This window comes from Sorangiineae bacterium MSr11954, from assembly GCA_037157815.1.
Taxonomy (GTDB): Bacteria; Myxococcota_A; Polyangia; order Polyangiales; family Polyangiaceae; genus Pendulispora; species Pendulispora albinea.
The window spans coordinates 9,386,516-9,501,858 of record CP089984.1; the positions used below are offsets into that span (position 1 = coordinate 9,386,516).

Annotated in this window: 104 protein-coding genes (2 of these 104 running past the window's edge); 33 read left to right on the plus strand and 71 right to left on the minus strand. The window is 65.5% G+C overall.

Annotated elements, in window-relative coordinates:
* The 3 genes in view from LZC94_36720 to LZC94_36730 are tightly spaced (at most 57 nt apart) and all read right to left on the minus strand, a layout consistent with a single transcriptional unit that may run on beyond the window.
* A protein-coding gene (locus LZC94_36720; GenBank protein ID WXB13374.1) for a hypothetical protein crosses the window boundary here: on the minus strand, window positions 1-96 show its beginning. The gene continues 462 nt to the left of window position 1, outside the view; the window shows 96 of its 558 coding nt (coding positions 1-96); it begins with the start codon at window positions 94-96; the stop codon falls past the left edge of the window.
* Between the two features lie 53 nt (window positions 97-149).
* Window positions 150-935, minus strand: coding sequence for an alpha/beta hydrolase (locus LZC94_36725; GenBank protein ID WXB13375.1), 786 nt, complete (start codon window positions 933-935; stop codon window positions 150-152).
* A gap of 57 nt (window positions 936-992) precedes the next feature.
* Entirely contained in the window at window positions 993-1,793 is an 801-nt protein-coding gene (locus LZC94_36730) for an aminotransferase class IV (protein WXB13376.1), read from the minus strand.
* Window positions 1,794-1,940: 147 nt separating this feature from the next.
* On the opposite strand from LZC94_36730, the gene LZC94_36735 reads away from it, so the two are divergent.
* Both LZC94_36735 and lepB read left to right on the plus strand, forming a co-directional pair.
* Window positions 1,941-3,383 carry an AgmX/PglI C-terminal domain-containing protein gene (locus tag LZC94_36735; GenBank protein WXB13377.1) on the plus strand — a complete coding sequence of 481 codons (1,443 nt, stop codon included), beginning with the start codon at window positions 1,941-1,943 and terminating at the stop codon, window positions 3,381-3,383.
* A gap of 1,140 nt (window positions 3,384-4,523) precedes the next feature.
* Window positions 4,524-5,129 (plus strand): signal peptidase I, encoded by a 606-nt coding sequence (gene lepB, locus LZC94_36740; protein WXB13378.1) that lies wholly within the window; start codon window positions 4,524-4,526, stop codon window positions 5,127-5,129.
* Between the two features lie 9 nt (window positions 5,130-5,138).
* On the opposite strand, the gene LZC94_36745 is transcribed toward lepB, so the two are convergent.
* Window positions 5,139-6,053 (minus strand): esterase family protein, encoded by a 915-nt coding sequence (locus LZC94_36745; GenBank protein ID WXB13379.1) that lies wholly within the window; start codon window positions 6,051-6,053, stop codon window positions 5,139-5,141.
* Window positions 6,054-6,428: 375 nt separating this feature from the next.
* A complete protein-coding gene (locus LZC94_36750) occupies window positions 6,429-6,689 on the minus strand; it encodes a hypothetical protein (GenBank protein ID WXB13380.1) in 261 nt (86 codons plus the stop codon).
* A gap of 73 nt (window positions 6,690-6,762) precedes the next feature.
* Between LZC94_36750 and LZC94_36755 the strand changes: the two genes are divergently transcribed.
* Both LZC94_36755 and LZC94_36760 read left to right on the plus strand, forming a co-directional pair.
* Window positions 6,763-7,983 carry a hypothetical protein gene (locus tag LZC94_36755; protein ID WXB13381.1) on the plus strand — a complete coding sequence of 407 codons (1,221 nt, stop codon included), beginning with the start codon at window positions 6,763-6,765 and terminating at the stop codon, window positions 7,981-7,983.
* 113 nt (window positions 7,984-8,096) lie between these two features.
* Entirely contained in the window at window positions 8,097-10,337 is a 2,241-nt protein-coding gene (locus LZC94_36760) for a beta-galactosidase trimerization domain-containing protein (GenBank protein ID WXB13382.1), read from the plus strand.
* Window positions 10,338-10,362: 25 nt separating this feature from the next.
* Here LZC94_36760 and LZC94_36765 read toward each other — a convergent pair whose 3' ends face one another.
* The 16 genes from LZC94_36765 to LZC94_36840 form a co-directional block, all read right to left on the minus strand.
* Window positions 10,363-11,166, minus strand: a complete 804-nt coding sequence (locus LZC94_36765; protein WXB13383.1) for a MerR family transcriptional regulator — start codon at window positions 11,164-11,166, stop codon at window positions 10,363-10,365.
* On the minus strand, window positions 11,163-12,314 hold the full coding sequence (locus LZC94_36770; protein ID WXB13384.1) for an acyl-CoA desaturase: 1,152 nt from the start codon (window positions 12,312-12,314) through the stop codon (window positions 11,163-11,165). Before LZC94_36770 ends, LZC94_36765 begins: the two co-directional genes overlap by 4 nt.
* Window positions 12,311-13,498 carry a ferredoxin reductase gene (locus tag LZC94_36775; protein ID WXB13385.1) on the minus strand — a complete coding sequence of 396 codons (1,188 nt, stop codon included), beginning with the start codon at window positions 13,496-13,498 and terminating at the stop codon, window positions 12,311-12,313. Before LZC94_36775 ends, LZC94_36770 begins: the two co-directional genes overlap by 4 nt.
* Before the next feature lie 179 nt (window positions 13,499-13,677).
* Window positions 13,678-13,848: a hypothetical protein gene (locus LZC94_36780; protein WXB13386.1), complete on the minus strand. Its 171-nt coding sequence runs from the start codon at window positions 13,846-13,848 to the stop codon at window positions 13,678-13,680.
* A 511-nt stretch (window positions 13,849-14,359) separates the two neighbouring features.
* On the minus strand, window positions 14,360-14,530 hold the full coding sequence (locus LZC94_36785) for a hypothetical protein (protein ID WXB13387.1): 171 nt from the start codon (window positions 14,528-14,530) through the stop codon (window positions 14,360-14,362).
* Window positions 14,531-15,007: 477 nt separating this feature from the next.
* Window positions 15,008-15,178 (minus strand): hypothetical protein, encoded by a 171-nt coding sequence (locus LZC94_36790; protein WXB13388.1) that lies wholly within the window; start codon window positions 15,176-15,178, stop codon window positions 15,008-15,010.
* A gap of 450 nt (window positions 15,179-15,628) precedes the next feature.
* Window positions 15,629-15,799, minus strand: coding sequence for a hypothetical protein (locus LZC94_36795; protein WXB13389.1), 171 nt, complete (start codon window positions 15,797-15,799; stop codon window positions 15,629-15,631).
* A 449-nt stretch (window positions 15,800-16,248) separates the two neighbouring features.
* On the minus strand, window positions 16,249-16,419 hold the full coding sequence (locus LZC94_36800; protein ID WXB13390.1) for a hypothetical protein: 171 nt from the start codon (window positions 16,417-16,419) through the stop codon (window positions 16,249-16,251).
* A 466-nt stretch (window positions 16,420-16,885) separates the two neighbouring features.
* On the minus strand, window positions 16,886-17,056 hold the full coding sequence (locus LZC94_36805) for a hypothetical protein (protein ID WXB13391.1): 171 nt from the start codon (window positions 17,054-17,056) through the stop codon (window positions 16,886-16,888).
* A gap of 456 nt (window positions 17,057-17,512) precedes the next feature.
* Window positions 17,513-17,683 (minus strand): hypothetical protein, encoded by a 171-nt coding sequence (locus LZC94_36810; GenBank protein WXB13392.1) that lies wholly within the window; start codon window positions 17,681-17,683, stop codon window positions 17,513-17,515.
* 668 nt (window positions 17,684-18,351) lie between these two features.
* Window positions 18,352-18,522, minus strand: a complete 171-nt coding sequence (locus LZC94_36815) for a hypothetical protein (GenBank protein ID WXB13393.1) — start codon at window positions 18,520-18,522, stop codon at window positions 18,352-18,354.
* Window positions 18,523-19,004: 482 nt separating this feature from the next.
* Window positions 19,005-19,175, minus strand: coding sequence for a hypothetical protein (locus LZC94_36820; protein WXB13394.1), 171 nt, complete (start codon window positions 19,173-19,175; stop codon window positions 19,005-19,007).
* A gap of 477 nt (window positions 19,176-19,652) precedes the next feature.
* Window positions 19,653-19,823 (minus strand): hypothetical protein, encoded by a 171-nt coding sequence (locus tag LZC94_36825; GenBank protein ID WXB13395.1) that lies wholly within the window; start codon window positions 19,821-19,823, stop codon window positions 19,653-19,655.
* A gap of 483 nt (window positions 19,824-20,306) precedes the next feature.
* On the minus strand, window positions 20,307-20,477 hold the full coding sequence (locus tag LZC94_36830; GenBank protein ID WXB13396.1) for a hypothetical protein: 171 nt from the start codon (window positions 20,475-20,477) through the stop codon (window positions 20,307-20,309).
* A 424-nt stretch (window positions 20,478-20,901) separates the two neighbouring features.
* Window positions 20,902-21,072: a hypothetical protein gene (locus LZC94_36835; GenBank protein WXB13397.1), complete on the minus strand. Its 171-nt coding sequence runs from the start codon at window positions 21,070-21,072 to the stop codon at window positions 20,902-20,904.
* A gap of 448 nt (window positions 21,073-21,520) precedes the next feature.
* Window positions 21,521-21,691 carry a hypothetical protein gene (locus LZC94_36840; GenBank protein ID WXB13398.1) on the minus strand — a complete coding sequence of 57 codons (171 nt, stop codon included), beginning with the start codon at window positions 21,689-21,691 and terminating at the stop codon, window positions 21,521-21,523.
* A gap of 398 nt (window positions 21,692-22,089) precedes the next feature.
* On the opposite strand from LZC94_36840, the gene LZC94_36845 reads away from it, so the two are divergent.
* The gene (locus tag LZC94_36845) at window positions 22,090-22,752 is read left to right on the plus strand and encodes a redoxin family protein (protein ID WXB13399.1); all 663 of its coding nucleotides are present in this window, start codon (window positions 22,090-22,092) and stop codon (window positions 22,750-22,752) included.
* Between the two features lie 138 nt (window positions 22,753-22,890).
* On the opposite strand, the gene LZC94_36850 is transcribed toward LZC94_36845, so the two are convergent.
* The 4 genes from LZC94_36850 to LZC94_36865 all read right to left on the minus strand — a co-directional run bounded on the left by LZC94_36850 (window position 22,891) and on the right by LZC94_36865 (window position 26,301).
* The gene (locus LZC94_36850; GenBank protein WXB13400.1) at window positions 22,891-23,061 is read right to left on the minus strand and encodes a hypothetical protein; all 171 of its coding nucleotides are present in this window, start codon (window positions 23,059-23,061) and stop codon (window positions 22,891-22,893) included.
* Between the two features lie 337 nt (window positions 23,062-23,398).
* On the minus strand, window positions 23,399-24,718 hold the full coding sequence (locus tag LZC94_36855; GenBank protein WXB13401.1) for a hypothetical protein: 1,320 nt from the start codon (window positions 24,716-24,718) through the stop codon (window positions 23,399-23,401).
* A 157-nt stretch (window positions 24,719-24,875) separates the two neighbouring features.
* Window positions 24,876-25,046 carry a hypothetical protein gene (locus tag LZC94_36860; protein WXB13402.1) on the minus strand — a complete coding sequence of 57 codons (171 nt, stop codon included), beginning with the start codon at window positions 25,044-25,046 and terminating at the stop codon, window positions 24,876-24,878.
* A gap of 331 nt (window positions 25,047-25,377) precedes the next feature.
* Complete coding sequence (locus LZC94_36865; GenBank protein ID WXB13403.1) at window positions 25,378-26,301, minus strand: DMT family transporter; 924 nt, start codon at window positions 26,299-26,301, stop codon at window positions 25,378-25,380.
* Window positions 26,302-26,404: 103 nt separating this feature from the next.
* Between LZC94_36865 and LZC94_36870 the strand changes: the two genes are divergently transcribed.
* Together LZC94_36870 and LZC94_36875 are read left to right on the plus strand one after the other, a co-directional pair.
* Entirely contained in the window at window positions 26,405-27,790 is a 1,386-nt protein-coding gene (locus LZC94_36870) for a PLP-dependent aminotransferase family protein (GenBank protein WXB13404.1), read from the plus strand.
* Between the two features lie 59 nt (window positions 27,791-27,849).
* A complete protein-coding gene (locus LZC94_36875; GenBank protein WXB13405.1) occupies window positions 27,850-30,057 on the plus strand; it encodes a hypothetical protein in 2,208 nt (735 codons plus the stop codon).
* A gap of 96 nt (window positions 30,058-30,153) precedes the next feature.
* Here LZC94_36875 and LZC94_36880 read toward each other — a convergent pair whose 3' ends face one another.
* Window positions 30,154-31,335 (minus strand): aminotransferase class I/II-fold pyridoxal phosphate-dependent enzyme, encoded by a 1,182-nt coding sequence (locus LZC94_36880; protein WXB13406.1) that lies wholly within the window; start codon window positions 31,333-31,335, stop codon window positions 30,154-30,156.
* Window positions 31,336-31,858: 523 nt separating this feature from the next.
* Here LZC94_36880 and LZC94_36885 point away from each other — a divergent pair.
* Complete coding sequence (locus tag LZC94_36885; protein WXB13407.1) at window positions 31,859-33,229, plus strand: hypothetical protein; 1,371 nt, start codon at window positions 31,859-31,861, stop codon at window positions 33,227-33,229.
* Window positions 33,230-33,247: 18 nt separating this feature from the next.
* On the opposite strand, the gene LZC94_36890 is transcribed toward LZC94_36885, so the two are convergent.
* Window positions 33,248-33,853, minus strand: coding sequence for a hypothetical protein (locus tag LZC94_36890; protein WXB13408.1), 606 nt, complete (start codon window positions 33,851-33,853; stop codon window positions 33,248-33,250).
* A 605-nt stretch (window positions 33,854-34,458) separates the two neighbouring features.
* Between LZC94_36890 and LZC94_36895 the strand changes: the two genes are divergently transcribed.
* Window positions 34,459-35,202, plus strand: a complete 744-nt coding sequence (locus LZC94_36895; protein ID WXB13409.1) for a hypothetical protein — start codon at window positions 34,459-34,461, stop codon at window positions 35,200-35,202.
* 386 nt (window positions 35,203-35,588) lie between these two features.
* Here the strand turns inward: LZC94_36895 and LZC94_36900 are convergent, their stop codons facing one another.
* From LZC94_36900 to LZC94_36955, 12 genes are all read right to left on the minus strand, one after another.
* Complete coding sequence (locus LZC94_36900) at window positions 35,589-36,959, minus strand: IS66 family transposase (GenBank protein ID WXB13410.1); 1,371 nt, start codon at window positions 36,957-36,959, stop codon at window positions 35,589-35,591.
* Window positions 36,960-37,077: 118 nt separating this feature from the next.
* Entirely contained in the window at window positions 37,078-37,476 is a 399-nt protein-coding gene (gene tnpB / locus LZC94_36905) for an IS66 family insertion sequence element accessory protein TnpB (GenBank protein ID WXB13411.1), read from the minus strand.
* Entirely contained in the window at window positions 37,470-37,799 is a 330-nt protein-coding gene (locus LZC94_36910) for a hypothetical protein (GenBank protein WXB13412.1), read from the minus strand. The genes tnpB and LZC94_36910 overlap by 7 nt, the downstream gene beginning before the upstream one ends.
* A gap of 185 nt (window positions 37,800-37,984) precedes the next feature.
* On the minus strand, window positions 37,985-39,634 hold the full coding sequence (locus tag LZC94_36915; protein ID WXB13413.1) for a hypothetical protein: 1,650 nt from the start codon (window positions 39,632-39,634) through the stop codon (window positions 37,985-37,987).
* A gap of 493 nt (window positions 39,635-40,127) precedes the next feature.
* A complete protein-coding gene (gene pelG, locus LZC94_36920) occupies window positions 40,128-41,498 on the minus strand; it encodes an exopolysaccharide Pel transporter PelG (GenBank protein WXB13414.1) in 1,371 nt (456 codons plus the stop codon).
* Between the two features lie 9 nt (window positions 41,499-41,507).
* The gene (gene pelF, locus LZC94_36925; protein ID WXB13415.1) at window positions 41,508-43,301 is read right to left on the minus strand and encodes a GT4 family glycosyltransferase PelF; all 1,794 of its coding nucleotides are present in this window, start codon (window positions 43,299-43,301) and stop codon (window positions 41,508-41,510) included.
* On the minus strand, window positions 43,298-44,332 hold the full coding sequence (locus LZC94_36930; GenBank protein ID WXB13416.1) for a hypothetical protein: 1,035 nt from the start codon (window positions 44,330-44,332) through the stop codon (window positions 43,298-43,300). Before LZC94_36930 ends, pelF begins: the two co-directional genes overlap by 4 nt.
* Window positions 44,325-45,941, minus strand: a complete 1,617-nt coding sequence (locus LZC94_36935) for a hypothetical protein (GenBank protein WXB13417.1) — start codon at window positions 45,939-45,941, stop codon at window positions 44,325-44,327. Before LZC94_36935 ends, LZC94_36930 begins: the two co-directional genes overlap by 8 nt.
* Complete coding sequence (locus tag LZC94_36940; protein ID WXB13418.1) at window positions 45,938-46,447, minus strand: hypothetical protein; 510 nt, start codon at window positions 46,445-46,447, stop codon at window positions 45,938-45,940. The genes LZC94_36935 and LZC94_36940 overlap by 4 nt, the downstream gene beginning before the upstream one ends.
* Window positions 46,448-46,651: 204 nt before the next feature.
* On the minus strand, window positions 46,652-49,432 hold the full coding sequence (locus tag LZC94_36945; protein WXB13419.1) for a tetratricopeptide repeat protein: 2,781 nt from the start codon (window positions 49,430-49,432) through the stop codon (window positions 46,652-46,654).
* On the minus strand, window positions 49,432-50,556 hold the full coding sequence (locus LZC94_36950; GenBank protein WXB13420.1) for a hypothetical protein: 1,125 nt from the start codon (window positions 50,554-50,556) through the stop codon (window positions 49,432-49,434). The genes LZC94_36945 and LZC94_36950 overlap by 1 nt, the downstream gene beginning before the upstream one ends.
* Window positions 50,543-53,521, minus strand: coding sequence for an endo alpha-1,4 polygalactosaminidase (locus LZC94_36955; protein WXB13421.1), 2,979 nt, complete (start codon window positions 53,519-53,521; stop codon window positions 50,543-50,545). Before LZC94_36955 ends, LZC94_36950 begins: the two co-directional genes overlap by 14 nt.
* Window positions 53,522-53,891: 370 nt before the next feature.
* Between LZC94_36955 and LZC94_36960 the strand changes: the two genes are divergently transcribed.
* Both LZC94_36960 and LZC94_36965 read left to right on the plus strand, forming a co-directional pair.
* Window positions 53,892-54,761: an endo alpha-1,4 polygalactosaminidase gene (locus tag LZC94_36960; protein ID WXB13422.1), complete on the plus strand. Its 870-nt coding sequence runs from the start codon at window positions 53,892-53,894 to the stop codon at window positions 54,759-54,761.
* A gap of 118 nt (window positions 54,762-54,879) precedes the next feature.
* Window positions 54,880-56,418, plus strand: coding sequence for an FAD-dependent oxidoreductase (locus LZC94_36965; protein ID WXB13423.1), 1,539 nt, complete (start codon window positions 54,880-54,882; stop codon window positions 56,416-56,418).
* Between the two features lie 83 nt (window positions 56,419-56,501).
* On the opposite strand, the gene LZC94_36970 is transcribed toward LZC94_36965, so the two are convergent.
* Both LZC94_36970 and LZC94_36975 read right to left on the minus strand, forming a co-directional pair.
* Window positions 56,502-57,086, minus strand: coding sequence for a hypothetical protein (locus tag LZC94_36970; GenBank protein WXB13424.1), 585 nt, complete (start codon window positions 57,084-57,086; stop codon window positions 56,502-56,504).
* 115 nt (window positions 57,087-57,201) lie between these two features.
* Entirely contained in the window at window positions 57,202-58,494 is a 1,293-nt protein-coding gene (locus LZC94_36975) for a hypothetical protein (protein ID WXB13425.1), read from the minus strand.
* 661 nt (window positions 58,495-59,155) lie between these two features.
* Between LZC94_36975 and LZC94_36980 the strand changes: the two genes are divergently transcribed.
* From LZC94_36980 to LZC94_36990, 3 genes are all read left to right on the plus strand, one after another.
* The gene (locus tag LZC94_36980) at window positions 59,156-60,949 is read left to right on the plus strand and encodes an FAD-dependent oxidoreductase (protein ID WXB13426.1); all 1,794 of its coding nucleotides are present in this window, start codon (window positions 59,156-59,158) and stop codon (window positions 60,947-60,949) included.
* Between the two features lie 131 nt (window positions 60,950-61,080).
* On the plus strand, window positions 61,081-62,913 hold the full coding sequence (locus LZC94_36985) for a 2-oxoacid:acceptor oxidoreductase subunit alpha (GenBank protein ID WXB13427.1): 1,833 nt from the start codon (window positions 61,081-61,083) through the stop codon (window positions 62,911-62,913).
* A complete protein-coding gene (locus tag LZC94_36990) occupies window positions 62,910-63,965 on the plus strand; it encodes a 2-oxoacid:ferredoxin oxidoreductase subunit beta (GenBank protein WXB13428.1) in 1,056 nt (351 codons plus the stop codon). Before LZC94_36985 ends, LZC94_36990 begins: the two co-directional genes overlap by 4 nt.
* A gap of 3 nt (window positions 63,966-63,968) precedes the next feature.
* Here the strand turns inward: LZC94_36990 and LZC94_36995 are convergent, their stop codons facing one another.
* Complete coding sequence (locus LZC94_36995) at window positions 63,969-64,709, minus strand: hypothetical protein (GenBank protein WXB13429.1); 741 nt, start codon at window positions 64,707-64,709, stop codon at window positions 63,969-63,971.
* Window positions 64,710-65,045: 336 nt separating this feature from the next.
* Between LZC94_36995 and LZC94_37000 the strand changes: the two genes are divergently transcribed.
* Window positions 65,046-66,857 carry a peptidase M14 gene (locus LZC94_37000; protein ID WXB13430.1) on the plus strand — a complete coding sequence of 604 codons (1,812 nt, stop codon included), beginning with the start codon at window positions 65,046-65,048 and terminating at the stop codon, window positions 66,855-66,857.
* A gap of 4 nt (window positions 66,858-66,861) precedes the next feature.
* Here LZC94_37000 and LZC94_37005 read toward each other — a convergent pair whose 3' ends face one another.
* The 14 genes from LZC94_37005 to lysW all read right to left on the minus strand — a co-directional run bounded on the left by LZC94_37005 (window position 66,862) and on the right by lysW (window position 78,964).
* A complete protein-coding gene (locus LZC94_37005; protein WXB13431.1) occupies window positions 66,862-67,569 on the minus strand; it encodes a hypothetical protein in 708 nt (235 codons plus the stop codon).
* The gene (locus LZC94_37010) at window positions 67,557-68,507 is read right to left on the minus strand and encodes a transketolase family protein (protein WXB13432.1); all 951 of its coding nucleotides are present in this window, start codon (window positions 68,505-68,507) and stop codon (window positions 67,557-67,559) included. The genes LZC94_37005 and LZC94_37010 overlap by 13 nt, the downstream gene beginning before the upstream one ends.
* Complete coding sequence (locus tag LZC94_37015; GenBank protein ID WXB13433.1) at window positions 68,504-69,319, minus strand: transketolase; 816 nt, start codon at window positions 69,317-69,319, stop codon at window positions 68,504-68,506. The genes LZC94_37010 and LZC94_37015 overlap by 4 nt, the downstream gene beginning before the upstream one ends.
* Window positions 69,312-70,277, minus strand: a complete 966-nt coding sequence (locus LZC94_37020) for a GNAT family N-acetyltransferase (protein WXB13434.1) — start codon at window positions 70,275-70,277, stop codon at window positions 69,312-69,314. The genes LZC94_37015 and LZC94_37020 overlap by 8 nt, the downstream gene beginning before the upstream one ends.
* The gene (locus tag LZC94_37025) at window positions 70,274-71,110 is read right to left on the minus strand and encodes a ThiF family adenylyltransferase (protein WXB13435.1); all 837 of its coding nucleotides are present in this window, start codon (window positions 71,108-71,110) and stop codon (window positions 70,274-70,276) included. Before LZC94_37025 ends, LZC94_37020 begins: the two co-directional genes overlap by 4 nt.
* Window positions 71,111-71,234: 124 nt before the next feature.
* Window positions 71,235-71,999, minus strand: a complete 765-nt coding sequence (locus tag LZC94_37030; protein WXB13436.1) for a glucose 1-dehydrogenase — start codon at window positions 71,997-71,999, stop codon at window positions 71,235-71,237.
* Window positions 72,000-72,015: 16 nt separating this feature from the next.
* On the minus strand, window positions 72,016-73,278 hold the full coding sequence (locus LZC94_37035) for a DegT/DnrJ/EryC1/StrS family aminotransferase (GenBank protein ID WXB13437.1): 1,263 nt from the start codon (window positions 73,276-73,278) through the stop codon (window positions 72,016-72,018).
* Window positions 73,275-74,318 carry a BtrH N-terminal domain-containing protein gene (locus tag LZC94_37040; protein WXB13438.1) on the minus strand — a complete coding sequence of 348 codons (1,044 nt, stop codon included), beginning with the start codon at window positions 74,316-74,318 and terminating at the stop codon, window positions 73,275-73,277. The genes LZC94_37035 and LZC94_37040 overlap by 4 nt, the downstream gene beginning before the upstream one ends.
* Entirely contained in the window at window positions 74,315-74,905 is a 591-nt protein-coding gene (locus tag LZC94_37045) for a hypothetical protein (GenBank protein ID WXB13439.1), read from the minus strand. Before LZC94_37045 ends, LZC94_37040 begins: the two co-directional genes overlap by 4 nt.
* Window positions 74,902-75,996: a M20/M25/M40 family metallo-hydrolase gene (locus LZC94_37050; protein ID WXB13440.1), complete on the minus strand. Its 1,095-nt coding sequence runs from the start codon at window positions 75,994-75,996 to the stop codon at window positions 74,902-74,904. Before LZC94_37050 ends, LZC94_37045 begins: the two co-directional genes overlap by 4 nt.
* Window positions 75,996-76,850: a [LysW]-aminoadipate kinase gene (locus LZC94_37055; GenBank protein WXB13441.1), complete on the minus strand. Its 855-nt coding sequence runs from the start codon at window positions 76,848-76,850 to the stop codon at window positions 75,996-75,998. Before LZC94_37055 ends, LZC94_37050 begins: the two co-directional genes overlap by 1 nt.
* A 62-nt stretch (window positions 76,851-76,912) precedes the next feature.
* Window positions 76,913-77,944, minus strand: coding sequence for an N-acetyl-gamma-glutamyl-phosphate reductase (gene argC / locus LZC94_37060; protein ID WXB13442.1), 1,032 nt, complete (start codon window positions 77,942-77,944; stop codon window positions 76,913-76,915).
* Entirely contained in the window at window positions 77,938-78,798 is an 861-nt protein-coding gene (lysX, locus tag LZC94_37065; protein ID WXB13443.1) for a lysine biosynthesis protein LysX, read from the minus strand. The genes argC and lysX overlap by 7 nt, the downstream gene beginning before the upstream one ends.
* A gap of 1 nt (window position 78,799) precedes the next feature.
* Complete coding sequence (lysW, locus tag LZC94_37070) at window positions 78,800-78,964, minus strand: lysine biosynthesis protein LysW (GenBank protein ID WXB13444.1); 165 nt, start codon at window positions 78,962-78,964, stop codon at window positions 78,800-78,802.
* Window positions 78,965-79,323: 359 nt separating this feature from the next.
* Between lysW and LZC94_37075 the strand changes: the two genes are divergently transcribed.
* Window positions 79,324-80,655 carry an MFS transporter gene (locus LZC94_37075; protein WXB13445.1) on the plus strand — a complete coding sequence of 444 codons (1,332 nt, stop codon included), beginning with the start codon at window positions 79,324-79,326 and terminating at the stop codon, window positions 80,653-80,655.
* On the opposite strand, the gene LZC94_37080 is transcribed toward LZC94_37075, so the two are convergent.
* The 5 genes from LZC94_37080 to LZC94_37100 form a co-directional block, all read right to left on the minus strand.
* Window positions 80,615-83,008, minus strand: a complete 2,394-nt coding sequence (locus LZC94_37080; GenBank protein ID WXB13446.1) for a hypothetical protein — start codon at window positions 83,006-83,008, stop codon at window positions 80,615-80,617. The genes LZC94_37075 and LZC94_37080 overlap by 41 nt on opposite strands.
* A 162-nt stretch (window positions 83,009-83,170) precedes the next feature.
* Window positions 83,171-83,533 (minus strand): VOC family protein, encoded by a 363-nt coding sequence (locus LZC94_37085; protein ID WXB13447.1) that lies wholly within the window; start codon window positions 83,531-83,533, stop codon window positions 83,171-83,173.
* Window positions 83,534-83,558: 25 nt separating this feature from the next.
* Window positions 83,559-84,404: an AraC family transcriptional regulator gene (locus tag LZC94_37090; GenBank protein WXB13448.1), complete on the minus strand. Its 846-nt coding sequence runs from the start codon at window positions 84,402-84,404 to the stop codon at window positions 83,559-83,561.
* 45 nt (window positions 84,405-84,449) lie between these two features.
* Complete coding sequence (locus LZC94_37095) at window positions 84,450-85,673, minus strand: methylated-DNA--[protein]-cysteine S-methyltransferase (GenBank protein ID WXB13449.1); 1,224 nt, start codon at window positions 85,671-85,673, stop codon at window positions 84,450-84,452.
* Window positions 85,674-85,726: 53 nt separating this feature from the next.
* A complete protein-coding gene (locus LZC94_37100) occupies window positions 85,727-86,287 on the minus strand; it encodes a carboxymuconolactone decarboxylase family protein (protein WXB13450.1) in 561 nt (186 codons plus the stop codon).
* Between the two features lie 242 nt (window positions 86,288-86,529).
* On the opposite strand from LZC94_37100, the gene LZC94_37105 reads away from it, so the two are divergent.
* Window positions 86,530-86,988 (plus strand): MarR family transcriptional regulator, encoded by a 459-nt coding sequence (locus tag LZC94_37105; protein ID WXB13451.1) that lies wholly within the window; start codon window positions 86,530-86,532, stop codon window positions 86,986-86,988.
* 81 nt (window positions 86,989-87,069) lie between these two features.
* Here LZC94_37105 and LZC94_37110 read toward each other — a convergent pair whose 3' ends face one another.
* Entirely contained in the window at window positions 87,070-87,894 is an 825-nt protein-coding gene (locus LZC94_37110; protein ID WXB13452.1) for a LuxR C-terminal-related transcriptional regulator, read from the minus strand.
* A 151-nt stretch (window positions 87,895-88,045) separates the two neighbouring features.
* On the opposite strand from LZC94_37110, the gene LZC94_37115 reads away from it, so the two are divergent.
* From LZC94_37115 to LZC94_37125, 3 genes are read left to right on the plus strand one after another with little or no spacing between them, the layout of a single operon-like run.
* Window positions 88,046-89,086, plus strand: a complete 1,041-nt coding sequence (locus LZC94_37115) for an ATP-binding cassette domain-containing protein (GenBank protein WXB13453.1) — start codon at window positions 88,046-88,048, stop codon at window positions 89,084-89,086.
* Window positions 89,083-89,886, plus strand: coding sequence for an ABC-2 family transporter protein (locus LZC94_37120; protein WXB13454.1), 804 nt, complete (start codon window positions 89,083-89,085; stop codon window positions 89,884-89,886). Before LZC94_37115 ends, LZC94_37120 begins: the two co-directional genes overlap by 4 nt.
* Window positions 89,883-90,677, plus strand: coding sequence for an ABC-2 family transporter protein (locus tag LZC94_37125; GenBank protein WXB13455.1), 795 nt, complete (start codon window positions 89,883-89,885; stop codon window positions 90,675-90,677). Before LZC94_37120 ends, LZC94_37125 begins: the two co-directional genes overlap by 4 nt.
* Window positions 90,678-90,705: 28 nt before the next feature.
* Here the strand turns inward: LZC94_37125 and LZC94_37130 are convergent, their stop codons facing one another.
* Window positions 90,706-91,419 (minus strand): hypothetical protein, encoded by a 714-nt coding sequence (locus LZC94_37130; GenBank protein WXB13456.1) that lies wholly within the window; start codon window positions 91,417-91,419, stop codon window positions 90,706-90,708.
* Between the two features lie 715 nt (window positions 91,420-92,134).
* Between LZC94_37130 and LZC94_37135 the strand changes: the two genes are divergently transcribed.
* Window positions 92,135-93,532, plus strand: a complete 1,398-nt coding sequence (locus tag LZC94_37135; GenBank protein ID WXB13457.1) for an HINT domain-containing protein — start codon at window positions 92,135-92,137, stop codon at window positions 93,530-93,532.
* Between the two features lie 51 nt (window positions 93,533-93,583).
* Here LZC94_37135 and LZC94_37140 read toward each other — a convergent pair whose 3' ends face one another.
* Window positions 93,584-94,495 (minus strand): LysR family transcriptional regulator, encoded by a 912-nt coding sequence (locus LZC94_37140; GenBank protein ID WXB13458.1) that lies wholly within the window; start codon window positions 94,493-94,495, stop codon window positions 93,584-93,586.
* Window positions 94,496-94,584: 89 nt separating this feature from the next.
* On the opposite strand from LZC94_37140, the gene LZC94_37145 reads away from it, so the two are divergent.
* Entirely contained in the window at window positions 94,585-95,709 is a 1,125-nt protein-coding gene (locus LZC94_37145) for an NADH:flavin oxidoreductase/NADH oxidase (GenBank protein WXB20295.1), read from the plus strand.
* A 46-nt stretch (window positions 95,710-95,755) separates the two neighbouring features.
* Window positions 95,756-96,046: a hypothetical protein gene (locus LZC94_37150; protein WXB13459.1), complete on the plus strand. Its 291-nt coding sequence runs from the start codon at window positions 95,756-95,758 to the stop codon at window positions 96,044-96,046.
* 80 nt (window positions 96,047-96,126) lie between these two features.
* On the opposite strand, the gene LZC94_37155 is transcribed toward LZC94_37150, so the two are convergent.
* Window positions 96,127-97,599: a right-handed parallel beta-helix repeat-containing protein gene (locus LZC94_37155; GenBank protein WXB13460.1), complete on the minus strand. Its 1,473-nt coding sequence runs from the start codon at window positions 97,597-97,599 to the stop codon at window positions 96,127-96,129.
* Window positions 97,600-98,387: 788 nt separating this feature from the next.
* Between LZC94_37155 and LZC94_37160 the strand changes: the two genes are divergently transcribed.
* A complete protein-coding gene (locus LZC94_37160) occupies window positions 98,388-99,101 on the plus strand; it encodes a glutathione S-transferase N-terminal domain-containing protein (GenBank protein WXB13461.1) in 714 nt (237 codons plus the stop codon).
* 15 nt (window positions 99,102-99,116) lie between these two features.
* Here the strand turns inward: LZC94_37160 and LZC94_37165 are convergent, their stop codons facing one another.
* Both LZC94_37165 and LZC94_37170 read right to left on the minus strand, forming a co-directional pair.
* Window positions 99,117-100,094, minus strand: coding sequence for a fatty acid desaturase family protein (locus LZC94_37165; GenBank protein WXB13462.1), 978 nt, complete (start codon window positions 100,092-100,094; stop codon window positions 99,117-99,119).
* Between the two features lies 1 nt (window position 100,095).
* Window positions 100,096-100,950 carry a hypothetical protein gene (locus tag LZC94_37170; GenBank protein WXB13463.1) on the minus strand — a complete coding sequence of 285 codons (855 nt, stop codon included), beginning with the start codon at window positions 100,948-100,950 and terminating at the stop codon, window positions 100,096-100,098.
* A gap of 73 nt (window positions 100,951-101,023) precedes the next feature.
* On the opposite strand from LZC94_37170, the gene LZC94_37175 reads away from it, so the two are divergent.
* A complete protein-coding gene (locus LZC94_37175; protein WXB13464.1) occupies window positions 101,024-101,953 on the plus strand; it encodes a crotonase/enoyl-CoA hydratase family protein in 930 nt (309 codons plus the stop codon).
* On the opposite strand, the gene LZC94_37180 is transcribed toward LZC94_37175, so the two are convergent.
* Together LZC94_37180 and LZC94_37185 are read right to left on the minus strand one after the other, a co-directional pair.
* Window positions 101,943-102,389 (minus strand): YeeE/YedE family protein, encoded by a 447-nt coding sequence (locus tag LZC94_37180; GenBank protein WXB13465.1) that lies wholly within the window; start codon window positions 102,387-102,389, stop codon window positions 101,943-101,945. The two genes, LZC94_37175 and LZC94_37180, sit on opposite strands and share 11 nt — an antisense overlap.
* 5 nt (window positions 102,390-102,394) lie before the next feature.
* Entirely contained in the window at window positions 102,395-102,856 is a 462-nt protein-coding gene (locus tag LZC94_37185; GenBank protein WXB13466.1) for a YeeE/YedE family protein, read from the minus strand.
* Window positions 102,857-103,010: 154 nt separating this feature from the next.
* On the opposite strand from LZC94_37185, the gene LZC94_37190 reads away from it, so the two are divergent.
* The 3 genes from LZC94_37190 to LZC94_37200 all read left to right on the plus strand — a co-directional run bounded on the left by LZC94_37190 (window position 103,011) and on the right by LZC94_37200 (window position 105,693).
* A complete protein-coding gene (locus LZC94_37190; GenBank protein WXB13467.1) occupies window positions 103,011-103,871 on the plus strand; it encodes a Crp/Fnr family transcriptional regulator in 861 nt (286 codons plus the stop codon).
* A gap of 89 nt (window positions 103,872-103,960) precedes the next feature.
* Window positions 103,961-104,665: a hypothetical protein gene (locus tag LZC94_37195; protein WXB13468.1), complete on the plus strand. Its 705-nt coding sequence runs from the start codon at window positions 103,961-103,963 to the stop codon at window positions 104,663-104,665.
* On the plus strand, window positions 104,662-105,693 hold the full coding sequence (locus tag LZC94_37200; protein WXB13469.1) for a lysophospholipase: 1,032 nt from the start codon (window positions 104,662-104,664) through the stop codon (window positions 105,691-105,693). Before LZC94_37195 ends, LZC94_37200 begins: the two co-directional genes overlap by 4 nt.
* A 113-nt stretch (window positions 105,694-105,806) precedes the next feature.
* Here the strand turns inward: LZC94_37200 and LZC94_37205 are convergent, their stop codons facing one another.
* Window positions 105,807-106,352, minus strand: a complete 546-nt coding sequence (locus LZC94_37205; protein WXB13470.1) for a helix-turn-helix transcriptional regulator — start codon at window positions 106,350-106,352, stop codon at window positions 105,807-105,809.
* Between the two features lie 841 nt (window positions 106,353-107,193).
* Between LZC94_37205 and LZC94_37210 the strand changes: the two genes are divergently transcribed.
* The 5 genes from LZC94_37210 (at window position 107,194) to LZC94_37230 (ending at window position 115,000) form a co-directional block, all read left to right on the plus strand.
* Window positions 107,194-107,832 carry a hypothetical protein gene (locus LZC94_37210; protein WXB13471.1) on the plus strand — a complete coding sequence of 213 codons (639 nt, stop codon included), beginning with the start codon at window positions 107,194-107,196 and terminating at the stop codon, window positions 107,830-107,832.
* Window positions 107,833-108,565: 733 nt separating this feature from the next.
* Window positions 108,566-110,170: a serine/threonine protein kinase gene (locus LZC94_37215; protein ID WXB13472.1), complete on the plus strand. Its 1,605-nt coding sequence runs from the start codon at window positions 108,566-108,568 to the stop codon at window positions 110,168-110,170.
* Window positions 110,171-111,141: 971 nt separating this feature from the next.
* Window positions 111,142-112,083: a hypothetical protein gene (locus LZC94_37220; protein WXB13473.1), complete on the plus strand. Its 942-nt coding sequence runs from the start codon at window positions 111,142-111,144 to the stop codon at window positions 112,081-112,083.
* Between the two features lie 175 nt (window positions 112,084-112,258).
* Window positions 112,259-113,563, plus strand: a complete 1,305-nt coding sequence (locus LZC94_37225; GenBank protein WXB13474.1) for a hypothetical protein — start codon at window positions 112,259-112,261, stop codon at window positions 113,561-113,563.
* Window positions 113,564-113,596: 33 nt separating this feature from the next.
* Window positions 113,597-115,000, plus strand: a complete 1,404-nt coding sequence (locus LZC94_37230) for a hypothetical protein (protein WXB13475.1) — start codon at window positions 113,597-113,599, stop codon at window positions 114,998-115,000.
* A gap of 187 nt (window positions 115,001-115,187) precedes the next feature.
* Here the strand turns inward: LZC94_37230 and LZC94_37235 are convergent, their stop codons facing one another.
* Window positions 115,188-115,343, minus strand: the end of a protein-coding gene (locus LZC94_37235) for a DoxX family protein (GenBank protein WXB13476.1). 261 nt of this gene lie beyond the right edge of the window; the window shows 156 of its 417 coding nt (coding positions 262-417); the start codon falls outside the window, past its right edge — the gene reads right to left on this strand; its stop codon occupies window positions 115,188-115,190.

The following is a 115,343-nucleotide window of genomic DNA, read 5'->3' on the forward strand; positions in this document are numbered from 1 at the left end:
CGACGATCCGAGCGCGGTGAGGGAGCCGAGCCCGAAAAGAGCTGCCGTGAGAACTACGAAGACCGCCTTCTTCCGGTGTCCTATCGAACGTCGCATGATGCGATGTTATCCCGTTTTCGGGGGGCTGCCTGCAAGTCCGTATACCTGAGCTAGTGAAGAAGAAGGACGTTGGCCACCGCCTCCGGATCGTCGGCCATCGGCACGTGACCGCATCCGTGCAGCGGAACGTGCCGTGCATTGGGAAGAAGACGCTTCGCGCGCCAAGCTTGCTGCGGCAGAAGGAGGAGGTCGCGCGTTCCCCATGCGATCGTCACCGGCACGTGGATCTCTTCGCCGCGGGCGAAGCGGTACAATTGAGCCGAGTCCAACGTTTCATCGAACGCCGGCGCGTCGAGCAGCGCGGTCAAGTCGAGGAGCACGTCGTCGACGTCGAGCCTCGATGGGCGCGCGAAGAACGGGCCCGCGAGCAAGCTGCGCAAGGTCCTCGATCGCGCCAGGCGCGGTGCAAATGGACGAACACGCCGGCCGATGGAGCGCGCGCTCCGAAGTACGGACTGCGCATATTTGCGCTCGATGGGGATCCAGAAGCCCGCCGGGGAGAGCGCCGCCGCCGAGTGCACGGCGTTGCGGCGCGCGAGCTCCAGCGAGATGGCGCCGCCGAGCGAGTTACCGGCGACGCGCGGGCGATCGAGCCCCGTCTTTCGAATCCAGGCTTCGACCGCGTCGGTCAACGTGTGCACGTTCGAGCTCGTTCCCGCTGGGAGCGGCGGCGAGCTCGCAAAACCGGGGAGATCGATGGCAAACACCTCGCGCTCGCGGGCCAGCCGCGCGACCACCGGCTTCCATACGCCGGCGCGGCTGCCGATGCCGTGAATCAAGAGGAGAGGAGGTCCGGAACCAATTCGCTCGACGTGGAGATCCGATGCGTGCGTCATGGTGGAGTATGGACATGGTACCGCATCGCGCCATCGCCGCGCTCCATCATCGAAGAACTACACCGGCTCCAGAGGATTCGATTCGTAACATGCGACCAGTTGGGCGATGAGCTCCCCATCCGAGGCAAACACCGTATCGTCGATGCATCCGATGGATTGCGCGATCGAAACAGTGCTGGTCAGAAACGCCGCGCGAAACGATGAAAGCGCCTCGAGCCGCACCTCGCGCGTTTCGGAGGGGATCCCTTTGGCCTCGAGCCCCTTCTGAACGAGCTGCAAGGTGATGCCGGGGAGCGCCGGCGCGCTCGGCCAGACGACGCGCGAGCCATCGAAGAAGCCGACATTCCAGACGGAGCCCTCCTCAATCCGGCCTTCTCCATCCACGAAGAGAACATCGTCCCAACCGGCCGCCATGGCCGGGCGGCCGTGCTCCAGGAGCGCCAGCCCAATGCCAATGTGCTTGATGTGCGGCAACGAACGCTCGAAGCGAACCGACTTCACGCGCGGCGCGCCGGATGGGGGCATCCGCGGCGAGGAGACGGTCACGAGCAGGTCGAGCGGAATGGGGTCGCGGGAGCGCGCCATCCAATCCATGGTGCGGGGGAACACGTTGATCCGAGCGGAAGCCGCGTCCACCCCCTCGAGGGCATGGCGAAGGTAGGCGCGGACGGTCGCGGGATCGACCTCGGTGCCGAAGAGGTCGCGGCTGCTCGTTCGAAGCCGCTCGAGGTGCAACCCCAAGCCGCGTACGGCGCCACCGCGGACCTGCATCGTCGAAAAATGACCATAGGCAATCCGCGACACGATGGGCATGTCGTTCAGTCCCACGGGAACGCCATTGAGCTCGTAACGGTCCATGCCCAACTCCTAGTACGCCGCCGGCGGCCTCGTTCTTTTTTTTCGATCGCGCGGAACCTTTGCCCGCCCCGTCTGTCTCACCCTACGAGCGCCCGAACACGAGGGTGCGCGAGCACGCCGGTGCGCTGTGCAGAGGATAGGTGCGTGATGACGACGGCCATGATTCACTCGAATAACGACGCCGAGTTCTTCGCTTCGCTCGAACGCGACGACCTGGACCAAATCGAGGCCACGCTCTCGTGGGGAGACGACGTCCTCGAGGTGCGCCATCTCCCCGCGGGCGCTGGGGTGTCCATCGGAGAACGTGCAGATTGCACATTTTGCGTGCCCACCTCGCAGCTCCCCCCTCCACACGTGGGCAGCGATCGCGTCGAGTTGCTCGCCGCCGGCAGCGCGGCGCTCGGGCGCGATGCACCGCTGCTCATCGAGCTCGGTCCGTTTCGCATCCGCCTGCGGCTCGTTCCCGCTGGACGGCACGTGCCCTTTGCGTGGTGGGCGGCGCTGAAAGAGAGCGCGCTCGGGAGCGTGGGGACGTCGCTGGCCGTGCACGCCATGCTCGTCGGCTCGCTCGCCATGTTCCTTCCGTCGCTGGGGGCCGACGACGATGAAGCCATCGTGCGCGACCGAATCTACACGATGCAAAAATACTTGCTCAGCGCGGCCGAACGCGAGCGCGACGCGCAGCAGGAGAGCGCGGGCCCCGCGGGCGGCCCCGCCGAGTCGGACGCCTCCGGCAAACAGGCGCTGAACGAGTCGGGCATCATGGGCCGCGTCAACGCGCCGACCACCCACGGGTACTGGAGCGCGCGAGGCGACGCCAAGCCGCACGAGGCGACGCTCTCGCGGGAGGCTCACGCGATGGAGCTCGCGCAGGTGCGTGATTTCGGCCTCCTCGGGATACTGGCGACATCGTCGCTGTCCGATCCCAACGCGCCGGTGGTGCCCTGGGGCGAAAACCTTCGCGGCGCCGACCGTGAGAGCCACCTCGGCGCGATGTGGGGCAACGATCCGGGCGACAACGGTGGCATCGGGGGGCTCGGGCTGTCGGGCACCGGCGAGGGTGGATGCCCCGCCGGCTCGGTCCATTGCGGTCAGGGCATCGGGGTGGGCGACATCGGTCAGCTCGGGCACCAGCTCGACGATCACCTTGGACACTGCGTGGGGCCCAACTGCGGGCGGGGACCGGGAGGCGATGGGCGCGGCATCGGGAGCTCACCGATTCTCGGCGCCCACGTTCCCAAGCCGCCGCGCATCCGCACCTGCGGCGATCAAGCGTGCGGCTTCGAGGCCATGGGGCGCATTCCGCCGGAGGTCATTCAGCGCATCGTCCGTCAAAACGCGGGCCGCTACCGTCTTTGCTACGAGCATGGGCTACGGGACAACCCATCGCTCAACGGTCACGTGCGCGTGAAGTTCGTCATCGACCGGAACGGCGCCGTTTCCTTGGCGCAAGATGGCGGGAGTGATCTACCCGATGAGCGCGTGCGCAGCTGCGTGGTCCAGAGCTTCTACGCCCTCGCCTTTCCCAGCCCCGAGGGCGGCACCGTGCGCGTAACCTACCCGCTCATTTTCAGCCCCGCCGAGAACTAACGCGTTCCGGCGACAACTAACGGTTTCTAACGAAAATGAATGGAACCGAGCGGTTCCTATCCCGAACGAATGGAATCGAACGGTTCCTATCACGAACGAATGGAACCGAGCGGTTCCTATCCCGAACGAAGGGATCTCAACGTTCCTCACCCCGAACGAACGGATCCCAACGGTTCCTAACCCCGAACGAATGGAATCGAACGGTTCCTATCCCGAACAAATGGATCTCAACGTTCCTCATCCCGAACGAACGGATCCCAACGGTTCCTAACCCGAGCGAATGAAACCGAACGGTTCCTATCACGAACGAATGGATCTCAACGTTCCTCACTCCGAACGTATGAAACCGAACGGTTCCTAACCCCGAACGAACGGATCCCAACGGTCGCTATCCCGAACGAATGGATCTCAACGTTCCTCACCCCGAACGAACGGATCCCAACGGTTCCTAACCCGAACGAACGGATCCCAACGGTTCCTAACCCGAACGAATGGAATCGAACGGTTCCTAACCCGAACGAATGGAATCAAACAGTTCCTAATCCGAACGAACGGATCTCAACAGTTCCTAACCGCGAACGACGCGAACGAACGGATCTCAACGGTTCCTAACCGCGAACGACGCGAACGAATGGAATCGAACGGTTCCTAACCCGAGCAAATGGAACCTAACGGTTCCTAATGCGCACGCACAAAACTAGAATGAGCGCGCTGGAACAACGGGATCATCAGCGCCGTGCCTCGGGCGGGGCTTGGTGCGTTATCACGCGAGGCGAACGAATCACGCCGGGCGAACGAGTCACGCGAGGCGAGCGAATCACGCCGGGCGAACGAGTCACACGAGGCGAGCGAATCACGCCGGGCGAACGAGTCACACGAGGCGAGCGAATCACGCCGGACGAACGAGTCGCGCGAGGCGAGCGAATCACGCTGGACGAACGAGTCGCCTGAGGCGAATGAGACGCGCGAGCTACTCGTGAATTGCTCGCGCGTATCCACCCGTAACCCCCCGGTGTGCTGGTAACCAAGAACAGACCGAGGCGGCCCAACGTATGCCGGGCGACTTCGCCGGGAAAGAGCCCCGCATCGCGTGCGCTTCGGCGCGGGAATGAATCGCGCGAATCGGCTGTTGATGCGGCCATGCGGCTTCTACGCTCCCCCTCACGCATCCCCCGCGAGCTCGTGTCGGTGCTCGCGACGACCGCCATCGTCTTCGTTGCGCGATCTTCCTTCGCCGATCACTACCGAGTGCCCTCCGGATCCATGGAGCCCACCGTGCACCCGGGCGACCGCATCGTCGTCTCCAAGCTCGCCTACGGCTTACGCGTCCCGCTCACCCATGTGCAAATGATCACCTTCCACGCCCCCGCCCGCGGCGATGTGGTGGTGCTCGAGTCGCCCGAGAGCGGCATCGTGCTGCTCAAACGGGTGGTGGCCGTGGGCGGCGACCGGGTCGGCGTTCACGAGGGGCTGCTCACCATCAACGGCGTGGTGCAGCCCACCACGGTGGGCGATGGCGGCCAGATCGCCGAGTCGCTCGATGGCCGGGTGCACGCGCTTGGCTCGCTCGGCGGCACCGAGCTGCCCGAAACGGAGGTCCCGGCCGGGCAGCTCTTGGTGATGGGCGACAACCGCGGCGACAGCCACGATGGCCGTGACTTCGGCTTCGTCGCCCGCGACATGGTGCTCGGACGCGCCATGGCCGTCTTCTCGCGCAAGGGCGCGCTCGGCTGGAACCCGCTCTGATCGATCGGGCTACGCGCCAATCGCACGCATCAGCATCGGAAACGCGATGTGCATTTCACGCTGCCAGTAGGGCCATGTGTGGGTACCCGGCCCGTAGAGGTTGACCCGCACATTGGCGCCGAGGAACCGCAGCTTTTTTGCAAACTCCACGTTCATGGCGTTCCAACGCACCTCGTTTGGATCGTCCGGCTGGCCGGGCGGATCCAGGGGCCCGGCCTTCCCATTGCCGCACGAAATGTAGAGCGGGGTGCCGAGCAGCAAAAAAGCCAGGTCGGCCGGGTTGTGCACGCGCCAGATCCACTCTTGCTTCTTGGGATCGCCCCAAAGCGCCAAAGGATCGCGACCGTGGGCGGCCACCAGCTCCTGCAGCAACTTGGGCGTATCGCGAAAACGCGTATCGATCACACCGCTGAACGAAGCGGCGGCGCTGAACATACCGGGATGTCGGGCTACATACGAGAGCGCACCAAAACCGCCCATGGATAATCCGGCAATCGCGCGGCGACCGCTGGCCCGATACGAACGCTCCAGAATGGATCGCACCTCGGTGAGGTGAAAGGTCTCCCATCCCGGCGGTCCACCGCGACCATGGTTCCACCAGTTCGAATACCAGCCCACGCGATCGGCCTCCGGCATCACCACCAACACGTCCGTGTTCGCGGTGAGCGCGGCAATGTCGGTTTCACGGGTCCATGCCGTGTAGTCGTCACAACATCCGTAAAGTAAGTAGAGCACCGGCCACCGCCGGCGCGCATCCGCATAAAAGCGTTTCGGCAGAATCAACCGCACCTTGGTCCGAGCGCGCAGAGCCCGAGAATCGATCGTCAAATCGACGATGCGCGGCGCGATGGGCTGCTCGTCGACCACGGCAGGCGGAAACGCCTCTTCGCCCTCGTCTGCGCCAGCATACGCTTCATGGGACAAGCCTGATTCCACCGACATCGTCGACGATGCGCTCACAAAATCCGACGACTCTTCGGTCGAATCTGCGGCCAAATCTGCGGTCGAAAGCGATGCGTCTGCACAACCTATCAAACACGACATACAGAAAAGATAAAAAGGAAGCGGTATGAATCGTGCAAACCACGGTATTGGTTTCATGTTGGGGATTCCCTCCACACAGGTGAGCTTCGATATCTCGAGTTTAAAAATCGTTAAGACTCACGAATCCACAATAAATCCCGCACAAACGAGGAAGGCGGCGCGCGGTCCGGAACCAGACCAGTGATAAGACAAATGGTGCGATATGCACGGAGCGCGGCACCCGTGATCCGACCGATCATCTGCGCGATATGCCCCTCACGAGCGAAAGATACCGCGGATATCTATCCTGCCAAGTTGGTTGAGCACGATCTCGTCGATCACGGCGTTCAGGATCGCGGCGATCAGGGTAAACGTGTGTGCCGTTCGCGGAATGGCATCAGAGACCGAATGACACCAACGGCGGCCGCGGCACGCCCAGTGCATCGTGCAGTTGCTCGTCGCGCTCCCGCGCGCGACGGAAATTGAGTTGCCGCGACGGTGATCGTCGCGAGCGGACGAATGCGAGAGTGCCCTCATGCACGGCGTCATGGTACGCCGCGCGTGCCGACCGAAGGGACGACGGCGCGGGAGTCTCCAAAGGAGGTCAGTCATGTGGACAAAGTCGGTCGTACCGATTCTTTGCATCGGTGCGACGGCAACGGGAATGAGTTGCATCGCCAACGGTGAATCCGAAATTATGAAAGACACCGCGCAATCGACGGCGACGGCGTTGGTATTCGGCGATCCGTTACCTGGTTTGAGCGAAAGTGAATTAGCGCGATTCCGAGCCGGTCTCGAAGAATTTTCGGCGACCGAAGAACCGGCCGACGGCCTGGGCCCCGTATTCAACGATACGGGGTGCGGCCAGTGCCACACCGATCCGGCCATCGGCGGCGGATCCACCATTCTGGAACAACGAGTTGGAACGATTGTGAATGGCAAATTCGACCCACTCGCACGAGCGGGCGGCTCGCTGATCCAATCGAACGGTATCGGCCAAGCGGGAGATTGTACTTTCCGAAACGAACAGATCCCAGCTGGTTCCACCATCGTCGCCAAACGACGAACGACGCCGCTGTTCGGGTTCGGGCTCGTGGACGCGTTGCCCGAGAGCACGTTGATCGCGCTCCGGGACTCCCAGGCGGCGAACTCCCCGAGGCAGGCTGGAGTCCTCAACATGGTGCGCGACATCCGAAACAATCGGCTGGCGGTGGGCCGGTTCGGCTGGAAGGACCATGTCCCGAATCTGCATCAATTCTCCGGCGACGCTTACGTGAATGAAATGGGCATCACCAGCCCCGAATTCCCGACCGACAATTGCCCTCAGGGCGATTGCGCCGCCCTCGCGCGCTGCAACCCCACCCCCGGCATCAACGACGAGCTCGGAGAAGACGTGCAGCTCTTCGAAGATTTCATGACCTTCCTCGCCCCACCACCGGCTCTTCCGCTCGATGCGCGATCGACCCGCGGACGAACGCTGTTCAACAACATCGGCTGTCAGACCTGCCACGTGGCCAACCTCACCACCGGACCGAATCCATCCCGCGCGCTCGACCGCGTCACCTTCCACCCCTATTCGGATTTCCTGCTCCACGATATGGGCACGATGGGCGACGGCATCACACAGGACGGCGCAACGGGGACCCTCATGCGCACCGCGCCCTTGTGGGGGCTGCGCGCGATCAAGAGCTTCCTCCACGACGGCAGCGCCTTCACCGTGGAGCAGGCGATCGTGAATCACCTCGGCCAAGGCCGGGAGGCGCGCGACGCCTTCACGAGGCTGAGCACCCAGGACCGCCAGGACGTCTTGGCGTTCCTCAATACGCTGTAGCGGCCGTGCACAATGGCCGGTGCGCGGCCAAGTCGTGCCCCCCGCCCGGCCAAAATCCGTTCAGCTACAAAAAAACCGCGCCAGGCCGGCGGTTCCCCTAAGCTGAGAGCTCGATGTCGCTGCTTCGACGCCGTAAGCTTCGCCGCCCCCGCTCGCTCTGGATCCCCTCCGATGGACAGTCCCCCGCGCCCGCGCCGCCGTTCGAGCGCGGCATGGCCCGCCGTGATTTTTTGCGCATGGGCGCCGCGGCGCTCACCATGGGCGCCGCCCCGCTCGGCCTGGGGAGCCTGAGCGGCGCGGGCCTCGCGGGATGCCTCCCCAAAGGCTCGGCGGCCGGCGGCATCGAGCCCGACGGTCCGCCCAAGGCCCCGCCCGAGCACTGGGTGCGCGACGCACGCACCGCGGGGTTCGAGGTGATGATCGACGCCAGACCCCACGAGCTCGGAGAGCAGCTCGATATCCTCGCCGATTCGGGGGTCAACGTGGTCGAGGCCGACTGCGATCTTTCGGCCTATTTGACCAACTCCGAGTTCGACGAGCAGCTGGCCGTGCTCGATCTGGTGGCCTACGGCTCCCACCTGCGCGGCATGCGGTGCGTCGCATATTATCCGACACTCGAGGTGCTGAGCGCGGAGGCGGCCACCGCCCCGCACGTGCTGAGCAAAGAGCACCCGGACTGGCTGCAAATCGGCATCGACGGAAAGCCCAATATGTTCGTCGGCGGCGGCGGGCGCGTGTTCTGGGTCGATCCGGGGGTCGAGAGCGCCTGGACGTGCCCTCTGACGGGCTATCTCGACTACTACCTCGATCGCATCCGGCGCCTCACCGCCACCCGGCTCGATGGCGTTTGGGGCGACGTGCCTCTTTTGTCGGACATCGAGGGCGTTTGGCCGTGCACCAACGAGGCTTGCCGCACCAAGTTCAAAAACGACACCGGCATGGTGCTACCGGGCCAAGTCAATTGGGACGATCCCGTCTTCCGCCGCTGGGTGCTCTGGCGCCACCAGCTCATTTTCGATTTCGAGCAGGCCATTCTGCGCGCCGTCAAATCGGTGAAGGCCAGCGCCGAGGCCATCATCGAGACGGTCACCATGGACTACAACGGGGGGACCATCCAGGGACTGGACGGAGCCTTCGCGCACGCCGGGGAGCTGGTCCGCGTCTGGGAGGTCGACGCGGTGAGCGATGGGAGCGCCATGCGCGGCGGCACCGCCGACGACTGGATTTGCATGGCCGTCATGATGCGGCACGGCAGCGGCTCGTCGTTCGGCCAACCGTCGTGGATCTTCACCTACGGCCGCGAGGAGGACGACGCGGAGCGGGTCATGGCGCTCGCCATCGCCACCCGCAACAACCCCTACGAGACGAAGATCCCGCTCATGTGCACCACTGTGGGAAATGCGTACCGCAAACGCATGTACCGGTGGATGGACGCGCAGAAGGACCTTTACAGCTTGCCCGGCGCCAACCGCGCGGCGGTGCTCTTCTCCCCCGCCAGCCGCGATTTCCTCGATCGCAACTCGGGCGTGGGGCTCTACGCCTCCTTCTACGAGGCCGACGATCTCTGGTGGTCGGCCGAAAAGCAGGACTCCGCGCTGAAGATGGAATACCTCGCGGACTACCGGGGCACGTGCAAGGCGCTCATCCACGCGCACGTCCCCTTCGACGCGCTGCCCATCGCCGCCGCGACCCCGGAAATGCTTGCATCCTACAAGCTTTTGGCGATCCCCAGCCCCGCGTCGCTCTCGGCAGCGACCATTCAAATGCTCGACGCATACGTCACCCAAGGCGGGACCGTCATCGTCACGGGCCAAGAGGGCGGCTACTACGACGAGCACGGCACCGCGCGAACCGACGCGTCCTTCCTTCGCGCGATCGGCATCACCAACGCCGACATGGCCAACACCAGCGGCTCGTTCATCGTGCGCGCCAAGGGACGCGGCACCGTCGCCTACACGGCCATCCGCGCGGGCCAGGCGTACCTTCAAACGACCGAGCCGGCCATGCTGGCCCAGTACATTCAAACCGCGGAGAAAGCCGGCGCGCGCGTGACGAGCACCGCGCCGAAGGAGGTGCTGATGGACCTCCGGCGCGCCCCGAACGGCGTCGTGCTGGTGTGCGCGAGCATGTACGGCCTCGGCACACGGGGCGGCGGCGCCGCGCAATATGCGCAGCAAGACACCACCTTCCGCGTCTCGATCCCCGAGGAGGGAAAGACCCCCGTTCGCGTGCAATTCTCGGAGCCCACGGCGGGCGCGAGCGATCGCGACCTCCCGTTTACGCGCGACAAGGGCCTGGTGTCGTTCGACCTGACGGTGCGCGCGCTCGCCCTGGTGCGCATCGAGCTCGCATGATCCCGAGGCGCCGCGCGAGCCCGCGCTAAGTCTTCTTGCGCTTGCGGGCGCGGGCCGAGAGCGCGGCCACCTTGCCCGACGCCAGCAATTTGCGGAGCGCCTGCTCCATTTCGCGCGCGAAGAGCAGGCGCACGCTCTCGATGCCGGTCACGCGGAACGCCTCGAAGAGCGCGTCGGGGTTGGTCACGTCGAGGTGCCCGTCCTTGGCGCGCGACACGAAGAAGTCGACCAGATCGCTCACCGCGCGCGTCAGGTGCTTGCGCAAAATCGCCGAAGCCCCGGCGGCCGTATCGAGGTCGATGCCGACCGCCTCGAGCTTCATCGCGGTGGCGAGGAGCGCGGGGCTGGCCAAGAGGTACACGTCGCCGCGCCGCTCGACCAAGCGCGCGCGGGCGAGATCGGCGATGAGCCCCGCGCGATGCGTGCCCGCGAGCTCGTACAGCTCCGACTCGGTGACCGTGCGCGGCTGATCGTGCCCCCAGGGCGCCTGCATCTGCCGCTCGATGCCGAGCCACTCGGCGAGATCGAGCTCGCCGCGCTCGATGGTCTTCACGAAGTCGCGGATGGCGTCGACGCGCAACCCGCGGTCCTGCAGCTGCGCGATCAGCTTGAGCCGATCGACGTGCGCCTTGCCGTAATAGGCCACCCGGCCCCGAATCTCGGGGGCCATCAGGGCGCCGCGCGATTGATAAAACCGAATCGTGCGGCTGGGCACCCGCGTCATGGCCGCGAGCTCGTCGATGGTGTAGGCGGGCGCTTCGGGCTTCGGCTCCTCGCTGGTCGTATCGTCGGTCTTCGGAACGGTGGGCATCGCTTCTGTGAGCATCATCTTACGACGCTCCGCACGGCGCCGCGCGCGCTCGGCAGGGAAAATCGAAAGATCTTGGCGGTGGTCGTGCCGAACTGGCGCGCGAGCGATCCCGAGTTGTACGGGAGCCCATAGCGGGCGCAGAGGGCGCGCACGCGCTGCGAGGCCTCCGCGTAGCGATGGCTCGGCATGTCGGGGAACAAGTGGTGCTCGATCTGGTGGCTCAGGTTCCCGCTCAGCACGTGAAACAGCTTGCCGCCCTCGATGTTGCACGAGCCGAGCAGCTGCCGCAAATACCACCGGGCGCGCGTCTCACCTCGAACCTGCTCCTCGGTGAAGACGTGAACCCCCTCCGGGAAGTGCCCGCAAAAGATGATCGCGTACGACCACACATTGCGCATCCAATTGGCCACCGCGTTGGCCCCGAGCACCCAGAAGAAGAACGGCCCCGCGAGCAGCGGCCAGAGCACGTAATCCTTCATGACCTGGCGCCACGCCTTCTTGGCGATCCCGAGGAGCACCCGCCGATCCTCGGGGAGCATCGCGCGCCGCAGGCGAATGCCGTGGATATCGAGATCGTGGAGCGCCACCCCCCACTCGAACAACATGGCGAGAACGAAGTTGTACACCGGCTGAAACAAATACGCCGGGTGCCAGGGCTGCTCGCCCGTGACGCGCAAGATCTCGTAGCCCACGTCCCGATCTTTGCCGAGCACATTGGTCCACGTATGGTGCACGACGTTGTGAGAGTGCTTCCACTGGTCGGAGGGGCAAACGTTGTCCCACTCCCAGGTGGTCGAATTGATTTGCGGATCGTGCATCCAATCCCACTGGCCGTGCATCACATTGTGGCCAATCTCCATGTTCTCCAGGATCTTGGCCAGCCCGAGGCCGATGGTGCCGAGGCCCAACACGGCAAAGAAGGCTCCCCACCCGGCGGCGGCGTGGCCCCATCGCGGAAGGAAGGCGATGCTGGCAAAGATGACGAGCCGCGCCACGAGCGCCATGCTCCGCTGGAGCTTGATGAGCCGCAAGATGTAGTGTCGGTCGCGCTCACCGAGGCTCGCTTTGATTTCGTTTTGAATGGTATCGAGCTCGCGGCCGAACTCTTCGATCTCGGCATCGTCGAGGGAAACGGGAAGGCGCACGGTGCGGCGTATCGTATTCATAGCTCGATCTCCACATTTCCAGCAGCGGCCGCGACGCACAGCTGCACGCGCGTACCAGGTTCATCGAGTTCGAGGCCGCTCCGCAGGTCGCGCACGGAGCCGGCAATCAAGGTAGCGTCGCACGTATGGCACACGCCCATGCGGCATCCGTGCGGCGCGGCGATGCCGGCGTCTTCGGCCACCCGCAGGAGCGCCTTCTTTCCATCGGCGCGGGCCTCGACACCGCTCTTGCAAAAGCGCACGGTCCCGCCGGCAGCGTCGGCCGGGAGCTCTGCGAGCTTTGCCGTGAATCGCTCGACGTGAAAGTGTGCCGCTCGGCCGGCGCGCGCGAAGTGGGCACCCAGCGCGTCGAGGAGGCTTTGCGGGCCGCAGGCCCATACGTCTCGCGTGTGCCAATCGGGGCACAGGTGCTCGAGCTGGTGTTCTGAGAAGTGCCGCGCGCGGCGGGTAGCGTCTCTCGTCGTTTCGGCAACGCCGCGCGTAGGTTCAGCGACGGCGCTCGTAGGTTCAGCGACGCTTCGCGCGGATTCAGCGACGGCGCTCGTCGTTCCAGTAACGTCTCTCGTAGGTTCAGCGACGGCGCTCGTCGTTCTGGGGGCATCGCGCGTGAAGATGGTATGAAGCCGATACTGGGGTTCGGCCTTGGCGAGCCGTTCGAGCTCGGCTCCGAAAATGACGTCGCGCGCATGCGGCGCATAATGGATATGGACCGCGTCGGGCATCGCGCGGCGCAGCGCAAACGTGCGGAGCATGCTCATGATGGGCGTAATGCCGCTCCCCGCGGTGATGAAGAGGGGCCGCACGGGCGTCGCATCGGGCAGCCGGAAATCGCCCTGCGGCTGCCCGATGGAAAGCAACGTCCCCGGCGCCGCCTCGCGCACGAGATAGCGCGACACGCGCGCGTCCTCGAAGGTCTTCACGGTGATGGTGAAGCAGCCATCCGCGCGATCGGGCGACGACGAAATCGAATACGTTCGCGTCATCCTTCTTCCACCGATCACCACGCCGACGCGCACATGCTGCCCGGCGCGATGAGCCCGAAAACCGCGCCCGGGCCGCAAGGTGAGCGTTCGCGCGTCGCTCGTCTCGTCCCACACCGATTCGACGCGCGCCTGCAGGTGGTGCGTCCCCCAAAGCGGATGCACCAGCTCCAAATAGTGTGATGGCCGCAGCGGCGTTGCCACGAGCCCAACCACATCCGCTACTCGCTGCAACAGTGTCATGTGAGACACCATGACTGTTACACCGAACAGTGTCAAGATCTGCGCATGGACAAAAAAAAGACCGGAAGGGAAATCCCTTCCGGTCTGGACCTACCTGCAATGAAGCGGACACCGCATGATGCGATGCCGCCAAAGTGTGCTTATTTGACGGCGGCGGCAGCCTTCGTCGCACCCGCGGCGACAGCGGCGCCCAGCGCCTTGAACGCGCCGGCAACGATCAAGAGGATCGCAACGAGGAGCAGGCCGTACTCGACCGTGGTCGCGCCTTTTTCATCCTTGACGAGCTTCATGATGTCGGTGGTCTTGTTCATAGGAATTCTCCTGGTTGTTGGCGTTGGTTAGGGGATGCGTCTTTTTGGGACGGGAGCTTTTGGGGGAACGTGCTTCCGGCAGTTACCGTGTCGCGCCGTTCGGAGAGACTCTATTACAGGCTTCGTGCCAGACGTTTTTGCGGGCTTCCCCCGCGGGCGCGAAGTGGATGCCCCGGGGTCGACGCGAAAATCGTCGGGAATTTGCGGGGCGCGAGCGGGCGTGGGCGTTGATTAGCGGATTGCGGCGTGGGATTGCGTGAACTTGTGGGGGTTCATTGGCGGGTAATCGGGGATCCAAATGGCGAATGCGGCGCGGGACGTGGCGCGTGGGGGACGCGCGCGGCGCGGCGATTCGGAGGCGCAGTGACTCGGGCGGGCGCAGCGATTCCGAGGGTCGCGAGGGCGGCAGGAATGGAAATGCAAAAAGGGCCGGAAGGAGAACCCTTCCGACCCTCGCGAGCTGCAAGCAGCCCTCACGAGCACCGCATGCGCGGCGCCCGCTCGCCCAAACTCACTTGACGGCGGCGGCAGCCTTCGTCGCGCCCGCGGCAACAGCCGCGCCCAGCGCCTTGAATGCACCGGCAACGATCAGGAGGATCGCGACGAGGAGCAGGCCGTACTCCACCGTGGTCGCGCCCTTTTCGTCCTTGACGAGCTTCATGATGTCGGTGGTCTTGTTCATAGGAATTCTCCTGGTTATTCGCGTGCGTTAGGGGTGGCGTCCGTTTCGGGACGCGAATCTTTGGGGAACGTGCCCTCCGGTCATTCACCGTCTTGCGCCGTTCGGAGAGACTCTATTACAGGCTTCGTGCCAGCCACTTTCGGCGCCTTTCCCGCAGGGGCGCCGAAGAGCAAATCGAGCCAACTAGCGGAAATTACAATCAAATCCGTGGCCCCGCAGATTTCGTCGCGAGCGGAATTGGCGCCATCGCGCTGAACCCTGATGCGTTCATTGACCGGAAATCCGTGTGCGATGCGCGACCGCACGGACCGAGCGAGCGATCGCGCGAGCGGCTTCGCGTGCTGCCGGGTGGGATTTCAGTGTGTCGTTGGGTGGAGATGGAAATGCACAAAGGGCCGGAAGGAGAACCCTTCCGACCCTCGCGAGCTGCGTACAGCCCTCACGAGCACCGCATGTGCGGCGCCCGCTCGCCCAAACTCACTTGACGGCGGCAGCAGCCTTCGTCGCGCCCGCGGCAACGGCCGCGCCCAGCGCCTTGAATGCACCGGCTACGATCAGGAGGATCGCGACGAGGAGCAGGCCGTACTCCACCGTGGTCGCGCCCTTTTCGTCCTTGACAAGCTTCATGATGTCGGTGGTCTTGTTCATAGGAATTCTCCTGGTTATTCGCGTGCGTTAGGGGGTGGCGTCCGTTTTGGGACGCGAATCTTTGGGAACGTGCCCTCCGGTCATTCACCGTCTTGCGCCGTTCGGAGAGACTCTATTACAGGCTTCGTGCCAGCCACTTTCGGCGCACTTCCGCGCTGAGGCACCGAAGACAAACCGAGTCAAGTAGTCGAAATTACAATCAAATCCGCCGACCCGCAGATTTCGTCGCGAGCGGAATTGGCGCCATCGCGCTGAACCCTGATGCGTTCATTGACCGGAATTTCGTGTTCGACGCGGCCGCGCGGACCGAGCGAGAGCTCGCAGGCGCTCGAGCGTGCCGTGGGCGGGGAATGGAAATGCAAAAAGGGCCGGAAGGAGAACCCTTCCGACCCTCGCGAGCTGCGTACAGCCCTCACGAGCGCCGCATGTGCGGCGCCCGCTCGCTCAAACTCACTTGACGGCAGCGGCAGCCTTCGTCGCGCCCGCGGCAACGGCCGCGCCCAGCGCCTTGAACGCACCGGCAACGATCAAAAGGATCGCAACGAGCAACAGGCCGTACTCCACTGTGGTCGCGCCTTTTTCGTCCTTGACGAGCTTCATGATGTCGGTGGTCTTGTTCATAGGAATTCTCCTGGTTGTTATCGTGCGTTAGGGGGGTGCGTCTTTTTGGGACGGGATTCTTGGGGGAACGTGCTCTCCGGCCATTCGCCAGCTCGCGCCGCTCGGAGAGACTCTATTACAGGCTTCGTGCCAGCCGTTTCGCCTCACGCTGCCGCCACATGGCGAAGCCCCATGGCGGTCGACCTATGGAAATTCCCGGCAAATCCGGTGCTGGTGCATGCCCGCACGAGCCCAAGCCGCATGGCTCGACTGGACCCGAATGGGTTCATTGGCGGGTCGTCGGAGATCCAAGGCAAGCGAACATCCGAGCAACGATCGCCAAACCATGGGATTCAAGCTTGTGACCGGGGAATGGAAATAAAAAAAGGGCCGGAAGAGAACACCCTTCCGACCCAATAAGACTTACCTACAACTTCATGGGCACCGCAACGAGCACCCGCTAAACGAAACTACTTGACGGCAGCAGCCGCCTTGGTCGCACCCGCAGCCACCGCCGCGCCGAGAGCCTTGAACGCACCCGCGACAATGAGGAGGATCGCGACGAGGAGCAGGCCGTACTCCACCGTGGTCGCGCCTTTTTCGTCCTTGACGAGCTTCATGATGTCGGTGGTCTTGTTCATAGGAATTCTCCCGAATACCAGGAATACCAGGATTGTCAGCGTGCGTTAGGGGGGCGTCCATTTGGACGCGAATCTTTGGGGAACGCGCTCTCCGGTTATTCACCGTCTCGCGCCGTTCGAGAAGACTCTATTACATGCTTCGTGCCAGCCATTCTTGGCACCCTCCGTCGCAGGGGCGGCAAAAACAAACTGCGCTAAGCGTACGAAATCATAGGATAACTTCCAAGCAGCTGCGTTCCATCCCGAGCGGAACTTACGCGGTCGCGCTGAACCTTGATGCGTTCATTGGCCGGAATTTCGTGTTCGATGCGCGGTCGGGTGGACCGAGCGGGAGCTCGAGCATGCCGTGAGTGAGGATGGAAATGCAAAAAGGGCCGGAAGGAAACCCTTCCGACCCTCGCGGGCTGCTCGCAGCCCTCACGAGCACCGCACGCGCGGCGCCCGCGCGGCGCCCGCTCGAGCAAACTCACTTGACGGCGGCAGCAGCCTTCGTCGCGCCCGCGGCGACGGCCGCGCCCAGCGCCTTGAACGCACCGGCTACGATCAGGAGGATCGCGACGAGCAGCAGGCCGTACTCCACCGTGGTCGCGCCTTTTTCGTCCTTGACGAGCTTCATGATGTCGGTGGTCTTGTTCATAAGAATTCTCCTGGTTGTTGGCGTTGGTTAGGGGGTGGCGTCCGTTCGGGACGCGAATCTTTGGGGAACGTGCTCTCCGGCATTCACCGTCTCGCGCCGTTCGGAGAGACTCTATTACAGGCTTCGTGCCAGCCGTTCCTGGCGTCTCCCGTCACGGGGACGGCGGGGCAGAATCACACTAACCATTTGTAATCATGAGACAATTTACGCACGCATACGTTCCGCCCGGAGCGAAACTCACGCCATCGCTCTGAACCCCGACGCGTTCATTGACCGGAAATCCGTGTGCGATGCGCAGCCGCGTGGACCGAGGGAGCGCTCGCGCCAGCGGCTTCGCAGGGTGCCATCGGGCGGAGAATGAAATGCAAAAAGGGCCGGAAGGAGAAACCTTCCGACCCTCGCGAGCTGCGTACAGCCCTCACGAGCACCGCACGCGCGGCGCCCGCTCGCTCAACCTCACTTGACGGCGGCAGCAGCCTTCGTCGCGCCCGCGGCAACGGCCGCGCCCAGCGCCTTGAACGCACCGGCTACGATCAGGAGGATCGCAACGAGCAACAGGCCGTATTCGACCGTGGTCGCGCCTTTTTCATCCTTGACGAGCTTCATGATGTCGGTGGTCTTGTTCATAGGAATTCTCCCGATTGTTGGCGTGCGTTAGGGGGTGGCGTCCTTCGGGGACGCGAATCTTTGGGGAACGTGCTCTCCGGCATTACCGTCTCGCGCCGTTCGAGAAGACTCTATTACAGGCTTCGTGCCAGCCCGTTCTTGGCGTCTCCCGTCACCGGGAGGGCAGAGCCAAATCGCGCTAAGCGATTGAAATTATAAGACAATTTACGCACGCACACGTTCCGCCCCGGAGCGAAACTCACGCCATCGCGCTGAACCCCGACGCGTTCATTGGCCGGAAATTCGTGTTCGACGCGCGGCCACGTGGACCGGGCGAGCGCTCGCGCGAGCGGCTTCGCAGGGTGCCGTTGGGCGGAGAATGAAATGCGCCCGCTCGACCAACCTCACTTGACGGCAGCGGCAGCCTTCGTCGCGCCCGCGGCGACGACCGCGCCCAGCGCCTTGAAGCACCGGCTACGATCAGGAGGATCGCGACGAGCAGCAGGCCGTACTCCACCGTGGTCGCGCCTTTTTCGTCCTTGACGAGCTTCATGATGTCGGTGGGCCATGCGCGGCAATGCCGCTCCGAGAATGGAAACGCAAAAGGGCCGGAAGGAAACCCTTCCGACCCTCGCGAGCTGCGTACAGCCCTCACGAGCACCGCACGCGCGGCGCCCGCTCGCTCAACCTCACTTGACGGCGGCAGCAGCCTTCGTCGCGCCCGCGGCAACGGCCGCGCCCAGCGCCTTGAACGCACCGGCTACGATCAGGAGGATCGCGACGAGCAGCAGGCCGTACTCCACCGTGGTCGCGCCTTTTTCGTCCTTGACGAGCTTCATGATGTCGGTGGTCTTGTTCATAGGAATTCTCCCGAATACCAGGATTGTTAGCGTCGTTAGGGTGGCGTCCTTCGGGGACGCGAATCTTTAGGGAACGTGCTCTCCGGCATTCACCGTCTCGCGCCGTTCGAAACGACTCTATTACAGGCTTCGTGCCAGCCGTTCTTGGCGTCTCCCGTCACCGGGATGGCAGAGCCAAATCGCGCCAAACCACTGTAATCATTAGACAATTGACGCACGCACAAGTTCCGCCCCGAGTGAACTCGCGTCATCGCGCTGAACCCCGACGCGTTCATTGACCGAAAATTCGTGTTTGACGCGCGACCGCGTGGACCGAGCGAGCGCTCGCGCGAGCGGGCTTCGCGTGGTGTCGGCTGGGAATTCCAGGGTGCCGTTGGGCGGAGAATGGAATGCAAAAAGGGCCGGAAGGAAACCCTTCCGACCCTCGCGAGCTGCGTACAGCCCTCACGAGCACCGCACGCGCGGCGCCCGCTCGACCAAACTCACTTGACGGCGGCAGCAGCCTTCGTCGCGCCCGCGGCAACGGCCGCGCCCAGCGCCTTGAACGCACCGGCGACGATCAGGAGGATCGCGACGAGCAACAGGCCGTACTCCACCGTGGTCGCGCCTTTTTCGTCCTTGACGAGCTTCATGATGTCGGTGGTCTTGTTCATAGGAATTCTCCTGATTATTAGCGTGCGTTAGGGGGTGGCGTCCGTTTTGGGACGCGAATCTTTGGGGGACGTGCTCTCCGGCTATCCACCGTCTCGCGCCGTTCGAGAAGACTCTATTACAGGCTTCGTGCCAGCCGTTCTTGGCGTCTCCTGTCACACCGGGAGCAGAGTCAAATCGCGCTAAATCATTGTAATCATTTGACAATTAACCCACCAACAAGTTCCGCCCGGAGTGAAACTCACGCCATCGCGCTGAACCCCGACGCGTTCATTGACCGGAAATCCGTGTGCGATGCGCGGCCGCATGGACCGAGCGAGCGCTCGCGCCAGCGGCTTCGCGTGTTCGGCTGGGAATTCCAAGGTGCCGTTGGGCGGAGAATGGAATGCAAAAAGGGCCGGAAGGAAAACCCTTCCGACCCTCGCGAGCTGCATGCAACCCTCACGAGCACCGCATGTGCGGCGCCCGCTCGCCCAAACTCACTTGACGGCGGCAGCGGCCTTGGTCGCGCCCGCGGCAACGGCCGCGCCCAGCGCCTTGAACGCACCGGCTACGATCAGGAGGATCGCGACGAGCAGCAGGCCGTACTCCACCGTGGTCGCGCCCTTGTCATCCTTGACGAGCTTCATGATGTCGGTGGTCTTGTTCATAGGAATTCTCCTGATTGTTAGCGTGCGTTAGGGGGTGGCGTCCGTCTTGGGACGCGAATCTTTGGGGAACGTGCTCTCCGGCTATCCACCGTCTCGCGCCGTTCGAGAAGACTCTATTACAGGCTTCGTGCCAGCCGTTCTTGGCGTCTCCTGTCGCCGGGACGGCAGGGTCAATTCACGCTAAATGCTTGTAATTACGAGACAATTTACGCACGCCACACGTTCCGCCCTGAGCGGAACTCACGCCATCGCGCTGAACCCCGACGCGTTCATTGACCGGAAATCGGTGTTCGATGCGCGACCGCGTGGACCGAGCGAGTGAGCGCTCGCGCGAGCGGCGGCGCGTGCTGTCGGCCGGGGATTCCAGAGTGTCGTTGGGCGGAGAATGGAATGCAAAAAGGGCCGGAAGGAAACCCTTCCGACCCTCGCGAGCTGCAAGCAGCCCTCACGAACACCGCATGTGCGGCGCCCGCTCGCCCAAACTCACTTGACGGCGGCAGCGGCCTTGGTCGCGCCCGCGGCGACAGCGGCGCCCAGCGCCTTGAACGCACCGGCAACGATCAAAAGGATCGCAACGAGCAACAGACCGTATTCGACCGTGGTCGCGCCTTTTTCATCCTTGACGAGCTTCATGATGTCGGTGGTCTTGTTCATAGGAATTCTCCTGGTTGTTAGCGTGCGTTAGGGGGTGGCGTCCGTTTTGGGACGCGAATCTTTGGGGAACGTGCTCTCCGGCATTCACCGTCTCGCGCCGTTCGTAAACCCACTAATACACGCTCCGTGCCAGCCTCCCCCGGCAGCCGCCAGCCCTGGATGCACGGACAACCATGGCGCGAATCTCTTGAAATCATTGGCAAATCAGCACCGAGCCCGTTTCAGTCGAGGCGGAACGCACCTGCTCCGACTGGACTCGATCCGGTTCATTGGCGGGTAACCCACGATCCAAGTCGAGAGGCATCGCTCGATGCGCTGCGGGCAGGCCCGAAATGAAAAAGGGCCGGAAGAGAGAACCCTTCCGACCCATAGACCTACCTGCAACTTCGCGATCACCGCATGCGCGGAGCCCGCTCGTCCAACCTCACTTGACGGCGGCAGCAGCCTTCGTCGCGCCCGCGGCGACGGCCGCGCCCAGCGCCTTGAACGCACCGGCCACGATCAAAAGGATCGCAACGAGCAACAGGCCGTACTCCACCGTGGTCGCGCCTTTTTCGTCCTTGACGAGCTTCATGATGTCGGTGGTCTTGTTCATAGGAATTCTCCTGGTTGTTATCGTGCGTTAGGGGGGTGGCGTCCTTCGGGGACGCGAATCTTTGGGGAACGTGCTCTCCGGCATTCACCGTCTCGCGCCGTTCGTAAACCCACTAGTACACGCTCCGTGCCAGCCCCCCGACGCGCCCCTCCGACCCTCGCTACAAGCTGCAACCCCCGAACACCGAAAATCCCGCTCAAACCTCCCACGACCACGTTCCATTTCGAGCGAAATTCACACGCCGTCGCTGAACCCCCTCGCGTTCATGGGGGGTATTTGACGATCCAAACCCCAAAAACGGCCCCGAAACCAACGCGCGACCCCCGGCCCCGCCCCAACGAAGTCGGAACCCGAAATGCAAAAAGGGCCGGAAGGAACCCTTCCGACCCTCGCGAGCTGCGTGCAGCCCCTCACGAGCACCGCATGTACGGCGCCCGCTCGCCCAAACTCATTTGACGGCGGCAGCAGCCTTCGTCGCGCCCGCGGCGACGGCCGCGCCCAGCGCCTTGAACGCACCGGCTACGATCAAAAGGATCGCAACGAGCAACAGGCCGTACTCCACCGTGGTCGCGCCTTTTTCGTCCTTGACGAGCTTCATGATGTCGGTGGTCTTGTTCATAGGAATTCTCCTGGTTGTTATCGTGCGTTAGGGGGGTGGCGTCCTTCGGGGACGCGAATCTTTGGGGAACGTGCTCTCCGGCATTCACCGTCTCGCGCCGTTCGTAAACCCACTAGTACACGCTCCGTGCCAGCCTCCCAGCAGCTCCCCCACCCGGCCAAAACCCCGAAAAATCCGCCAGAATCGCGACTTCCCACAAACGCCCCCCCTCATCAACCGGACCCACGCGCGTTCATTGGGGGGTAATCGATGATCCAAACCGCCAATCCCGGCCCAACTTTCCCCAAAGAAACGCCTGCCCGCCGCTCAACCCAGCCCAAGCGTTCCGCCCCCCACCGGAACATCCCGTGAACCACGGCTCGACCTCTGTTACGAATCCTTCTCGAGGAAGCACCATCATGCGAACGGCACAAGCGAACAGGTTCGGGCGTTTCGGGGCGGCCGTGCTCTCCATGACCCTGGCCGCCTGCGCGCAAACGCCCCCGGCGCCATCGGTCGCCGCCGAGCCCTCACCGCAACCGGCGAAGCTCACGGCAGCGCGCACCGAAACACCATCGCCTCGAGCGAGCGCTGAGGAGTCCCTCCAGGGCGACAAGCCCCCCGAGTGGCAACCCACGCGATGGCTCAACTCGCCCCCTCTCCGCCTGGCGGAGCTTCGGGGCAAGGTCGTCCTCGTTCGATGGTGGACGGCCGGCTGCCCTTTTTGCTCGGCCAGCGCGCCGGCGCTCCGCAGGTTTCACGCGGAGTACGGGCCCAAAGGCCTCGTCGTGGTGGGGATGTACCATCACAAGGACGAAGGTGCCTTCGAGCCGCGCGTTTATGAAGATACGGCAAAGCGTTATGGGTTTACGTTCCCCCTCGCCTTCGATCCCGAGTGGCGCACGCTCAAGAGCTGGCTCCACGGCGTCGACACCGGTTGGACCAGCGTAACGTTCGTGCTCGACAAAGAGGGAACCGTGCGCCACGTCCACCCCGGCGGACAATACGTCGAGGGCGACCCAGCCCACGCCAAGCTCCGAACCGTCGTCGAGCAGCTCCTCGCCGAGAACGACCGCCGATGACCGAGCACGCGCCTCGATGCACCGAGCACCGAGAACCCTGGGCGACGAAATGAAAAAGGGCCGGAAGGGAGACCCTTCCGACCCATAAGCTACTTCCAACTTCGCAAGGCCCGCGAGTGCGGTACCCGCGGAGCGTACTTACTTGACGGCGGCAGCAGCCTTCGTCGCGCCCGCGGCAACGGCCGCGCCCAGCGCCTTGAACGCACCGGCTACGATCAGGAGGATCGCAACGAGCAACAGGCCGTATTCGACCGTGGTCGCGCCCTTTTCATCCTTGACGAGCTTCATGATGTCGGTGGTCTTGTTCATAGGAATTCTCCTGGTTGTTCGCGTGCGTTAGGGGGTGGCGTCCGTTTTGGGACGCGAATCTTTGGGGAACGTGCTCTCCGGCTTTCACCGTCTCGCGCCGTTCGAAATGACTCTATTACAGGCTTCGTGCCAGCCCGTTTTCGTGCGCTTCGCCAACCCCCGCACCGCCTCCACCGCAACATAAACGCACGAAATCAAAAGCAAATTTCCGAACCTGCCATTTCCGCCCGGGACGGAACCCAGCCCCAAAAAGCTGGACGAAGCCGCGTTCATTGACCGAAAATCCGCGTGCTACTTGGATATCGCAGGACCGAGCGCCATCCAGCCCGATCCCGCATCACAAATAGATGCGCCCGATGAACGGAGTGCCCCGGCTCATTCCCGCGACGACGGCCCGCGCCTTCGTGTCCGGCACCGAGTCGTAGATCTCGAAGATCCCGATCTGCAGCAACCCGGCGTCGCCGCGAACGCCTTCGGCGAAGGTCGGATCGACGCCGCCATCGCCCCCGAGCTCGACCGCCCACCCTACCCCATTGCCGAGCGAGAGCACATTGATGCCGGCCAGAAACAGCCGCGACGTTACCGCGCTTTGGAGCGTGTTGCAGGTTGGCGCGCCCGATCCCTTGGGCGAAAACCCGGTGGCGGTTCCCGTGGCCGTGAAGGTCGTATCGAGCGACCCCGTCGGCCCGAATCGGGCGGCTCCGAACTCCGTGCCGTCGTTGCGGCCGTAATTCCAGCATCCGATGAAGCCGTTCGAGGCCGGCGCGGTCACCAGCGTGAGCTGCTCGACATGGGCGTCGGGCACGAGCGCGCTGTAGTCGAGGCGGCCGCCGTTGCCGAAGGAGGGCCGTGGATCGCCGTTGGAATCGTAGGCGATGAGCACGCGGGCCTCGGTCAGAACGATGGTGCCGTCGGCCAGCCGGCTCACCGAGTCGTGCAGGTTCTCGGTCGGATGGGTCTTGAAGCCGCCGGTGCCGAACGCCGTGTCGGGCGAGCCATCCGCGTTCACCAGCGCAAAGCCGGCGAAGGATTTGCCCGACGCGATGACGTGGCCCACGATCAGCAGCTTGCCATCCTCGCGCTCGAACACGCGCAGCGGAAGGAAGTCGGACGAAGGTAGCTCGATGGGGGCCGTGTAGCCGCCTTGGGCAAAGCTCGAATCGATTTGCCCATTGGGCAGAATACGCGCGAGGACGTATCCGGTCTTCGTGCTCGGCGCGGCCATGCTCGAAAGTCCGAGCGTGCGCCCGGCGCGATCGACGGTAATGTCCAATGTCTCGCGGAACTTCGTCGTGTCCAACGTGGACACGCCGGAGGAGCCCCACGTTTTGTCGGTCGCGCCGTCGGCCGAGAAGTGGAAGAGCCGCGGTGAATCGCGGTCGATCACCAGAACGAGGCTCCCATCCGGAGCACGCCGCAGCGCGCGAACGTAGGGATATCCGTTGCCGGGCGCGCCCACCCGCTTGAAGCCGGCGCCTTCGGTGAAGGTGCGATCGAGCTCCCCGCGCGGACCGCTCGAATCCGCGGGCGGCGGCGCGGTGCCGATGCAGTTGCCCTCGCATGGCTTTTCGGAGTCACCTCCGCAATTGGAGAGGGCGATCGCAGCCCCCAAGCTCGATCCGACCACCACGCTGCCGATCCATTTTCCAACCACCATGTCCGGCTTGGACGCGCTCGCCTCGCGTTTGATTCACTCCGAACAGGCCACCGCATGGCGCACAAAACGAGAAGGGCCGGAAGGAAACCCTTCCGACCCTCGCGAGCTGCATGCAGCCCTCACGAGCACCGCATGTGCGGCGCCCGCGCCCTCGAGCTCACTTGACGGCGGCAGCGGCCTTCGTCGCGCCCGCGGCGACGGCGGCGCCCAGCGCCTTGAATGCACCGGCTACGATCAGGAGGATCGCGACGAGCAACAGGCCGTATTCGACCGTGGTCGCGCCCTTTTCATCCTTGACGAGCTTCATGATGTCGGTGGTCTTGTTCATAGGAATTCTCCTGGTTGTTGGCGTTGGTTAGGGGGTGCGTCTTTTTGGGACGAGAATCTTTGCCAGCGCGCCCTCGGTGCTCACCGTGTCGCGCCGCTCGGGAGGACACTAATACAGACTCCGTGCCAGCCATTTTCGGTGCCCGCCCGCGACCGACTTCGATCCGCGCGCACCTTCGAATCTACCAAAAACCCCGATGAATACGAAGGTTGGCGCGCTTCGTCCCGATGCCAAAGGAGCCCCTTCGAGCTGGACCCCCACGCGTTCATTGACCGGAAATCCGCGTCCAAACTGCGCGCTCGGATGCGCCTCCCGGCCCTGGGCGCGAAGGTCACTCCGCTTGCGGGAGCCCTTCGCAACACACATGCGCCGGCGCCTCTCTCGAGGCCCGCGGCTTGGCCCGGAGACCCGCCACCACACCGGCACCTACCAACACCGCGCCGACGAGCTCCACCACCCCCGGACGGCCAGTCCCCAGCAACGCGGACGTGGCGGCGGCCACGATGGGAACGATGCCGGTGAAGAGCCCCGCGCGCTCGGCCCCGAGCCGCGACAGGCCCGAATACCAAAGTAGGAACGCCAGCGCGCTGAGGACGACGGTAAGATAAATCAAGGAAGCAAGCTCGATCCGAGTGGGAACGCGCACGACGTTCGATCCATCGACGATGAGCCCGAGCGCCAAGAACATCGGTATGGCCACCACGCAAAGATAAGCAGAGAGGCGAAAGGGCCCGAGCTTGGGCAAGAGCGGAACGGCCAAAAGCGAGAAGAGGACCTCGCCCGCCAGCGCGCCGGAGGCGAAGAGAAACCCGAGCGGGTGGCCCCCGCCAAAGCCTTGCGTGATGGCCGCGCCCGATGAAACGAGCGCGCCCGCGCCCAGGAGCTGCAAGCTCGGACGCTCGCGCTCGAGCAGCGGTGTCACCAACGCAAGGACCACCGGCGTGCACGCGATGAGGGTGCCCAAGGTGGTCGGCGCCGTGTAGCGGAGGGAGAGCTGGATGCAGACGTTGAAGCCAACCAGCCCCGTCATGGCCAGGAGCAGGAGCCGCAGCGTATCGCGCCGATCGAGCGGGACGAAGCGGAGGCCGCGCGCGCGCGCAATGCCCACCAGGATCAGCGCGGCGACCGTGTAGCGAATCGCTTGGGCACCGAAAACAGGGTATTTTACCAGCAAAGCCGACACGGCCGCCGAAGCCCCCAGAATGCATTGGGCACCGCACGCCGCCGCCACGCCGCGCGCCATCGCTCGATCCATGCGGCCAAAATAGGGTGGCGGTGGTATTGAAAGAAGGACCAATCGCGAACGAAAATTGAGGACCACTTTGCCGGCGCCGCGAGCGGGCCGAGCGGGCGATATCATGGACCTTCCCATCCTTCTCGATCCACGTAGCGGGCGCCTCGCGCTCCAAGTCACCGCGTCGCTGCGCGATGCGATCCGCAATCGGCGCGTGTGCGTCGGGCAGCGTCTCCCGTCGACCCGTGTGCTCGCGGGCGATCTCGGCGTGTCGCGCGGTGTGATCGTGGAGGCGTACGAGCAGCTGGCGGCGGAAGGGTACGTGGAGACGCGCGCCGGATCGGGCACCACGGTGGCGTGCAGGCCGGCGGCCACCGAGCCTTCGCGCACGGCGCGCAAAGGTGAGTGGGAACCGGGTCGCGCCACCCGGTTTCGTTACGACCTTCGATTCAGCTCGCCGGACCTCGGCACCTTTCCGCGCGGGCGATGGCTGTGGGCCCTGCGGCACGCGCTCGCAAAGATGCCGCAGGCGGAGCTTGGATACGTCGATCCGTGCGGGGTGCTGGCGCTGCGGGAGGAGATCGCGCCTTACCTGCGGCGGGTGAACGCGGCCCGATGCGATGTCGCGCAAGTGACGGTGATGGCGGGGGTGGCGCAGTCGTGGGTCGTGGCGCTCCGACTGCTCGCTCGCCGCGGGCGGCGCAAGCTGGCCGTGGAGGATCCGAGCACGTTTCGATCGCGCGACATGCTCGAGAGCTGCGGCTTTTCGCTGGTGGGGATCCCCGTCGACGACGAAGGATTGGTCGTGAGCGCGCTTGCCCGCAGCGATGCCGATACCGTGCTCGTAACACCTGCCCATCAATTTCCGACCGGGGTGGTGCTCTCGCCCAACCGGAGAATGGAGCTCGTGCGTTGGGCGCGGGAGCGCGATGGCATCATCGTCGAGGACAATTACGATGCGGAGTTTCGTTACGACCGCGATCCCGTGGGCTGCCTTCAGGGGCTGGCGCCCGATCGCGTGTTCTTGTCAGGCTCGGTGAGCAAATCGCTGGCGCCCGCCCTACGACTCGGTTGGCTGGTGGCGCCCGCCGGGGCCTATGCCGACGAAGTTTGCGACGAGCGCCGCCTGCTCGATTTGGGCTCGCCCGTTCTCGATCAATATGCACTTACACACATGTTGGTGACAGGCACCTACGATCGTCATTTGCGCGCGGTGCGGCGGCGCTACCGGTCGCGCCGTGATGCGCTGGTGCGCGCGCTGCAGTCGCATTTGCCAATGTGGCGCGTTCATGGTGTCGCCGCAGGTTTGCATTTGTACGTCGAGTTGCCGAAAGGGACGAAAGCCAATGACGTGGCGGAGCGCGCAGCGCGAGCGGGGGTCGGTGTAGAACCCATCGATTCGATGCGGATCTCACACCCCGGCCCGCCGGCGCTTGTATTGGGCTATGCGCAATTGTCGGAGGAAGAGCTCACTGCTGCAGTACGTCACATTTCGCGTTCCTTGAAATAGATACTTTAATTTCCGAAATGACATGAGCGGCGCGGGCGGTCACGTTAGAGATGATCGCCATGCGATCCTTCGTTAAACTGATAACGGCAATCATTCCATTTTTGGGAGCGGCGGCTTGCAGCTCGGAGGCGCCGGAACGTGAGGCGTCCCCCGAGAGCCTCGCGCAAAACGGGCAGCAGCTTCTCTCCACCCGCGCCGTGGCGCCCGATCCCACCGAAACGGGACCGAGCGCGGTCACCAGCGCGGAATACCGATTTCCCGCGACCACTGATCCCGACATCCTCGGGTCGGCTGCGACGGAGCTGTGGGCGCGCGTCTACCGGCCCCAGAACCTCGAAAATACCCCCCACCCGCTCATCGTCGTTCTTCACGGCAACCATGCTACGTGCGGGACGGGCAGCAATCCGCGCCAGGACACCAATTGCCAGTACACCGCTTCGGGTACTTGCCCGAGCGGCTATGTGGTGGTCCCCAACCACCTGGGATACGCGTATGTCGCCGAAAAGCTCGCCTCCCATGGGTATGTCGTGGTTTCCATCAACGCCAACCGCGGGATCACGTGCGGCGGCGGGGTCTCGGGCGACAGCGGCTTGAATTTGGCGCGCGGACGCCTCGTTTTGAAGCACTTGCAGCGGCTCAGCGAGTGGAACACCAAGGGGGGAACGCCGACCTCCCTCGGCGTGGATTTGAAGGGAAAGCTGGATTTGGGGCAGCTTGGCTTGATTGGCCACTCCCGCGGCGGCGAAGGCATGCGCGCCGTCTACAATTTGTACCGGGATAGCGGCAGCCCTTGGCCGGCACGCATCGGGGGGGTCACCTTCCGCGGCATCTTCGAAATTGGGCCGGTCGATCGACAGACATCACGCACCCTCGATGCCGACGGCACCGTCTGGTCGGTATTGCTGCCCATGTGCGATGGAGACGTATCGAGCCTGGTCGGGATTCAACCTTACGATCGCATGTTGCAAATCCCGACCGAGTCGCCCGTTACGCCAAAGTCGACCTTTACCGTGTGGGGTGCGAATCACAATTTCTACAATACCGAGTGGCAGCAGAGCGATTCGGCGGGGTGCACGGGGCACAAGGCGCTCTTTCCGGCCAGCATCGGGTCACCCGAACAACGGACCACGGGGCTCGCGAGCATGATGGGCTTCATCCGGGCCAACATCGGGACGGCGGCCAACGCGAGCTACAATCAAATGTTCAATCCGATGTTCGACCTTCCCCCGGTGGTCACCAATGTAACCCGCGTGGATCGGGGCTACACCGATTCGTCGAGCTCGACCGTGACTGGCGCCATCGAGGACTTCGATAAGGCGGTCGGCACCAACACGCACGGCACGCCCAACGATGCACAAGGGATCACCATCACCCACGGCACCGTTCCCAATCACGCCAGTGTCCAGAAGGCGGGGCGCATTTCGTGGCAGTCGGCGTCCGCCAATACGTACTTTCAGACCAATTGGACCGCCGCGGGCCAAGGAAAGGACGTGAGCGGCTACAAGACGCTCGATCTCCGCGTTTCGCGGCAACAAAGCACCCTCAACCCGGTCGATCCGACGGATTTTTCGATCCGGCTGGTCGCGGCCGACGGCGCCTTCTCGGAGCCGGTCGCGCTTCGTACGTATACCGATCTGCGGGGGCCGGTGGGCGGGCGCTCGGCCGGGGGCACGGCGAACTACCATCCGATCCTGCAAACGGCGCGCATCGCGCTCGCGGATTTTCGGGGTATCGATTTGACGCAAATTCGCGGGGTGCGGTTCGTCTTCGACGCTACCGCGACGGGCGCCATCCACTTGGCCAATGTGCGGCTGTCCAAGGTGCAAACCTTGCCCGCCTCGGAGTCGCTGGCCGGCTTCTCGACGGCGCCCGCGCCCCAGGCGAACGCTACGATCACCGCCAGCAGCGGAGCGGGAACCATGACGACCTACACCAAGGGGAACGCCATCACCGGCATCCGTCGGGTCGCGGCGTCGGCGCAGGGGGCGGACGGCGCGACGCAAGGTGCGGGCGCGACGGAGATCGAAATCGAGCTCGAAACGGCGGACCAGTTCCCCGTGCGCAACGCGCTTCCCGTGCTGCGCGTCGGTCCCCGTACGTTCTCCGTCAGCCGTCACCCGAACGGCGATACGCGGCGCATCGTCTTTACGCTTCCCGAGGCGGAGTTCGCGCCTCTCCGGAGCGGCGACGACGTGACCGTGCAGTACAGCGAGGAGGCCGATTCCCGTTGGATCTTCGGCAAGCTGGATAAGCGCGCGCTGCGCTGAGAGAGCTTCATGGTGCGGCCCCATCCCTAACCACCCCTGGGGATGGGGCCGATCTTTTTTCAGCGCCGCGTGCGCGGCTTCGTCCGTGCCGCCTCGTCAGCGCCGCGCGAGCGCCGCGAGGCGGTCGCGCGCCGCGAGCAAGGTCTCGTCGCGCTTGCAAAAGGCGAAGCGCGCCAGGCCGCGGCCGTGGTCCCGATGGTGCTCGACGTAAAAGGCGGTGGGCGGGATGGCGGCCACGCCGATGTCGCGCGTGAGGTAGCGGCAAAATTCGAAGTCGTCGGCGAAGCCGAGGTGATCGATCCGCGCCATGGCAAAGTACGAGCCCTCGGGCGCGATGGGCCGCAGCCCGGCCACGGTGAGCGCGTCCACCAGGAGATCGCGCTTCTCACGGTACGACTGCACCAGGCCGGCGAAGTACGCATCGGGGAGCCGGAGGGCGGCGGCGATGGCATGTTGGAACGGGCCGGACACCGCGAAGGTGACGAATTGATGCGTCTTCTGGATGGCGTCGATCAGGGCCGGAACGGCGATGACCCAACCGATTTTCCAGCCGGTGAAGCTGAATGATTTTCCGCCGCTGCTGATGGTCAAGGTGCGCTCCGCCATGCCGGGAAGGGTCGCCAGGCGAAGATGGCGCGAAGGCTCGAACACGATGTGCTCGTACACTTCATCGGTGACCGCCAGCACGTCGTGACGGATGCACAGCCCGGCGATGTGCTCGAGCTCCGCGCGGTCGAAGATTTTACCGGTGGGGTTGTGCGGCGTGTTGACGAAGATGACCTTCGTCTTGTCGTTGAACAGCGCTTCGAGCTCGGCCGGATCGTACCACCAGCGCGCGTGATCCGCGTCCGGTGGCCGCAGGAGCACGTAGCGCGGTGTGCCGCCCGCCATGGTGACATTGGCCACGTACGAGTCGTAGTAGGGCTCGAAGAGAATGACCTCGTCGCCCGGGTCGACCAACCCGAGGGTCACGTCGAACAGGGCCTCGGTGGCGCCGCTGGTCACGACCACCTCGGTCGTGGGGTCCACGCGCTGCCCATAAAAGCGCTGCGCGTGCTCGGCGATGGCCTGGCGAAGAACCACGGTACCCGCTGAAATGGCGTATTGGTTCACGCCATCGCGAATGGCACGAATGGCCGCTTCACAAATCTCTTCGGGCCCGTCGAAGTCGGGAAACCCCTGGCCCAGGTTGACGGCTTGGTGCTTCTGCGCGAGGGCGCTGAACTCCGAGAAGACCGTCGTCGGAAAGTCACGGATGCGCGCGGCGATGGGATTCATGACGGGGTCACTGTAGCGCGCGCGGACGGTGCGTCCGTTCAAAAAAGGCGCTCGGGTGGCGACGCGCTGGAGCGATAACGCGCGCGGCGCGCACCGCGGAGGGCCGTGTCTCCGCGGATCTCGATCCTTACAGGACGCTGAGCATCCCTCGAGTGTTCTCAGGAAGCTCTCAGGTCGAGGTTGGCAGAATGGGGGAAGCAAACGCAAGGAGACCTTCGACATGCGGATCCCTATCTCGGCTTTCTGCTTAATCGCCATGGCACCTGCCGCACTCATTGCACTGACACCTACCGGATGCACTCCGGCCGATTCTTCGCCGGAAACGGGTGGCGAACCTCTACCGAGCACCGTGCAGCCGGTTGAAGTGGCCGCCGCACGTGACGGGGGGGCGTCGTGCCAGACACCTGCGCCCGAAGATCTCTTTCCTCACATCGACTTCGGCGACGATGACGGAGGCACGGTCACGATTGTGACGCGTACACCGAACTGCGACGGGGGTTCACGAGACGGGGGACCTATCGGGTTGCCCCCTCCGGACGCAGGCTCTGGCCCCCTCCTTCCCATCCTCGGCGCCATCCTGAATGAGTTTGGACAGAGGGCGGATCTGGCGCTGCCAGATACCAACCTGGCCAGCACCGATGACACCATCAAGGTTCTCGGAACCAACGGCCGGCATTGCCAGACGTGCCATCCCAACGACGCGGAATGGACCGCGACTCCTGCCCAACTGCAGGCGCGATTCGAGAAGGGCAAACCCCATGCTTTTGGGCTTTGCCCGCTCCCCACCAACGAATCCGCCTCCACGAACGACCAGCTCGAGGCCGTGTTCCGCACGCTCGATGGAGCGAACAGTCCGCTGGCCGACGTCTCCACGCCCGCCGCACGAAGGAGCGCGTACTCGATGCTGCTGAGCCGGGCCGTGTTCCGGATTGGCCTTGCGGTTCCCGCCGATGCCGACTTCGAGTTGGTCGCCGTGGACGATCCTTACGGGTTTGCATCGGCGAAAGAGCTATCGCTGTTCCGGCGCATCTTGCCCATGGCGAATCTTCGATTCAACACGACGGTCATGTGGGACGGCCGAGAGGACGTCCAGTGCGCAACCTTGAGAACGAGCCTCCACCAACAAGCCCGAAATGCCGTGACCGGTCACGCCCAAGGTCCCATCCCCGCCGAGCGAGACGTGGCCCTCATCACCCACTCCGAGCTCGGTCTTTACACGACCCAATTCAGCGATTTCGAAGCCGGGCGGCTCACGGAGGGCGGAGCTCGAGGGGGTCCGAGGTTCCTGGCGAAAGTCCCATTTTATTGGGGGATCAACGCCTTCGGGAAAGTGGACCCCCAAGGCCAACCTTACAATCGAGAGATCTTCAGCCTCTACGAAGCATGGCGCAACTTGCCCGGCGAATCCGACCGCGACAAGGCCCGTGTGCAAATCGCCGAAGGGGAGCAGGTCTTCAACTCGAAGACGTTCACCGTGCGCGGCGTGTCCGGATTCAACGACGAGCTCGGGCGACCGCAGATCCGTGCCACCTGCGGCTCGTGCCACAACACGCCAAATGTGGGGACGAACTCGGAGAGCCGGTTGATGGATATCGGCGTCAGCGACGCGGCCCGTCGGACCGCGGACCTGCCGCTGTACACCTTCCGGAAAAAAGGCAGCAAGGCGATCAAGAGGACGAGCGATCCGGGTCAGGCGCTGATCACGAAAAAATGGGCACACATGAATCGGTTCAAGGTTCCAAGCCTACGCGCCCTCGCTGGGCGCCCGCCGTACATGCACGACGGCTCGGCGCCTTCCCTCGCGGCGGCCGTCGACTACCACGACCAGCGCTTCGGCATTCATTTCAGCGCAAAGGAAAAGGCGGATCTGATCGCGTTCCTCAGCGCACTTTGAAGCCGCGCATGGGCGCCTTCAAAAGTGGCCGCTCAGGACTGGCACGATGAACGCCGAGGGTGCCCCGGGCGCTGCCGTCGCACCCGAGAGCCACGTGGGTCGATTCGGCCGATCCCTTTCCGGGGTGGGGCGCGGGGGCGGCGCGTCGGGCGGTGAGGTGAAGAAGACGAGCGGGTTTTTCTTGTTTCCGGCGACGATCAAGGCAACACCACCGATGATCGCACCCACGGATGCCGCGCCCACCAAAGCGTCTTTCACGTAGAGGGAGTCTCTCTCCGACTCGCAGCGGCCGTAGGAACCGCTCTCGCCATAAAGGCAGTGCATCGAGTCGACGAAGGTCATCGCGAGGGCCACCAGAACGCCGACGCCGCCGGAAACCACCGAGAGAACGCCGAAGGCCTTCATCGTTGGCCTATCGAGATCCCGCCGGATCCAGAGATCGCGCGGGTTCGAAGCGTCGAGGCTAAATTCGCCAATGGGCACGCCGTTCGTCGCCACGACGCGGTAATGCCCTGCCGGAACCGTGCGTTCGCAAGGCCCCTTGCACAACACCGTCCAGCTCTCCTCGTCACCTTGCTCGAAGTCGCCTTGCTCGAAGCGCGTCTCGGGATCGTCGATGTGCAAATGAAAACGGCTCGCCCGCCCACGCCATCTGGGGCACGAGCAGACCGGTGGCCAAGACGGCCGCCGCGGCAAGGGGACGCGGGAACGACGAAAGCACGTGGTGCATGGGGACTCCTCCGAGCACCCGGCTCCGGTCGAGTGCGCAGAAAGAGCTATGCCGCACGCCGCGCGGCACCCCAAATGACAACAAATGACGCCGAGCAAGCGAATGAACGACCATCTCGTTGCAGCCGGCGACGGCGACCTCCGCTTCTCGATTCTCGGACCCGAGCTCGATGCGCGGGTCGCGTGGAGCGGTCCCACAAGAGGAGAGGTCGGCGTCTGAGGGCCAAGTTCGACGGGCTCAATCCTTCATCGCGACGCACTTCCGTCGAGCTCGGTACGCCAAACCGCCGGCGCGGGCCGTACGTGGCCATGGGTTGGGAGGATACGCCCAATGACGCCAAGGCTGGGATCGACGAGCGGCGCGTTCCGGTGGCGGAGTGAGAGCGAGCGCAAAGGCTCGGTACGATTTCGTGACGAGCTTCGAAGCTTCGCCCCAAGCCTAGATGCCTTCCCCATCGAGGCACTTCGATCCTTTTTTTGGATCCGATCCGAGGCACGCCGTGTCCTCCATTTTTCGATACGGGCAGCACACGAAATCTGCTTGGCCTTTGCTCGAGGGGTTCATGGCTCGCCGCTTCCAGCCAATCACCGCTCTCGAGGTCGAGGAGGCGATAGCGTTCGAGGCGCGCGTGCTTGAAGAGTGCCAACTTGCCGTCGTCGCTCGTCGCGTAGACGCAGAGGACCGGAGTCGGATAGCGCCGGGGCGTCGCGCCGGGGGCGGCCAAGAACGATGTTTCGTTGCCGCGCGAGACGAGGATGCCCGTCTCGCCGGCGAACGCGGCGCCATGCAGACCCTTGGTGGCCGCTTTCCGCGTCGTCTTTCCGGAGGGCGGTTCGAAGTACAAGGGCTCGGCCGGGCTCCACGCGGCGCCCGGCTTGCCGTCGAGCGTGTCGATGAGGTGTTCGAACGCGGTCTGGGCCTTGCGACGAGTGCTGGCGACGATGATCGCCGGTGCAGCGAGCTCGGTCACGCGCTGCACGCGCGCGAGGGTATTGATGACGCCCATATAGGCATAACCGATGAGATCGGGCATCTGCCGGCCGCCGGGCATGCCGCGCAGCGGGCGAAACCCCGACGCGATGACCGGCACCCGGCGCACGATCCAGTCCCCGGCGCCGGCGCGCACCAGCCCCTCGACGAAGGATGCTTGCTGGCGATCCTCGGACTCGATCGCGCTGTGTTGCACGGTGGAGCCATCGAGCCAAGCGTCACCGCGCGCGACGGCCATGACGTCTTCGGCTGAAATGCCGATGCGTTCCGCGATCGCATGGGCGTGCGCAGGGTGGACCAGCCCCGACGAAGCTTCGATGTGCGCCATTTCTCGTGCGTCGGGCGAGCGCCATAGGCGCGGGCAGATGAGGCCACCACGAACCGATGCTCGATCGCGTTCGTCGAAAAATTCACTCTTCGTGACTTGGCCACACGAATCGAACTTCAGGAACGCGGACGGCTCGAGGTGCATACCACTTGAATACCATATAGCGAGCTTGCGACGTGCACCGAAGCTACCCGAACCCCCCGCGCCCCTTCGGCGGGTTCTCGAGGGTCGAATTCGAATACTTCGATGCGGATTGCGATGTAACCGTACGGCGAACGGCCTGAACGGGGTTCCGTTCGATCCGCGATGGTCTAAGGGTCGAAGAACGTCGAGGGTGATGCGATCGCGTGTGGTTTCCAGCGATCGGGCAGGAGGTTCGAGAGATTGTCGTCGGCGGTCTTGTCGATGCGTTCGAGGACGTCCGCGATGTACTCAACGGGATTGATGGCAACGCGTGTGCACGAGACGACCAGTGAGTAGAGCAGAGCGAGTTCCTTACCGGCGTCCTCGCTGTGGACAAATAGAAAATTTTTCCGGCCAAGAGCGACGAGCCTAAGGGCATTTTCTGCCAAGTTATTGTCCAGGCGGATGCGCGGATCGCGGAGAAAACGGCCGAGCGGGCGCAGGTTGCGCCATACATAGTGCGCGGCACGACCGAGCAACGTCTTCGGTCCGTGTGCACGACGAAGTTCGCGAGAAAGCAGAAGTAATCGGACAAATAGAGGCCGTGCATAGGTGCGCCGCAGCGCGAGATGCTCGGCCGTGCCAAGGAACGCGCGATGCTCTGCCTCGTGCTCGACACCGTACATTCCGGCGATGAGGTCGAGTGCTTCCTTCGCTTCGGGCACCTCCCCGGCCTCGAAAAATTTCCGACGAACGTGAGCGAGACAGCCACATCGCTGACGGAGTCCTCGCTTCTCGAGCGGGTCATATCCACGATAATCGTCGCACAGAAATGCGCCAGGCGAATCACCGAGGACCTCGAGTGGAGCATCGCCACCACGCGTGAGCTCAAAGCGATATCCCGTGAGGCGCTTGCCAACAAAGGCCCAGATAAACGCCTTCGAGGTTTGCTTCGTCAGCGTAAACGACGTCTCGTCGACATGGACGAGGAAGTCCTTCTTGATGACGTCGAAGAGCGGGGCTCGGAGGGGCTCGAGCTTTTGCGCCGCACGCCGGAACAAGTCATTCATCGTGCTTCGTGCGATGGGCATACCGAGCCGCGCGAACGACTGCTCGAGACGATAAAGCGGCGTGACGACAAGGCACTTCGAGACGACGAGGTGCGCAACGAAGCTCGAATCGTACCGCGTCTTGTCCGACCAACGCTCCGGCGGCGGCGCGGTAATGACGCATCCACCGCATCGACACGCGACGACCTCGCGCGTGTGCACAACACGTCGGAAGTAGCCCGGGACGTACGAGTAAACCTCGGATGGCTTGCCGGTGCCGACGCTGCGAAAATTCGTGCCGCCGCAAAGATGACACTTCTTCAGCGTCTCGGGCACGGGCTCCGTCTTCTCTTCTGTGACGATGTGTTCCGCGCGAAGCAAAGCCTGCTCCGTGCGGCGCTCGGCGATCTCCGCTGGCGTCCTCGGTGGCCGCGCGATCTTGGGCATCTTGCCCATCTTCTCGGTACGCCTGGCGAAGGCGCGTTTGAGCACCTCGAGCTCGGCCTGCATGATATCCATTCGAGCTTGCGCCCGCGCACCCTCCTGTTCGAGGTACTGCGCGTACTCGCGCCAAGCGCAGGAACCGTGTTCGTCGTTGTCGGGAGGAGGGACCAATAAACAGCTTTGATCATGCACTCCGCCGAATGTCGATCCCCTTTTTCGCTTCGGCGGTCGTCTTCGCGGGTTTCCACATCGGTGTGCGTCGAACGAGACGAAGATCGACACCATCGAGCAGCATGGTGAGCGACGTCGCGTCGAGGTCGATGCATGAGGCCCCTTCAGGGATCCGCGGCAGCGTGAAGCGCCCAGATTCGAGCCTTTTGTAATAGACAACGAAGCCGCCCGCGCTGAAGAAGAGGATCTTCACGCGATCCATGCGGCGACCAAGAAACACGAAGAGGGTGCCACTGTACGGGTCGACCTTCCACAAAGACTGCACGAGCGTCACGAGGCCATCGTGTCCGCGCCGAAGGTCGACGGGCGCACTCGCGAGGACGATCTCGATGCCGGGCCCGAGACTCAACACGCGCGCGCCGCGGCGGCCACCAGCGCCGCAAGATGCTCGGCCGTAATCGCTCCACGCATCGTGATGCGTGCCGGTCCGGCTTCGACGACAAGCTCGATATCGCGCTCCACCGTCGCAGGTCGTGTCACGACGACGGGCAGCAGGCGCGTGGGGCCTGCTGTGCGCGCGCGCCGCTCAAGCTCGGATCGCCACCAGATCAACGTCCGCTCCCTGACGCTGTGTCGGCGGGCGATCCCCGCCGCGTCGCCGCTTTGCGCCAGCTCCTTGATCCGCTCAGCCCACCAGTTCGCATCATGTCTCGCCATGCGCGCAATGAACATCAAACGCGACCGCCCCGCACGGCGTCTTTGCCCGTACGGTTACATTGCGATCGCGTGCCGTTGGCACACCCAAGTGAAAAGACGAGGCGGTGCCCTACAAATCCAGCATGGCAGCAACAGCGCTCGCCAACTTGAAACAGCGGTGAAGGCAGAACTGACCCTATGACGCTGGCGTTGGCAGTCGTGGCTTAGTAGGCTCTAACTCGGCGCCCATACGGTCCTAGCCAATCGGCCTTCTTTAAAAGCCACTCAATACCAGAATCAAACACGACGTGCGCCATGGGCTTAAGGCCTGGTGCGGCGTCGCTGGTGTCGTAGAGGACGTCCATAGTGGGGCGTCCAGCCATGCTTAGACGGACCACAGCCAAGTAGAGGCTAAGAGGGGCAATACGCTCGACGAGAGCGAGCCGCGCGCGGGCCAGCGGTTTACCAGCTGTAACCGAGCGTGCGAGAATTTGGCCGAGATAGTCGGCAAGACGCACTAGCAGTAAGCTAAAATGAACTCCGGGGACCGTCGGACTGCTTCCCTGGATTCCACTGACTTCGACACTAATGTCCTTGGCGATCTCTAAAGCCTTCTCGTGAAGCAAGTCCGGTAGCAGGCGCAACTCACGAACCACTGCGACGGCCATATGTCTTGGCACAAACTCGTCGACGTTATTTGTAGGATCGACGACCGGCCGCACTGCACTTCGGGGTTCCGGCGCATGCGGAAAAAGTACTACTTCGCCAGCGGCTCCCTCGCGAAGCGCAAATCGAACATTCGGACCAAGCGCGTCGTCATGAATGTACAGATTTTCCAGTGCGCCGTCTTCCTCTTCGAAGTATCCACACTTTAGTTTTGGGGGACTCTTCGGTCGACAGCCAACCGCGCAGACGACGTGACCTTCCTTTCCGCGCTTTCCGACGAGCAAAATCGGAAAACCGGATCGGAGCAGCATGGCCACTGTGCTTGCGAAGCGTGTCATTGAAAAGACTGGTTGGTCGCCGTCGTTGATGTCTCCCTCGATCAGCAGAGGTTCGAGGCCTTGCTCTTTAATCGCCTCGAGGAGGTGATGGTTATAGAGACCACTGCTTGGAAAGACGCGCTCGCCGAGAGATGCCGTGCGGTGCGCCGATTCCGTAATAGCGGCCGTTGTGGGAAATGCGACTCGGTCCCGGAAGGCCGATGATTGCAACATCGACCATAACCCAACGGTGGCGCAGGCCGCGACGGCAGAGTCTTGTTGCTGCCATGCGAGTCCCTCGACCGTGAGGCGAATGCCGGCAATATTGATCTCGTAGTCGCGGCATGGCGCTACCACGCGGGAGAGTACTCCGGGGCGATCGTCCGGATACCAACCGAGAACGGTTCTCCCGAGAGAGGTTCGAATGGGGCGCAGCACCGTGAAACCCTTGAAGCATTCTTGCAGAGCGGCGCACGCCTGTTGGGCGCCGCCTGCGGCCTCCTCGAGTAATCCGCGAAACGCTGCGGACGACGAGCACATGCCGTCTGTGAAGAAAGAAACTCTTCGACATACGTTAATATATCCGCGTGCGCTCTCTCCATAGAACGCCTTGAACGCGGCTAGATAGTCACGGTCGAAGTAGTTGGCCTCTACAAGAAGCCAACGCACATGCAGGTCGTGGAGGTAGCACCGCAGATAGTCTCGCTGCGTGCACTCATCGAGAGCCGTTAGCGGATCGCCATCTTCGCCAAACTCGACGATTTGGATCCGGCCGGGCTTGTGCCCCCGATTAGCGGGCACGCCGCGTAAGTCGTTCCGAGCTGAGTCCCGCTCGATATGGGCGTGCGCGCTTCTCAAGCTCATTTTCGGCCCGCTGTCGAGTCTGCTCACTCACCTGGATCCCCGGATCTCCCTGGGCAAGCGCAGCGAGCGGAGAGATCGCGCCCGTGACCTCCGCGTTCCACGAAGACCGAGAGGGTTCGCTCTCTTTCCCACGCCGAGTCGCCACGGTAGGAAATCTAGCGAACCGACGACCTGGGCGCAAGTTCAGCATCGTGGATCTCTCAGCGTAAACCTAGGTCTCTTCAGTACTCAGAATCTGGGCGGAGGGCTTGGCCCGCCTCGCGAATTCGGGCGTACGTTTCCCGGCCCGGGCGCAGAGGGTCGTCTTGTCCTACAATATTTGTGCCGAAGCGTTTTACCCGTCCGTTACGCTGGGTACCGCGAGCCCCTTGAAACGACAGCAGCTCCGCTGCCGAGCCTTCTCGAGAGAGAACATCTCGGACTCATCACCGAAGACACCGACGGACGCGTCGTCGATGTCGCTCGACGCCGCGCTCGCGAGCCAGTTCGGAATGAGAGCAACATAGCCGCCCCGCCGCGGTCAGCGCATGAACGTCTCGTAGTCGAGTCGATCGAGCTTGCGCGACAGCATCGCCAATGTGAGCACGCTGGTGAGCGCCACCGCCACGGCAAATCCGAAGCCGTAGAAGCGGGGACCGAAGTGGAGGCTCACCAAGGAGAGGGTGACGTTGGCGACGAGGAAGAAGCCGCAGAGGTACATGACCAGCTTGCGGTAATCGAGATAGAAGAGAATCGTGAAGAGGCCGAGCAAAACGACTTGAAAGCCGACGGCCACCACGTCGATGCGAAACAGGTACAAGTAGAAGGGCGGAATGCGAAAGAGCTGGAGCACTTTGGCGCCGACCAAGAGGAGCACGGCCACGGCCAGGCCCTGGATGCGGAAGATGTCGTAGATTCCGGCGCGGGCGGCCTCCACCAGGCCGTTGCGGAGGCGGTGCAGCTCGGCCAACGTTTCGCCTTCGCGCACGGCGGTGTAGAAGAGCTCGTAGCTCTCGGCGAAGTCGGTCTCGATGCGGACGAAGAAGACGGCCATCCCCGGGATGAGGGAGAGGTAGGCCACGAAGATGGGGACGTCGTAGACGACGGAGTAGCGAATGGGGCCGATGAGCGCTTCGGAGGTGATGGGGTTCCACCAGAAGATGAACTTGTCCGCCCAGATGGCCGCGTTGAAGAGAAAGCCGGTGAGCGCCAGCTCGGGGAAGACGCGCTTTCGATTCAGGAAATCGAACGCCATCAGCTTTTCGCTGGGGTATTGGCGCAGGACCAGCACGAGCATGCAAAAGAACATGAGCCCGTGGCCGAGGCAGAAGCCCGCCAGATAGCCGCCGGCGCCGTAGTGGGCGAGCGAGAGGGCGCCCACGACGGTGACCGCGTAGCCGCCGAGGAAGATGACGACCACGGTGCGGTAGGCCTTCATGCCGCTGAACAGGACGGTGAGGACCCACGTGTTGCAGAGGAGGACGAACCCCGTGACGAGCAGCGCGCGGAAGGCGAAATGGCCGCCCTCCGGGAACATCGTCAAGGCGATGATGCCGCCCAGGGTGCCGGTGCCCAAGGTGGAGAGCAGGAGCACGCCGAAGAGGTTGGGGACGATCGACTCGGGGTTCTTCTGGAAGATGCGATCGGCCACATAGCGGGTGAAGAGCAGCTGCACCAAGCCGGAGACCACCAGCGAGGTGGCCATCAAGTGCGTGACGGTGGCCGAGAACTGCGTGATGTCCTCGGACTCGGGCGCGCGCGCGTGGCCCCAATAATTGATGAGGAGCAGCGAACAAATGGAGATGAGCCACGGCCCCGAACCGACCACGCCCGCGACCAAGTACGCGCGCGCGAGATCGATGTACGACTCCTTCTGGAGGTGCTGCCGCAGCTCGAAACCGATTCCCGCCATGTTCTTCTCCTAAGAGCGCTTTTGCGCGGATCGGCCCGATTGTGCCGCGTGCGTGGCTTGTGCGGCCTGCTGCTGGAGGATCGCTTGCCCGCGCTCCAGCGCCCGCTCGTAGACCGAGCGATAATGGTCAATCATTTGCGCTTGCGTATAGAAGCGCTCCACCCGCGCGATGCCGGCTTGCTGCGCGCCGAACCAGGCGGCTTCGTCGCGCAACAGCTCCACGGCGGCCCTCCCCGTCGCCTCGGGGTCGGCGATTTTCACGACACGGCCCGCGGGGCCCAAGGCGCGATCGGGCTCGCTCACCCCCTCGATGAGCTCCCGGCAGCAGCCCACGTCGGACGAGACGCACGGGACGCCGGCGGCGAAGGCCTCGAGCACCACCAGGGGCTGCGCCTCGCTGATGGAGGTGAGCACGTTGAGCCCCAGCTGCGGCAAGATGTCCTCGACCTTTCGAAAGCCCAGGAACTTCACCACGTCGGTGAGGCCGAGGCCCTTGACGAGATCGTGGCACTCGGCCGCGTAGTTGGGATCTTCCTCCTCCGGCCCCACGATCCAACCTTCCGCCTCCGGCAGCTCCTCGCGGACCACGCGCATGGTGCGGATGAAGGTCTTGATGTCCTTGATGGGCACCACGCGCCCGATGAGCCCCAGCACGTGCGGCACCCCCTTGGGGCGCTTGGCGCGCAGCGGTGCGAAGCGGGCGATGTCGATGCCGTTGGCCAGCACCCGGGTGCGCCCGGACTCGGCGCCGTCTTTGATCTGCCGGGCGCGGTTGCCCTCGTAGAGGGATATGATGGGATCGGCCGCGGCATAGGTCATTTTGCCGAGCGCCTCGAAGAAGCGAATCCACATTTGGCGGAAGTGGCCAATGCCGCCGGAGGTCTCGCCCGCCTGATCGTCGTCTTTGATCCAGGAGGCTTGGAGCAGCTCGATGCGCCGCTCCTTGGTGTAGATGCCGTGCTCGGTGAGGATGAGCGGCACCCGGCGCGCGCGGTTCAGGAGCATGCCCAGAAAGCCCGCGTATCCGGTGGAGATGACGTGGTAGGCGCGCGAGGGCGGGATGTTCTCGGCGGCGCGCGCCATGATGAAGAGGGGCGCGTGCATGGAGCGCACGCACCAGAAATATTCGAGGAACGAGCGCTCGCGGGCGCTCGCTTGGTAGCGCTCGCAGATCATCTCCCACGAGAGCTCGCTGAAGAGGAAGTCGCGCTCGGCCGCCTGCGGGTTCTGCGACATGGCCGAGACCACCGGCGTGAGGACGTCCTCCAGCGGCGGCGGCAGATCCGCGATGCGCGCCGCCTCGACGGCCGCGCGCGAGAGGCTCTCCCAGGTCGCCCCGGCGTCGACCACCCCGCTGACCCGGCGGACCACGCGCGGAAGCTGCTGCGCCGCGAACGGCGGAAACCACTGCCCGCTCTCGGACGCGGTGGGCTGCGGCGCGCTCGCCTTGAGCGCGTCGTGCAGGGCGCGCGCGTCGCGGTGGAACTTCTCGTCGCCGCGGCGCGAGATGACCCTTTGGTCTTTGGGCACGTCGGAGAGGTAGTGCTCCTCGAGGTGCACCACGTTGGGCGGCAGCTCGTAGCGGAGCTTCTCCGTTTTGTCCGCCGAGCCCCCGATGAACACCAGGGCAAAGCGGATCTCCGGCAGGCCGCGGATGATCTGATGCACCCAGCTGGAGACGCCGCCGCTCACGAACGGGTACGTCCCTTCGAGCAGCAAGGTGATGTCGGCGATCTCGCCCGGGCGGAGCTTGGGGCCGCGCGAGGGCCGGAGGAGGTTACCGAGAAGGGGCGTTTTTTTCATCGCCAGAACTCCACCACGTCTTGAAATTGCGCGCCCTCGCGGCCGGATGCCGAGACCTCTTGCAGCATCGTGCGCACCAGGTCGAAGCGCTGTTGATGAAAGGCGCACTCGGCCATGTACGGCAAGGCCTTGACCCGCATGTAGCCCGCGCGGGTCGCGCGCTCGAAGGCGCTGAAGGCGCCCTCGTATTCCCTCTTGAGGAGCGCGATGCGCCCGGCCAAAAACTCCGCCGGCGCGCTGCCAGGGCGAAGCCGGCACGCCGCGTCGGCGTTGTCTTGCGCGTTTTGCAGGGCGTGCGCGAGCACGGCGCCCTCGGCCAAGCCGAGGTACGCGATCTCCCAATACGCTTCGGCGAGCCGCAGATGAATGAGCGGCTTGCCGCGAACGTCGGCCGCGGAGAGCTTCTCCGTGAGCTCGCGCGATTGCGTCTCCAGATCGTTGCGGAAGCGCTCTAGGCGCGAGAAGGCGAAGAGGCGGACCTCGTCGGAGGTGTCCTTCAACGCGAGCTTCAGGAGCCCGATGGCTTGCTTCAGCGGCAAGTGGCGCGTCTGGAGCACGGTTCGAAAGCGCTTCTCGGGGCTGGAGTGCGGCGAGCGCAGGATCTCCTCCAGATCGGCCGAGGACACCATGCGCCGCTTGGACGAGGTGACCCGCTTTCCAATCGGATCGCCCTCGAAGGCGAAGGCGGTCCAGCCGCTCGACTCGGGCGCGCGCTGGGCGCCGAGGCCGACCCGGAGCACCAAGGCCATGCCGCCGAAGCCCACCACCGGGACGAAGAAATGCATCGCGGTCGCGAACGGCAAGAACGCCCGCTTGGCCCCCGCGACCTGCGGCGGCGCGCCCAAGAGATGCACGAGCGCCCCCAGCGCCGAGAGGGCCGCGCGCACGCCGAGGAGCAAAAAGAAGCCGAGCGGGCCGAAGGCATAGGCCGAATACGACAAAACGGCCCACATCAGCGCCAGATCGAGCGCCGAGAGGACCGCGAGCGCCGCTCCACCCGCCGCGAGGCGGAGGATTTTCGGCTTAGCCAACGGCGGTCTGTTCGTAGGGGACATGACGATCGGGCTGCGCCTTGCGCAAGAGGATATCCATCACGTCTTCGACCGATTGATCTTTACCGAGCGAATGAAAGAACGGATCGGCGCCGGCCATGAGCAAGGTCGTATGAAGCTCGGTCTCCACCATGTTCGCGAAGTTCGCGACCAAGGTCTGCGCGCCCTGCGCGTCGGTCATGGGAAGGATGTTGAACACCGCGTAGTTGCCGTCGGGGGTGCGCACGATCAGCGGGAAGTCGAGCACGCGGAGCGCGTCGCCCAGGATGTTGTTGACCAGATCCTTGATCGCGCTCTTTCGCTGCACGATGAGGCCGAACACGCTGCACGGGATTTCGTACTCTTTGAGGTCCTTGAGGGAGCGGCGCAGGCGCACCTCGAACTCGTAGCGGCGGCCGAGCTCCAGCTGGCTCGCGTAGCCATGCGTCGAGAGGATGTCCGCGAAGTGCCCGCCCAGGATGAAGAGCGTCTCCAGGTGCTTGCGGTCGAAGGCCACGAAGGGCATCGACTCCACGCAAAGCACGCCGTGCACGTTGCCCGCCGTGTCCACGAAGGGCACCGCCGCCAGCAAGTGCGTCTGCGAGCGCATGGACGCGTGCGCGTCGCGGCCGGACTCGGTGAGGGTGGTGAGGCGCTTGTTGCGCAGCGCCTCGAAGACCAAGAGATCGTTGCCCGCGGGCAGGCCCAAGGTGCCGCCCATGCACACCGCCGGTCGATCGGCCAGGCGACCGTTGGACACGGAGTAGATCGAGCACGTCTCGATCAAGCAATAGGCGGCCATCACGTCGAGGATGGGCTGGGCCATGGTCTCCATGGAGACCTCGAGACCGTTCTGCGCGAGCTGGCGCACGGCGGCGATGGCCTCGCGCAGGTTGGGGGTGTGGCGCTGCGCCTGGGCGTCGAGGGTTTTGTCGTAGGAGACCTCGAGCAGGAAGTGCTCGCGCGACAGCTCGTTGAGCTGGCGGCGCGCCACGTCGAGGGCGCCGTCGAGGCGCACGATCTCGCGCTTCCACACGTCGGAGAACTGGCCGGAGATCATGGCGAACACGAAGAGGCCAATCAAGCTGGCGCCCGGGAGGGTCGAGACGCCGAAGGAGTGCGTGCGCCACGCGGCCAACACCAGGCTGTCGAGCATGAAGGCGCTGGCCACCGCCGGCGCGAAGCCATGGCGAAGGCCGAGCAGCACCGGGGCGAGCAGGAGCCAGGAGCAGTCGCCCTTGAAGAAGAATGGGTCGGCCGGGTTCGTCAGATAGCCGACGACCGGAACGATGGCCGTGATGAGAACCGTCTCGACCACCGCCCGCGGAGAGCGCAGCTTGATGGCGGCGCTGCCGGCGTGCCGGTCGTGCGTCGCCATCTCCTGCGCGATGTACCCCGAAGCTTCCTCGATCGCCGAACCGATGTGCCGTCCTCCAGCCGAGGACTTCTGGTAGCGGTCGAGCGATGCGAGGAAGAGCCGCGAAAACGAGTTTGGTGGACCCGAAATCTCGTGGGTCTCGCTGATGTTGCGGCTATGCGACTGAGAGTCCTCCTGCGAGGGCACGGAGGGCATCGTGGGGCGCGGGCGGAAGGTCGAGTTGCGGTTCATGGCGTCACGTCCAATTCTTTGACCATGGAGTCCATGAGCGAGAGCGCGGCGCCGCTGGCGTTCTCTCCGCCGGTGCCGCTGCGCGTCCCAGATGCCGACCAGAGCACGCGCTTGGTGGCGACGTCGAAGACGCGCACGCTGACCCCCACGGCCGGCTCGCCATCGAGGCCGCTCTTGTAGCGCCACTCTTCCACGCTCCCCGCGACCGCGTAGTCGACGTGCTGCGACTGCGCCCACGAGAGCGCCTCTTCGTAGCGCTGTCGATCGCTGGCCGTGAGGTGCGTCTCGTCGTCCTTGGGCGCGGGGTACATCTCGAGCCCGGCGATGCCGCGCGAGCGCAAGAGCGTGGCCAGCATGGCCTCCACGCGCTCACCGGCTTGCGGCGCCTCGGAGTGGTTCGCGAAGGGCAGCAGCGCCCAGCGCGCTCGGAGGCGAGCCTTCTGCCCATGCTGCACGCGCGTGGTCGTGTTGCCGCACCCCATGAGCGTTGTCGCGCAAGCACCCACGAAAACGAGGGCAGCGAGACTGGACAAAATCCCACCGCCAAAAAGGTTCCGCTTGCCAGATGGCCGCGGGGCCGGAGCTGATGGTTTGGTGATCCAGGGTGATGGGCTTGTAGTTCTCATCGTTTCTTTACAAAGGTCAGGTGGTGGGGTTCGCGCGAGGACGCGGCTGCATGCAGACGGGCATACGGAACGGGATGGACGGCATCACAAGAAAAACTGCGTATACGCAAGACTCGTGCGCACGTTTGTAGCGTCTTCCAGGCCGAAAAGGCCCAACGTGTAGGAGCCTAGAGCACTCAGATAGCCATGGGGGGTGATGCGAATGCTGGCGGAACAACGGGCGCTGCCAGCGGGGGTGTTCTGCGGGAAAAGATAGCCAAGTTCGGCGCTGCAATCATAGCGCGGCAGCGGCAACCATTCGACGCGCTGCCGTTCGAAGAAGTCCCCGCGGGTAAGCTGCACGACGAAGCTGACCATGCGATACGATGGCGCGAGGTACGTTTCGATCTCCTTGGCGGTTCCAATGGGAATCGTATCCAGCAGGTCGTTCGGAATGCGGGATACGTTGGCGCGATGGGATACGCTCCCTCGAACAGCGATATTCAACTCCGGTGTGCGCCGCAAAACGTGCACCCCCACGTCGGCGGTGCCTCCAAGCTCTCCGCTCAAGTGCTCGAAGGTGCGCGAGGTGTTTTCACGCCCGAAAACCTCGGCCTCGGCGTACAGATGCTCTGTGATGCCAAAATGACCCATGAGCTGTAGCTCGTTGCGCACACCGACGAGCCGCATGAACGGCGTGTCGGGGATGGGCATGTTGACATGAAGATTGACCACCGTGCTGACGCGCCCCCGAAGGATATCGGTCGCGTTGAACAACTCGAAGTGCGGCACCGGTTGTCGGGGCTGATAGTTCGCCCCCGCCCCCACCTCGAAGATGCTGTCGCGTTTTTGAAAGCGCAAGGTGACACCGAGATCACCCTCGAGCCTTCGCCCGTCGTTGGGGACGTTGACCGACCCATTGGGTGATGTCATTTCGCGACCGAAGCCCTCATAGAGGATGCGGCCACCCAGGAAATCATGGGACGCCAGCACGTCGGGCCCCTGCAGATGAAGCCCGTCGACGTACTCGTACGTGCCGCCGACCTTCCCGGCCACCGCGTGGCGCTCGAAGATTTCGCGCTGCGTGTGGCGAAGCTCGGGCTCGTCCGGGATCGGCTCGTCGCGCGCGAGCTGCTCTTGAATGGTGGCCAAGGCCAGGTCGTCGCGACCGAGCTCGAGCTCTGCACGGTAACGCTCCGAGTAGCCAAGGTTGCTGGAGGACGCGAGCAGACGTCTCATCTCGGTCCGATCGTCGTCCGAGGAGGCCAAAACCAGGCGGTACGAATCCCAAATCGGACGATTGACGCGGGCGCCTTTGCGCGAGGTGAGTTGCCTTTTGACGTAATCGGAACGCTCGTTATCCAAATTCCAGCCAATGGCGAAATCGTCGCGGTACTCGGAGGGCTTGGAGTGGTTCATCGCATAGGCGAACCAGCGCTCCCCCTCCTCGACCCCCGCGAGTCGGCGCGAGAGATCGGCGTGGTGCTCCAGGAGGTGAAACTCGTTGGGTACGGCTTTGTCTTGCCCGCGCGCGCGCGCGCCGGCTTGGACTTGGGCCACGAAGCCCTCGCGCAGCTTGGCAAACGCATGGCGCCGCAGACGCATCGCGGCGTCGGCGCGTTGGATTTTGTCCAGTGCGTCGGCGTAGGCGAGCATGGTGCCGTACTCGTCCGGCGCGGCCGAAAGGCGCTTCTGATAGAAGGGAATCGCCTCGCGCACGCGGCCGAGCCGCACCAGCGCCTGCGCATAGGGGCTCCACATTTCGGGCTCGCCACCCACGTCGTCGCGCCATGCCTCGACATATTCGCGCAGGTTGTCCGTTTCACCTCGCTCGCTGCGATCGAGGGCATCCCAGAGGAGCGAGAGGCGGATGGGCACCGAGGCGGGGTTCAGCCGCAAGGCGGCGCGGTAGCAATCGCGCGCCGCGTTCTTGTTGCCGAGGTGGTCGTACGCCTCGGCGCGCAAAAGCCAGAACTGCTCGCGCCCCTCGAACCGTTGCTGCTCGGAGACGGGCACGTTCAGGATGCGCGCGACCCCCGCCCAATCCTCGGCGCGCTCGCCTTGCTCGGCGATGAAGAGCAGAAAGCGCGGCTCCTTCTCCAGCTTGTACGCTTCGCGGGCGACGGCGGCCGCTTCCTCGCGCTCCCCCGCCTCGGCGGCGAGGGTCATGAGCCGCAGGGCCGCGTCCGGCGCGCGGTGATCGGCGGCCCATACGCGGCGGTATGCGGCGAGCGCCTCGGCGGACTCGTCGAACTGCCAGGCGAGCTTGGCGAGGTCGCGCCAGTAGTCCTGGGTGGCGGCGGCGGTGGCCTCTTTGGCCTTCGCGCCGGTGGCGCGCAGGGCGGCGTCGGGGTGGTTCTTCTTCAGCAAGACCAGCGCATCGGCCGAGCGACCGACGCGCGACAAGGCGCGTGCATACTGCACGGTTTGCTCCACCGTGAGCCCGAACTTGTCGTCGAGGGCTTGCCACACCGGCAGCGCGCTCTCCGACTTTCCCATGCGCTCGTAGAGCATCGCCAGCTGCACGCGCGGCGTTCGTTCCTGAGGGAACCGAGCCGAGCGACGCTTCAAGAGCTCCGCGGCGCCCTCGGGATCGCCCAGCGCTTCGTACGCGCGCATGGCGTCGAGCAGCGCCATCTCGGAGCCTTGCGGCGACGAGAGCGCGCCTTCGCGCTTCAATTCAGCCACCGTGCGCTCGTCGTCGAGCAGGGCGGCCAGCCGCTCCACGTTGTCGCGCGAGACGGAGACGCTGCGCGAGGTGCGCGGCGAGCGCGAGGGGCGCGACGGGCGCGATGGAGATGAGTCGGCCGACGCCGAGGGTGCCGTAAAGAGCGCCGTCGCCACCGTGCCCGCCAGAGCGCACGCGAAACCGTATCGCAACCGCATTACAGACGAATCCCTCCGCGCCCGGCGTTGCTGCCGCGCCCGTGCCTCATGACGAAGAGCCAGTCGCGCAGCGCCAGCCGCAGCTCGCCGGCCCACTCGGCGACATAGGCCTCGGCCTCGCGCAAATCGATGTCGTTGGGGTGACGCGCGACCAACCGCTTGATGAATTTCAAGGCCGTGACGGGATCGTGCAGGGCGAGCTCCCGCTTCGCCTGCTCCCGCAGGAACGCGTCGGGCAGATCGTCCTCCACGGCGAGCGCCAGCACCTGCCGGCCCAAATCGCGCGCCGCCTCGTCGCGGGAGCAAGCGGTCGCCAGTTGGGTGGCCTTCATCAGAATGTCCAGGTCCTTGGGGTACACGACGGCATACTGAGCCGCGCGATCGGCAGCTTCGGGCACGGCGTTTTCTGCCTCGAGAGCCGCGATGCTTGCAAGTGCATACGCCCGTCCGACGGTCGGATCCGGGGTCATGCCCGCCGCCTTGTCGTAGTTCGCCGAGGCGCTCTTTCCATCGCCCGAGGCGCGGAGCCAATGCGCGGCCTCCGCCAGAATGGGCGCTTTGCCTTTTTCGTCGGTTTGATCGGCCAGCCGCAGGAGGAATTTCGAGGCGAGCTCGGGGTGCTCCAGCTCGAGGGCCACCTTGGCCAGCTCGCGCATCCGCGCGCTGTCGTGCGGGAGCGGGAGCAGGCCTTTCAAGTCGCTGTACACCAGCTCGAACGTCTCTTTGCGCAGGGGATTGTCTTCCGGAATGGAGCGGGCTTGGGCGAGCCGCAGATCGAAGCGCATGTTGGCGGCGGTCAGGTGATGCCGGGGATCGGCCAGCACCGGCTCCAGGAGCCCGATGGCCTTATCGAAGCGCCCGAGCGCGCCCAGCTGCTTCACATAGACGAAGCGCAGCTCCACCTCTTGGGGGTTGCCGCGGGTCAGCACGTCCAAATAGGCAATGGAATACCGGTCCGGCGTGGTGACCGTGGCCAGATCGGCGTACTCCTTACCCGTGGGGAACACGAGCGCGAGCATCGACGTCAGCACCACGGCGAAGCCCACGAGCCCGGGGTACCCCGCGAGGCGTACGTGTTCTACGGGTGCCGCCAACGCACCGGACCGGGCGTTACTGACATTCAAGACTCCCCTCCCCGGTGTCTGTCTCTTTGAGTGTGAACTGCATCGATACCGTGGACGCGCGTGTGTCCTTCACCGAGCCGAGGATGCCCCTGGCCGTGTTCGTTGCATCTCTCGCGCCGAAGGTCCCATACCGCAAGGTGCAACTGGCACCGCGGCGAACTCCCCCCACCGTAATGACCAAAGGCACATTTCCTCGAATCCGAAACCGCGCTCCCTTCGCCTCGCGCGTCCAGTTGGCAATCTGCCCGTTGGCATGCTCCAAATACACACCTTCAGAAGGTGACGTGCGCGATGCGAGCACCACCTTCACCCCCGATAGAAGGTGAACGTAGCGCCCCTGAGGGACATCCCGCAAGCCGGCAACACCGGTCGACTTGTCCAGATCCGGCCAACCCCAGGCGTCGTCCACGCGAACGGTGCGAAGCGGACCGTTCTGCGCAATCTCCCACGCACCGTCCTCGATTCGACGCGCCAGCGTCACTTTTTGAAACGCCAGGACCTTGGCGGCATACTCGCTCAGGTAGAGCGGTATCGTCTCCTGCCGCAGCACCCAGGCGTAGACCTCTTTCAACGCGGCCAGGGCCGCGGTCTTGACCGCCGAGTAGAAGTGGAAATACACCGGGATGTGCGTTAGACGACGGGGGTTATCATTGAGCTCGAACGTCTCGATGGCTCGGCGGTATCCGTAATAGGGGCCCAGGAAGTCGTTGGTGTAAACGTTCTCGTTCTCCACCGGTGTGAACACTTGGAACGCCCCATTGTCGTTGGGCACGCCCATCGCGGAGCCGCGCGTCAGCGAGGGGGTCTCGCGATTGCGCGTCGCGCCACCACCGTTGACATTGTAAACGCCGATGCCATCGCTCATGCCGACCGCCCTCCCGCTGGGAGAACAATCGCCCGGCCATAGCAAGACTCGGACTCTCTTGTCCGGTGGCGCGAGCCGCTTATTGATGTAGTCGACCGATCCGACGATGTCGCGCTCGAGGAGGAACTTGTAACCGGGAATCGGCAGGTGCACCGGCTCCACGCCGTGGGGCGCGGTCTTCCCCGCCTCGGCGTCCGCCCAGAAGAAGGGGTGGCTGTACGTGTGGCTCGCCACCTCGACATTGGGCAGGCGGAAAATCTCGCGGGCGATGCGCTCGAGGGCCGGGGATTTCTCGGGGTACCTGCCGGACGGGCCGACCTCGCCCTCCACCACGGAGACCGTGTGCGGGAGCTGGTACACCTTGAGGACGTCGTCGAGGATGACCTGCCCCGCGTACGGGTAGCCGCGGCGTTCGGCCAAGCTTGGAAAGGCGTCGCCGTCGATGTGAACGGTGAGCTCGCGCCGTCCGCTCTCGGTGGTCACATCGGGTACCGGGATCGAGGGGAGGCCGAGGGCGTCGTGCAAAAAGCGGAAGGGATCGAGCACCCAACGGCGCTCCCCTTCCAGCCCCTCGTCGAGGACATACGGGAAAAATGCGGCGCCGCCCCAGGGGCCCAGCACCACGCCATCCCATTTTCGGTGCCCGGCGTCCTCGACGTGCAGATAGCTCTTCGTCTTGGTGGACTCGGCGTTCGGCCCCAGGTTCACCGGGGTGAGCTCGCGGAGGCGGGGGCGCGGCTTGGCTTCGAAGCCGACGTACGGCGAGAGCGGCTGCTGGGTGGTGAACGGCACGAGGGTCATGGGCGCCTTGGCTTCCACGCTCGCCGCCGCGAGACCGAGGCGCCGGAGGAAGCGCTCGTTGGGGGTGAAGCCGAAGCCCTCCATGAAGGCGATGCGCATCCCGAGGTCGAGCTGCTTGTTCAAGAACCGCTCGAGCGCCGCCTCGTTGGCCGTGCCATCGGGGAGGAACACGATGATGCCCGCGTATTGACCCGCCAGATTGTGGCTCGGGAGCGCGCGCCGCACGTCGTGGTAGTCGATGCGGTAACCCATCCACTCCATGACGGGGGCGACGAGCACATTGGCGTCTTGCACGCCGAGGAAGGCCTCGTCGTCACTGCCCTTGTAGAGCAGCAGCACGCGGCGCGGGACGTTCTCGATCTCGCCCACGCCAATCTCGTCCAAGTTGAAGCCCGTGACATACGGCGAGAAGCCGAGCGCGAGGATCTTCTTGGCGATGGCCTTGCGCGCCTCGACCCCGGCGCTGACGGGGAGGTAATCGATGACGGTGACGGGGAGCCGGTAACGGTTCGCGGCCTCGCGCAGCTGCACGAGCAGGGCGTCGCGCTGCTGCGGAGTGACCACCGCCGCGACTTGCGTTTTCCCCTCCATCCGCCACGTGCTGAACAAGGACTCGGCGACCACCCCTGCCACCACCGGCGCGACCTGCGGCAAAAATTCGAAGCCGCGATTGAGCAGGATTTTCGCGTCGGGATGGCGCTGCGCAAAGCCGCGCACGATGGCCGCGAGGCCGGCCGCGTGCTGGCCCCACGAAGGCTGCGGCGCGAAGCGCTTGTAGCTCTCCAAGGTGTCGAAGAAGAAGCCGCGGTAGCCTTTGCGGTAGAGCGGCTCGAGGATCCGATCGAGCACGAAGGCACGCCACTCGGGCCGCGTGGTGTCCATGATGTCGGCGCCGTATTCGTCGTTCCGGCCGAGGACCCACGCGTGCGGGACGTCCCGTCGATAGGAGCGCGTGGGGTGCACCTCGCCGATGCTGGCGTACGCGAAGATCTCGGCGCGCGAGAGCTCGGGTTTGCCGACGCCCGTCGCGCCACCTTGAGCGGCGGGCCGCGGGGGGACGAGGTTGCCCGCATTCTCCGGCTCGACGACCACCCGGTCGTAATGGTTCAGCAGCTCCGGCGGTACGTTCGGACCGTAAAAAAACGCGGTCCGCTGGCGCGATTCGCTGCGCGCTGCATCGGCTGCATGAGCCGTACGCGGTGCGCTGGTGTGGATCGCGGCGAGCGCCACGAACCACCCAAGGATCGTCCATAGGTGCGCGAAGCTCACTTTCTGTTCAATGGCCAGCGAGGAAGACATCTTTGTAACCAAACGTCATTCTTGTAACGAGACGCGTCAGGAAATAGCGCAAGACGATGCTCGGCGTGGTATGTTTTACATGCCTAGCAGACTATTCCACATGCGATCACTCCTACCTACGGGCGTCTCCATTTTGGTGACAACGGCTGGAGCCCTTCTTTCCGCATGTGGGGGCTCGGGCTGTGGGGGCTCAGGGGGAACGGCTGCTGCGCCAGCTACCACGACTGTCCAGAATGCGACACCCGTCGAAGCTTCGGAGCCGTCCGAGGATCGCGACGACGCTCCGCTGGCGCAGCTCACGCAAGCTTCGCAAAGCTCTGCATCCTCCGTACCTGCGTCGCCCGCGTCACCTGCATCGGCCCTGACGGGGGTGGGTCCGGGCTTCCCCGAGAGCGGACCGTGGGTCTCGTTCTATGGGACGGCCTCCAAGATGCGCGATCTGGCCAAGGTGGCGCGAACCTTTCGCATCATCAACATCGACGCCGACCCGGACAACGACGGGGGGTCCAACTTCACCGACGCGCAGCTCGCGACCTTGCGGGCGGGCGGCAAGAACCGGGTGCTCAGCTACTTGAACCTGGGCGCGTGCGAGCGAACGCGCTCCTATTGGTCGCACGCGCCCGCCCCCTTCGTGCCCTGCGCCAAAAACAAGGGCGCGCAGCTCGGAGCCTACGCCGGCTACGCCGATGAAGTGTGGATGGACCCGAGCAACGCCCCATACCAGGCGCTGATGGTGGACTTCGTGGCCGCGCGATTGGCCGCACGCAAGATCGACGGGTTCTACCTGGACAATCTGGAGGTGATCGAGCACCCCAAATCCGGTCCGAACGGACCGTGCAGCGCGCAGTGCAAGCAGGGCGGCCTCGATCTGGTGAAGCGCCTTCGCGACAAATTTCCGGATCTGCTTCTGGTGATGCAAAACGCGACCGGCCGCATCACGCGCCTGGGGGTCACGGGCGGCGTGAGGTTTGCCACCTTGCTCGATGGCATCGCGCACGAAGAGGTGTACGCACCGCGGCACGATCCCACGGCCGAGACAGAGCTGCTCGCTTGGAAGCAAATGAACATCCGCAGCAGGAACGGGCACCCGCTCTGGATTGCGACCGAGGACTACGCGGGAAGCTGCGCCAATCAGAAAATCGCGCGCGACGCGTGGTCGCGAAGCCAGCGCCATGGGTTCTCGCCCTACATCTCGGACGAGAGCGGCGGGCAGAACGTGGTTTGCTACTGGCCGTTCTGACCGTTCGTCCCCGCCGCGAAGCTGTACCGCGCAAGCTCGAGCAAGGTTGCGCGGAGCTCGGAGGGAAGGCCCCACGGTGCTCCGAGAGCGCGTAGACTCGTCGCCGAGGAGCCACAACATGGGCGGCGGCGATCAGAAGCTCACGGGTCCGGATCTCGCGCAAGGCATCGAGGCCACCGACTTGACCGAGGGCGTGATGCTCGTAGGGCATGCGCACGGCGAAGCGGTGCTCGTGGCCCGCAAAGGCACCGAGGTGTTCGCCGTCGGCGCCACCTGCACGCACTACGGCGGTCCGCTGGCCGAAGGGCTGCTGGTCGACGATACCGTGCGCTGCCCGTGGCACCACGCGTGTTTTTCCCTCCGCAGCGGTGAGGCGCTGCGCGCGCCGGCGCTCAACGCGCTGCCTTGCTTCGAGGTGGATCAGCGCGACGGAAAGGTGTTCGTGCTCGGCAAGCGCCCGCCGCAAACGAAGCGCGCGCCGGCGGCGGCGCCCGAGTCCATCGTGATCGTGGGCGCGGGGGCGGCGGGCAACGCGGCGGCGGAGATGCTGCGGCGCGAGGGCTATGTCGGCAAGGTGACGATGGTCGGAGACGATCCGGCGCTGCCGTGCGATCGACCGAACCTGTCGAAGGACTACTTGGCGGGGACGGCGCCCGAAGAGTGGATCCCGCTTCGCGCGCCCGAGTTCTACGAGGACAAGCGCATCGAGCTGCGCCTCGGCGTCCGCGTGGACCGCATCGAGCCGTCGACGCAAAAGATGGTGTTCGCCGATGGGACGCGCCTCGGTTACGGCGCGCTCTTGCTGGCCACGGGCGCAGAGCCGGTCCGGCTCGAGATCCCGGGGGCGGACTTGCCGCACGTGCACTACCTGCGAACCCTGGCGCAGAGCCGGGCGATCATCGCGCGCGCCGAGCGTGCGAAGCGTGCGGTGGTGCTGGGCGCGAGCTTCATCGGGCTGGAGGTGGCAGCGTCGCTCCGCGCGCGGGGGCTGGAGGTGGCGGTGGTGGCCCCGGAGGCGCGGCCGCTCGAGCGCGTGATGGGGCCCGAGCTCGGGGATTTTCTGCGCTCGTTCCACGAGGAGCACGGCGTGGTGTTTCACCTCGGGCAAACGGCGACGCGGATCGATCCGGAGCGGGTGGTGCTCGCGAGCGGCGAGTCGCTGGAGGCGGATTTGGTGGTGGCCGGCATCGGCGTGCGCCCCAATGTGCAGCTGGCGGAGGCCGCGGGGTTGGCGGTCGATCGGGGCGTGGCCGTCAACGAGTATCTGCAAACGAGCGTGCCGGGCATTTGGGCGGCGGGGGACATTGCGCGCTGGCCCGATCCGCACACGGGGCAGAAGATTCGGGTCGAGCACTGGGTGGTCGCGGAGCGGCAAGGGCAGATCGCGGCGATCAACATGCTCGGGGGGAGGACGCTCTGCGATCTGACGCCGTTCTTCTGGAGCCAACATTACGATTTGCCGATCGCCTATGTGGGGCACGCGGAGAAGTGGGATCGCATCGACGTATCGGGGAGCCTCGCCGCGCGGGACGCCACCTTTGCGTTTCGCGCGGGGGAGAAGACGCTGGCCGTGGTCACCGTCGGCCGCGATCGACAGAGCCTCGAGGCGGAGCTGGCGTTCGAGCGAAGAGATGCGCGGGTGCTCGCGGGGTTGTAGACGCCAGGCGCGCGCGCACGGTGGCGAGGGGCCGAGGCCGTTCACCCGTTTCGCACGGGGTACGCGAATGACCGCGCGAGCGCCTATTGCTCGCTGAAATAAGCCTCGATCGAAGCATGCTCATCGCCGTCATCGCCGCCGGTCACCAGCCGAATGCGCAGATCGTGTGCGCGCGCCGCTTGAAGTCCGCCCTCGCACCCGCCGAGGACGTCTTGCCAAATGTTGGCGTCGAATCCCACGCAGCCGCGGCACCCGACCCGCACGAAGCCGCGTCGCGATTCGAGGACATCCATGGTGCCTAGCTCGTAATAACGATTGAAAAGTCGCGCGGCACCCGAAATGAGAAACCCGGGTGAAACGATTCGTAGAAAGGAAGAATAGATTCCACCGGAGAGATCATCGATGGTCGAAATGCGGCCCACGGTGCGCGCAAAGCCTTGCGGCGCGCCCGTCAGGCGGGCCGTCGTGTGCAAAGCGCCGTACCAGCGAATCGGATACCAGCCGCCGCGCACGATGGCGCCGTAACGGAGGGCGTCGCGCAGCTCGTCGGGGAGCCGCGCGATGCATTCGTCGCAAACGTCCTCGTTGCTCTCCTGACGCAGGATGCGCAAAAAATCGAGGAAGTTCGTCCCCTTACAACGATTCTCGCGCGCCGCACGACCCACCACGGCGATTAGCGTAGCAGCGACCAAACCACGGTCGAGGAGGCGCGAAAGAACCCGCGGTCCACAGCCGAAAGATGCGGCTGCGGACCCCATGCACGGGACCTATCGCCAGGTCGGACTACGGGAGATTTTGCACGGGAACCGGCGTGGGGTTCTCCGTCTTGTTGATGCTCCCGATTCCAAGTTGCCCGCCGAGGTTATCGCCCCAGCAAACCACGGGACCCGCCGCGCGAATGGCGCATGCATGCAAATGCCCCAGCGCGAGCGAGGCCGCATCGTCGAGCGAGACGACATTCACGGGCTCGGTGCGAGCGGTGGTGGTGCCGTCGCCGAGCTCCCCTTTGGGATTGTTGCCCCAACACGAGACGCCGCCATCGGCGCGGCGCGCGCACGTGTGGTATCGACCCAGGCCGATCTCCACCGCGTTGGTGAGCGCGCGCACGGCTTGGGGCTCGGCGGCGCGCGTGGGGCGGGTGGAGCCGTTGCCGAGCTGTCCGAAATAGTTGTAGCCCCAACATGCGACGCTCCCATTCGCGCGCCGGGCGCACGTGTGCTTGCCGCCGGCTGCGATCTCCACCGCGTCGGTGAGACCGGGCACCTCGCGCGGCGCCGTCACGCGATCGGCGACCGCGCCGCTGGCTTGGCTCGCGTCGTTGGCGCCCCAGCAGAGGACCCGACCGGGGGAGCCCACCAGCGCGCACGCGTGCTCCTCACCGGAGGCAATGCGCTTGACGCCCGAGAGGCCCGCGACGGGCGCGGGGCTCTGCTGATCGCCCGCAGCCTCTTTGCCGAGCTGCCCCTTGTCGTTGCTGCCCCAGCACGACACCGCGCCATCGCTGGTGAGCGCGCAGGCGTGACGGCCGCCGAGCGCGAGCTGGACGGCGTTCGACAAGCCCGCCACGACTTGCGGAACGGGGGCGCACTTGGAGTCGATGGTGGCGTCGCCGCAGTCCTTGGTGGGCGGGCCGCCGAGCTGGAGATTCAAATCTTCGCCCCAGCAAAACACCGCGCCGCTGGCCCTCCGTGCGCACGAGAAGCGCGCGCCGGTTTGCACGTCCACCGCGTCGTCGACCACGAGCACGCGCGTGGGGAGCGGGCGCGCGCTGCCATCGTTGCCCAGCGCACCGTAGGCACCTTGGCCCCAGCAATGCAGCGCGCCTTGGCGTCCGCGCGCGCACGTGTGGTACTTGCCCCCCCGGACTTGAAGGGTGTTCCCCACAGTCGCAGCGCCGCCCCCATCGGGCGGATCGACGACACCGCCGCCACCACCGCCTCCGCCTCCTCCACCTTGCAAAGGACCACCGTCGCCTCGCTCACCAACGGCGGCAGGGTCGGAGCTGCAGGCGCTGCAACTGGCGAGGACGACCACCGTGACGAACGACATCCAACGGCGCTGCGCGCGCGTAGTCATGACGAAGCTCCTTTGAAGGTGCGCCACTCGGGCGCCCGGCTCGGAACGCGATGCAAAGTCCCCCGTCCGCAAACTGTATATACGCTGCGCGCACAGACACCACGAAGATCGAACACACCTGTTCTCGAATGCGCATCGCATGAACATGCGCAGTCGCCGCACGATCACCCATGCACCGGCACCGACGGTATTTTCCGACCGCGACGCTCGCCGCACTGACCGCCGCAAGGTCCAGCGTGTTCCCGCAAAGCACAGTACGTCGTCATCCTTACGAACACGCCATCGCGTTTACGAATACGTCACATTGCCCGATCGCGCCCAGCCTGCGCACGCCGCCAACGTCACGCTCCCTCCCCCAGGGAGAGGGTTGGCGTGGGGGAGCCCGCATGAGAAGCCCGAGTGGGGGCATCCCGCATGAGGGGGAAGCCCGCACCGGGGGCATCCCGCATGGAAGAGCCCAAGTAAGGCATCCCGCATGGGGCACCCGCACCATCGATAAGCTCGAGCCCGAACACGGCACATCCCACCCCGACTGAACAATTCAAACTTTGAAAATGACGCACCGCGTACGTGCAATTGCAACATCGAATGCGCGGTTCTGCTGAAATACCCGCATTCGAACGGCCCCGACGCGCGCGGTGCCGTGCTACGCCTTTGGATCGTGCACCCCACCAACGTTCGCAGACCGGACTATTTCCACAAAGTAGTCGACTGCCAGTGGGCCTGCCCGGCCCACACGAATGTACCCGAGTACATCCGATTGATCGCCCACGGGCGGTATTCGGATGCCTATATGGTAAACCGCGAATCGAACGTATTTCCGGCGATCCTCGGGAGGACGTGCGATCGGCCCTGCGAGCCTGCTTGCCGGCGCGCGCGCGTCGACGAGAAACCGGTCGCCATCTGCCGCCTGAAGCGCGTGGCGGCCGACCTTCGCGAAGACATCTCCGACCGGCTGCCAAAGGCCCCCAAGGTCACGAACGGCAAACGCATCGCGTGCGTCGGCGCCGGGCCCGCGTCCTTGGCCGTGGCGAACGATCTCGCGCCCCTCGGCTACGCGATCACCATCTTCGAGAAGCTGCACGTACCGGGCGGCTTGATGCGCTCGAACATCCCGGCGTTTCGACTGCCGGAGGCGGTCCTCAACGAGGAAATCGATCAGATCCTCCAAATCGGGAACATCGAAGTACGTTACGACTCCCCCATCGACAGCATGAAGGCCCTGCTCGACATGGGCTTCGACGCCGTCTTCGTCGGGAGCGGCGCCCCGCGCGGAAAAAACTTGGACATCCCCGGCCGCTACGACACCGATCGCATTCACATCGGGATCGACTGGCTCGAGTCGGTGGCCTTTGGACACATCGATAAAATCGGCGAGAAGGTGCTCATCATCGGCGTCGGCAACACGGCCATGGATTGCTGCCGCTCCTCCCGCAGGTTGGGCGGAAAAGACATCAAGGTCATGGCCCGAAAGCCGCGCGGCTACTTCAAAGCGTCGCCCTGGGAGCTGGAGGACGCCGAGGAGGAGCAGGTCGAAATCCTCATCAACCACGCGCCCAAGGCCTTCGTCATCGAGAACGGCAAGCTCCAAGGGATGATGTTCGACAAGGTCGAGTGGGAGATCCCCGCCAAGGGCGAGCCCACCAAGTCCAAAATCATCGAAACGGTGTTCCTGCCGGCCGACGACGTCATCCTCGCCATCGGCCAAGAGGCGGCCTTTCCCTGGATCGAGCGCGACATCGGCATCGAGTTCGACAAGTGGGACATGCCCATCGTGGACAAGACGACCTACCAGTACACGCGGGCCGGCATCTTCTCGGGCGGCGACGCGGCTTGGGGGCCGCTCAACATCATTTGGGCGGTCGAGCACGCGCACCAAGCCGCGATATCGATTCACAATTACTGCCAGGGGATCCCCCTCACCGAGCGGCTCCCGCCGACCATGAACCTCGCGAGCGCCAAGATGGGCCTCCACGAGTGGAGCTACAAGAACGACTACAACCCCGTGGGCCGCCAGAAGATGACCCACGTGGAGCTGACCGAGCGCTTCAAGAAGATGAATATCGAGGTGGAGCTCGGCTTCACCCCGAAGCAGGTCGCGCACGAGGTGGAGCGCTGCCTCAATTGCGACATTCAAACGGTGTTCACCGACAAGCTCTGCATCGAGTGCGACGCCTGCGTGGACGTGTGCCCCGTCCTGTGCCTCACCATCACCCCGAACGGAGAAGAGCCGGAGTTGCGCAAACGCTTGAGCGCGCCGGCCGAAAATCTCAAGCAGGATCTCTTTGCATCGGGGGCGCTGCCGCAAACGTCGCGGGTCATGATCAAAGACGAGGATCTATGTGTTCACTGCGGTCTCTGCGCCGAACGATGCCCGACCGGCGCGTGGGACATGCAGAAATTCAATCTGCTCATTCCTTACGCGGGAAAGCCAACGTGCACGACGAAACCTTGACCCCGAGCTCTCGGACGAAGCCTCTGCCTCTATCTCGAGTATCTCGAGATGGCAAAATACGAACCAACGACTTTGCGTTCAAGCTCGCCAATGTCAATGGAACGGGGTCGGCGAGCGCGAACGGCCTCATCATGCAGGCCATCTTCCGGATGGGGATCCCGGTGTCGGGGAAGAACCTGTTCCCTTCGAACATCCAGGGGCTCCCCACCTGGTACGAGGTCCGCGTCAACCTCCGCGGGCACACGGCGCGCACCAGCGAGTACGATCTGATGGTCGCCATGAACGCCGAGACGTACGCGCGCGACGTTCGGGAGGTGCGCCCGGGCGGGTACGTGCTCTACGACTCCACCTGGCCGCTCGATCCGGCCCTCATGCGCGACGATGTCACGTTCCTCGGTGTGCCTTACGCCCGCCTCTGCAACGAGAGCTTCACCGAGGCGCGCGAGCGAACCTTGATGAAGAACATCGCCTATGTCGGCACCCTGGCGGCGCTGTTCGACATCGACATGGATATCGTATCGGGGATGCTCAAAGAGAAGTTCGCGCGCAAACCCGCCTTGATGGAGTCGAACGCCAAGGCCATTCAATTGGGTCATCGCTATGCGCTCGAGCACTTCGAGTGCCCGCTCCCCTTCCGCCTGGAGTCCATGGACGCCACCAAGGACTCGATCCTCATCGACGGCAACACGGCCACGGCGCTCGGCTGCGTGTACGCGGGCGCGACGGTGGCCGCGTGGTACCCCATTACACCGTCGACCAGCGTGCTCGATGCCTTCAAGGGATTTTGCGAAGCGTATCGCGTGGACAAGGCCACGGGCGAAAAGCGGTATTGCATTCTGCAAGCCGAGGACGAGCTCGGGGCCATCGGAATGGTCATCGGCGCCGCATGGAACGGGGCGCGGGCGTTCACGTCCACCTCGGGGCCGGGCATTTCGCTGATGAGCGAGCTCATCGGGCTCGCCTATTACGCGGAGGTGCCGGCGGTCATCATCGACGTGCAGCGCGTGGGGCCGTCGACCGGGATGCCGACCCGAACGCAGCAGGGCGACATCATGATGTGCGCCTATGCGTCGCACGGCGATACGAAGCACGTGGTGCTCTTTCCGTCCAATCCGCGGGAGTGCTTCGAGTTTGCCGTCAAGGCGTTCGACCTGGCGGAGCGGCTGCAAACACCGGTATTTCTGTTATCGGACTTGGATATCGGCATGAACGACTGGGTGGTGCCGAGGCTCCAGTGGGACGACGGCTACAAACCCCACCGCGGCCGCGTCCTCTCCAAAGAGGAGCTGCTCGCGCTCCCCAAGTTCCATCGCTATTCGCCCGAGGACGAGCTGGGGGTGGCCGCGCGCACCCTGCCCGGGGTGCACGAGAAAGGCGCTTTTTTCACGCGCGGCTCGGGGCACAACAAGCTGGGCGGGTACACCGAAATTCCCGACGAGTACCAGGAGGTGATGGATCGGCTCTTACGCAAGCATCGCGCGGCGCGGACCATCGTCCCCGAGGCGGTGATCGAGCGGCGGGCGGGCGCCACCTTTGGCGTGGTGACCCTCGGAGGGTGCGATCCGGCGGTGCGCGAGGCGCTCGACGTGCTGGAGGAGCGCGGGATCCGGGGCAACTTCTTGCGGGTGCGCGCGTTTCCATTCGGCGACGAGGTGGAGGCGTTCTTGGCGGAGCACGACACGTTGTTCGTGGTGGAGCAGAATCGCGACGCGCAGCTGCGATCGCTCTTGGTGATGGAGACGCAGGTGGCCAAGGAAAAGGTGCGCTCGGTGCTGGCCTACGGAGGCTTTCCGCTGCAAGCCAATCAGGTCATCGAGGGCATCGTGGCGCGGCTGGGTGCGGGCGCCAGCGTAAATGGTACGGCGCCGCATACCAACGGCCACGCCCACGCTCACACGCACGGCGCGCATGACGCACACGACGCGAGACAAGAGCCGCACGGGGACGAAGGAGGGATGCCGTGAGTTACATCAAAAAGCCGGTGGTGCGGCATCCGTCGCTGAAGTTGAATCAGCTCGGGCTCACGGTGCGCGATTACGAAGGGGCCATGTCGACCCTCTGCGCGGGGTGCGGGCACGACTCCATCACGGCGGGCATCGTCCGGGCGTTCTTCGAGCTGGATACGCCGCCGCACATGGTGGCAAAGCTCTCCGGCATCGGGTGCTCATCGAAGACGCCGGCGTATTTTCTCTCGGGCGCCCATGGTTTCAACAGCGCGCACGGGCGCATGGCCGCGATTGCAACCGGGGCGGCGGCCGCGAACCGGAAGCTCTCGTACATTGGAGTGAGCGGCGACGGAGATTCGCTCTCCATCGGGCTCGGACACATGGCGCACGCCATCCGGCGCAATGTGAAAATGCTGTACATCATCGAGAACAATGGTGTTTACGGGCTCACCAAAGGACAATTCTCGGCGTCGGCCGACATGGGCTCCAAGTCCAAGCGCGGCGAGGCGAACGCGCAGGCGCCCATCGATCCGGTGATGTTGGCGCTCAGCCTCGGCGCGACATTCGTGGCGCGCAGCTTCTCGGGCGACAAAACGCAGCTGGTGCCGATTCTCAAGGCGGCGCTCCTCCACGATGGCTTTGCGCTGGTCGACGTGATCTCGCCGTGCGTCACGTTCAACGATCACGAAGGTTCGACCAAGAGCTACATGCACACCCGCAAGAACCAAGTGCCCATCGTGGAGACGGACTTCATTCCGCCGGCGGCCGAGATCACCGCGGACTATGCCGAGGGGACCGTTGCCCGCGTGCGCGCACACGACGGAAGCGTCATCCGGCTGCGCAAGGTGGGCGCCGATTACGATCCGAGCGATCGCACGCGGGTTGTTTCATTTCTGCGGGACAGTCAAGCGTCGGGCGAGATCGTCACCGGTTTGTTGTTCATCGATTCCGGTGGGACCGAAATGCACCGGAACGCGAAAACCGTGACGACCCCGCTCGTGGACCTGCCGTTCGAAGAGCTCTGCCCGGGCAGTGCTGCGTTGGAGAAGCTGCAGACGTCGTATCGGTGACGATTACTCGTCTTCTTCCTCTTCTTCTTCCTCGTCCGAGTCTTCCTCGTCGTCGAGTTCGTCCTCGTCTTCGTCCTCGTCCTCGTCGTCCTCGTCTTCATCCTCGTCGTCGTCGTCGTCGTCGTCATCGCCTTCGTCGCCCTCCTCGGAGGTGAAGCTGACCCGACCGTCGCCGTTTTCGTCGGCGAGCGCCTTACATGCCGCTTCGTAGCCGACCGGTGCAACGGCGCCTTCGGCCGGCTTCTCCAACGCGCCGAGTCGCATGGCAACCCAAACGTCGAACGGAACGAATCCGCTTACTTGCGCGCCTTCATCGTCGAGGGCAACCGTGATGACGGGGTACTCGCCGCGATCGTCGGGCGATCCGATGTAGAGGAAATGGCGCGCTTCGTCGTCGTCATCGCTGGGGAGCTGGATGCAGTCCTCGCCCAGCAATTTGATTGCCTCGCCAAAGCCGGCGACTTCGTCCTCGCCGAATTCTTCCTCGATCAGCTCCTCGAGGGACATTGGCTCGAACTCCGGCTCCTCGTCGTCGAACGACCAACCGAGCCAGCTCGCGTCGAACGCCAGCAGCTCTTTCATGGCCGGGGAGATCTTCTCGTCGTTGGGGAGCCGCAGCTTCTTGAGCACACCGGCCGGAAGCGGCTCGGGGCTTTCGATGGACCCCGAAGCTTTCGCTGCTTCAATTGACTTTTTGATGAGCGCCGCACCGCGCGGCAAAGTTTCGGTCTTCTTGGTTGCCATGCGCGGCATGTGAGGCTTTCAGGGCCCCGATCGCAAGATGGAATCGTCTCAATCGACCGCGACGTCGAGCTCGCAGCCTCATCGGAACGGATAGGTGCCAAGCGGATTCGAGACTACACTCCTGGGCGCCCTGCCCTATAACGGCATGCTCGTACCCGTACGAGCAAAGCCATGAATTTTTCGCACCTCCCTTTCCGACGCGCATCGTCCGCGGTGCGCCCAGCGCTTGCCTCCACCCGCGCCCCTTCCTCCTCCTCGTCTTCCTCTTCTTCTCCTCGTCCTCGTCCTCGTCCTCCTCTACTTCTTCTTCATCTCCTTTGTGCCACCGGCGCCGCCATGGGTATGACCGCGTGCCAGGCGACCGCACCGCAAAGCCCGGCGAGCACAGTCCCTACGTCGGCCACGTCGGCTTCGTCGACCGAGGCGGCGCAGGGACCGGGGAGCCTGGTCACCGAGGCCGAACGCAGCGGGTTTCGCCGCACCGGTCGGTACGAAGAGGTCGAGCGACTGTGCCGCGCCTACGAACGCACGTACCCCAATCGGGCCCGTTGCGTAAGCTTTGGTACGACACCGGAGGGAAGGCCCATGTTGGCCATCGCGGCCTCCGAAGACGGGGTGCTGTCGCCGGAGGCCGCGCGCGCCAAGCATCGCCCGGTCGTCTTTTTTCAGGGTGGCATTCACGCCGGGGAGATTGACGGCAAGGACGGAGGCTTTTTGATGCTCCGGGAGCTGCTCGACGGCAAGCGCTTGCCGGGCGCGACGAAGGCCGTGACCGCGGTCTTCATCCCGGTGCTCAATGTCGACGGCCACGAGCGCTTCGCGCCCAATCAGCGTCCGAACCAGCGCGGCCCCGAGGAGATGGGATTTCGCACCAATGCGCAAAACTTCAATATCAATCGCGACTACCTGAAGGCCGAGGTCCCGGAGACGCACGCGATCCTTCGCTTTTTGGAGGCATGGGATCCCGTCGTGTACATCGACTTGCACGCGACCGACGGGGCCAAGTTCGAGCACGACGTGGCGATCATGATCGAGCCGACCGCGCAAGTACCGGGAGGGCTCGAGGCGGTGGCGCGCAAGCTGTCGGACGAGGTGATGGCCCGCATGAAGGCGGCCGGCCACCTGCCGCTCCATTTTTATCCGTCCTTTCGCAAGACCGACGATCCCACGTCCGGCTTTGCCCATATGCCGCCCCCGCCCCGCTTCTCGCAAGGCTACGCGGCGCTGCGCAACCGCATCGGTATCCTCATCGAGACGCACAGCTGGCGCCCGCACCCCCACCGCGTCAAAACCGTCCACGATTTCCTGGCCGCCTTCTTCGATCGCGCGCGCACCGACGCCGAAGCTTGGCGCAAAGCGGCAGACGTGGCCGATGCGGCGGATGCGCACCTCGCAGGGCTCCGCGTCCCCCTGTCGTACAAGGTGACGGAGTCGTCCCACATCATCGAGTTTCGTGGGTACGCGTACCAGAAGCGCCCATCCGAAGTCTCCGGCGGCTCGTGGACGGTGTACGACGAGTCGCGCCCCGAGATTTGGCGCATCCCGCTGTTCGAGACCCTCGAGCCGGACGTCACCGCCGAGGCGCCCAAAGCAGGGTTCGTCGTCCCGGCCGCCCAGGCCGAGTGGGTCGGTGCCAAGCTTCGCATTCACGGCTTGCGCTACGAGGTGATGAAGACGGCGCGCCCCGCATATCCCGTCGTCGCCTACCGCGCCGACGAGGTGACCTACGCCCCGAGCTCCTTCGAGAGCCGCACGCCGGTCACCGTCAAAGGCACATGGAGGTCCGATACGCGCGATTTGCCGGCCGGCTCCCTGTTCGTCCCCATCGCCCAGCCGCGCGCGCGCCTGCTCCTGCACCTCTTCGAGCCCCAAGCGCCCGACTCGCTGGTCGCGTGGGGCTTCTTCAACGGCGCCTTCGAGCGCAAAGAGTACATGGAGGACTACGTGGCCGAGGAAGAAGCGCGCAAGATGCTCGCCGCCAACCCCGCGCTGCGCACGGAGTTCGAAGCGCGCCTCAAGGATCCGAAGTTTGCAGCCGACCCCAAGGCGCGGCTCGACTTCTTCTACAAGCGCCACCCCGCATGGGACGAGCGGGTCAACTTGGTGCCCATTTACAAGGTGGCCACGTCGCCCATTTCGGGGCGCTGATCGCTCAAAGCGCGAGGGCCCGCAGCTTCTCGTAAAAGGGGAGATGGTAGTCGAGGTGGCCTTGGAGGTGCGGATGGTCCTCGAGCCGTACGCCATGGGTGGAGGGGCCATCTTTGAAGCCGTGGGTGGTGCTGACGTCTTGGTGCCACCTCTGGGTGGCCTTCCACTCGGCGCGATCGCCGGGGGACCACGAGAGGCTCTCGGGTTTGAAGGGAATGCCCACGGCGGCGCAGTATTTCGCGGTGGTGGCCGCGGGCTCCGCGATGAGCTTGTCCGAATCGACCACCACGGGCGCGCGGCCCGTGCGCTGCTGGACCGCATCGAACAGCTCGTACAGGTGCTCGAACCCGATTTGGTCGCGGCGCACATTGGAGTTGAGCGCGTAATACGAGGGGACGGTCTCCTTCGGGTGGCGGATGATGAACGTGTGGTGCGCGTCCTTGGCGAGGAAGGCTTCGTCGGCGAGCACCTCGGGGTAGCGCTCGTCGGTGGTGTCTTTGGCGAACACGTGGGCGGTGGCGGCGAGGCTGCGCAGCCGCTCCAGCACCTCGCGCTCCGAGCGGGCCGGCGCGCCCGCGATGTCCACGCTTCCATGCTCGGCGCGCGAGGAGAAGGGCTCGTGGACGGCGACCAGATCGCCGCGCTCCAGCATCATGCGAAAGAAGGCGGTGGAGCGGCAGCGGGGCGCGCTCCATAGCATCAAGATCGGCATTTGGGGACCTCCCGTGAAAGTGTGCGTACCGCCTTTGCAATGGCTTGGGCGGTGATGCCATGGCGTTGCAAGAGCCAGCGGGGATCACCTGCCCCGCTCGCGAAGACGTCGTCGACCCCGATGCGCCAGACGAAGTTCGGCGCGGCCTCCGACACCAATTCGGCGATGGCGCCCCCGAAGCCACCTGCCGTCCAATGCTCCTCCACCGTGACCACCGGCCGGCCCGCCACGATGGATAGGAGCGCTGCGCGGTCCAGAGGCTTGACGGTGTGCACGTTCACCACCGCCGCCTGAATGCCGTCGGCGCGAAGCATGTCGCACGCCGCCAGCGCAGCTTGGATCGGGTGCGGGCCGCACGCCAAGATCGTGGCGTCTTTTCCCGTGCGGATCACGTCGGGCGTGCCAATGCGAAGCGGGCCCCCTTCGGTCAACGCGGGGACGGCGCCCCGGCCGAGCCGCACGTACACCGGACCGGGGAGCGCGTTCGCCTGATGAGCGGCCGCCGCGGCCTGCGTGGCATCGGCGGGCACCACCACCGTCATATTGGGAAGCACGCGCAAGGTCGCGATGTCTTCCAGCGCGTGGTGCGTGGGGCCGAGGTGCCCGGCCGAGAAGCCCGCGTGCGTGCACACGATGCGCACGGGCAATGCGTTGTACGCGATATCGACCTTCACCTGCTCGAGGGCGCGGGTGGCCGCAAAGGTGGCGAGCGTATGGACGAAGGGGCGTTTCCCGCTGGCCGCGAGGCCGGCCGCCACCCCCATCAAATTCTGTTCGGCAATTCCCAAATTGACGTAGCGCTCGCGCGACGCGCCAAAGTCGATGTCGTTGAAGAGCCCCGTGTCGGTGTCGATGCAATAGACGGAGGCGTCGGCCGCCATCAGCTCGAGCAGCGCATCGCGGTAAGCCTCGCGGGGAGGACGAGCTAGGTCGCTCATTGGACGGGTACCCTCTTTCGCAGTCGGGCAAAGTGGCTCTTGAGCGTGCCCTCCACCGCCGCGATGCCTTTGCCCTTGACGGTCTTGGCCACCAGCACGGTCGGCGTGCCGGGCGTATTCGGCGGCTGGGAGGAAGACAAGACGTCCTTCAATCGATCGATGTCGTGCCCGTCCACGTCGTGGACCATCCAGCCGAAGGAGCGCCATCGCTCGACCAGCGGCTCCAGGCGCACCGTTTGCTCCGTGGGCCCCGTGATCTGCAGCCCGTTGCGATCGACGATGGCGACCAAGTTGTCGAGCCGCAGCGAGGGCGCGGCCATGGCCGCTTCCCACACCGAGCCCTCCTGCAGCTCGCCGTCGCCGAGGACGCAAAAGACGCGGCGACGGCGGGCCTCATCGCGATCGCGCGACGCCAGCGCAAAGCCCAACGCGAGGGACAAACCGTGACCCAACGAGCCGGTGGGCATTTCGATGCCGGGCACCGCCCGCACGGGGTGGGCCATCAGCCGGCTGCCGGGTTGGCCAAAGGTCGCGAGCTCGTCGACGGGGAAGAACCCGCGTTCGGCCAAGGTCGCATAGAGCGCGAGCACGCCGTGGCCTTTGCTCAAGATGAAGATGTCGCGGTCGGGGTGCGCGGGATCGTTGGGGTCGACGCGCAGCACGGAGAAGTAGAGGACGGTCAGGATATCGGCCAAGGAGAGCGCGCCGCCGAGGTGCCCGCCCTCGGGGGAGATGCAGAGCGCGACGATGTGCTCGCGAATCGTGCGCGCGCGCGCGGCCAGGGCGTCGCGATCGAGGCTCGGATTATTCAAGGGTCGGCTCCTCGCGCCCATATCGGGCGGGCACGGCGATTCCCTGGGGGAAGCGCGAGAGGGCGCGAAGCTCGGGTTGGCCGTCGCGCGGCACCACGTAAGGCCGGATCGCGGCGAGGGGGCGGCGGAAGTCGTACGACGTTTCGGTCGCGGCCTCGCCGCCCAGCTGCGCCAATGTCGCGCGAACCGCGTCGAGCTCGAGCGCGCCGCCCGCGGGCCACACATCGGCGCCGAGAAAGACGGTCCCGCGCGGTTGCATCGCATGGTGCTGCTGGATGCTCGAAGGCACGCCCCGGGCGATGAGACCGGTGGCGGCGCGCGGTATGTCGCCGGCAAGAAACCACGCGACGAGGACGCCGTTCTCCGGGAGCGCATCGTCGCCCTCCCAGGGAAAATCGAGCGGTGTTCGAGGGGTGGACGGATCGCGCTCCATCGTCACCTCGGTGAGCGGCTTGCCCAGCGCGGGCCATCGATCGACGATCCGATAGCCGCGGCGGATCCACAGCTGCGGCTTTCCGCGCTCCACCACGGCGTGGAAGAAGAGGGCGCGCACCCCCTCGGCTCGGCCTCGGACCTCCGCCACATCGAGGATTGCGCGCGCCACGCCGCGACCGGCCCAAGCGGGGGCGACGGAGAGGCGCGAGAGCTGCCATCGATCCGGCGAACGCGGGGTCACGCGCATCACGCCCACGTCCCGGCCCTCGGCATCCATGACGAAGCACACGCGCGCGCCCGCCTCGAGCTCTTTCGCCACCTCGGAGGGCTCGGCGACGGCTCCATCGGCGATCGGCAACCCCGGCAAGGGATCGACGTATTGGTGCGCGGCCCGATCCAACGCGGCGATCCGCGCGGCCACGGAGCTCCGATCGCGGCGCGGGATCTCCATGACCCCGGTGAAGGACAGCGAGGAGAACGGCGGGGACGGCTCGTTCGGCGCGTTCATGGCGTTGGCCGTCATCGATCCCTCGCGGGGTGAATGGCATATTGCGTGTGCACCGGGGTGACGGCCAGCGCGCGGGTGAGCAAATCGATTTGAATGACGTTGGGCGCGAGGGTCGGCGGGCGCTTCTTCAAGAGGGTCACCAGCACCTCGGTGCACACCATGGCGGTGGCCAGGTAGACGCAGACATTGACGGCCGGGATCAAATTGGTGTTCATCGGCCGCGTGGCCGTGAGCCACTCGTTCGGCAAATAGGCGTGCGGGAGGCGCGCTGGGGTCACGGCGTTCCAGAATTTTCCGAGCCGGGTCACGTCGTCGTCCTCGGGCCGGATGCCGAAACACTCCACGAACGAAGGCGACTCGGGGCCGAACATGGTGACGGACGTACTGAAGCCGAAGGGCGAGCCCGTGATCGAATAAAGGCCGCGATTGCGCGCGCCGTCGTGGAGGGCTTCGTAGACGGCGGCGGAGAAGTAATCGATGGAGTTGATGGCGAAGTCGATGCCCTCGAAGAAGGGGCCGGAGGTCTCTTTGCTGAACATCTTTCGAATGGTTCGAACATCGACCCGAGGGTTGATGGCCAGCGCCATTTCCCGCATGACCTCCACCTTCGGGCGCCCCATCGTCTCGGTGGTGGCACCCACCTGGCGATTGAGGTTCGACGTATCGAAGGTGTCGCCATCCATGATGGTGAATTTTTCGAAGCCCATACGCGTGAGCGCGATCAAGTAATGTCCGCCGACGCCGCCTTGCCCGGCGATGCCAATCCGGAACGAGCGGAGCCGACCCATGTCCTCGCGGGTGACCATCCCCACGTTGCGACCGAATGCCGTATCGTAATCGAAGCTCATTGGCCCAATCCTTTCTGGTGCGCGCGTGATGCTCGTTCCTGCTCGTGCGGTGCGGGAGGACGTCCCCCGTCGCGATGGTCGCGTGCTCGTCAATCGGCAAAGTCCCGCGGGCGCTCGCGCGCGCTCACGCGAGGGTGCCGCCGTCGACGATCAAGCAGCTCCCCGTGATCCAGCTGGCCCGATCGGAGGCGAGGAAAACGGCCGCTTGGGCCACGTCTTCCGGGGTACCGATGCGGCCGAGGGGGTGCGCCGCCAGGACGAATCGCCGGTACTCCTCCGTATCGCCGCGAAATTTTCGAAGCTGTACCTCCATATCCGTCTGAACCAATCCCGGACAAATGGCGGCCGCCCGAATGCCGTACGCGGCATAATCGAGGGCGATGTTGCGCGTGATGCCGACGGCCGCCGCCTTCGAGGCGTTGTAGGCCCCCGCGCGCCGCGTCCCTTTGAACGCCGCGGTCGATGCGACGGTCAAAATGGTGCCGCGCTTGCGTTCCACCATGCGCGGCAGGACGCTCCGCGACGCGAGAAACACGCCGCGGGCGTTGACATTCATGGTGCGATCCCAATCCTCGACCGCGATCTCCGTCAGCGAGCCGCCCACCCAAATGCCCGCCACATTCACCAGGACATCCACCGCGGGAAAGCGCCGGTGGATCTCGTCGAAGGCGGCCGCCACCGAAGGTTCGTCGGCCACATCGACCCGCACCGAGACCGCATGCCCCCCCGCCTCGCGGATCTCCGCCGCCGTCGTCTCCGCGCTGGCGCCGTCGCGATCGGCGATCACCACCTTGCTCCCTTCGCGCGCGAACGCGGTCGCGATCCCTTTGCCGATGCCGCGGCCGGCCCCCGTCACCACGGACACCCGACCTGCGAGCTCGGTGCTCACCGTGCACCCCCTTCGCTCATCGCGCACCTCCTTCGGCCATTCGAATCAACAGGTCCATATGGCGCCACACCTTCTCGAAGGCATCGGCGTACCGCTCCAAGACGGGGCCCGCGGCCGGGTTGAGGTGCGCCTTCTGCAGGGTGAACGAGTCCTCGATCACGGCGCGCGTCACCGGCAGCTCGCCCGCCGGGCAACCCTGGAAGACGGGCTGCTCCGAGAGCGGCATCGATTGATACCGCGACACGGGCACGCCTTCGGCGCGCAGCGCGCGGCAAACGATGGCGCGCAGCGGGCCGCTCGAGCTCGGGGTCCGGCCCAACGCCGTCGCGTCGCACCGCAAACGCAAGATGTGCCAAGCGTGGCCGCGATCGGGGAGCGCGCGCGGAACCACCAAGCCGGGCAAGGGCGCGAGGCGGGTGAGAAAGGTGCGCACGTGCTGATCGCGCTGCATCTGCTCCGTGTCGAATCGTTCCAGCTGGCTGCGCGTGAAGGCGGCTTGGATGGCGTTGATCTTCGCGTTCCACCCCATGATCCGCGAGATGTAGTCGCGCGTTCCATCCTTCGCCAAGGTTTCGCCGAACTGGCGCATGGCCGCGATCCGCTCATAAAGGGCGGTGTCGTCGGTGGTCACCAGCCCGCCCTCGCCGCACGTGGGGAGGTTCTTGGAGACGTTGAGGCTGAAGGTCGCCGCGCTCCCCAGCGATCCCACGTGCCGGCCGCGGTAGACCACGCCGTGCGCCTGCGCGGCGTCTTCGATCACCGCGATGCCATGGCGCTCGGCCACCTCGCGGATCGCGTCCATCTCGGCGGGCAGGCCGTGCAAATGAACCGGAACGACCGCCCGGGTGCGCGGGGTGATGGCGGCCTCGAAGGCGGCCGGCGAGAGATTGTAGGTCGCCGGATCGATGTCGGCGAAGACCGGGGTGGCCTGCAGATGAACCGGTGCAAGCCCAGTGGCGACGAAGCTCAATGCCGGAACCACGACCTCGTCGCCGGGGCCGATGCCGACCGCCGCGAGCGCAATTTGAATGGCAATCGTACCATTGGCGACCGCCGCACAATGGCGAACGCCGACGCGTTTGGCCCACGCCTCTTCCAAGCCGGCGATCTCGCGCTCGCCGGAGGCCATGGCCGTGAACTTGCCGCTGTCGAGCACCCGATTCACGGCCTCGCGATCCGCCGCGGTGACCACCGGCCACTCGGGCATCGCCGTGCCCCGCGGCACCGCGCGCGCCCCGCCCAACATGGCCAGCCTATCCATCGCTCTTCCTTCGCTCATGTTTCGGCCCCTCGAACGAGATATGCGTGCAGGTCATCGAGCACGCGTTGCTGATCCTCGTGGAGCGCGCGGGCGCGCCGGCGCAATCGCCCGGCTCCATCGGGGAGCTCGCGCGCCATCGCGATCGAGATGCGCAAAGCCGTCCAGTGGTGGGCGACGCGCTGCACCCCGCGCGCGATCTCGCGCAGCTCGGCGCAGTCCACGTCGTTCGCGGCGCGGGCCAGCCAATCGGCGTGCACCCCCGCCGCTGCGAGGGACGTGCCGGACACGATGAACCCCTCGTCCACCGCCTCACCCAAACGGTCCGCCAAATCCGCCAGAAACCGCGCCTGGCCGGCCATCCCGGAATAAGTATCGCGCTCATCCGACTCCGATGGCCCCGCTGGATCCGGCGAACCGGCCCGCCAGCGCGCCACATTGCGACGGAGCACGTCCATGCGCTTGGCGTGATCCCAAGGCTCGTGGCGACGGCGGATGTCCACCGAGAGCCAGCGGTGCGCAATGGGACTCTCGGTGAAGAAGCGGTCCCGCGCGTGCATCGCCGGGTTGAACGAGCCGCGCGCCGCCGTCAGCACATGGCGCGGGATGTCGCCCTCGAAGAAGGGCGGCACCGCGTCCAGCACGCGCACCGTGTCCTCTTCGTCGTCGAAGCCGTACACGATCAACAAATGATTCGCGTGAACGTCTTGGTACGCGGGGCGGAAGGGCAAATGGTAGTTGTCGACGGCCACGGCCACCGGTTTTTCGAAGGTGGCGATCTGCTCCCGCACCGGGCCCCAGCCCTCGTCGTCCGGCCAGCACCACGCCGACCGCACATCGATGTATGGTGCAAGGGCCTGGAGGATCGAAATTCCGGGCGGGCACGGGTAGTAATACTCCTCGCGCCTCGCGTCGCCCCGGCGGTAATAAAAGCTCCACCCGGAGCCCAACGCGTCGATCACATCGATGCCGTGATAGGCAAAGAGCGTCCCCGCGCACGCGTGAAGGCAACCCGCCAGATCGTGCCGAAACGAGCGCACGCCCTCGAGGATCCGCTTCATGGTGCCTCCGTGGCATCAGGCAACGCGGCCAAGAACGCGGTGATGGCAAATACGTGAATCGCCGGATTGTCCGGGAAACGAAGCGCAGCCAAAGGCGACTCCCTGGTGACGGGGATGCGGTGCCGCCAGAGGGTCGGCGCGTGCCCTTTTTGCACGTGCCTCGGATAGTGCAGCGCCTGGCATCGCAACCCCTCCGCGCCGGGCGGCCCGAAGCGGGGCGGGGTCTCGGGCCAAAAATCGTCCACCCGAAGCCACTCGCGATCGAGGTTGCCGTCGGCGAAGTGGAGCCACACGTGGTCCTCGGTGCGGCGCTCGGCGGCCGCCAGGAGGTAAATCCAATCGTAGCGACCCTTGGGGATCGAAACGAGCTGGCGCGCGCACCGAAAATGGTCGGCGTGCCCATGGCGCGTCAGCCGGAACGCAATCGCGCCGAGATCGAACGACGCGCCCGGCGGCGGCAGATCCTCCGCCGGGAACGAATTGCCCCATAGGTTCAAGGCGCCTTGGGCGAGCTCGCGCTCGGAGGTGATACCCCGGTCGTCGAGCCACGCGCCGACCTCCACGGGAACGCATCGAGAATTCGTCATGGCGCCGTCCCGAGCTCGGGTGTCCGGCCGTCGGGGGTCCGATCCTGGCGCGCCCCGAGCTCGGCGGCGAGCTGGCGGATGGCCGCCGTGAGCACCTCGATGCCGCTGCGGTATTCGCCCACGGCGATGTGCTCGTCGTCGCTATGGTCCAAGGTGCTGTCGCCCGGCCCATAGGTGGCCATCGGGATCCGCCAATGCGGCGCCACGGTGTTCATATCGGAGGTCGCCGTCTTCAATTTGTGCTGCGGTCGCCCGCCGTGCGCGCGGATCGCGGCCGTCAACGCCCTCACCACCGGATCGTGGCGGTCCACCTGCACGGCCGGGATCCGATGCCGCACGCGCAGCGCCGCGCCCTGCGCGAGCATGCGCAGCTCGTCCACCAAGGCCGCGGTGTCGCACCCCGGCCCGATGCGGCAGTCGATGGCGAGGGTGGCGTCCGTCGCATCGCCCTCGAAGCGCGACAACGTCATGGTCGTCTCGCGAAACGCAGGTGTCTCGCGGGCCTCGAACCGCGCGCGCACGGCGGCCCAGAACCCCGCCGCCGCCTCGGCCGCCTTTTCGCGCGGGTTGGTCGGGTGCGTGGCCGGCTTGTGCACCTCGTATTCGAGGGCGACTTGCCCCTTGTAGCCCAGGACGACGGTCGAGGCGCCGCTGGGCTCCCCCACGATCACGGCGTCCGGCGCGGGCATGGTGCGCACCAGATGATTGGCGCCGCGCGACTCGGCGGTCTCCTCCTCGACCACCCCCGCCACCACGAGCGTCCCCGGGAAGTCGCGCAGCCGCAGGGCCGCGCTCACCATGGCGCCGAGAGGACCTTTGGCGTCCACCGCCCCCCGCCCGAACACGAGCCCATGGGAGATGCGCGCCGGCAGCGGCCTTCCGGAGGTATCGAGATGACTCATCAAGACGATCGTCGGCCCCACGCCGGTCCCCACGGTCGCCAAAAAATTACCGACTTCGTCCTGCCGCGCCGATACACCGTTTGCGCGCGCATAGCGCGTGAGGTACGCGCTCAACTCCGCCTCGCCGCCAGATGGCGACGCGATCTCCAACATGCACCGCAGGAGCTCCACCTCGGATGCGTGCTCCATCACGCGACCTCCTCGCTGCGCGACAAAAAGACGCGGGTACCTTCCCCCGTGAGCGCCTTCAGGACCGGCGTCGCCACGCGGCCATCGGCGATGGTCACCTCCGGCACCTCGCCGAGAAGCGCCGCGCGCGCCGCGACGAGCTTGAGCCCCATGCCGCCCGATACCCTCGGCGCGCCATCCGACGCCGGCTCCGCCTCTGCGCCCAGGGTCAGCCGCGCCATCCTGGTGCTCTCGTCCTCGACGTCCTCGAGAACACCGGGCGAGGCGGTGAGCATCACCAAGTGCGCCGCGCCGAGCGCGGTCGCGATGGCCGCGGCCACGCGATCGGCGTCCACGTTCACGGGGCGGTGATCTTCGGCCACCGCGGGCGGCGAGATCACCGGGACCAGCCCCGCGGCCAGCAGCATGTGCAGCAGCGACGCATTGACCCGGGTGATCCGCCCGCTGTGATCGTCGCGCACGATCACGGTGCGGCCGTCGACCACGGCGCGGTGGGCGCGCTTGCGGGTGGCGGCGAGCAGCCCTGCGTCCAAACCGGTGAGCCCCACGGCCGCCACCCCGCGCGCCGCGAGCGCGGTGACGAAGCGCGGCTTGGCGCGCCCGGCGAGCGCGAGCACCATCACGTCCAAGGTGGCGTCGTCCGTGTATCGGCTGCTGACGCCGTCCGGAGCGACCATGCGCCGCTGCTCCACCCCCAGGCGGCTCGCCAGCTCGTCGATGTCATCGGCGCCGCCGTGCACGAGCACGACCGAGCGCTGCGCGCGCCGGAGCGCGGCGATGTCGTCGGCCACCGCCTCGTGGCTCACCCCACCCGTTCCGCATTTGACGACGATGAGATTGCGATTATCAATCATGGATATCCCACTCGAGCTCGGCCCAATCACGCCAAATCTTGCCCATCACGCCAATCATGCCATTACGGATGAAGCCCCTGGAATTCGAGCCCCAGCCGCTCGGACCATCCCATTCGAACGTTGAGGCATTGAATGCCATTTCCGGCGCCGCCCTTCATGAGGTTGTCGAGGGCAGCGATCAACGTCAATCGATGGCCTTCCGGATCCAACGCGAACCCGACATCGCAGTAGTTCGAGCCGAGCAAAATCTTGGGCTCGGGCAGACGATAACGGCCTTGCCGCTGCGCAACCACGCGCACGAACGGTTCATTCCCGTAGGCCTCGCGGTAAATCCGATAAAGGGTGCGCGCCTCGATGGGCTCGCGCGATCGGGCGTGACAGAGCACTTGCACGCCGCGCACGGCCTCCACCCCGGTCGCGGTCATATGCACACGAAGGCCCGTGCTCTGCGCCATCTCCGCCTCGTGGCGGTGACCGTGTGGCGCGAAGACGCGCATGGCGCCGCTCCGCTCGGCGTGGAGGTTCTGCTCGAGCGCCGTGGCGCCGGAGCCGCTGGAGCCGGTCTTGGCGTCGACGATGACGTCGGGCTCCAGGATGTCCGCGGCGGCCAGCGGGTGCAGCGCCAACATGCCCGCCATGGCCATGCACCCCGGCACGCTGATGCGATTCGCCGTCCGCAGCGCCTCGCGATGGCGCTCGGGCCAACCCGGTACGAAGGTGGTCGCCCATTCGAGGGGCCTTTGCGCTTTCGGGTAATAACCTTGGTGCAGCGCCTCGTCCGTGAGCCGGAAATCGGCGCTCAAATCGATGACGATCGCGGCGCTTTGCGCGATGTGCGGCGACCGAGACAGAAGCTCCGCGGAGCGCCCATGCTCCGTGGCCAGAAAAAGCACGTCGGAGGCCGGAATGTCGTCGGAGGGCGCAAATATCAGGTTGGTCGCGCCGCGGAGGTTGGGGTGCACCCCGTCGACGCGGTGCCCCGCGAAGGTGCGCGAGAGGGCCGCGCGCACGGTGACATTCGGGTGACCGAGCAGCAAACGCAGCACCTCGCCGCCCACGTACCCGGCCGCGCCCACCACGACGGCCGTCAGCATGACGCCCCCGCGGAGATCAGCGCATCGGCCATGGCGCCGGCCACGTCCAATTGGCCGCCGTGGGCCTCCATCAGCCCGTGGAACTCCACCACGTGGTTCACCTCGAGCACCTGCAGCGCGCCGCCCGCGTCCTCCACCACGTCGACCCCGGCGATCCGGGCTCCCACGGCGTCGGCCGCGCGCACCGCCAGCTCGACCAAATCGGCGCGCAGCGGACACGGCTCCGTGCGCGCGCCACGGGCGGTATTGGTCCTCCAATCCGCGGAAATGCGATACATGGCGCCGACGGGCTCGCGCCGCGCCACGATGATGCGAATATCCCTCCCCGGCTTCGGGACGAATTCTTGCAGATACATGATTCGATGTTGGGGCGACGGCATGGCCTCCCGATGCTCCAATACCGCCTCCAGCGCGTCCGGATCGCGCAGCAGGTTCACCATACGACCCCACGATCCCGTAACCGGTTTCATCACCAGGGGATAGCCAAGTTCCACGGCAGCCTTTCGTGCCGCCTCGCCCGAGAGCGCGACGGCGGTCTTCGGAGTTGGAATGCGATGCGCGCGCAGAACGGCCGTGGTGCGCGCTTTGTCGGCGCAGAGCTCACTCGCGTGTGCCGAATTCACGACCGTGACGTCCGCGGCCTCCAAGAGGTGCGTGAGATAGAGACCGCGAACCTGAGCGATCTCGCGATTCAAGACCGCCGCGTACCGAGGTACGGTGGCGCCATCGCCCGCCCAGAACGAGCGCGGGTCCAAATGGTCACACGAGGCCCCGCGCCTTTGGAGGGCTTCGAACAGCTGTTTTTCCTCGAAACGGACGCGGGACGCGGCGACGGCGAAACGCCGAACCGCCACGTTATTCGCCCCAATCCTCTTCGATTTCGGGCGCGAGCGCGAGCACGATGGGGTCCTTCGCGACCACCTCGAGCTCACAGCCGCATCCGGCGCACTCTACGACTTCACTTACGCGCGTGTCCTGGGAGACCTCGATGGTTGCGGTACATTCGGGGCACTGGAGCATGGGCTGCTTCCCTCTGGCATTTGACTGCGTTCATTCCGCACCCGACGGGTACGCGGACCGAGATCGCGTACCGGGATCGACGTGACAGCCCCCCAACGACGACGTAAGCCGATGCTAGTATCCCTCAATCCAGTTTCAAGCATCTTTTCGCACGAGAAATGAATTTTGGCATTTATTGCGCGAAGAACCGCGCTAAATGAATTTACGAAAATCGTTATCAACGAAGGTTGGCACACGGCTGGTACACGTTGGTACACCTCATTTCCAACCAAGAGCCCGCAAGATGGCCGCCATCAATCCGCGCTCGTGGACACCGCCATCCATGGACTACGGTTGTGATATTGGCCATTGCCGCAGCCATGACGTCCGTGCAACAGAGCGCGGTCATGCCGCTGCTTCCGCGCATGCGGGACGCGCTCCACGTGCCGCTGACCACGGCTGCGTGGGCGGTGACCATCAGCCTCCTCTGCGGCGCCGTCGCCACACCGCTCCTCGGGCGGCTCGGGGATCTTTACGGGCGGCGCCGAATGCTGCTCGTGACGCTCGCGGCGTTGCTCGCGGGCTCGGTGCTCGGCGCGCTCTCCACGTCGCTCGCCATCCTGCTCGTAGCGCGTGCGCTGCAAGGTTGTTCGGCTGCGTTGGTGCCTTTGGCGATCGGCGCCGTGCGCGATGCATTACCGGCGCAAAAGGCCCCCGTCGGCATCAGCGTCGTCACCGCCACGATGGGAACGGGCGTCGGCGGCGGGCTCGTATTGAGCGGGCTGGTGTCGCGTTGGATGCCGGGTTACCACGCCGTGTTCTGGGTCATCGCAGGCCTCGCGGCGCTCGTGCTTGCGCTTACTGCGCAAATCGTACGCGATGTCAATGCGCCACCCGGAGGCTCGCTCGACCTACCTGGCGCAGCGCTGCTGATCATGGCATTGACGTGTGCGTTATTGGCCATCGGCCAAGGTACCAAGTGGGGCTGGGGCTCACCCCGCACGACTCTTGTCTTCATCGCGGCAGCGCTGCTGTTTGCCATTTGGGTCGAGGTCGAAAAACGATGCGCTGCGCCGCTGATCGCCATTCCAATGCTCGTCCACCGCGGGACGGTGGGCGCCAGCGTGGCGGCATTGGCATTGGGGTTCGCGCTCTTCGGTGGTTTTGCGCTGATACCCACCTTCGCCCAGGCCAACCGTGCGCTCGGCTATGGATTCGACGCCTCCGTCTTGGAGGCGGGGCTTTGCCTTTTGCCGACCGCGCTCCTCATGCTGGTGATGTCTCCATGGACCGGGCGGCTGGTTCCCGTGTGCGGCGCGTCGACGTTGGTGGCCGTGGGCGCGCTGATCACGGCGCTCTCCGATATTTGGCTGATGGTCTCCCATGACCGCATCGGCGATCTGCTCGTGGCGAGCTCGCTCTTCGGCCTGGGGCTGGGCCTTGGCTTCGCGGCCCTGGGGGTCATGGCCGTGGAGCACGTTCCAGCCGAGAAAACAGCCGTCGCCAGCGCCATCAACAGCTTGTCGCGGCTCACGGGCGGCAGCTTGGCGGGCGCGGTCACCTCCGCGATCTTCGCGGCGGACACCATCCCCCAAACCACCCTCCCCAGCGAGCGCGCTTACGTGATCAGCTTCGGGCTCATCGCGGCCGCGGCCGCCGCGTGCGCGATCGTTACGTGGGTGTTCCGGTTTCGTAGCCTTCGGGTGTCGTAGGCCCGCCGTCCTCCCACGTCGCCGGGAGCGCGCGGGCCAAGGTCCCGCGCTCCGTGGGCTCGACCCCCAGCAAACGCAAATAGGCGAGCAGCGGCTGCGAATGGCTGTGCATGTTGTTCACGGGATACGCCTGCATCGCCAAAAATTGCGCGTCGACCCAGGTGCGGCCGGGGCGCGAGGATTCGGGCGCATTCCAGGCGTCGGGGCCGGAGAGGGTGCCTTCCCAAATTTCCGGATAGTGGAGCGTATGGGCGCGCAAGGTCATCCGCCGCCATTGGCTCCACGCGAGCTCGGGGTGGACGCGCGCGGCCGCCCAGATCAACGTCATATTGATCGAATACCAAATACCGCCGTACGTGCCATCGCCCCGGCGCGGATCGCTCGGCACGGGCCATCGCACCCTCGCGCCCAACGGCGAGCCCGCGGCCGGCCCCTGATCGATGAGCTCCAGCAGCGCCCGCGCTCGGGTGCGATCGGCGGCGCCGCACAGGATGGCCCAGGGCTGCACCTCCAGCCAGAGATCCGTGTCGCCGAGCACCTTGCCGTCCGGCGCGTAGGCGCGGTGGAACCACTGGCCGTTGTACGCGGCCGCCACCCGGCGGCGCAAATCCTCGGCGTGCTCGCGCGCCTCCTTCGCCAAGGCGGGCTCGCCCAGACGATCGGCGAGGCCGGCGAAGACGCCGAGCACCCACGAGGCCATGGCCGAATTGAGCACCGAGCCGCCGCGCTGGTTCATTTGCTCGGGGTCGATGCCCGGCTCGTGGAGCACCAGGTCGTTCCAGTCGGCGTTGAGGATGCGCACGTGCCCCTTCTCGCCGCGCGCCACGAAGTCGATGACGAAGCGAAACTGACGGCGGAGGTGCTCGCGCAACGGCACGGCCTCGGCGAGGTGCTGCGGGTGGTAGGCGAGCTCGCGATCGAACGCCTGCAAATCCCCGGTTCGCGCCGCGTACTCCGCCGCCAGCCAGAGCGCCCATAGGTTCGAGTCGGAAGGGCGCCACAAAAGGTTGGTCGGCCGCTTGGCCGCGTTGAGCGCGTACGGGAGATCGCCGTTGGGCTTGGCCCACGCGCACGTGTTTCGCAGCACCGAGAGCGCCAGCGCGGGCTCGATGTACACGAGCGGCAGCGCGTGCTGCAGCGGATCGCGCGCGGCGCCGTTGAAGCCCGCCACGTATGCGTAGGCCGAGCCTTGGTTCAACGTGTGCCCGCCCACCACGCGATCGACCGACAGCCCGCCGGTGAGCATGGCGGCATGCCAGGGGATCTCCTGCACGGCCTCGGGCGCCCGCGTGGAGAAAGCGCGCGGCAGGCGCAGCCCGAGCTCCGCCAGCGACCGGGCGAAGAGCCGCTCCGGACGCGGCACCTCGGTGTCGTCGTGGAGCCCAAAACGAAACCAGAGCTCGCGCGTCTCCCCCGGTCGCAAGGTGACGGAGGTCGCGATCTCCAAGGTCGGGTGCGGCGAGCCATCGTCCGCGCGGTGCGTGGCCTCGCCCTGCGTTTCGCCCAGGCGCTCGAGCACGATGCGCGCAGGCTCGCCGAAGAGCGAGCGGGCCGCGTCCCCCAGGTCGCCGTCGGCGGCGCGGTCGGCGAACACTTCGCGCGCGTGGAGCCCGCGCGCGGACGGCGCGACGTCGTACGAAACGGCGAGCCGCGCGCGCCTCTTCGCCTGCTCCGGCGTCTGGCGGACATTGAGAAAGCGCGGACGCAGCGCCCAGCGCTCCACATGGCGCAGGGTGCGCGGTCCATCGGCCCCGGGCGCGAGCGAAAGAGTGACCCGCACCAGCACCCACGGCGCCTCGCCCTCGGGGCAAAGCACGGTGCGCTCCAGCGCGAGCCCCTCGCTCTCGTCGCGAACGCGAAACCACGTGGGCCCGAAGACGCGAACCGAGGGCGCGCTCCGCGGCCGTTCGGCGTAATACGTGCTCCAACGCTTGCCGCCATCTTCGACGATCGACACGCCGGAGCCGGCGGGCTCGGGCGCCACCAGCCACCGCAAGCCCGCGGCCTCGTAGAACAACGCGACCGTTCCATCGTTGGCGGCCTGCAATCGGATCGCGCGATTGCCCATCATCACCCAATGCCGCCGTGTGCGCGGCATCGAAATGGGATCCCACTCCGCAAAGGGGAGCGAATCCTGATCGGCGTCGTACACGAAGGCCGCTATCCCATAGCGCGTTTCCCAATGCCCATACGGGCTCGGCGCGGCGGGCTGCAGCGCATCGAGCGCGAGACGCGACTCGGGCGAGCCCGACTCGGCCGACGAACCGACCGGAAAGTGGCAGCCAAACGCCCAATGCGATGTGGCTGCCGTTCCGCCATAGGCCAGAAGATTGAGAAAGTGACGTCGGTGCATTGGCTTCACCCCAAGAGGCCCGCGTGCCACCGCATAGGGGGCAGCGCTCGCTCACGATTCGCGCAGCGTTCGCTGCGGCGTACGATGGTCCTCCTCGTCATACGCGGCGATCGCCGAATTCTGCCTGGGGCGAAGCAGTTTGTACGCGCACGGTAACTTCGTTTATCGGATGCACACCGCTTCGACGTTGTTGCCGTCGGGATCGAGCAGAAATGCCGCGTAGTACGTGGGGCTGTAGTCGCTCCGTACGCCGGGACCACCGTTGTCCCGCCCGCCCCCTTCGACGCCGCCCGCGTAAAAGCGATCGACGGAGGCGCGATCGGTCGCGCGGAAACAGACGTGGGCGGGCCCCGTCGCGCCCTTCGAGCCCGCATAGAGCCAGAGGCCCGGCTCGCCCGGAGGACCGAAGCCCGCGCCCGAGTCATCGCGGGAGCAGAGCACGAAGCCGAGCCCGGCGAGTGCAGCCGTGTAAAAGCGAACGCTCGCGTCGATGTCTTTTACCGCCAATCCAATATGATCGTACATGATGACCTCTCTTTTGGAGGTCATCCTACGAACGCGCGGCCAGCCGTTCTTGGAAGATCTTGCGATCGCCTCTGGCCGCTTGCCGAAAATTGCGCGGTGAAACGCCGGCCGCGCGATGGAAGGTGCGCACGAAGTTGGAGAGATCGCCGAACCCCACGTCGAACGCGACTTCGGTGATCGAGCGCGTATCGTCGATCAGCAAACGCGCGGCGTGGCGCAGTCGGGAGCGAACCAAATATTGATGCGGCGTCACGCCCAGCACCTTGGAGAACAATCGCAGAAAGTGGAACGGGCTGAGGCCGGCCTCCGCGGCGGCCGCGTCGAGATCGATCGCTTCGTGCGCGTGCGCGTCGATCCAGCGCGCCGCCTCGACGGCGCGGCGGCGATCGCGCGCCCACACGTCGCGCGACGCGGGCTTGCGGCCCGACACCAGCTCGATGAAGCGCTCCGCGAGCAAGATGCCCACCTCTTCGACGGCCACGTCGCTCGCTCCACCCACCGCCGACTGCGCGAGCTCGCCCAGCACCATCAGCTCGGGCATGGGCGGCATACACCCCGTGCGCCAGATGTCGGCGCGATCCCCGATGCCCTCGACGAAGGCTGGCGAAAGCCGAAACGAGAGGCTCTCGTCGCCGCCGCACGCGTACTCGTGCGTGCACCGGTACTCGTCGCCCGGATTGCCGATGAGCAGCGAGCCGGTCACCAGCTCGAACGATGCGCCGCGCGTGCGGTAGCCGAAGCTCCCCTTTCGAACGTACGAGATCGAGTAGCTCGTATGCAGCTCGTCGAACGGCACGTCATGGGGGCCGGCGTTGCACGTGTACTCGGTGATGGACATCGATTCGTGCGCGGAGATCGTTCGAAGCGGCATTCAGCGCCCATTGTACCGCGACGCATCGCGCCAGTCCTGCCGATTTCAGCGCTTCGATGGCGAGGGCGCGGCGCCCGCCACCGAGGCAGGCAACTCGAGCGCGCGCCACAAGTACCAGCTCGCCACCGTGCGATACGGCCTCCACCGCTCGCCGTACGCAGCGACCTCTTTGGTCCCCGGCATTTCCGATTTTCCGAGCACAATCCCGAGCCCTTTGCGGATGCCGTAATCGTCCACCGGCAACACGTCGGGCCGGCCGAGTCGGAAGACGAGCAGCATCTCCACCGTCCATCGTCCGATGCCGCGCACTTGGGTGAGGCGCTCCACGATGGCCTCGTCATCCATGGCGTGCACCTCGGCCAACGTAGGAATTTCGCCCGCCTTGGCCTTGCGCGCGAGATCGCGCAAGGCGAGCAGCTTGGCCCGCGAGAGGCCCGCGCCGAGGAGCTTCTCGTCCGATGCGCGGAGGATTTGCTCGGCGGTAGGGCCTTCGTGCGCGCGCGGAAAGAGGGCGCGCACCCGGGCGAAGATGGTCGCCGCCGCCTTGGTGGTGAGCTGCTGGTACACGATGGCCTCCGCCAGCGCAAAGAAGACGCTCACCGTGGGATCGAGCCGCAGGCGGCAAGGACCGACCGCGTCGATGATGCGCGAAAGCGATGGATCGCTCGCGCGCACGTGCGCGACGGCCGACACCGGATCGAACCCGAGCACACCGTCGCCGTCCGCCGCCGTGGTGGCGGCCGCCCGCGCGCGTTCGATCGAGAGCAAACGGAGCTTGGTGGTGATGCCGCCGTTGGCGGAGAAGCCACCCACCTTGCCGCCTGCCGTGAGCACGCGATGGCACGGCACGACGATGGCAAACGGGTTTCGCCCGAGCGCCTGCCCCACCGCGCGCGCCGATCCAGGTGCGCCCATGCGCGTCGCGATCTCGCCGTACGAGAGCGTGGCCCCCGGCGCGATGGTGCGCGCCACCTCGTACACCCTCCGGTGAAACGGGGGGACCTCGACCATATCGAGGGCAATGCCGGCGAGGCGGTCGTCCTCCGCGCCGGCTTCACCCGCCAAGAGCGCGACGATCCCGTCGCGCGCCCGCTGGGCCGCGGGGGACGGCGCGCCCTCGATGGCCTCCGGAAATCGCTGGACCAGCCGCGCGCGCGTGGCGTCCTCGCGCGCCTCCGGGAGCTGCACGCCCACCACCCCGCGCGCGCCCCACGCGATGCCGCATCGGCCAATCGCCGTATCGAAGAGTGCAAATCCCTGCGCCGCCATACCCTCACGACGTACTACCACCGGCCCCGGACGATCTTGGAGAATCTTGCGATTCAGGTGGCCGGCGGGTCCCAACGGAACGGCTCGAAGGCGGGGTCGAGCGGCGCGCCGGTCAGGCGAATGGAGTACGTGGTCAAGGTGAACACAGATACGCCCAGGACGACGTCGAGCGCGTTCCGTTCCGTGTATCCTGCATCGAAAAAAGTGCGCAGGGCCGGCTCCCCCGCATCGCCGCGCGCCGCAAGGACGCGGCGCGTAAACGCGGCCAGCGCGGCCAGCTTGGGATCGGCGATGCGCTCCCCCTCGCGGAGCGCGCGGATCAGCGCGTCCGGGGCCTGCATGCGGCGGAGGATCGCGGTGTGCATGGGGACGCAGTAGTGGCAGCGGTTGAACACCGAGATCGCGAGGATCACCACCTCCCGCTCCAGCGGCGATAAGCTGCTCGCCTCGAAGATGGGGAGCGCCTTGGCGAAGGCCTCGAGCACCGACGGGGAGCTCGCCATCCTGGCCAGCGGCGCCGGTACGAATCCAAATTGTTCGGCGGCCCGTTCGAGGTGGGCGCGCGCCTCCCGGGGCGCCGTCTCCGGGGTGTGGGGGACGAAGCTCGCGGTCATCGATTCCCCTCGTTTCTTTCCATGGCCCGACGCATAACGCGGCGCGGCGCAATGTTGATAGTTGCCATGACAACAAATATAGTTGCCAAGATAACCATCGACAATCCCCTGGCGCGAACTGGCCGCTTTCGGCCGAGCGCGCGACAATGGAGGCCATTGCGGCAGATTGTCGCAGAACGACGGTGGGCGCGGGGAGCGTCGTTCGATGGCGAAGGTTCGAGCTTCGCGTGTATTCTCTGCCGATGGCCAAGCACGCGCGGAACGCCTTCAAGCTGGAAGATTCGTTCGCTTATCACATCTATCGGTGCGCCCGGATGCTCCGCTATCGCTTTACGCACTTCACCGGGAGCCTCGGCGTGGAGGTGAGCCAGGAACAGTTCTTCATCTTACACAAACTCAGCGAACGGGCGGGTCAATCCCAAATCGAGCTGGGCGACGAGCTCTTCTCCGACCGCCCCAATTTGACGCGGATGATCGCCACCATGGAGCGAAACGGCTGGATCCGCCGCGAAGAGGATCCCAAGGACGCGCGCAAGCTGCGCGTCTCGCTCACGGCGCAGGGCGCCACGTTGATCGCCCGCATCGAGGCGTCGATCCTGGACGAGCGCAAACGCCTGTTCGCCAAATTGACCAAGAGCGATCTGGCGGAGTTGATCCGAATCGTCGGCCAAATCGAGACCAATATCGGCGCCGAGCCCTGAGGCCGCGCATTACGCGGTGCGCGTCACGCGGCGCGGGTCGTTGCGCGCAGGGTGTCGTCGAGCGTCGTGCGTCTTCAGGCGTCACGCGTTGGCGTAGGCGAAGCGGGCGGCGGACGTGCGCTCGGGGCCCACGAGCTCGCGCACCAAGTCGGCGCGATTGGTGACCGCCAGCTTGCGATAGAGGCGGCGCACATAGGTCCGCACCGTGCTCTCTCCAATGCCCATGATGGCGGCCGTATTGACCACCGTGTAACCGGCCACGAGCAAGCGCGCCACCTCGCGCTCGCGCGGCGACAGCTCCTCGTCCTCGGGCTCCGGCGCCGAGGTCGCGACCCCATTCAGCAGCTCGTCGTGCGCCAATTGCGCGCTGGCCCCCGCGACGGCGAGCGGCGCGAGGTACTCCAGTCGCTGGGTGTCCGAGTCCCGAAACGGGAGCTCGTCCCCGCGGCGCTCGACCCCGCACACGGCGAGAAGGACGCCCCGCTCGTGCAGGAACACCAGCGCGGCATCGACGAAGCCGCCCGAAATCGAGTTGTCCCGGAAGTAAGGGAGGGGCGCGCGCGCCTCCGGAGAGACGAGCTCGCTCGCGCAGTACGCATACCGCGCTCGGGCCACCAGGGTGCCCTCGTGGAAGCCAAAGGCCTGGGCCAAGGTGCATGCCCCCGGGCCACGCAGCGCCACGAGCGCGCCATCGATCATGCGCGAGGCGTTCGCAGGGCCGAGCGCGTCGGGGGCGTTGAAACAGAAGAAGGCCCCCGAAGCGGGTACGAGGCGCCGCAGCGAATCCATGACGCGCCGCCGAAAATCGGCCCGAGCGGGCAATGCTACATCGGTCATCGTACCGGGCTCGAGCAAGATGGGCGCCATTTGCACATGGCTCGAAAAACCGCGCGGTTCGAAGCTCATCAATCAGAATTTCAAAGCCGCGCGTCGAAGTCTCGAACAGATGCCCACTTCTCCGGCCCCGAGCCCAACCACCGTGCACGTTATGGCAGCGGAGAGCGCCAGGCGCGATCCCGAGCCGATGCCTGAGGCGGTCGACTATAAGGGGGACGGCATGATTTCCGTCCGCGGACTTCAGAAGCACTACCGGGTTCACAAGCGAGCGCCGGGGCTCAAGGCGGCCGCCATGTCGCTCTTCCGCCGTCAGTACACGGAGGTCGCCGCCGTCGGCGGCATCTCCTTCGAGATCGCGGCGGGCGAGCGGGTGGGTTTTCTGGGCCCCAACGGCGCGGGCAAGACCACCACTTTAAAGGTGCTCTCCGGCCTTTTGCACCCCACCTCCGGCCACGTCTCCGTCGACGGCCACGAGCCGCGCAAGCGCGAGGACGCGTTCCTGAAGAAGATCATGTTGGTGCTCGGGCAAAAGCAGCAGCTCATTTGGGACTTGCCGCCCCATGAGACCTTCGAGCTCAATCGCGCCATCTACGAAGTACCGCGCGCACAATACGAGCACACCATCGGCGAGCTCACCGCGCTCTTGGAGATCCGCGATCTGGTGAACCGCCCCACCCGCCAGCTCTCGCTCGGCGAGCGCATGAAGTGCGAGCTGTGCGCGGCGCTGATCCACAACCCCAAGGTGCTCTTTTTGGACGAGCCGACCATCGGCCTCGACGTGTCGATGCAGACGACCATCCGTCGCTTCGTCAAAGATTACAACGAGCGCTATGGGGCCACGCTCATCCTGACCAGCCACTACATGGATGACGTGGCCGCCCTCTGTCCGCGGGTCATCGTGATCGACAAAGGCCGCATCTCCTTCGACGGCAAACTCGAAGATCTGGTGCGCCGCATCCGGCCCGACAAGCGCGTGGTGCTCCGCCTGGGCGGGCCGGTGGCCGCGGAGGCGCTGAACGCGATCGGCACGGTGGTGCGGCACGAGGTGGGCGAGGCGGTGCTGCAGGTCGGCCAGGGCGATGTGAGCCGCACGGTGGCCCACGCGCTCTCCGTGCTGCCGGTGAAAGATCTGACGGTGGAGGACGCGCCGCTCGAGGAGGTGATGCGCGAGCTCTTCGAGCAAGGCCGCGCCACGGCGAGCGGAGGCTCCGGCGCAGGCAGCGGCCCGAGCACCACCAACGGCCAGGAGCCCCCCGCGTGAGCGTGCGGAGCACAGTTCGCGCACTACCAACGTTGTTGCGGGTGGGGTTCGCGGAGGCCGTCGCCTACCGCGCCGAGCTCTTCGTGTGGATCCTGGTGACCACCATGCCGCTGATCATGCTGGCGTTGTGGCTGGCCGTGGCGCGCGACGCGCCCATCGGGCGATTGGGCGCCCCCGAGCTGATCGCGTACTTCCTAGCGGCGTTCGTCGTGCGCCAGCTCACGGCGTCTTGGGCGGCTTGGCAGATCAACACCGAGGTGCGCGACGGCACCTTGGCGATGCGGCTCCTGCGGCCCGTGCACCCGCTGGTGGCCTATGCGACCGAGCAGTTCGCGGCGCTTCCTTTGCGCGGCGCCTTGTCGATCCCCATGGCGCTGATCGCCATTTTCGTGGTGGGGACGGCGCCGTGGCCGCGCGATCCGCTCATCTGGGTGGCCTGGGCGCTGTCGATGCTCGGGGGGTGGCTCATCACCCTGTTCGCCAACATGGCCATTGGGTGCCTGTCCCTCTTTTTGGATAGCAGCATCAAGCTGATGGATATGTGGCTCACGCTGTTTCTGGTCTTCAGCGGATACCTCATCCCCGTTGAAATGTTCCCGCCCGCCGTGCGCGCCGCCAGCGACTGGCTCCCCTTTCGCTACCAAATCGGGTTGCCGGTGGAGCTCTTGACCAACGCTCACCCGCGCGGCACCGCGTTCGAGCTGCTCGGCCGCCAATGGCTCATGGTGGCCATCCTCGGCAGCGCGGTGGCCATCGCATGGCGGCGCGGGGTCGGTCGCTTTGCGGCCTACGGGGGATGAGGGTGCTGCGCTATTTGCGATTGCTGGGCATTCAGCTCCACGCTTCGACCCTGCTCGGGATGCAATACCGGCTGGACTTCGTGCTCGATGGGATCATCGAGATCTTTTGGGCGATGACCGCCATCCTCCCGCTGGTGGTGGCCTTTCACACGCGCGCGCAGATCGCGGGCTGGAGCTTCGGCGAATCGCTGCTCGTCGTCGGTTGGTTCACCTTGCTCGCCGGCGTCTTGGAGGGCGTCATCAGCCCGAGCCTCTCCAACGTGGTGGAGCACATTCGAAAGGGCACGCTCGACTTCGTGCTGCTCAAGCCGGCCGACGCGCAGTTCCTGGTCTGCACGGCGCGCTTGCAACCCTGGCGCGCCGTCAATGTGGTGAGCGCCATCGTCATCTTCGTGTACGCGTTCCACCAAATGAACCGCGTGCCGAGCTGGCTCGGGCTCGCGATGGCGCTGGTCCTGCTCGTCGCATCGACGGCCGTGCTCTTTTCGCTGGGTGTGCTCACGGTGTGCGCGGCCTTTTACGTGGTCCGGGTCGACAACCTGACGCAGCTCTTCGTGTCCATCTTCGATGCGGCGCGGTGGCCATCGTCCGTCTTTCGCGGCGCGCTGCGCTTCGTCTTCACCTTCGTGATCCCGCTGGCGCTGATGACCACCTATCCGGCCCAGGCGCTGCTCGACCAGCTTCCCCTCCCGACCTTCGTAGCCTCCCTGTTCGGCGCCGCCTCGTTCGTGGCCGCTTCGCGCGCGGTTTGGTCGCGCTCCTTGGGGAAATATACGTCGGCGAGCAGTTAGCGCGGTCGATGGCGACGGCGGGGATCCGTCAGGCTCGTCTCCATGGATCGACGCCGCACTCCTTCGCTTTTCGGTACACGAGGACGATATAGAGCACGTCCAGCACGAAGACGAAGAGGTACAGAAAGTTGATCGTGGGGGTGAGCGGGTACGTCTGGTGCATGACGGTGTCTTGCACGAAGGAGGCGCTGGGCCAGGGGTGCTCGGCGCTCGTGATCGCCTCGAATACCGTGTACGCGTACGCAAACAGCGTACCGATCCACTTGAATATGGCGATATACACCGATTGACCCGCGATACCATCCCGGCGGGCCAACATGGCGACGAAGAGGATCGACATCATGAAATTGATGCCGAATCCCGTGTACAGGCCTTTCGGATCGTGAAATTCCTCGAACGCGAGGCGCATGAGCGGGAGCGCCATACCGATGGCGGCGACGAAGATGAGCTTGAAATGGCGTTTGACGAACGGGGCGCGGAAGTCCTTCGCCCCGTACATGAAGCACTGAACGACGATGGGGACATCGGCAAAGAACCAGGCGATGCTATCGCGATGCAGATCGTTGCTCAACGGCTCGTACAGGAAGCCGTAGCTCGCCTCCCACGATAAATTGGCGGCCAGGGCCGCGACGGGCATTCCAAAGACTTTGTCTTTGAAGCTACGCCAAATGATGAGTACATAGGCGATCAGCCAGCCCACCGTGGATACGGCGCCCAAGGAATTCAAGACAAGCGTATTCAAAGCCCACTACCTTTCTGCTCGCGACGAGCCACCACCCGTTCCATCGCCCGAAACGCGGCGACGAGACGGTCCTCGTATTCGCGGGAGACGGATGGCGATCGCTCGTTCGAGACCCGCTCGACCCCGCCAGCTCCTGCGTACGATCTGTCTACGAGCTACATACGATTTACATACGTTCTAAATAAGCCCTGCACACCAACCAATAAGATGTATGCAATGTAGTTCCCATTTACTCATTCGCAAGCATCGACCACGACGACGACGGCAAAGAGGGTGACTCGACGGATCGCGCTTTTGCCAATGGCGCGTGCTGAAGTCATGGTGAGATCGCGGCGACACCATCAAGCACGATGCCAATGCAACGCGGGTCACGGTCGATGCACGGGCACCTGCGATCGCGCGTGATGCGCCTTTCTGGCGCAGACCAAAGGCTCGTCGCGCACGGTACAGTGGTACACTCGACTGGTACGATGGGATCTCGCGGCGAGTCGCTCTTCGCGATGAACGGCGAAAGCGGCCACCGATGTCTGTACGTCCCGAAGGGGTCGCGGCCGAAAACGCCCACCCTGAACCATGGACCGTTCACCGCCCTCGTCTCGGTCCACTAAGAAAAGGCCTACAAGGCGCTGTGTCCTGGTAATTCCCGCTACCATCGAGCCACGGCATTCTTTCGAGAGCGCAAACCTCGGGGCATGGGCGTTGCACATGGCGCGGTATGATCAAGGGTGCCTCGAGCCGATGGCGGCATATCCCCGAAACGGCATGGACGCGTCTGTTTCGTGATCGACGTGGGGTCTCCTCCGTCGAATACGCCGTTCTCTTAGTTGGCATTTTGCTCCTGGTTGCCGGCGGCTACCGCGCCCTTGGGGCGGCAACCTCGACCACCACCAAGTCCACGACCGCCGTCATCCTCGGAGGCACCGCGACGGTGGCCGGTAACGGCGGTAGTCCCTACACCGGCGCGGGCGGAACGCCGGGCGCGGTCGGTCCCGTGTGCGACGGGCGCGGTTGCAGCCAGCCGGGCGGGAATTGTTTCGTCGCCGGGACACCGGTGGCAACGCCTTCGGGCGAGCGCCCCATCGAGAGCCTTCGCGCCGGAGATCTCGTGCTCACGCGCGGAGAGCTCGATGGCACCGTGAGCGCGCACCCCGTGGTCCAAACCTTCGTGCGCGCTGCGCCGTCGCTCGTGGACGTGCAGATCGAGACCGCCGATGGTGACCGCGAGAGCGTCCGCTCCACGCCCGAGCACCCGTATTGGAGCATCGCGCGCGGATGGGTCCACGCCGGGGAGCTTCGCGCGAACGAGACGCTTCGGGATATCGGAGGGCGCGACGTGCGGGTAGCGCACGTGGTCCCCGTTGCGCAGGAAGCGCTCGTCTACAATATCGAAGTGGAGCAGACGCACACGTACTTCGTGGGCCACCTCGCGACCTGGGTCCATAACGCGTGCAGCGCGATTGACAACGCTGTCACCGGCGGCGGACCCCCGGGTGTTCCGGGCCCCGTCAGCATCCATCATAGCCTGGGGACGCTCCAGCCGAATGGCGTCGGCAAGTTCGAGGTCAAGGGTCCTCCGTGGATCATCGCCGTCGCCCCCGACCGGCCGTGGTATCAGCTCGGCTCGTCGCCGAATCCGCAGTTCAACGGGCAGTTCATCGGCCTCCAAAACCGCCCAGGGTCCATCGAGACCGGCCGGCCTGGCCCGCAGGTGCGCCCGCCCAATCTCAATCCGAATACGACGTTCATCGACGAAGCCGTAGCCCCCAGCGCCGACGAGGTGTTCACCGATCCGCTGAGCGGTTGCACCGTCATCATCACGCCGGGCGAGCCGCCCCACCTGCACCACGTGCTCGGCAGCTCCCTCGGGGACAACCCCCAGGAGTACGAGACCAACCTCAATAACTATTTGAACTCCCAAGGCATCAATCCGAATGGCTATCCGAAGCCCATCATCGTGAAGCCCAACGACTACGGTTGGGTGACCGGCGATCCGAGCACGGCCACCAATGGGGGGTTCGTCTACGGAAAGAAGACGGACGGCCGAATGGATTGGTATTTGGTGAAGTACGGTCCAGACGGCCCCGTGAAGCAACACATCGGGCCGGTGCGATGAGGCTCGCGGGGAGCCGCCCTCCCCGCACCCGCCGACGACGAAAGGGCGGCCTCACCGGAAGGCGCGCCGAAACTCGAGCTCGAGCACCTCGAGGAACGTTCGGACCCGGGGCGAGAGATGCCGCGAGCTCGGGTAGAGCGCGTGGAAGGCTTGCGCCAAAGAATAGCCGCGCAAAAGGACGCGCAGGCTGCCGTCGGCGATGGCGGGATCGGCCACGAAGCGCGGCAGCCGCGCGATCCCGAGCCCCGCGATCGCCAGCTCGCGCAGCAGCGAGAAGCTGTTGACGGACACGGTGCCGCGGACGTGGACCGCGATCCGGCGCCGTCCCTCTGCGAACTCCCACTCGGCGGGGACCTGGTGGTCGTGCATCAGGAGGCACGCGTGGCGCGCGAGATCGCGGGGGTGCTTCGGGGTGCCGTGCCGCGCGAGGTAGGCCCGGCTCGCGCAGATCGCGAACGTGTGCGGGGCGCCGAGGGCGCGCGCGATCAACGACGAGTCTCGGAGCCCGCCGGCGCGCAGGGCGATGTCGAAGCCCTCTTCGACCAGGTTGACGTGGCGCGAGGTGAGGTCGACGTGAACGCGCACGTCGGGGTAGCGGCCTAGGTACGTGGTCAGCACCGGGCCGAAGACGAACTGACCGAGCTCCATCGGCGCCGTGACGCGCAGCAAGCCCGAGGGCGCGAGGTGAAGGTCCGAGAGCGCTCGTTTGGCCTCCACCAGCGCCTCCACGGCGGGCGTCGCGAGCTCGCGGTAGCGGCGGCCCGCGTCGGTCAGGCGCACGACCCGCGTGGTTCGCTCGAACAGGCGCACGCCGAGATCGTTCTCGAGCTGGGCGAGCTTGGCGCTCACCGTGGAGGCCGGGATGCCGAGCGCCTTGGCCGCGCCGCGGAACGTCTGCGCCTCCGCGATGCGGAGGAAGATGGTGACGGCGTTCAGATCGGTCGCGTCTCGATTGTCCAGCATGCCGATCAATCTAAGCAGATCACGCGTATTGTGCACCTTGGTAATCGGCGGCAGGTTGAGGCATGACCAACGGTACGGCACAGACCTCGATGCCGAGGGGCGCGGCCCTGAAACGCGCGGGCTCGGGCTCTCATCTCTTCTCCGAATTCCACATCAAAGGCGTGTCGCTGAGGAACCGCATCGTGGTATCGCCCATGTGCCAATACGCGGCGGACGAGGGGGTCCCCAACGACTGGCACCTGGTTCACCTGGGCGCGCGCGCCGTCGGCGGGGCGGCGTTGGTGATCGCGGAGGCGACCGCGGTGTCCCCGGAAGGGCGCAACACGCCGGGCTGCACGGGGCTGTGGAACGATGCGCAGGCGGAGGCTTGGGCGCCCATCGCCCGATTCGTCCAGCGCCATGGCGCGGTGCCCGGAATCCAGCTCGCGCACGCCGGGCGCAAGGCGTCCGCGAACCGGCCGTGGGAGGGCGACGACCATATCCCGCCCGGCGATCCGCGCGCGTGGGATCCGCTGGGGCCGTCGCCCATCGCATACGGCGCGAACCTGCCGCGCGTGCCGCGCGCGATGACGAAGGACGATATTTTACGCACGCAGCGTGATTTCGTGGCCGCGGCGAAGCGCGCGCTGGCCGCGGGCTTCGAGTGGCTGGAGCTGCACTTCGCCCACGGCTATTTGGCGCAGAGCTTCTTGTCGCCCGTCGCCAACGCGCGCACAGACGACTATGGCGGCAGCTTCGAGAACCGCGCGCGCTTCCTCGTCGAGACCTTGAGCGCGGTGCGCGCGATCTGGCCCGAGAAATATCCGCTGGCGATCCGGCTGGGGGTCGACGACTTCACCAAGGCCAGCCGGCCGCTGGAGGAGTCCATCGAGCTGGTGCAAAAGCTGAAAGACCACGGGCTCGATTTGCTCGACGTGAGCCTGGGCTTCAACACGCCCGACGTCTCCGGCGTGCCGTGGGGTCCCTCCTTCATGGCGCCCATCGCCCAGCGCATCAAGAACGAGGTCGCGATCCCCACCGCCGTCGGCTGGCTCATCACCGAGCCGCAGCAGGCGGACGACATCGTCGTCGAGGGACAGGCGGACCTCGTGATGCTGGCGCACAAGGAGCTGGACGATCCGCACTTTCCCTATCACGCGGCGAAGGCGCTGGGCGTCGCCAATCCTCAGGACGTGCTGCCACCTCGATATGCACACGCGCTGAAAGAAAGATGAGAACGCTCCGCGTGCGCGCCGGTCCTCGACGTACTCGAGGACCTGGGTGGAGATCGCCACGTCGAAGCTGCCGTCCGCGTACGGGAGTCGGTTCGCGCTGGCGGCCTGGAACTCCATGGGCGCGCCCGCGTCCGAGACGGTTCGCGCTCGGGCGATGGCGAGCATGCTCTCGCTGAGATCGACGCCGGAGACCCGGCCGTCGCGGCCCACCAGCGCCGCCATCTCGGCCGCGAGCAGCCCGGGCCCGCAGCCGATGTCGAGCACGCGTTCACCGGGTTGGAGGTCGAGCGCGCGCAGCACCTCGCGGCGCTGCTCGACCACGTCCGGCGTTCGGTAGATGGCCTCGATACGTCGTGATGTCTCCGCGTCGAACTCCACCATGCCGCTCATGCGCGCTCCTCGTTTTGGCGATTCGTATCAGAATTGGATGCTGCCGCGTCCGAAGATCTCGAAGTTGTCACCGCGCTGCGTGGAGTCCGACTCCAACCGCACGTGAGGATATGCGCCTCGATCGTCGGCGCCCTGCAGACCGGCGCGCCAGGTGTTACCGGCCGCGTCGACGTGGGAGTATTCTCGCTCGCTCCAGATATGGAGGGGGACGATGCGATTCAATCCCGGATCGTTCAACGTTCCGAGATCGGCGCGCCCATCTCGAACTTGGACGGCCGACGAGGATCCCGTGATGTTGCTCTTCCGCAACTTGAGCGAGGTATCACCCGCCGTCTCGATGCCGCTCCCTTGCCCCACCGTGATGGTCACCCCGGAGATCGAGGTGGAGCGACCGCGGTACACGAGGATACCGCTCCCCTCGTTCGTCGAAATGGTGGATCCCACGATGGTGGCCTCGCTCTCGCTGAGCGAAGCGCCGCGTTCGCACGTTTCGAGGACGCTGTCTTCGATAGCGACGTTGGCCTCATTGGCCCGCAAGCACGTGCTGGCATATCGGATCTTCGAGCGGCGAAGCTTCAATGTCGCCGATTGGCTCGCCGACACGCCTTCGTACCAGCCGCCGTCCATCGGCGCGCCGCTCACCGTGCTGTCTTCGACGGTAAGCGATGCCTTCCCTGCGGCGACGATCGCCGAGCCCCTGCTGCATATTTTTGGCAAGTTGGATGGCTGCGTCACCTCGGCGTTGGTCAGGGCGGCCACCGAATCGTCGCCGGCGGAGAGAGCAAACGGGGCATGGATCGAAATATGGCTCACCGTCGTGGTGGCCTTGTTGCTCAAGGTGATACCGCCTCCGCGCTTCCAGCAATCCCTCTCGGTCACCGCCGACATCCAAGGCTTGCTGCGGATTGCGCCACCATCCATGTCGAGATGGGCGTCCATCGAGAGCTGCACGGCCGTAGACGTTACATCTTCGATGGTGACTTGGCGCAAGATGGCGTTTGCGTTCCCTTCGAGCTGGAAGCCCGTGCTGCCCGCGATTTTGACATTGGTGGCGCGCAAGGTGCCGGTGCGCGCGAAGATGCTCGTACCTTCGAGGACGAGATCGCGCAGCTCGCCGCCCCCCTCGAACTTCAGGCGCGCGGTCCTCGAAGCCTTCCCGATGACGGCGTTGCCGATACCACGAAGGGTGACCCCATCGGGCACCGTGACCTCCGAAAAATCATCGGCCCCCGAGTCGTATGTCCCTTCCTTCACGACGATGGTTTGGCCTTTGCGCACGAGCTCCAGCGCTCGCTTCAAGCTGCGCACCGGGTGATCGGGGGCGCCGATGGCCGCGTCGTACCCGCGGGGCGACACCACGATGTTGCAATCCGTGCTCTTGGCCGGCTCGCAGACGGCGCTCGGTACGTCTTTGGGCGGTTGCCATGGGTGGGTATTGGAGTCGTCTGCGCATCCTGCGCCAGCCATGGTGAGCGCGCCGAGGGAGGCGAGAACAAGCAAGTTAAGGGTGGTTTGAGATGCAAGAAAGCGAATGTCGATACTCTTCATCGTAGGGAATCGAAGTTACTGCAACGGCCGAGCCACGTTCGTCGGCGCGTTTTCACGCGCGATACCCCCGCCGGGGACGGTGTCATGCGCTGAATCGGTTACGTGGTGCAGGCGGCACACTGGAATCGTTTCACGCGCCTTGGAGCATGCGGCGGCGGCTCCAACACCCGATTTTGGCCATTCGCGCACCTCACGCCCAACGTGGCGCCCGTCGCCTCGCACGTCATCTCGTCATCTCGTCGTCCGACCGCTTGCATGACGGAACTTCGGGATGTCCCCGGCCGTCAATCCGAACATCGTGATGTCCCCGGCGGTCAATCCGAACTTCGGGATGTCCCCGACGGTCAATCCGAACTTCGGGATGTCCCGGCGGTCAATCCGAACTTCGGGATGTCCCCGGCGGTGACTCGCTCAGAGCGTGATGCTCCACGCGTCGCGCGTACCGGTATCGTCCGATCGCCACGCGAATACGACGTTTCGCGGGTTGGTAATCCCCGCGACAGGAAGGTCCGCGCGACCGCATGTCGCATCATCGGGTAAGCACGCACCGGCGCGCTCTTCGCGCAGCGCTCGAAGCTGCTTGCCCGCGCCCAGCAGCCGCAAGAATTTCGCCCAGTACGCTGCGCGTTCCACCCCGAAGGCGCGCGTTCGCGCCAGACTGTACCCCGCACGAATTCGCCTTTGCGCCCGATTGCCCCGGTGTTATCGATGGGGGATTAACGTTCGAGCGTGGAGCACGTATGTCCGATTTGTCTGGATTCCCCATTGCCGCACGTTGGCCGGCGCAGCACCCCGAGCTCTTGCAGCTCTATTCGGCCACCACCCCCAACGGCGTGAAGATCTCGATCATGCTGGAGGAGATCGAGCACCCGTACGAAGCGCACCGCATCGATATCAGCAACGATGAAACGTGGACCCCCGAGTTTCTGTCGTTGAATCCAAACGGCAAGATCCCCGCGATCATCGACCCGGACGGGCCGAACGGCAAACCCATGGCGCTGTTCGAGTCCGGCGCCATCTTGCTGTACCTCGCGGAGAAGACCGGAAAACTTTTGCCGGTCGACCCCGCGGAGCGCTACCAGACCATTCAGTGGGTGTTCTTCCAAATGGCGGGTATCGGCCCGATCTTCGGGCAGGTGGGCTTCTTCAACAAGTTCGCCGGCCGGCACTACGAGGACAAGCGCCCGCTCCAGCGCTATGTGGCCGAGTCGAAGCGCCTGATCGGCGTGCTCGAGACGCGCCTGCGCGAGCACGGGCGGCCGTGGATCATGGGCGACGATTACACCATCGCGGATATCACCACGCTCGGCTGGGTGCGCCATATCATTGGCTTCTACGAGGCGCGGGACTTGGTCGAGTTCGACACCTTTACCCATGTCCCCGCCTGGCTGGAACGATGCCTCGCCCGCCCCGCCGTGCAGCGGGGGCTGCTCGTTCCCAAGCCTCGTCGCTGAGCGGGGTGGGGCGCGCTACACGGCAGGCTGGTCCGACGTGACCGTTTGGAGCACCGACGCATAACTCGGCGCGAACGCGCCGGGGGCGCCTCGTTCGCGCAGCATGCGGTGCATCTTGGGCAAGCGATAATACGGCACCGCGACCAAAAGGTGATGCTCCACATGGTAATTGACGTGGCACGGCGCCACGGTCATGCGCGCGAGCCAGCCCGCGCGCGTGGTGCGCGTGTTGCGGAAGGGGTTGGAGCCGCGCTCCGTGCACGCGTGCTCGGCCATCGAGCGAATGCGTAAGAAGAGGCCGAACGTGGTGAAGTACGCGGCGGCCCAGGCCCAATAAAGCCAGAGGTGCCCGGCGGCGGCCAATACGCCCGCGAGCACGAGGTTGGTGAGCACCATGCCGGACATGTTCCGCAGGCCAGCGCGCACGTAATCGACGAAGCGGCGATCGCCGCGGGGCTTTCGAACGGCGACGGCGGCCACCGTGTACTCCAGGACCTCGATGTCCATGAGGAACAGGCCGAGGACGCGCTTGACTGCGCTGATGCCGAGGAGATCGCGCAAGAATTTTCGGAGGAGGGAGCCGCGCGACGTGGGAAAGGCGGCCGAGAGGCTTTGATCCGGATCGCGGTCGCTGCCGGCGTGGGCGTGGTGCCCCATATGGTGCTTGCGGTAGCGCGCCACATCGTTCCAAACGGGGCGCGCGCACAGCCAATCGGTGAGCACGTCGTTCAAGATGCGATGCGCGAACAAGGTGCGGTGCGACGCTTCGTGCATGAGGATCGCGAGCGCGAGCTGGCGGCCGCCCAGGACGATGACGGCGAGCACGAAGGTGATCGGGTGCGGCCAGCGCGCGAGGGCGGCGAACACCAGCGCGATGATGCCCCAGGTGGAGGCGATCGCCCAAAGTCCGGCCGCGGTGGAGCGCTGGGTGAGCTCGCGGAGCTCGTCGGGCGTGAAGACGTCTTTGGCTTTGGTCGGTGTGGGGAGGCTCATGTCACTGGATCCATCCGTCGGGCGGAGGGTTGTCATCGCTCGGCTGCACGGTGGAGAGCGCCGCCGATCCGAGGCGGAGGCCGAGAAAACGCCTCCAGATCGCCCGGCCCGCGCGATCGAACGCCTGCACGTCCTGCACGAACGCGCGGCGCGCCTCCGCGTCGACGAGGGGCGCGGGGAGCAGCGGATCGTAGACGACTTGGCGGATGGCGCTCGCGCCGAGGAGAAAGACTTCGCGCGCTTGCACGTCGAGATCGAGCTCGGGCGCGCGCTCCAACCACGCATCCATGCGCGATCGCAGCCGCCGGTACGAGGCCTCGAGCGCCTTGCCGTCCCATAGATGGCGCGCCCGCGCGTCGAGCTCGGGATCGAACCCGGAGGCGCAAAAGACGCTCGCCTCGAGCTCGAGACCCAAGGTGTGGAGGCGGCTGCGCACGGAGTCGATCCCTCCATCGAGGTTGTTGGGGCGTACCGAGAGACCGCGTTCGAGCTCGCGAAACCCCAGCATTTGCAAGGCGCGCGCGCGGCGCTTTCGAACGGAGCGATCGCTGCCCACCGGGGCGCTGCCGTGCACCGCCACATAGTCGCCGCCCCAGTTGCGCACACGCATCTCCGCCGTGCGCCACCCGGCCACCTCGGTCGCGAGCTCGGCCGCGACCTCCCCCAGCCGATACTCGCCGCGACCGGCCGCCTCGATGAGCCCCGCCGAGGAGAGCCGCACCAAGGTGACGCGCACGCTGTTTTCGCTGATGTCGAAGAGCGAACAAGCGACCGCGAGCTTCTTCACCGTGATGGAAACACCCCCGCCCGCGGCCGAGAGCAGGTCGAGGATCAGGCTCTTCGCGGTGGGCGCCATTCTTTGAACATTACATCCTCGACCTCATGGAGTCAAAATCGGTAATATTCAGCCCCTCGGAGGAGGCCACCGCATGGACACGCTCGAGACGCTCACCACCCTCACGTACCGCACGGAGAATCGCATCGCGCGCATCACCTTGAACCGTCCCGAGCGGGGCAACGGCATCACCCCGGACATGCCGCGCGAGCTCGCGCAATGCGTGGAGCGCGCCAACCTCGATCCAAAGGTGCACGTCATCGCCCTGTCCGGCAACGGCAAGGGCTTCTGCGGCGGCTACGATCTGGTGATGAGCGCCGAGGCACGCATGATCGATTCGAGCGGCGAGCACACGGCCATCCCCGAGGGCTCCCCGCTGCACCCTCGAACCATCTTCGAGAACCACGATCCGAACCAGACGTGGGACCCCATGGTGGACTTCGCGATGATGCACCGCAACGTGCGGCACTTCATGAGCCTCTTCACCAGCGACAAACCCGTCGTATGCAAAGTACACGGTTTTTGCGTAGCCGGAGGGACGGACATGGCCCTCTGCTCGGATCTGCTGATCATCGAGGACACCGCGAAGATCGGCTACCCGCCGGCGCGCGTATGGGGCGTGCCGACCACCGCCGTGTGGGCGCACCGCATCGGCATCGAGAAGACCAAGCGGCTCCTCTTCACCGGCGATTGCCTCTCGGGCACGGAGGCCGTCGCCTGGGGGCTGGCGTCGGAGTCGGCGCCGCGCGAGGCGCTCGACCAACGCTTCGAGATCCTCCTCGAGCGCATCGCCCGGGTCCCCATCAATCAGCTGATGATGATGAAGCTGCTCGTCAACCAAACCGTCATGGGCGCGGGATTACCCACGGCGCAGGTCCTCGGCACCGTGTTCGATGGGATCGCGCGCCACACCCGCGAGGGATACACCTTTCAACGGCGCGCGGCCGAGGCGGGCTTCAAGCAAGCGGTGCACGAGCGCGACGATCCGTTCGGCGACTTCGGCCCATCGACCTTCAAGGGTTAGCGCGAGCCTGCGCCTTCGGCTCCGCGCGCGGGGTCGCGCTTTGGACGATCATCCCGCCCACCATCGCAAACACGAAGGCGAGGGTGGACGGGGCGAGGCTCACCACGGACACGAGCGCCGGCCCAGGACAAAATCCGCTGATGCCCCAGCCGACGCCGAACAAGGCCGCGCCGGTGACCAGGCGGCGATCGACGGTGGTGGCGCGCGGCCAGTGGAACACGTCGGCGAGGCGCGGGCGCGCGGCCTTCTTGGCCAGCCGCACGAAGACGAAGTGAACGGCGATGGCGCCGATCATCACGAAGGCCAAGCTCGGATCCCATGCGCCTGCGATATCGAGAAAGCCGAGGACCTTCGCGGGCTGCGTCATCTGCGCGATGCCCAGGCCGATGGCGAAGACGAACCCAGCGACGAACGCGGCGGCATCCATCTTTTTCATGATGCTCAGCCCTTCGTGAGGAGGTGTCGAACGATATAGGTCGACGCGATCCCGGTGGCCATGAAGGTCAGGGTCGCCACCATCGAGCGCGGGGAGAGACGGCTCAGACCGCACACACCATGTCCGCTGGTGCACCCACCCCCCAGCCGCGTTCCAAAGCCGACCAAGAGCCCGCCGACGATGGCCAGCGGCACCGAAGCCGGCGTGGCCCCGAGCGAGCCCGGGTAGGTGAACGAAAGGACGGCGCCGCCCGCGAGGAGCCCGAAGAGGAACCACGCGCGCCACGAAATATCGTGCTTTCCGTGCGAACCGCCGGCCTGGTCCGCGCCGCGCGGAGGACCTCGCAGGATCTCGCCGAGGATGCCGCTGATACCGGCGATTCGGCCGTTCAAGAGGAGCAGCATCGACGCGCTCGCGCCGATCAATGCGCCGCCAAGCAGCGCGGACCAGGGTGTGAAGTTCGTCATCGTCGTCTCGGCCTCACCAGAGTCACAGCGTCACGGGATCGCCGAAGCGTATCGCCGTCGGCGGCGTCGCGCACCGGCGCCGTTTCGATCTCGCGCGACTGCTGGGCTATGGGACGCTGCGGTTTTGGCGTACGATGCGGGCACTTCGACCCCGATGTCGAAAAAAGAAGACTTCTTCACGCGCATCAAAGTGTCGAGCCCCGTTCGCGCGCTCGGGCGGCGGGCCGTCGAGGTGTTGGACGCGCGCGAGCGCCGGGGCGATCTCCGCCCCAGCGCCTGGCATCGGCCGGCGGGCGCGTGGGCGCTCGAGCGCGCGCGCTTGCTCACCATTTTGCCCGAACGCGAAATGACGACCCTGATCCGGGATGCGCGCATTCACAGGTACGGACGCCGGAGCATCGAAAGCTTCGACGACGACGATCCGCACGTCTGGATCGTCCTCGAGGGCGGGGTCAAACTGTGCCGCACCAGCGCGCTCGGGCAGCGGTGGATCGAGGCCATCCTCGAGCCGGGCGATGCCTTCGGACGGCTGTCGGTCCACTCCGAGGGGGTCGCGTACGAGGTGCAAGCGCTGGAGCCCACGCGCCTCGCCGCCATCGCCCGCGATCGCTTCGAGGCGCTCTTGCGCGCCCATCCGGAGCTGGCGTACTCCGTGGTGCAGCACCTGGAGGCGCGGCAGCGCAAGCTCGTTCGCCGCATCGAATCGCTGGTGTTCAAGGACGTGCACATGCGCGTGGCCGAGACGATCCTGGAGCTCGCGCGTGAACCCGGCGATCCCTGTCCGCATGGCTTCGCGGTGGATCTGCGCATTACGCAACAGGACATCGCGGAGCTGGTGGGGGCGTCGCGTCAGATGGTCAATCGGGTGCTCGGCGACTTCGAGCGCCGCTTGTACCTTCAACGCCTTGGCCGCGTCGTTTGTGTGCTGCACCGCGAAAGACTGGAGCGCTTCGCGGAGAGCGCCGCGCAATCGGCCGGCGATGCGTCCGAAATGTCCGAAGTGTCCACCCGTTGACAGCAGCAGGGCGCGGCTCCGCGTAACGGGAGGATATGCCCCCGTCGTCGCTGCATCGTTTCGTCCGCGGAAGCCTGGCTAGGTCCTTCATGGCCATGTCGTTGGCCGCGTTCTTCATGGCAACGTCCTTGCCCGCGTTGGCCCAGTCCGCGCCGCGCGCACGACCGGCGATTCATGAGCGCGTGGAGGCGCTGCCGCGTGAGGGGCCGCGTCATGCTCTCGACGTGACAATCGTCGGCGCGTACGCGCGCGTGCTCGATTCGAAGCGGGTCTCGGGGCTCGCGGACATCGGGCTCTTCGAGCTTCGCGCCCGCCTCTTGCTCGGCGGAAAGGCCGCGTACTGCGCGGGGCTCGACGGCGCCGTCGGGGGGAGCAACCGCGGCGCGGTGTACGCGGCCACGCTCTATCCGGGCGGCATCGGCGGGCGCTGGGGCGATGGAAACGGGATCGCGTTGTGCGGCGGCGCCGGCGTCGACGAGGCGGTGGGCGCGCTACCCGTGGCGGCACGGTTTCCGGTGGAGTGGTTTCTCGCGGTGAGCGTCGGCTCCATTCGGCCGACTCTGTGGGTGCGGCCGTCGTGGATCGCCGGGGCGGATGCGCGGCGGCGTGGCGCGTCGATTCCGTTCATCGACGAGCTCGAAGCGGGGGTGCTCGTGCGATTGAGCCCGCAACATCGTTATTGGGAAGACGTCAATGCCGGGGGCGGGCTCGCGCTGGGGATCGTGTACCGCGAGTTCATGGATACGCGCTCCGTGGCGGCGGTGATGGGCTTCAACCTGGTGGGTGCGCGATGAGAACGGCGCGAGGTATGCGGCTCTTTTTGCGATGCATGGTGGCCGTTGCCATCGCGGCTCTCGTCGTTTTCGCCGGCGCGGCCGCGGGCGCAGACGGCGTGGCCGCGGGCGCAGACGGCGCGGCCGCGGGCGCAGACCACACGCCTGCAGACGGCCCGGGCGTCTCGCACGAGAGCGGCTTTTTCGCAGGCACCGGCGGGGTCAAACTCTTCGAGCAATCGTGGCGCGTTCGAGGGCGGCCGCGCGCGGTCGTGGTCATTCACCACGGATTGAAATCGCACAGCGAGCACGATGCGGAGCTCTCGCGCCGTCTCGTCGCGCAAGGGTACGATGTTCATGCGTATGACATGCGCGGGCACGGCCGCTCGGAGGGCCGCCGCGCGACCATCGATGATTTCGACGATTTGCTCGGCGATCTCGCGCTCTTCCTCGCGCGCGTACGAGCACGCGAGCCCGGGCTCCCCATCTTCCTCCTCGGTCACAGCGTGGGTGGCGCCGTCGTGACCTTGTTCGCCCTCGAGCGCCACCCGCCGCTCGCCGGCGTCGTCCTCTTGGCGCCCGCCCTTCGCGTCGACAAACCGCTCCTCCTCGCCGCCGCCACCCCGCTGTCCGCCTCGCTCCTGCCCAACTTTCCCGCGATCGACATCCCCGACGGCTCGTTCTCGCGCGATCCCCAGACGGTCGCGAACCTGGCGCGCGATCCGCTCGTCGAGCATTCTCCGGCGCCTGCGCGCACCGCCCGCGCGCTGCTTCGGGCCATCGAGCGCATCTGGGCGCGCGCCGGCACCTTCGACCTTCCGCTGCTCGCCCTCCATGGCACGGGCGACCACGTCACCGATCCGCGCGGGACCGCCGAAATCGTCGCGCGGGCGCGCACCTCGCCCGAGCGCAAAACCCTCCTGCTCTACGGCGGATTGTACCACGACTTGCTCCACGAGCCGGAGCGCGCGCAGGTCATGGACGACGTCATCGCGTGGTTGAATGCGGCGCAGGAACGCGTACCATCGGCGCGCCCCGATCGATTTTGAATCGCGCGTCGGTCGCGAGGATCCCCACTACGGATTTGGGCCAGAGCATCCGCGCGCGAGCCATTCACGCAACGCGCGGAACGAGGCCGGGTTTGGGAACGTGCCCACCGTGGTTACGAGACGTCGTTGTGCTGCTCGTAATGTACGCCGTCTGCCGGTTTGAGCGTGACCGGCATGGGTGGGCCGTGCGAAGAGGCTTCGGCGCTCGAGTCTTGCGTTGGGTGCGGCGACGGCGTGTTGGGAACCGGTCGAAGGTGTGAGGCGAGAAGCGTGGTTCCTGGTGCCATGCGGACGCCAGGCCCCGCGTGCACCGTGACATTGTTGAATCGGAGAGGATCTCCGCAAACGTTGCAGACGACTTCGGCGTGCGCGGGCCGCCCGCAGAGAAGGTGGTGGACCTGCACGGGGGCTCCTTCGGGCTCGCTGGCCCAGGTATCACCCCATCGCAGAAGGCTCAGAAGTATGGGAAAGAGCGCCTCGCCCTTGGTGGTCGGGCGATACTCCCAGCGCGCAGGGTGCTGGCTGTACAGGACGCGCTCGAGGACGCCTTTTTGTACCAACGTCTCCAGACGCGCCGCGAGGGTGTTCGTTGGGATACGGAGATCTTTGCAAAGCTGCTCGAAGCGGCGCAGCCCGAAGAAGACGTCGCGGAGGATCAAAGGAGCCCACGATGGCTCGATTTGATCCAACGTACGAGCGATGGAGCAATGAAATTTCGCAAAGGGATGAGAAATGGTAGTCGAACGTTTCATGTCGTGACCGCCCCGTCGGTATTCGCTGATTGGCAGTTGAACAGTCGCGTCGAAAGAAAACCCAAACGCAAGCGATGACGCGAGCGCGAACGGGTACGCGCACGCACCCGTTGCGCAGCGCGCTTCTTTCCTTCGCCCTCACCGGCGCGAGTCGCTGGATCGACGGCGATCCGTTCCAGCAACGCAACGCGGCTATTTCGCTTTATCGATCCGTCGACCTCTCGCATGCTCATGACATCGGTACGAATGGATCGGCAGTTGTGCGCTAAAGTAGGTACGGCCCGAGCAGAAGCTATTTATCGGTGACTCCGCTCGTTCGCGTAACGGCTCCTTAGCTTCTTCGAGCGCGAGCTATGCTTGTGGTTTCTTTAGATTACGTTTCCACAACGTATGGGGGGCGCGCCTCCGCCGGCTAGGGCGACGATGATCCCATCGCCGGCAGCCATGTCGATGGTCGACACCGCGGCCGGGCTGAACGGGTCGACGAAATCGACCGTTGGATTCGAGGACGTGCTCTTGGGCGACCGGCAAACTTCGAGACCCGCAGGCTCGAGGAGATCGCGGCCGCATTTCGGGCGCTTCTCCCGCGGATCAATGCCCGGTGAAGAGATTGCGCCCATCGGAGGGATCGGAAGGCGCGGGTGATACCGCCGTCGATGCGTTGGTTACCCCGAGAGGGTCGACATCGAGATCCATGTTCGGCGCAGGGCTCGCATGATTCGTAGGACGCGTAGGTTTGCGAATGCGAATGGCGCTGGAAGCCGAGGACGCGGAGGAAGATGCCGTCGAAGCTGTCGTTCGAGCTACGGGTGCCGGGGGAGTGACAGGCGCGGGCTCCCGTGGAGTGACAGGCGCGATCGGCGGAGCAGCGCTCGCGGACGACGGCGATTGGAGCGGCTTGGGTGCTTCGGGCGCGGCGGGCGATGCCATCGTCGCGCTGGTGATTGACTCAAATGTTCCGCCTTGGCGCATCGCCCTTCCAAGAAAAATCGCCGCGACGAATACCGCTGCAGCCGCGATCCCGACGGGCGCGCGAGCCGTGCGCCTGAGCCCGAGCTCAACACCGTACGTTCGCGGTGCCCAGCCAGGACGAGCGGGGGGGATCGGTTTCAATGTGTCGTTGCGACGTGATCGACGAGGGGGATTTTTTCTCGGAATCGCATCGGCTGACATCGAATCGAGGATCTCATCGACCTCGCGTTCGACGCTGGGGCTCGCGTTCCGCTTCCTACGCGACATCACGCACGGCTCAACGGATCGAGCCAAGTCGGCAAAGAGCACATCGTTCGCGATGGACGCGTGGGAGCTATCCTGGCGTGCGCGGGGCTCGACGGGCTCGATGGACGCAGCGCTCGGAGTCGTCGCAGTAGGCACCGTGTCCACGTAGGTGATAGCCGGACGGCGAGCTGAATCCTCGCTCGTGGTTGCACCGCTCACGAACACGACCGAATCCCCATTCCCATGTCGAGGGTCGGCCTTTTGCAGCTCGCCTTGCGCCTCCTTCGTCATCATCTACGCCTCGGGTTTACGTCGAGGTTGCCGGACGAAGGGACGCCCCCTTCCCGGTACTGCGCATATTCGTCGGCGAATTCTGGCCCGAAGAGCAATCGAAATGTTTGGTTTTCTTTATCGGCAAGGTCCTTGTGCCGCTGCGCGTAGCTCGTACGCAGTCGTCGGTTCGTCATCGAGGTAATCGCGTAAGAGTGGTTTTACGCTTTCTCTTAGAGGTCGACGCTTCCATGGATGCGGGGGACGCATCCATCCGGCAAAACAAAAGCCGAAGCGTTGGAATCTCGGCCGATACGCACGGAGAAACGGCGCGCGACGTCGTCGAACCCGTTCAGAATTTGCACGTTGCGGACGTATAACGAGAGGCGCGTCGCACTCGGCATGACCGGCGCTCCTTCCGAACGAAAAGGAGAGATGAAGACTTGGCTCTTCCTTGGATTGTTTTATGAATCAAAGAATCGCGCCCCGACGTGCAGCACGTGAACTCCTCCCGATCTCGGTAGTCGCGACAACATCTCGTCATTTCTGAGCCGCGGCTGGAAGACGCGGCGCCTCTGCATGAGTAGAATCCACACAATCTCCTGCGACTCGAGACCGATGTAGGCAGTGCAATGGCCACATACGAGTACAAACGCAACCAGGAAATCCCCGGCACCCCCTACATCTTCATTCGCCGCTTGGAAGAAGGGGGCGAGGGGGAGCTCTATGAAGTCGAATCGCGAGTCCCCAAAAAGCGATGGGCGATGAAGTTGCCCTTGGCCGCCGGCGTGGGAGAGGACCGCTTCCGGTTGGAAGCGCAGATCACATGCTCGCTCAAGCACCCGAACATCGTCGAGGTGCTGCCCGGAGGCGAGACGACCGAGGGTGCCGGCCGTCGCCTGTACTTCACGATGCCCATGATGCGCGGGAAGTCGCTCGAGGATGCGCTCAAGAGTTGGGGCGAGGGCAAGCCATTCGACATACGGACGGCCGTGGGAACGCTGCTTCCGGTCTTGGAAGCGCTCCGGTACGCACACGGGCGGGGTATCGTTCACCGCGATCTCAAGCCGGCCAACATCTTTTTGGAGAAAGAGAAAGAGGACGCTTCGACGCGCGTCAAGGTCATTGATTTCGGCATCGCCCACGTCATCTCGCTCGTCGAGGCGAAGCCGAAGAGGAAGCGATTTTTTGGAACCCTGCGCTACGCGTCTCCGGAGCAACTTCGTGGAGAGGATCCGACCGGCGCGACGGATGTCCACGCGGTGGGGCTCATCCTGTTCCGCATGCTAACCGGGCGCGGAATGTGGGACGAGCAGGAGCTCGAGCACGATGACCCCAACGAACGCGCGCTCGCGGTCGCTCGTGCGATCCTCACCGAACGACGCCCGCGTGCATCGTGGTTCGCCGAAGTGCCGGCCGAGCTGGACGAGCTCGTCGATCGGATGACCAACCGCGATCCGCAGGTTCGGCCGAGCCCCGAAACGGTCATCGAGAACTTGCGCAATATCGTGGGTCGCATGCCCGCTCGCGACCACGATCCAACGAGTGTCGATGGAAGCGACACCGAACCGGCGCAGATCGAGGCGTTGATGGCCGGCACGCACGCGCACTTGACCGACCCGCACGAGCGATCTCCGTTGGAGGTTGCGCGCGAGAAAGAAAGAGCGAACCAGCCGACCCATGTGGGCATACCCGCAAAAGCAGTGGGTTCGGCCGGTGTCGCGGACGACGCCTGCCCCGTCATTCTTCGAGCTCCGCGCCGAGCTTCGCGTTCGCCCGTGGCCGTGGCACGAGTGTTCACCACACAGAACGACCGGGCGCCGCCCGAATTTGCGGACAGCAGCAGGAGCGCCCCGCCTGTGCTGCACCCGCCGCTCGAGAAGCATGGCCTCCGAAGTGCGCCCACGACCAGCTACGTCCCCCCATTCGCGATGCGAGAGCGAGAGCGGGGGCGAGATGGAGACACCAAGAGCACCCCTGTTTTCAACGCAGCTCCGGACGATGCTCCCGCGGCACCCGTTGGCAACCGCACCGTGCCCCGTTCTCATCAAGCTATTCCCCCGACCCTTCGAACGATGCCGGTTTCGGTCAAAGCACCGACGCCGGTCCTCGGCAACCGGCGCCGCCTGCTGCTTCTCTGCGTGGCCATGTTCTTCAGCGCGCTGGTGGTATGGGCGGTATGGAGCCTCGGGCACGCGTCGTTACGGCCGACGAACGCACCACCGGGGAAGTCATGAGCGCAGGCGAGGATAGGACGACGCTCCCTGCGGCAAGCGGGACATCGAGCACGTCGCAGAAAAAGGGCGATGGTGACGCCCTCACCGATCCGGATGCAAACGTCACCGATCCCGATTTCGTGCTGCCTGCCCGAGACCCCTTGCCTGTCGGTCGTGCTCCGGATGGAGAGGTGGGCCGCCTTTTTGCCGGTTTGGATTTGCTCCCCGCGGTTCTTCGATCGCACACCCCGCGACCAGCCACGGAAATGGAGATCGCGTCAGGCCCAAATGTGCATCTCAACATCAGCGAGCCAGGCATCGAGGATGGCGGGATGGTCACCCTTTCGAGCGCGGCCGCGACGCCTTCGGGAGATATCGCGAAACCGCCGGCGGGTTTGCATCTCGATGCCGCCGGAGCAAGTACCCGCACCGTCACCACGAATCCTGCTCGACCACGACCACGTCGAACGAGCATCGTCGTGCTCGCGTTCACCGCGGCTGTTGCAATCGCAAGCGGTTGGGCCATTGGGTTCGTGAGCCCGCACCTGGTCACCGGCCCGAGCGCAGCGGCACCGAGCACCCCACCCCCGATCTCCGCGGCGCTCTCGCAACCTGCGCAAGCACCGCAGGTGCCGAGCAACGTGATGCCACCTCGCCTCGGGGTCTCAATCGACCAACCCGAGCGAGTCCCGCCGACGCCAAGCGCGGCGCCGTCGAGCACGACGCGGGCCATCGACGACGTTTCCATTGGCCAACAACGGCGCGCGACCTCGGCGCCGAGCGCCGAAGGCAAGCGATCGATCATGAGCCCCAGTCCGAAGCCGAGCTCGAAACCAGCGAACGACGAGATACCCGACGTGGAGATATCCGCACAACCGAATCCACCTACCGCCATCCCGACGCCAAGCGAAATCCCCCATGGTCGCCTTCTTAAATAGAGCACGTTCCCAGTGATTTCCCGCACAACGTTCGCGATCGTTTGTTCGCTCGCCATGGCTCTTCCACGAACCGCGCACGCCCAGCACGCACCAACCCGTGGCGAGGTCGACGCGGATAGCGACGCCGAGCTGCGGTACAAAGAGGGAATGGAGGCGGCCCGCACCGGCAACGCCCGACTCGCGAGGGTAAAATTCCTTCAAGCCTACGCGGCATCGCCGCAAACGCGCTACTTGTGGAACCTGGCGATCGCCGAGCTGGACGCAAATCGCCGCGTGGAGGCGGCCGAGCACCTCCGGCTGTACATGGCGGATCCACGCACCGATGCACCCAGCAAGGCGCAGGCAAGAGAGCTGATCGCCGCGGAGTTATGGAGTGGGCTCGGGCACCTGAAGGTCGAAGCTCCGCGCGGTACCCTCGTTCGGCTGGATGGGCGCAAGCAGATCGTGCCGAACGAGATCGTCGACGTCGAGCCGGGCGTGCACACGGTGGAGGATGGGCACGGCAAACGCCACGAGGCGAACATCCCGGCGGGGCAGCAAGTGGTCATGTCATTCAATCGCGACGAGGTGCCCCCGATGGTCGCTCCTCCGCGCTCTCCCGAGCCTGCATCGCAAAGCACCTGGTGGACGGCGGGCCGCTATGTGGGCGGAGGGCTCATGGTCGCCGGCGTGGCGACGGCGATCGCCGCGGTAGGATTCACCGTCGCCGCGAACAGCAGCTCGGATAAGGCGGCCGAACAGCGAGCCGCGAGCGACCCAAGCGCGTGCTGGGACGTGTCCAGCGCCGCGTGTTCGGCGCTGAAATCGGACGCCGACGCATGGGTGCGTAACAGCAACATCGCACGGGGCCTGTGGATCGGTGCGGGGGCCGCCCTTGTCGGCGGTGCCACATTGCTCATCGTCGCTCGCCCCAAGACGCCGCAGAGCACGCAGGCGATCATCTTGCCGGCGGTCGGAAAAGAAGCCGCCAGCGTCCACGTTCACCTTCGCTTCTGAAAGGCGGTCGATCGATATGCGCCGATGGTTGATGTTTGGATTGCTATGCCTTCCCACATCCTGGGCGATGGCCACGGGCTGCACGAGCTCGACGTGCGCGGACACGAGCACGTGTGCGCCGGCGTCGGGAACCGATGGCGGAGCAGGCGCCGATGCGGCTCCGGCTGGATGCGACATGTCGAAGGACCCTGCAGAGAGCCCGCAATGCGTCGACTTCGCCGTAGGCGTGTTCGTCCACCCGAACGGCAACGACGCCAATCCAGGGACGAAGACGCATCCCGTCGCGACGATCCCCGGTGCGCTCGCGAAGGCCAGCGCGACGCAGGTGCGCGTGTACGTGTGCGAGGGAAACTACGCCAACAATGTCGTGGTCTCCTGGAGCAAGAGCATCTACGGCGGCTTCGCGTGCGATTGGGCATCGCTGGGTAGAACCGTCACCGTCGCGCCGCCGGCGGGGGTGCCGCTGACGGTGAAGGCCAACGGGGTCACGGTGGCCGATATCACCTTCCACGCGCCGCCCGGGTCGGCGGCGTCGCCCTCGAGCATTGCGGCGATCGTGGAGCGCGCTCAGCGTGTCGTCCTCAAGCGCCTCACGCTCACCGCCGCGGATGCCGCGGACGGGTCGAGCGGCAAAGGTCCAGCGGAGCAGTTGCCCCGAGCCTTGAAAGGCAACGATGCATCGGGAGCGAATGGTGGTCCGGCGCAGCCTTCACCGGCCATACCGTGCGCGAACGGGAGCGGCACCACGCAGGGCGGCGCCGGCGGTGGTGAAAATCAAGCCGGCGCCCCCGGCCAGCCCTTTGGCGTTTACGACGGCGGACCAAACAAGACGGGCGTGGGCGGCCAGGGTGGAGGAAGTTGCGGCGCGGGGGGGACGGGGCTCGACGGTGCCGATGCGCCCGCGGGTAGCCATGGGACCGGAGCTTCGCAAACCGGAACGATCCAAAACGGAACGTGGGTGCCGCAGGACGGACAGGCGGGTGCCCTTGGCCGCGTAGGTCAAGGCGGTGGTGGCGGCGGCGGGAGCGCACCTGGCGACCGCGCGGGCGGAGGGAGCGGTGGCGCCGGAGGTTGCGGCGGCAACGCAGGCCATGCGGGCAAGGGTGGTGGCGCCAGCATCGCGCTGCTGAGCATCGCAAGCGATGTCACGGTGGTGGCTGGCGCGTTCACCGCCAAGAAGCCGGGCAACGGTGGGGCCGGCGCCTCGGGCCAGAAAGGACAATTGGGTGGCTACGGTGGCATCTATTCACCGGGCGCCTGCCAGGCGGGCAACGGTGGGGCTGGCGGATACGGTGGCGCGGGTGGAGGCGGAGCGGGCGGTGTCTCCGCCGCGATCCTCTCCAGCGGCACGGCCCCCTCGCTCCAAAACGACCCCACCCTCACCGCAGCATCGCAGGGCGGCTCCGCGGGTCCAGGTGGCATCGTCGGAACCAACGACGGCATCCCCGGCGCCGCAGGCCCGAAGGTCCTCGTTCCGTAAGAGGCGCTCGTGAATGTTTTCAAGAGGTGGCGAATGGATGCCGTAAAAATCATTGCGTTCGGATCGATGCTCCCCGTGTTCGCCGTTCTTGCATCCGCAAGCAGCTGCGGCGCGGACGCGGCGCCAGTCGGATGCGACATGTCGAAGGACCCTGCAGAGAGCCCGCAGTGCGTCGACTTCGCGGTGGGCGTGTTCGTCCACCCGAAGGGCAACGACAACAATCCAGGGACGAAGACCCTCCCCGTGGCCACGATCCCCGTCGCGCTCGCGAAGGCCAGCGCGACACAGTCGCGCGTGTACGTGTGCGAGGGAGACTACGCCCACAACGTCGTGGTCTTCTCGAGCAAGAGCATCTACGACGGCTTCGCGTGCGATTGGGCATCGCTGGGTAGAACCGTCACCATCGCGCCGACGTTGGGGGTGCCGCTGACGGTGAAGGCCAACGGGGTCACGGTGGCCGATATCACCTTCCACGCACCACCCGGGTCGGCGGCGTCGCCCTCGAGCATCGCGGCGATCGTGGACCGCGCGCACCATGTCGCGCTCAAGCGCCTCACGCTCACCGCGGCGGACGCCGCCGACGGAACGAGCGGCAAAGGCCCAGCGGACCAAGTGCCGCAAGCCTCGAAAGGCAATAACGCATCGGGAGCCAATGGTGGTCCGGCGCAGCCTTCACCGGCCGTGCCGTGCGCGAACAGGAGCGGCACCACGCAGGGCGGCGCCGGCGGTGGTGAAAATCAAGCCGGCGCTGCGGGCCAGCCCTTTGGGGTCTATGACGGCGGACCAGACAATACGGGCGCGGGCGGCCAGGGTGGAGGAAATTGCCGCGCGGGAATCAACGGTGCGGATGCACCCGCGGGTAGCCATGGGACGGGAGCTTCGCAAACCGGAACGATCCAAAGCGGAACGTGGGTGCCGCAGGACGGACAGCCGGGAGGGTTCGGTCAGGTCGGTCAAGGTGGCGGCGGTGGTGGCGGTGGTGCCACGGGTCGCGGCGCGGGCGGAGGTAGCGGTGGCGCCGGAGGTTGCGGCGGCAACGCAGGCAACGCGGGCAAGGGGGGTGGCGCCAGCATCGCGCTTTTGAGCATCGCAAGCGATGTCACGCTGGTTGCCGGTGCGCTCACCGCCAAGAAGCCGGGCAACGGTGGGGCCGGCGCCTCGGGGCAGAAAGGACAATTGGGTGGTGGCGCAGGAAGCAGTCCGTCAGGACTAGCGTGCCCGGGTGGCATTGGAGGAGCCGGCGGAAACGGTGGCGCAGGAGGAGGCGGCGCGGGCGGTGTCTCCGCCGCGATCCTCTACAGCGGCACGGCACCCTCACTCCAAAACGACCCCACCCTGACCGCAGCATCGCAGGGCGGCTCCGCAGGTCCAGGTGGCATCGTCGGAACCAACGACGGCGTCCCCGGCGCCGTAGGCCCCAAGCTCCCCGTTCCGTAAAGCGAGGCGCGCCTCGCCACGGTCACGTCCTCGTGGAGAATACGTCCACGCTTCATCGGGACGGCCATGTCACCTGTCCGGATCAACGTCCGGCGGCCTCCCCACCACCCGGGCACCACCCATGCCGCCTCCACCCCACGACCTGCTCCACGAGCCGGAGCGCGCGCAGCTCAAGAAATGGACGACGTCATCGCGCGGTTGAGCGCGGCGCGGGAACGCGCACCATCGGCGCGCCCAGATCGATTTTGAATCGCGCGTCGGTCGCGAGGATCACCAGCGCCAAGACGCAGGCGCAAAGCGACTCCCGGTAGTCGGCGAAGCCCTGGTGGTAGCTCATATGCAC

Bases quoted from the DNA above. Each gene is read 5' to 3' on its own strand.
- argC (WXB13442.1), bottom strand. From the start codon at position 77,944: ATGCTGACGGCCGTCGTGGTGGGCGCGGCCGGGTACGTGGGCGGCGAG.
- LZC94_37035 (WXB13437.1), bottom strand. From the start codon at position 73,278: ATGAGCGAAGGAAGAGCGATGGATAGGCTGGCCATGTTGGGCGGGGCG.
- LZC94_36810 (WXB13392.1), bottom strand. From the start codon at position 17,683: ATGAACAAGACCACCGACATCATGAAGCTCGTCAAGGATGAAAAAGGC.
- LZC94_37200 (WXB13469.1), top strand. From the start codon at position 104,662: ATGAGAACGGCGCGAGGTATGCGGCTCTTTTTGCGATGCATGGTGGCC.
- LZC94_37195 (WXB13468.1), top strand. From the start codon at position 103,961: ATGGCCATGTCGTTGGCCGCGTTCTTCATGGCAACGTCCTTGCCCGCG.
- LZC94_37025 (WXB13435.1), bottom strand. From the start codon at position 71,110: ATGAGCTTCGATTACGATACGGCATTCGGTCGCAACGTGGGGATGGTC.
- LZC94_37045 (WXB13439.1), bottom strand. From the start codon at position 74,905: ATGACGAATTCTCGATGCGTTCCCGTGGAGGTCGGCGCGTGGCTCGAC.
- LZC94_36755 (WXB13381.1), top strand. From the start codon at position 6,763: ATGTGGACAAAGTCGGTCGTACCGATTCTTTGCATCGGTGCGACGGCA.
- LZC94_37145 (WXB20295.1), top strand. From the start codon at position 94,585: ATGCCGAGGGGCGCGGCCCTGAAACGCGCGGGCTCGGGCTCTCATCTC.
- LZC94_36820 (WXB13394.1), bottom strand. From the start codon at position 19,175: ATGAACAAGACCACCGACATCATGAAGCTCGTCAAGGACGAAAAAGGC.
- LZC94_36815 (WXB13393.1), bottom strand. From the start codon at position 18,522: ATGAACAAGACCACCGACATCATGAAGCTCGTCAAGGACGAAAAAGGC.
- LZC94_36985 (WXB13427.1), top strand. From the start codon at position 61,081: ATGCAGGCCATCTTCCGGATGGGGATCCCGGTGTCGGGGAAGAACCTG.
- LZC94_36870 (WXB13404.1), top strand. From the start codon at position 26,405: ATGGACCTTCCCATCCTTCTCGATCCACGTAGCGGGCGCCTCGCGCTC.
- LZC94_37075 (WXB13445.1), top strand. From the start codon at position 79,324: ATGACGTCCGTGCAACAGAGCGCGGTCATGCCGCTGCTTCCGCGCATG.
- LZC94_36935 (WXB13417.1), bottom strand. From the start codon at position 45,941: ATGAACCGCAACTCGACCTTCCGCCCGCGCCCCACGATGCCCTCCGTG.
- LZC94_37020 (WXB13434.1), bottom strand. From the start codon at position 70,277: ATGACGGCCAACGCCATGAACGCGCCGAACGAGCCGTCCCCGCCGTTC.
- LZC94_37215 (WXB13472.1), top strand. From the start codon at position 108,566: ATGGCCACATACGAGTACAAACGCAACCAGGAAATCCCCGGCACCCCC.
- LZC94_36760 (WXB13382.1), top strand. From the start codon at position 8,097: ATGTCGCTGCTTCGACGCCGTAAGCTTCGCCGCCCCCGCTCGCTCTGG.
- LZC94_36735 (WXB13377.1), top strand. From the start codon at position 1,941: ATGACGACGGCCATGATTCACTCGAATAACGACGCCGAGTTCTTCGCT.
- LZC94_37040 (WXB13438.1), bottom strand. From the start codon at position 74,318: ATGAAGCGGATCCTCGAGGGCGTGCGCTCGTTTCGGCACGATCTGGCG.
- LZC94_37085 (WXB13447.1), bottom strand. From the start codon at position 83,533: ATGTACGATCATATTGGATTGGCGGTAAAAGACATCGACGCGAGCGTT.
- pelG (WXB13414.1), bottom strand. From the start codon at position 41,498: ATGGCGGGAATCGGTTTCGAGCTGCGGCAGCACCTCCAGAAGGAGTCG.
- LZC94_36795 (WXB13389.1), bottom strand. From the start codon at position 15,799: ATGAACAAGACCACCGACATCATGAAGCTCGTCAAGGACGAAAAAGGC.
- LZC94_36785 (WXB13387.1), bottom strand. From the start codon at position 14,530: ATGAACAAGACCACCGACATCATGAAGCTCGTCAAGGACGAAAAGGGC.
- LZC94_37095 (WXB13449.1), bottom strand. From the start codon at position 85,673: ATGGCGGCGCAGGGATTTGCACTCTTCGATACGGCGATTGGCCGATGC.
- LZC94_36860 (WXB13402.1), bottom strand. From the start codon at position 25,046: ATGAACAAGACCACCGACATCATGAAGCTCGTCAAGGATGAAAAGGGC.
- LZC94_37220 (WXB13473.1), top strand. From the start codon at position 111,142: ATGGCTCTTCCACGAACCGCGCACGCCCAGCACGCACCAACCCGTGGC.
- LZC94_37180 (WXB13465.1), bottom strand. From the start codon at position 102,389: ATGAAAAAGATGGATGCCGCCGCGTTCGTCGCTGGGTTCGTCTTCGCC.
- LZC94_37125 (WXB13455.1), top strand. From the start codon at position 89,883: ATGAGGGTGCTGCGCTATTTGCGATTGCTGGGCATTCAGCTCCACGCT.
- LZC94_36780 (WXB13386.1), bottom strand. From the start codon at position 13,848: ATGAACAAGACCACCGACATCATGAAGCTCGTCAAGGATGAAAAAGGC.
- LZC94_37080 (WXB13446.1), bottom strand. From the start codon at position 83,008: ATGCACCGACGTCACTTTCTCAATCTTCTGGCCTATGGCGGAACGGCA.
- LZC94_37230 (WXB13475.1), top strand. From the start codon at position 113,597: ATGGATGCCGTAAAAATCATTGCGTTCGGATCGATGCTCCCCGTGTTC.
- LZC94_37000 (WXB13430.1), top strand. From the start codon at position 65,046: ATGGGTATGACCGCGTGCCAGGCGACCGCACCGCAAAGCCCGGCGAGC.
- LZC94_37165 (WXB13462.1), bottom strand. From the start codon at position 100,094: ATGAGCCTCCCCACACCGACCAAAGCCAAAGACGTCTTCACGCCCGAC.
- pelF (WXB13415.1), bottom strand. From the start codon at position 43,301: ATGAAAAAAACGCCCCTTCTCGGTAACCTCCTCCGGCCCTCGCGCGGC.
- LZC94_37050 (WXB13440.1), bottom strand. From the start codon at position 75,996: ATGGAGCACGCATCCGAGGTGGAGCTCCTGCGGTGCATGTTGGAGATC.
- LZC94_36955 (WXB13421.1), bottom strand. From the start codon at position 53,521: ATGTCTTCCTCGCTGGCCATTGAACAGAAAGTGAGCTTCGCGCACCTA.
- LZC94_37105 (WXB13451.1), top strand. From the start codon at position 86,530: ATGGCCAAGCACGCGCGGAACGCCTTCAAGCTGGAAGATTCGTTCGCT.
- LZC94_36845 (WXB13399.1), top strand. From the start codon at position 22,090: ATGCGAACGGCACAAGCGAACAGGTTCGGGCGTTTCGGGGCGGCCGTG.
- LZC94_37090 (WXB13448.1), bottom strand. From the start codon at position 84,404: ATGCCGCTTCGAACGATCTCCGCGCACGAATCGATGTCCATCACCGAG.
- LZC94_37175 (WXB13464.1), top strand. From the start codon at position 101,024: ATGGACACGCTCGAGACGCTCACCACCCTCACGTACCGCACGGAGAAT.
- LZC94_37110 (WXB13452.1), bottom strand. From the start codon at position 87,894: ATGAGCTTCGAACCGCGCGGTTTTTCGAGCCATGTGCAAATGGCGCCC.
- LZC94_36730 (WXB13376.1), bottom strand. From the start codon at position 1,793: ATGGACCGTTACGAGCTCAATGGCGTTCCCGTGGGACTGAACGACATG.
- LZC94_36850 (WXB13400.1), bottom strand. From the start codon at position 23,061: ATGAACAAGACCACCGACATCATGAAGCTCGTCAAGGATGAAAAGGGC.
- LZC94_36830 (WXB13396.1), bottom strand. From the start codon at position 20,477: ATGAACAAGACCACCGACATCATGAAGCTCGTCAAGGATGAAAAAGGC.
- LZC94_37115 (WXB13453.1), top strand. From the start codon at position 88,046: ATGATTTCCGTCCGCGGACTTCAGAAGCACTACCGGGTTCACAAGCGA.
- LZC94_37190 (WXB13467.1), top strand. From the start codon at position 103,011: ATGTCGAAAAAAGAAGACTTCTTCACGCGCATCAAAGTGTCGAGCCCC.
- LZC94_36855 (WXB13401.1), bottom strand. From the start codon at position 24,718: ATGGTGGTTGGAAAATGGATCGGCAGCGTGGTGGTCGGATCGAGCTTG.
- LZC94_37140 (WXB13458.1), bottom strand. From the start codon at position 94,495: ATGCTGGACAATCGAGACGCGACCGATCTGAACGCCGTCACCATCTTC.
- LZC94_37010 (WXB13432.1), bottom strand. From the start codon at position 68,507: ATGAGCGACCTAGCTCGTCCTCCCCGCGAGGCTTACCGCGATGCGCTG.
- LZC94_37225 (WXB13474.1), top strand. From the start codon at position 112,259: ATGTCGAAGGACCCTGCAGAGAGCCCGCAATGCGTCGACTTCGCCGTA.
- LZC94_37185 (WXB13466.1), bottom strand. From the start codon at position 102,856: ATGACGAACTTCACACCCTGGTCCGCGCTGCTTGGCGGCGCATTGATC.
- LZC94_36805 (WXB13391.1), bottom strand. From the start codon at position 17,056: ATGAACAAGACCACCGACATCATGAAGCTCGTCAAGGACGAAAAAGGC.
- LZC94_36765 (WXB13383.1), bottom strand. From the start codon at position 11,166: ATGATGCTCACAGAAGCGATGCCCACCGTTCCGAAGACCGACGATACG.
- LZC94_36865 (WXB13403.1), bottom strand. From the start codon at position 26,301: ATGGATCGAGCGATGGCGCGCGGCGTGGCGGCGGCGTGCGGTGCCCAA.
- LZC94_37100 (WXB13450.1), bottom strand. From the start codon at position 86,287: ATGACCGCGAGCTTCGTCCCCCACACCCCGGAGACGGCGCCCCGGGAG.
- LZC94_37005 (WXB13431.1), bottom strand. From the start codon at position 67,569: ATGCCGATCTTGATGCTATGGAGCGCGCCCCGCTGCCGCTCCACCGCC.
- LZC94_36840 (WXB13398.1), bottom strand. From the start codon at position 21,691: ATGAACAAGACCACCGACATCATGAAGCTCGTCAAGGACGAAAAAGGC.
- LZC94_37135 (WXB13457.1), top strand. From the start codon at position 92,135: ATGATCAAGGGTGCCTCGAGCCGATGGCGGCATATCCCCGAAACGGCA.
- LZC94_36790 (WXB13388.1), bottom strand. From the start codon at position 15,178: ATGAACAAGACCACCGACATCATGAAGCTTGTCAAGGACGAAAAGGGC.
- lepB (WXB13378.1), top strand. From the start codon at position 4,524: ATGCGGCTTCTACGCTCCCCCTCACGCATCCCCCGCGAGCTCGTGTCG.
- LZC94_36995 (WXB13429.1), bottom strand. From the start codon at position 64,709: ATGGCAACCAAGAAGACCGAAACTTTGCCGCGCGGTGCGGCGCTCATC.
- LZC94_36945 (WXB13419.1), bottom strand. From the start codon at position 49,432: ATGCGGTTGCGATACGGTTTCGCGTGCGCTCTGGCGGGCACGGTGGCG.
- lysW (WXB13444.1), bottom strand. From the start codon at position 78,964: ATGCTCCAGTGCCCCGAATGTACCGCAACCATCGAGGTCTCCCAGGAC.
- LZC94_36900 (WXB13410.1), bottom strand. From the start codon at position 36,959: ATGCAGGCCGAGCTCGAGGTGCTCAAACGCGCCTTCGCCAGGCGTACC.
- LZC94_36770 (WXB13384.1), bottom strand. From the start codon at position 12,314: ATGAATACGATACGCCGCACCGTGCGCCTTCCCGTTTCCCTCGACGAT.
- LZC94_36835 (WXB13397.1), bottom strand. From the start codon at position 21,072: ATGAACAAGACCACCGACATCATGAAGCTCGTCAAGGACGAAAAAGGC.
- LZC94_37210 (WXB13471.1), top strand. From the start codon at position 107,194: ATGGCGCTGGAAGCCGAGGACGCGGAGGAAGATGCCGTCGAAGCTGTC.
- LZC94_37170 (WXB13463.1), bottom strand. From the start codon at position 100,950: ATGGCGCCCACCGCGAAGAGCCTGATCCTCGACCTGCTCTCGGCCGCG.
- LZC94_37055 (WXB13441.1), bottom strand. From the start codon at position 76,850: ATGATTGATAATCGCAATCTCATCGTCGTCAAATGCGGAACGGGTGGG.
- LZC94_36965 (WXB13423.1), top strand. From the start codon at position 54,880: ATGGGCGGCGGCGATCAGAAGCTCACGGGTCCGGATCTCGCGCAAGGC.
- LZC94_36875 (WXB13405.1), top strand. From the start codon at position 27,850: ATGCGATCCTTCGTTAAACTGATAACGGCAATCATTCCATTTTTGGGA.
- LZC94_36975 (WXB13425.1), bottom strand. From the start codon at position 58,494: ATGACTACGCGCGCGCAGCGCCGTTGGATGTCGTTCGTCACGGTGGTC.
- LZC94_36825 (WXB13395.1), bottom strand. From the start codon at position 19,823: ATGAACAAGACCACCGACATCATGAAGCTCGTCAAGGATGACAAGGGC.
- LZC94_36750 (WXB13380.1), bottom strand. From the start codon at position 6,689: ATGAGGGCACTCTCGCATTCGTCCGCTCGCGACGATCACCGTCGCGGC.
- LZC94_36725 (WXB13375.1), bottom strand. From the start codon at position 935: ATGACGCACGCATCGGATCTCCACGTCGAGCGAATTGGTTCCGGACCT.
- LZC94_36880 (WXB13406.1), bottom strand. From the start codon at position 31,335: ATGAATCCCATCGCCGCGCGCATCCGTGACTTTCCGACGACGGTCTTC.
- LZC94_37160 (WXB13461.1), top strand. From the start codon at position 98,388: ATGTCCGATTTGTCTGGATTCCCCATTGCCGCACGTTGGCCGGCGCAG.
- LZC94_36800 (WXB13390.1), bottom strand. From the start codon at position 16,419: ATGAACAAGACCACCGACATCATGAAGCTCGTCAAGGACGAAAAAGGC.